This window comes from Phenylobacterium sp., assembly GCF_965284355.1.
In the GTDB taxonomy this organism is placed as follows: domain Bacteria; phylum Pseudomonadota; class Alphaproteobacteria; order Caulobacterales; family Caulobacteraceae; genus Phenylobacterium.
Genome location: NZ_OZ260078.1, coordinates 3267749 through 3377347 on the forward strand (window position 1 = coordinate 3267749; position 109599 = coordinate 3377347).

The 109599-nt window shown below is 69.2% G+C and carries 113 protein-coding genes, 2 tRNA genes and 1 pseudogene (2 of these 116 only partly in view); 64 read left to right on the top strand and 52 right to left on the bottom strand.

Annotation, left to right across the window (positions count from 1 at the left end):
• A protein-coding gene (locus ACQ66R_RS16005) for a hypothetical protein (protein WP_430423645.1) crosses the window boundary here: on the bottom strand, nt 1-545 show its 5' portion. The gene continues 31 nt to the left of window position 1, outside the view; the window shows 545 of its 576 coding nt (coding positions 1-545); its start codon is at nt 543-545; its stop codon lies beyond the left edge, outside the window.
• A 145-nt stretch (nt 546-690) separates the two neighbouring features.
• Between ACQ66R_RS16005 and ACQ66R_RS16010 the strand changes: the two genes are divergently transcribed.
• The 3 genes from ACQ66R_RS16010 to ACQ66R_RS16020 are packed head-to-tail and all read left to right on the top strand — an operon-like array spanning nt 691 to nt 4775.
• Entirely contained in the window at nt 691-3012 is a 2322-nt protein-coding gene (locus ACQ66R_RS16010; protein ID WP_430423647.1) for an ATP-binding protein, read from the top strand.
• Nucleotides 3009-3560: a DOMON-like domain-containing protein gene (locus ACQ66R_RS16015; protein ID WP_430423649.1), complete on the top strand. Its 552-nt coding sequence runs from the start codon at nt 3009-3011 to the stop codon at nt 3558-3560. Before ACQ66R_RS16010 ends, ACQ66R_RS16015 begins: the two co-directional genes overlap by 4 nt.
• A 6-nt stretch (nt 3561-3566) precedes the next feature.
• Complete coding sequence (locus tag ACQ66R_RS16020; protein WP_430423651.1) at nt 3567-4775, top strand: exo-beta-N-acetylmuramidase NamZ family protein; 1209 nt, start codon at nt 3567-3569, stop codon at nt 4773-4775.
• Between the two features lie 3 nt (nt 4776-4778).
• Here the strand turns inward: ACQ66R_RS16020 and ACQ66R_RS16025 are convergent, their stop codons facing one another.
• The 3 genes from ACQ66R_RS16025 to ACQ66R_RS16035 all read right to left on the bottom strand — a co-directional run bounded on the left by ACQ66R_RS16025 (nt 4779) and on the right by ACQ66R_RS16035 (nt 7203).
• Nucleotides 4779-5147 carry a YccF domain-containing protein gene (locus ACQ66R_RS16025; RefSeq protein WP_430426325.1) on the bottom strand — a complete coding sequence of 123 codons (369 nt, stop codon included), beginning with the start codon at nt 5145-5147 and terminating at the stop codon, nt 4779-4781.
• Nucleotides 5148-5198: 51 nt separating this feature from the next.
• On the bottom strand, nt 5199-5999 hold the full coding sequence (locus tag ACQ66R_RS16030) for a phytanoyl-CoA dioxygenase family protein (RefSeq protein WP_430423653.1): 801 nt from the start codon (nt 5997-5999) through the stop codon (nt 5199-5201).
• A gap of 196 nt (nt 6000-6195) precedes the next feature.
• Nucleotides 6196-7203, bottom strand: a complete 1008-nt coding sequence (locus ACQ66R_RS16035; protein WP_430423655.1) for a LacI family DNA-binding transcriptional regulator — start codon at nt 7201-7203, stop codon at nt 6196-6198.
• A 175-nt stretch (nt 7204-7378) separates the two neighbouring features.
• On the opposite strand from ACQ66R_RS16035, the gene ACQ66R_RS16040 reads away from it, so the two are divergent.
• The 6 genes from ACQ66R_RS16040 (at nt 7379) to ACQ66R_RS16065 (ending at nt 13482) form a co-directional block, all read left to right on the top strand.
• Nucleotides 7379-8590, top strand: coding sequence for an MFS transporter (locus ACQ66R_RS16040; RefSeq protein WP_430426327.1), 1212 nt, complete (start codon nt 7379-7381; stop codon nt 8588-8590).
• A 62-nt stretch (nt 8591-8652) separates the two neighbouring features.
• The gene (locus ACQ66R_RS16045; protein ID WP_430423657.1) at nt 8653-9555 is read left to right on the top strand and encodes a sugar phosphate isomerase/epimerase family protein; all 903 of its coding nucleotides are present in this window, start codon (nt 8653-8655) and stop codon (nt 9553-9555) included.
• A 17-nt stretch (nt 9556-9572) separates the two neighbouring features.
• The gene (locus ACQ66R_RS16050) at nt 9573-10688 is read left to right on the top strand and encodes a Gfo/Idh/MocA family protein (protein WP_430426329.1); all 1116 of its coding nucleotides are present in this window, start codon (nt 9573-9575) and stop codon (nt 10686-10688) included.
• Nucleotides 10685-11737, top strand: a complete 1053-nt coding sequence (locus ACQ66R_RS16055; RefSeq protein WP_430423659.1) for a sugar phosphate isomerase/epimerase family protein — start codon at nt 10685-10687, stop codon at nt 11735-11737. The genes ACQ66R_RS16050 and ACQ66R_RS16055 overlap by 4 nt, the downstream gene beginning before the upstream one ends.
• A gap of 78 nt (nt 11738-11815) precedes the next feature.
• Entirely contained in the window at nt 11816-12523 is a 708-nt protein-coding gene (locus ACQ66R_RS16060; protein ID WP_430423661.1) for a glutathione S-transferase family protein, read from the top strand.
• Nucleotides 12524-12525: 2 nt separating this feature from the next.
• A complete protein-coding gene (locus tag ACQ66R_RS16065) occupies nt 12526-13482 on the top strand; it encodes a hypothetical protein (protein WP_430423663.1) in 957 nt (318 codons plus the stop codon).
• On the opposite strand, the gene ACQ66R_RS16070 is transcribed toward ACQ66R_RS16065, so the two are convergent.
• From ACQ66R_RS16070 to ACQ66R_RS16080, 3 genes are all read right to left on the bottom strand, one after another.
• Nucleotides 13479-13733: a hypothetical protein gene (locus ACQ66R_RS16070; protein WP_430423665.1), complete on the bottom strand. Its 255-nt coding sequence runs from the start codon at nt 13731-13733 to the stop codon at nt 13479-13481. The two genes, ACQ66R_RS16065 and ACQ66R_RS16070, sit on opposite strands and share 4 nt — an antisense overlap.
• A gap of 14 nt (nt 13734-13747) precedes the next feature.
• Complete coding sequence (locus ACQ66R_RS16075; protein WP_430423667.1) at nt 13748-14263, bottom strand: hemerythrin domain-containing protein; 516 nt, start codon at nt 14261-14263, stop codon at nt 13748-13750.
• A 68-nt stretch (nt 14264-14331) separates the two neighbouring features.
• Complete coding sequence (locus tag ACQ66R_RS16080) at nt 14332-15120, bottom strand: 3-keto-disaccharide hydrolase (protein ID WP_430423669.1); 789 nt, start codon at nt 15118-15120, stop codon at nt 14332-14334.
• Between the two features lie 117 nt (nt 15121-15237).
• On the opposite strand from ACQ66R_RS16080, the gene ACQ66R_RS16085 reads away from it, so the two are divergent.
• Together ACQ66R_RS16085 and ACQ66R_RS16090 are read left to right on the top strand one after the other, a co-directional pair.
• Nucleotides 15238-16968, top strand: coding sequence for a GMC family oxidoreductase (locus ACQ66R_RS16085; RefSeq protein WP_430423671.1), 1731 nt, complete (start codon nt 15238-15240; stop codon nt 16966-16968).
• A 20-nt stretch (nt 16969-16988) separates the two neighbouring features.
• Nucleotides 16989-17525 carry a gluconate 2-dehydrogenase subunit 3 family protein gene (locus ACQ66R_RS16090; protein WP_430423673.1) on the top strand — a complete coding sequence of 179 codons (537 nt, stop codon included), beginning with the start codon at nt 16989-16991 and terminating at the stop codon, nt 17523-17525.
• A gap of 49 nt (nt 17526-17574) precedes the next feature.
• On the opposite strand, the gene ACQ66R_RS16095 is transcribed toward ACQ66R_RS16090, so the two are convergent.
• From ACQ66R_RS16095 to ACQ66R_RS16105, 3 genes are read right to left on the bottom strand one after another with little or no spacing between them, the layout of a single operon-like run.
• The gene (locus ACQ66R_RS16095; protein WP_430423675.1) at nt 17575-18243 is read right to left on the bottom strand and encodes a 3-keto-disaccharide hydrolase; all 669 of its coding nucleotides are present in this window, start codon (nt 18241-18243) and stop codon (nt 17575-17577) included.
• Between the two features lie 10 nt (nt 18244-18253).
• Nucleotides 18254-18841 carry a gluconate 2-dehydrogenase subunit 3 family protein gene (locus tag ACQ66R_RS16100; RefSeq protein ID WP_430423676.1) on the bottom strand — a complete coding sequence of 196 codons (588 nt, stop codon included), beginning with the start codon at nt 18839-18841 and terminating at the stop codon, nt 18254-18256.
• 26 nt (nt 18842-18867) lie between these two features.
• Nucleotides 18868-20565, bottom strand: a complete 1698-nt coding sequence (locus tag ACQ66R_RS16105) for a GMC family oxidoreductase (protein ID WP_430423678.1) — start codon at nt 20563-20565, stop codon at nt 18868-18870.
• Between the two features lie 237 nt (nt 20566-20802).
• Between ACQ66R_RS16105 and ACQ66R_RS16110 the strand changes: the two genes are divergently transcribed.
• From ACQ66R_RS16110 to ACQ66R_RS16135, 6 genes are all read left to right on the top strand, one after another.
• The gene (locus ACQ66R_RS16110) at nt 20803-21354 is read left to right on the top strand and encodes an RNA polymerase sigma factor (RefSeq protein ID WP_430423680.1); all 552 of its coding nucleotides are present in this window, start codon (nt 20803-20805) and stop codon (nt 21352-21354) included.
• A 94-nt stretch (nt 21355-21448) separates the two neighbouring features.
• Nucleotides 21449-22435, top strand: coding sequence for a FecR family protein (locus tag ACQ66R_RS16115; protein WP_430423682.1), 987 nt, complete (start codon nt 21449-21451; stop codon nt 22433-22435).
• A gap of 46 nt (nt 22436-22481) precedes the next feature.
• Nucleotides 22482-24845, top strand: a complete 2364-nt coding sequence (locus tag ACQ66R_RS16120; protein ID WP_430423683.1) for a TonB-dependent receptor — start codon at nt 22482-22484, stop codon at nt 24843-24845.
• Between the two features lie 780 nt (nt 24846-25625).
• Nucleotides 25626-26126: a Coq4 family protein gene (locus ACQ66R_RS16125; protein ID WP_430426331.1), complete on the top strand. Its 501-nt coding sequence runs from the start codon at nt 25626-25628 to the stop codon at nt 26124-26126.
• Between the two features lie 7 nt (nt 26127-26133).
• Nucleotides 26134-26754: a TetR/AcrR family transcriptional regulator gene (locus ACQ66R_RS16130; RefSeq protein ID WP_430423685.1), complete on the top strand. Its 621-nt coding sequence runs from the start codon at nt 26134-26136 to the stop codon at nt 26752-26754.
• Nucleotides 26755-26824: 70 nt separating this feature from the next.
• Complete coding sequence (locus tag ACQ66R_RS16135; protein ID WP_430423687.1) at nt 26825-28684, top strand: sulfatase-like hydrolase/transferase; 1860 nt, start codon at nt 26825-26827, stop codon at nt 28682-28684.
• Between the two features lie 58 nt (nt 28685-28742).
• On the opposite strand, the gene ACQ66R_RS16140 is transcribed toward ACQ66R_RS16135, so the two are convergent.
• From ACQ66R_RS16140 to ACQ66R_RS16150, 3 genes are all read right to left on the bottom strand, one after another.
• Nucleotides 28743-28832: transfer RNA gene (locus ACQ66R_RS16140), tRNA-Ser, on the bottom strand.
• 48 nt (nt 28833-28880) lie between these two features.
• Nucleotides 28881-29849 carry a hypothetical protein gene (locus ACQ66R_RS16145; protein ID WP_430423689.1) on the bottom strand — a complete coding sequence of 323 codons (969 nt, stop codon included), beginning with the start codon at nt 29847-29849 and terminating at the stop codon, nt 28881-28883.
• Entirely contained in the window at nt 29816-30742 is a 927-nt protein-coding gene (locus ACQ66R_RS16150; protein ID WP_430423690.1) for a tetratricopeptide repeat protein, read from the bottom strand. The genes ACQ66R_RS16145 and ACQ66R_RS16150 overlap by 34 nt, the downstream gene beginning before the upstream one ends.
• Nucleotides 30743-30876: 134 nt before the next feature.
• On the opposite strand from ACQ66R_RS16150, the gene msrA reads away from it, so the two are divergent.
• The 4 genes from msrA to ACQ66R_RS16170 all read left to right on the top strand — a co-directional run bounded on the left by msrA (nt 30877) and on the right by ACQ66R_RS16170 (nt 32577).
• Nucleotides 30877-31530 (top strand): peptide-methionine (S)-S-oxide reductase MsrA, encoded by a 654-nt coding sequence (gene msrA / locus ACQ66R_RS16155; RefSeq protein WP_430423692.1) that lies wholly within the window; start codon nt 30877-30879, stop codon nt 31528-31530.
• A gap of 18 nt (nt 31531-31548) precedes the next feature.
• Nucleotides 31549-31890 carry an MmcQ/YjbR family DNA-binding protein gene (locus tag ACQ66R_RS16160; protein ID WP_430423694.1) on the top strand — a complete coding sequence of 114 codons (342 nt, stop codon included), beginning with the start codon at nt 31549-31551 and terminating at the stop codon, nt 31888-31890.
• A gap of 61 nt (nt 31891-31951) precedes the next feature.
• Nucleotides 31952-32194, top strand: coding sequence for a type II toxin-antitoxin system Phd/YefM family antitoxin (locus ACQ66R_RS16165; protein ID WP_430423695.1), 243 nt, complete (start codon nt 31952-31954; stop codon nt 32192-32194).
• The gene (locus ACQ66R_RS16170) at nt 32191-32577 is read left to right on the top strand and encodes a type II toxin-antitoxin system VapC family toxin (protein WP_430423697.1); all 387 of its coding nucleotides are present in this window, start codon (nt 32191-32193) and stop codon (nt 32575-32577) included. The genes ACQ66R_RS16165 and ACQ66R_RS16170 overlap by 4 nt, the downstream gene beginning before the upstream one ends.
• On the opposite strand, the gene ACQ66R_RS16175 is transcribed toward ACQ66R_RS16170, so the two are convergent.
• The 5 genes from ACQ66R_RS16175 to ACQ66R_RS16195 form a co-directional block, all read right to left on the bottom strand.
• Nucleotides 32513-33271, bottom strand: coding sequence for a DUF599 domain-containing protein (locus tag ACQ66R_RS16175; protein WP_430423699.1), 759 nt, complete (start codon nt 33269-33271; stop codon nt 32513-32515). The two genes, ACQ66R_RS16170 and ACQ66R_RS16175, sit on opposite strands and share 65 nt — an antisense overlap.
• Complete coding sequence (locus tag ACQ66R_RS16180; RefSeq protein ID WP_430423700.1) at nt 33272-34606, bottom strand: MFS transporter; 1335 nt, start codon at nt 34604-34606, stop codon at nt 33272-33274. It abuts the gene before it with no gap.
• 112 nt (nt 34607-34718) lie between these two features.
• On the bottom strand, nt 34719-34877 hold the full coding sequence (locus ACQ66R_RS16185) for a DUF3309 family protein (protein WP_430423702.1): 159 nt from the start codon (nt 34875-34877) through the stop codon (nt 34719-34721).
• Between the two features lie 84 nt (nt 34878-34961).
• Entirely contained in the window at nt 34962-35357 is a 396-nt protein-coding gene (locus tag ACQ66R_RS16190) for a DUF983 domain-containing protein (protein ID WP_430423704.1), read from the bottom strand.
• Between the two features lie 68 nt (nt 35358-35425).
• Nucleotides 35426-35563, bottom strand: a complete 138-nt coding sequence (locus ACQ66R_RS16195) for an entericidin A/B family lipoprotein (protein ID WP_430423706.1) — start codon at nt 35561-35563, stop codon at nt 35426-35428.
• A gap of 284 nt (nt 35564-35847) precedes the next feature.
• Here ACQ66R_RS16195 and ACQ66R_RS16200 point away from each other — a divergent pair, with 284 nt between their 5' ends.
• The 4 genes from ACQ66R_RS16200 to ACQ66R_RS16215 all read left to right on the top strand — a co-directional run bounded on the left by ACQ66R_RS16200 (nt 35848) and on the right by ACQ66R_RS16215 (nt 39475).
• The gene (locus ACQ66R_RS16200) at nt 35848-36042 is read left to right on the top strand and encodes a hypothetical protein (RefSeq protein ID WP_430423708.1); all 195 of its coding nucleotides are present in this window, start codon (nt 35848-35850) and stop codon (nt 36040-36042) included.
• A gap of 141 nt (nt 36043-36183) precedes the next feature.
• Entirely contained in the window at nt 36184-36564 is a 381-nt protein-coding gene (locus tag ACQ66R_RS16205) for a DUF2784 family protein (RefSeq protein ID WP_430423710.1), read from the top strand.
• Between the two features lie 23 nt (nt 36565-36587).
• Nucleotides 36588-37616, top strand: coding sequence for a hypothetical protein (locus ACQ66R_RS16210; RefSeq protein WP_430423711.1), 1029 nt, complete (start codon nt 36588-36590; stop codon nt 37614-37616).
• A 65-nt stretch (nt 37617-37681) separates the two neighbouring features.
• Nucleotides 37682-39475 carry an ATP-dependent nuclease gene (locus ACQ66R_RS16215; RefSeq protein ID WP_430423713.1) on the top strand — a complete coding sequence of 598 codons (1794 nt, stop codon included), beginning with the start codon at nt 37682-37684 and terminating at the stop codon, nt 39473-39475.
• A 4-nt stretch (nt 39476-39479) separates the two neighbouring features.
• Here ACQ66R_RS16215 and ACQ66R_RS16220 read toward each other — a convergent pair whose 3' ends face one another.
• Nucleotides 39480-40031 (bottom strand): TetR/AcrR family transcriptional regulator, encoded by a 552-nt coding sequence (locus ACQ66R_RS16220; protein WP_430423715.1) that lies wholly within the window; start codon nt 40029-40031, stop codon nt 39480-39482.
• Between the two features lie 103 nt (nt 40032-40134).
• Between ACQ66R_RS16220 and ACQ66R_RS16225 the strand changes: the two genes are divergently transcribed.
• The 3 genes from ACQ66R_RS16225 to ACQ66R_RS16235 all read left to right on the top strand — a co-directional run bounded on the left by ACQ66R_RS16225 (nt 40135) and on the right by ACQ66R_RS16235 (nt 42561).
• A complete protein-coding gene (locus tag ACQ66R_RS16225; RefSeq protein WP_430423717.1) occupies nt 40135-40560 on the top strand; it encodes a tautomerase family protein in 426 nt (141 codons plus the stop codon).
• A gap of 512 nt (nt 40561-41072) precedes the next feature.
• Nucleotides 41073-41201 carry a hypothetical protein gene (locus ACQ66R_RS16230; protein ID WP_430423718.1) on the top strand — a complete coding sequence of 43 codons (129 nt, stop codon included), beginning with the start codon at nt 41073-41075 and terminating at the stop codon, nt 41199-41201.
• 70 nt (nt 41202-41271) lie between these two features.
• Entirely contained in the window at nt 41272-42561 is a 1290-nt protein-coding gene (locus ACQ66R_RS16235) for an amidohydrolase family protein (RefSeq protein WP_430423720.1), read from the top strand.
• Between the two features lie 10 nt (nt 42562-42571).
• Here ACQ66R_RS16235 and ACQ66R_RS16240 read toward each other — a convergent pair whose 3' ends face one another.
• The gene (locus ACQ66R_RS16240) at nt 42572-42778 is read right to left on the bottom strand and encodes an alkylphosphonate utilization protein (protein ID WP_430426332.1); all 207 of its coding nucleotides are present in this window, start codon (nt 42776-42778) and stop codon (nt 42572-42574) included.
• A gap of 100 nt (nt 42779-42878) precedes the next feature.
• Nucleotides 42879-44684: a translation elongation factor 4 gene (gene lepA, locus ACQ66R_RS16245; protein ID WP_430423722.1), complete on the bottom strand. Its 1806-nt coding sequence runs from the start codon at nt 44682-44684 to the stop codon at nt 42879-42881.
• Nucleotides 44685-44857: 173 nt separating this feature from the next.
• Here lepA and ACQ66R_RS16250 point away from each other — a divergent pair, with 173 nt between their 5' ends.
• Entirely contained in the window at nt 44858-45526 is a 669-nt protein-coding gene (locus ACQ66R_RS16250; protein ID WP_430423724.1) for a DUF1134 domain-containing protein, read from the top strand.
• 15 nt (nt 45527-45541) lie between these two features.
• Here ACQ66R_RS16250 and ACQ66R_RS16255 read toward each other — a convergent pair whose 3' ends face one another.
• The 10 genes from ACQ66R_RS16255 to ACQ66R_RS16300 all read right to left on the bottom strand — a co-directional run bounded on the left by ACQ66R_RS16255 (nt 45542) and on the right by ACQ66R_RS16300 (nt 53544).
• A complete protein-coding gene (locus tag ACQ66R_RS16255; RefSeq protein ID WP_430423726.1) occupies nt 45542-46099 on the bottom strand; it encodes a TIGR00645 family protein in 558 nt (185 codons plus the stop codon).
• A 64-nt stretch (nt 46100-46163) separates the two neighbouring features.
• Nucleotides 46164-46616, bottom strand: coding sequence for a VOC family protein (locus ACQ66R_RS16260; protein WP_430423728.1), 453 nt, complete (start codon nt 46614-46616; stop codon nt 46164-46166).
• A 52-nt stretch (nt 46617-46668) separates the two neighbouring features.
• The gene (locus ACQ66R_RS16265) at nt 46669-47370 is read right to left on the bottom strand and encodes a PEPxxWA-CTERM sorting domain-containing protein (protein ID WP_430423730.1); all 702 of its coding nucleotides are present in this window, start codon (nt 47368-47370) and stop codon (nt 46669-46671) included.
• Nucleotides 47371-47547: 177 nt separating this feature from the next.
• A complete protein-coding gene (gene pheT / locus ACQ66R_RS16270) occupies nt 47548-49917 on the bottom strand; it encodes a phenylalanine--tRNA ligase subunit beta (RefSeq protein WP_430423732.1) in 2370 nt (789 codons plus the stop codon).
• Complete coding sequence (locus ACQ66R_RS16275) at nt 49914-50321, bottom strand: ASCH domain-containing protein (protein WP_430423734.1); 408 nt, start codon at nt 50319-50321, stop codon at nt 49914-49916. Before ACQ66R_RS16275 ends, pheT begins: the two co-directional genes overlap by 4 nt.
• The gene (gene pheS / locus ACQ66R_RS16280) at nt 50318-51427 is read right to left on the bottom strand and encodes a phenylalanine--tRNA ligase subunit alpha (RefSeq protein WP_430423736.1); all 1110 of its coding nucleotides are present in this window, start codon (nt 51425-51427) and stop codon (nt 50318-50320) included. The genes ACQ66R_RS16275 and pheS overlap by 4 nt, the downstream gene beginning before the upstream one ends.
• Nucleotides 51428-51539: 112 nt before the next feature.
• On the bottom strand, nt 51540-51896 hold the full coding sequence (gene rplT, locus ACQ66R_RS16285; RefSeq protein WP_293363316.1) for a 50S ribosomal protein L20: 357 nt from the start codon (nt 51894-51896) through the stop codon (nt 51540-51542).
• Between the two features lie 13 nt (nt 51897-51909).
• The gene (rpmI, locus tag ACQ66R_RS16290; RefSeq protein ID WP_293363314.1) at nt 51910-52110 is read right to left on the bottom strand and encodes a 50S ribosomal protein L35; all 201 of its coding nucleotides are present in this window, start codon (nt 52108-52110) and stop codon (nt 51910-51912) included.
• 142 nt (nt 52111-52252) lie between these two features.
• Nucleotides 52253-53004, bottom strand: a protein-coding gene (locus ACQ66R_RS16295) for an IS5 family transposase (protein WP_430420901.1) whose coding sequence is annotated in 2 segments (ribosomal slippage) — nt 52253-52674 and nt 52674-53004 — 753 coding nt in all. Because the reading frame shifts where the segments join, the coding sequence is not laid out codon by codon here.
• A gap of 54 nt (nt 53005-53058) precedes the next feature.
• On the bottom strand, nt 53059-53544 hold the full coding sequence (locus ACQ66R_RS16300; RefSeq protein WP_430423738.1) for a hypothetical protein: 486 nt from the start codon (nt 53542-53544) through the stop codon (nt 53059-53061).
• 199 nt (nt 53545-53743) lie between these two features.
• Between ACQ66R_RS16300 and ACQ66R_RS16305 the strand changes: the two genes are divergently transcribed.
• Entirely contained in the window at nt 53744-53932 is a 189-nt protein-coding gene (locus ACQ66R_RS16305; RefSeq protein ID WP_430423740.1) for a hypothetical protein, read from the top strand.
• A 91-nt stretch (nt 53933-54023) separates the two neighbouring features.
• On the opposite strand, the gene ACQ66R_RS16310 is transcribed toward ACQ66R_RS16305, so the two are convergent.
• The 5 genes from ACQ66R_RS16310 to ACQ66R_RS16330 form a co-directional block, all read right to left on the bottom strand.
• Entirely contained in the window at nt 54024-55262 is a 1239-nt protein-coding gene (locus ACQ66R_RS16310) for an MFS transporter (RefSeq protein WP_430423741.1), read from the bottom strand.
• Nucleotides 55263-55373: 111 nt separating this feature from the next.
• Complete coding sequence (bla, locus tag ACQ66R_RS16315; RefSeq protein ID WP_430423742.1) at nt 55374-56234, bottom strand: subclass B3 metallo-beta-lactamase; 861 nt, start codon at nt 56232-56234, stop codon at nt 55374-55376.
• A gap of 11 nt (nt 56235-56245) precedes the next feature.
• Entirely contained in the window at nt 56246-56767 is a 522-nt protein-coding gene (gene infC / locus ACQ66R_RS16320) for a translation initiation factor IF-3 (protein WP_430423743.1), read from the bottom strand.
• Between the two features lie 132 nt (nt 56768-56899).
• On the bottom strand, nt 56900-57874 hold the full coding sequence (locus tag ACQ66R_RS16325; RefSeq protein WP_430423744.1) for a glycosyltransferase family 9 protein: 975 nt from the start codon (nt 57872-57874) through the stop codon (nt 56900-56902).
• On the bottom strand, nt 57871-59037 hold the full coding sequence (locus ACQ66R_RS16330) for a glycosyltransferase family 4 protein (protein WP_430423745.1): 1167 nt from the start codon (nt 59035-59037) through the stop codon (nt 57871-57873). The genes ACQ66R_RS16325 and ACQ66R_RS16330 overlap by 4 nt, the downstream gene beginning before the upstream one ends.
• A 109-nt stretch (nt 59038-59146) precedes the next feature.
• On the opposite strand from ACQ66R_RS16330, the gene ACQ66R_RS16335 reads away from it, so the two are divergent.
• Together ACQ66R_RS16335 and ACQ66R_RS16340 are read left to right on the top strand one after the other, a co-directional pair.
• On the top strand, nt 59147-59839 hold the full coding sequence (locus tag ACQ66R_RS16335; protein ID WP_430423746.1) for an alpha/beta fold hydrolase: 693 nt from the start codon (nt 59147-59149) through the stop codon (nt 59837-59839).
• A gap of 353 nt (nt 59840-60192) precedes the next feature.
• Entirely contained in the window at nt 60193-60888 is a 696-nt protein-coding gene (locus ACQ66R_RS16340; protein ID WP_430423747.1) for an FxDxF family PEP-CTERM protein, read from the top strand.
• Between the two features lie 72 nt (nt 60889-60960).
• Here ACQ66R_RS16340 and ACQ66R_RS16345 read toward each other — a convergent pair whose 3' ends face one another.
• The 3 genes from ACQ66R_RS16345 to ACQ66R_RS16355 all read right to left on the bottom strand — a co-directional run bounded on the left by ACQ66R_RS16345 (nt 60961) and on the right by ACQ66R_RS16355 (nt 63291).
• Nucleotides 60961-61119 (bottom strand): hypothetical protein, encoded by a 159-nt coding sequence (locus ACQ66R_RS16345; protein WP_430423748.1) that lies wholly within the window; start codon nt 61117-61119, stop codon nt 60961-60963.
• A 347-nt stretch (nt 61120-61466) separates the two neighbouring features.
• On the bottom strand, nt 61467-61907 hold the full coding sequence (locus ACQ66R_RS16350) for a GIY-YIG nuclease family protein (protein ID WP_430423749.1): 441 nt from the start codon (nt 61905-61907) through the stop codon (nt 61467-61469).
• A 514-nt stretch (nt 61908-62421) separates the two neighbouring features.
• Nucleotides 62422-63291 (bottom strand): SDR family oxidoreductase, encoded by an 870-nt coding sequence (locus tag ACQ66R_RS16355; protein WP_430423750.1) that lies wholly within the window; start codon nt 63289-63291, stop codon nt 62422-62424.
• Nucleotides 63292-63585: 294 nt separating this feature from the next.
• Here ACQ66R_RS16355 and ACQ66R_RS16360 point away from each other — a divergent pair, with 294 nt between their 5' ends.
• Together ACQ66R_RS16360 and ACQ66R_RS16365 are read left to right on the top strand one after the other, a co-directional pair.
• The gene (locus ACQ66R_RS16360) at nt 63586-65181 is read left to right on the top strand and encodes a serine hydrolase domain-containing protein (protein WP_430423751.1); all 1596 of its coding nucleotides are present in this window, start codon (nt 63586-63588) and stop codon (nt 65179-65181) included.
• 181 nt (nt 65182-65362) lie between these two features.
• Nucleotides 65363-66256, top strand: a complete 894-nt coding sequence (locus ACQ66R_RS16365; protein WP_430423752.1) for an Hsp33 family molecular chaperone — start codon at nt 65363-65365, stop codon at nt 66254-66256.
• 59 nt (nt 66257-66315) lie between these two features.
• On the opposite strand, the gene ACQ66R_RS16370 is transcribed toward ACQ66R_RS16365, so the two are convergent.
• On the bottom strand, nt 66316-66759 hold the full coding sequence (locus ACQ66R_RS16370) for a MarR family winged helix-turn-helix transcriptional regulator (protein WP_430423753.1): 444 nt from the start codon (nt 66757-66759) through the stop codon (nt 66316-66318).
• 81 nt (nt 66760-66840) lie between these two features.
• On the opposite strand from ACQ66R_RS16370, the gene ACQ66R_RS16375 reads away from it, so the two are divergent.
• The gene (locus ACQ66R_RS16375) at nt 66841-67659 is read left to right on the top strand and encodes an amidohydrolase family protein (RefSeq protein WP_430423754.1); all 819 of its coding nucleotides are present in this window, start codon (nt 66841-66843) and stop codon (nt 67657-67659) included.
• On the opposite strand, the gene metZ is transcribed toward ACQ66R_RS16375, so the two are convergent.
• Entirely contained in the window at nt 67656-68840 is a 1185-nt protein-coding gene (metZ, locus tag ACQ66R_RS16380; RefSeq protein ID WP_430423755.1) for an O-succinylhomoserine sulfhydrylase, read from the bottom strand. The genes ACQ66R_RS16375 and metZ overlap by 4 nt on opposite strands.
• A 371-nt stretch (nt 68841-69211) precedes the next feature.
• On the opposite strand from metZ, the gene ACQ66R_RS16385 reads away from it, so the two are divergent.
• Nucleotides 69212-70231, top strand: coding sequence for a 2'-deoxycytidine 5'-triphosphate deaminase (locus ACQ66R_RS16385; protein ID WP_430423756.1), 1020 nt, complete (start codon nt 69212-69214; stop codon nt 70229-70231).
• 59 nt (nt 70232-70290) lie between these two features.
• Here the strand turns inward: ACQ66R_RS16385 and ACQ66R_RS16390 are convergent, their stop codons facing one another.
• Nucleotides 70291-70449 carry a hypothetical protein gene (locus tag ACQ66R_RS16390; protein ID WP_430423757.1) on the bottom strand — a complete coding sequence of 53 codons (159 nt, stop codon included), beginning with the start codon at nt 70447-70449 and terminating at the stop codon, nt 70291-70293.
• A gap of 281 nt (nt 70450-70730) precedes the next feature.
• On the opposite strand from ACQ66R_RS16390, the gene ACQ66R_RS16395 reads away from it, so the two are divergent.
• The 3 genes from ACQ66R_RS16395 (at nt 70731) to ACQ66R_RS16405 (ending at nt 72555) form a co-directional block, all read left to right on the top strand.
• Entirely contained in the window at nt 70731-71147 is a 417-nt protein-coding gene (locus ACQ66R_RS16395) for a hypothetical protein (protein ID WP_430423758.1), read from the top strand.
• 91 nt (nt 71148-71238) lie between these two features.
• Nucleotides 71239-71436: a helix-turn-helix transcriptional regulator gene (locus ACQ66R_RS16400; RefSeq protein ID WP_430423759.1), complete on the top strand. Its 198-nt coding sequence runs from the start codon at nt 71239-71241 to the stop codon at nt 71434-71436.
• A 234-nt stretch (nt 71437-71670) separates the two neighbouring features.
• Nucleotides 71671-72555: a TraB/GumN family protein gene (locus ACQ66R_RS16405; protein ID WP_430423760.1), complete on the top strand. Its 885-nt coding sequence runs from the start codon at nt 71671-71673 to the stop codon at nt 72553-72555.
• A gap of 90 nt (nt 72556-72645) precedes the next feature.
• Here the strand turns inward: ACQ66R_RS16405 and ACQ66R_RS16410 are convergent, their stop codons facing one another.
• Nucleotides 72646-73239 (bottom strand): HD domain-containing protein, encoded by a 594-nt coding sequence (locus tag ACQ66R_RS16410; protein WP_430423761.1) that lies wholly within the window; start codon nt 73237-73239, stop codon nt 72646-72648.
• Between the two features lie 113 nt (nt 73240-73352).
• Here ACQ66R_RS16410 and ACQ66R_RS16415 point away from each other — a divergent pair.
• Nucleotides 73353-73427, top strand: a tRNA-Gly gene (locus tag ACQ66R_RS16415).
• Nucleotides 73428-73442: 15 nt separating this feature from the next.
• Here the strand turns inward: ACQ66R_RS16415 and ACQ66R_RS16420 are convergent.
• Entirely contained in the window at nt 73443-74522 is a 1080-nt protein-coding gene (locus tag ACQ66R_RS16420; RefSeq protein ID WP_430423762.1) for a GSCFA domain-containing protein, read from the bottom strand.
• Nucleotides 74523-74530: 8 nt separating this feature from the next.
• The gene (locus tag ACQ66R_RS16425; protein ID WP_430423763.1) at nt 74531-75292 is read right to left on the bottom strand and encodes a hypothetical protein; all 762 of its coding nucleotides are present in this window, start codon (nt 75290-75292) and stop codon (nt 74531-74533) included.
• Between the two features lie 148 nt (nt 75293-75440).
• On the opposite strand from ACQ66R_RS16425, the gene ACQ66R_RS16430 reads away from it, so the two are divergent.
• From ACQ66R_RS16430 to ACQ66R_RS16450, 5 genes and pseudogenes are all read left to right on the top strand, one after another.
• Nucleotides 75441-76199, top strand: coding sequence for a class I SAM-dependent methyltransferase (locus ACQ66R_RS16430; protein WP_430423764.1), 759 nt, complete (start codon nt 75441-75443; stop codon nt 76197-76199).
• Nucleotides 76200-76201: 2 nt separating this feature from the next.
• A complete protein-coding gene (locus ACQ66R_RS16435; protein WP_430423765.1) occupies nt 76202-77161 on the top strand; it encodes a GNAT family N-acetyltransferase in 960 nt (319 codons plus the stop codon).
• 82 nt (nt 77162-77243) lie between these two features.
• Nucleotides 77244-77666: a sugar 3,4-ketoisomerase gene (locus ACQ66R_RS16440; protein WP_430423766.1), complete on the top strand. Its 423-nt coding sequence runs from the start codon at nt 77244-77246 to the stop codon at nt 77664-77666.
• Nucleotides 77667-77749: 83 nt separating this feature from the next.
• Nucleotides 77750-78756, top strand: a pseudogene (locus ACQ66R_RS16445) (DegT/DnrJ/EryC1/StrS family aminotransferase).
• 1 nt (nt 78757) lies between these two features.
• Nucleotides 78758-79495, top strand: a complete 738-nt coding sequence (locus ACQ66R_RS16450; protein WP_430423767.1) for an alpha/beta fold hydrolase — start codon at nt 78758-78760, stop codon at nt 79493-79495.
• Nucleotides 79496-79501: 6 nt separating this feature from the next.
• Here the strand turns inward: ACQ66R_RS16450 and ACQ66R_RS16455 are convergent, their stop codons facing one another.
• Complete coding sequence (locus tag ACQ66R_RS16455; protein ID WP_430423768.1) at nt 79502-81013, bottom strand: hypothetical protein; 1512 nt, start codon at nt 81011-81013, stop codon at nt 79502-79504.
• A 96-nt stretch (nt 81014-81109) separates the two neighbouring features.
• On the opposite strand from ACQ66R_RS16455, the gene ACQ66R_RS16460 reads away from it, so the two are divergent.
• Both ACQ66R_RS16460 and ACQ66R_RS16465 read left to right on the top strand, forming a co-directional pair.
• Complete coding sequence (locus ACQ66R_RS16460; protein WP_430423769.1) at nt 81110-82123, top strand: glycosyltransferase family 4 protein; 1014 nt, start codon at nt 81110-81112, stop codon at nt 82121-82123.
• Nucleotides 82124-82141: 18 nt separating this feature from the next.
• Nucleotides 82142-82804, top strand: coding sequence for a glycosyltransferase (locus tag ACQ66R_RS16465; protein ID WP_430423770.1), 663 nt, complete (start codon nt 82142-82144; stop codon nt 82802-82804).
• On the opposite strand, the gene ACQ66R_RS16470 is transcribed toward ACQ66R_RS16465, so the two are convergent.
• Nucleotides 82801-83547 carry an ABC transporter ATP-binding protein gene (locus tag ACQ66R_RS16470; protein ID WP_430423771.1) on the bottom strand — a complete coding sequence of 249 codons (747 nt, stop codon included), beginning with the start codon at nt 83545-83547 and terminating at the stop codon, nt 82801-82803. The genes ACQ66R_RS16465 and ACQ66R_RS16470 overlap by 4 nt on opposite strands.
• On the bottom strand, nt 83544-84377 hold the full coding sequence (locus tag ACQ66R_RS16475) for an ABC transporter permease (protein ID WP_430423772.1): 834 nt from the start codon (nt 84375-84377) through the stop codon (nt 83544-83546). The genes ACQ66R_RS16470 and ACQ66R_RS16475 overlap by 4 nt, the downstream gene beginning before the upstream one ends.
• A 136-nt stretch (nt 84378-84513) precedes the next feature.
• Here ACQ66R_RS16475 and ACQ66R_RS16480 point away from each other — a divergent pair, with 136 nt between their 5' ends.
• From ACQ66R_RS16480 to ACQ66R_RS16495, 4 genes are read left to right on the top strand one after another with little or no spacing between them, the layout of a single operon-like run.
• A complete protein-coding gene (locus ACQ66R_RS16480; RefSeq protein ID WP_430423773.1) occupies nt 84514-85566 on the top strand; it encodes a glycosyltransferase family 2 protein in 1053 nt (350 codons plus the stop codon).
• A gap of 48 nt (nt 85567-85614) precedes the next feature.
• Nucleotides 85615-86268 (top strand): methyltransferase domain-containing protein, encoded by a 654-nt coding sequence (locus ACQ66R_RS16485; RefSeq protein ID WP_430423774.1) that lies wholly within the window; start codon nt 85615-85617, stop codon nt 86266-86268.
• Nucleotides 86265-86633 carry an EamA family transporter gene (locus tag ACQ66R_RS16490; protein ID WP_430423775.1) on the top strand — a complete coding sequence of 123 codons (369 nt, stop codon included), beginning with the start codon at nt 86265-86267 and terminating at the stop codon, nt 86631-86633. Before ACQ66R_RS16485 ends, ACQ66R_RS16490 begins: the two co-directional genes overlap by 4 nt.
• Nucleotides 86630-87982 carry a hypothetical protein gene (locus tag ACQ66R_RS16495; protein ID WP_430423776.1) on the top strand — a complete coding sequence of 451 codons (1353 nt, stop codon included), beginning with the start codon at nt 86630-86632 and terminating at the stop codon, nt 87980-87982. Before ACQ66R_RS16490 ends, ACQ66R_RS16495 begins: the two co-directional genes overlap by 4 nt.
• Nucleotides 87983-88001: 19 nt before the next feature.
• Here the strand turns inward: ACQ66R_RS16495 and ACQ66R_RS16500 are convergent, their stop codons facing one another.
• Nucleotides 88002-89132, bottom strand: a complete 1131-nt coding sequence (locus ACQ66R_RS16500; RefSeq protein ID WP_430423777.1) for a sulfotransferase family protein — start codon at nt 89130-89132, stop codon at nt 88002-88004.
• Between the two features lie 117 nt (nt 89133-89249).
• Between ACQ66R_RS16500 and ACQ66R_RS16505 the strand changes: the two genes are divergently transcribed.
• Genes ACQ66R_RS16505 through ACQ66R_RS16520 form a run of 4 tightly spaced genes read left to right on the top strand, consistent with a single transcriptional unit; the run spans nt 89250 to nt 95026 of the window.
• Entirely contained in the window at nt 89250-91205 is a 1956-nt protein-coding gene (locus ACQ66R_RS16505) for a hypothetical protein (RefSeq protein ID WP_430423778.1), read from the top strand.
• Complete coding sequence (locus ACQ66R_RS16510; RefSeq protein ID WP_430423779.1) at nt 91202-92791, top strand: hypothetical protein; 1590 nt, start codon at nt 91202-91204, stop codon at nt 92789-92791. Before ACQ66R_RS16505 ends, ACQ66R_RS16510 begins: the two co-directional genes overlap by 4 nt.
• Nucleotides 92788-93813, top strand: a complete 1026-nt coding sequence (locus ACQ66R_RS16515; protein ID WP_430423780.1) for a hypothetical protein — start codon at nt 92788-92790, stop codon at nt 93811-93813. Before ACQ66R_RS16510 ends, ACQ66R_RS16515 begins: the two co-directional genes overlap by 4 nt.
• A 49-nt stretch (nt 93814-93862) precedes the next feature.
• Nucleotides 93863-95026, top strand: a complete 1164-nt coding sequence (locus ACQ66R_RS16520) for a hypothetical protein (RefSeq protein ID WP_430423781.1) — start codon at nt 93863-93865, stop codon at nt 95024-95026.
• Here the strand turns inward: ACQ66R_RS16520 and ACQ66R_RS16525 are convergent.
• Nucleotides 94986-95801, bottom strand: coding sequence for a DUF6270 domain-containing protein (locus ACQ66R_RS16525; RefSeq protein WP_430423782.1), 816 nt, complete (start codon nt 95799-95801; stop codon nt 94986-94988). The two genes, ACQ66R_RS16520 and ACQ66R_RS16525, sit on opposite strands and share 41 nt — an antisense overlap.
• Before the next feature lie 184 nt (nt 95802-95985).
• On the opposite strand from ACQ66R_RS16525, the gene ACQ66R_RS16530 reads away from it, so the two are divergent.
• From ACQ66R_RS16530 to ACQ66R_RS16545, 4 genes are all read left to right on the top strand, one after another.
• Complete coding sequence (locus tag ACQ66R_RS16530) at nt 95986-97722, top strand: type I secretion system permease/ATPase (RefSeq protein ID WP_430423783.1); 1737 nt, start codon at nt 95986-95988, stop codon at nt 97720-97722.
• On the top strand, nt 97719-99107 hold the full coding sequence (locus tag ACQ66R_RS16535) for an HlyD family type I secretion periplasmic adaptor subunit (RefSeq protein WP_430423784.1): 1389 nt from the start codon (nt 97719-97721) through the stop codon (nt 99105-99107). Before ACQ66R_RS16530 ends, ACQ66R_RS16535 begins: the two co-directional genes overlap by 4 nt.
• A gap of 210 nt (nt 99108-99317) precedes the next feature.
• Entirely contained in the window at nt 99318-101147 is a 1830-nt protein-coding gene (locus tag ACQ66R_RS16540; protein ID WP_430423785.1) for a calcium-binding protein, read from the top strand.
• A gap of 226 nt (nt 101148-101373) precedes the next feature.
• Nucleotides 101374-103026, top strand: coding sequence for a glycosyltransferase family 4 protein (locus ACQ66R_RS16545; protein ID WP_430423786.1), 1653 nt, complete (start codon nt 101374-101376; stop codon nt 103024-103026).
• Between the two features lie 160 nt (nt 103027-103186).
• Here ACQ66R_RS16545 and ACQ66R_RS16550 read toward each other — a convergent pair whose 3' ends face one another.
• Both ACQ66R_RS16550 and ACQ66R_RS16555 read right to left on the bottom strand, forming a co-directional pair.
• On the bottom strand, nt 103187-104167 hold the full coding sequence (locus ACQ66R_RS16550) for a M23 family metallopeptidase (RefSeq protein WP_430423787.1): 981 nt from the start codon (nt 104165-104167) through the stop codon (nt 103187-103189).
• Nucleotides 104168-104207: 40 nt separating this feature from the next.
• Complete coding sequence (locus ACQ66R_RS16555) at nt 104208-104951, bottom strand: sulfotransferase domain-containing protein (RefSeq protein WP_430423788.1); 744 nt, start codon at nt 104949-104951, stop codon at nt 104208-104210.
• Nucleotides 104952-105093: 142 nt separating this feature from the next.
• On the opposite strand from ACQ66R_RS16555, the gene rfbF reads away from it, so the two are divergent.
• The 5 genes in view from rfbF to ACQ66R_RS16580 are tightly spaced (at most 56 nt apart) and all read left to right on the top strand, a layout consistent with a single transcriptional unit that may run on beyond the window.
• Nucleotides 105094-105861 (top strand): glucose-1-phosphate cytidylyltransferase, encoded by a 768-nt coding sequence (rfbF, locus tag ACQ66R_RS16560; protein ID WP_430423789.1) that lies wholly within the window; start codon nt 105094-105096, stop codon nt 105859-105861.
• A complete protein-coding gene (gene rfbG, locus ACQ66R_RS16565) occupies nt 105849-106904 on the top strand; it encodes a CDP-glucose 4,6-dehydratase (protein WP_430423790.1) in 1056 nt (351 codons plus the stop codon). The genes rfbF and rfbG overlap by 13 nt, the downstream gene beginning before the upstream one ends.
• A complete protein-coding gene (locus ACQ66R_RS16570; RefSeq protein WP_430423791.1) occupies nt 106901-108142 on the top strand; it encodes a methyltransferase domain-containing protein in 1242 nt (413 codons plus the stop codon). Before rfbG ends, ACQ66R_RS16570 begins: the two co-directional genes overlap by 4 nt.
• Complete coding sequence (gene rfbC, locus ACQ66R_RS16575; RefSeq protein ID WP_430423792.1) at nt 108142-108672, top strand: dTDP-4-dehydrorhamnose 3,5-epimerase; 531 nt, start codon at nt 108142-108144, stop codon at nt 108670-108672. Before ACQ66R_RS16570 ends, rfbC begins: the two co-directional genes overlap by 1 nt.
• A 56-nt stretch (nt 108673-108728) precedes the next feature.
• A protein-coding gene (locus ACQ66R_RS16580) for an FkbM family methyltransferase (RefSeq protein WP_430423793.1) crosses the window boundary here: on the top strand, nt 108729-109599 show its 5' portion. 206 nt of this gene lie beyond the right edge of the window; only the first 871 of its 1077 coding nucleotides appear in the window; its start codon is at nt 108729-108731; its stop codon lies off the right edge, out of view.

Here is a 109599-nt window from a genome sequence, read left to right on the forward strand (position 1 = left end):
TCGGGCGGGCGCACCTCGAACAATCCGATGTCCAGCGGCTGCTGCGGTTTTGTCGGCCGCATGGGCGTGCGGGTGATGGCCCGCAGGGTCTCGGCGTCGAGCGCTTCACCGGACTTACGCGCCACCCGGGCCTGAGGCGCCTCCAGCGGCCGATCGGCCGTGCCAATCCGCCAGTACGAGACCGCCAGCCGCCAGACGGTCCGTGGCGCCTTGGCCGGCGCGGGCCAGCGGTGGCCGTCGGCATAGGTGGGCTCGACCGGGCGCGGCGCTCTTGTCCCCTCGGCCACCTGTTCGATGAGGCGGCAGTAGCGGTCCTCGGCCTCGGGCGTGGCGCCGGTGCGCTCGTCCTCGACGCGGCTCTTGTAGGCGTCGAGCGCGGCCTCGCGAGTGGCGAAGGCGGGCCCGACGGGATCGGTGGCGAACACCACGGGCTCGCCCGCGCGCCGCCGCGCGTCGCTCTCGCGCGCGGCGCGGCCCAGGGGGCGGCTCAGCGCCTGCTCGGCGTTGGTTGCCACGGGGTAGAGGATCGCCGTCATCGTCAGCATTGTCGCCCAAAGCGCACGGCGACACCAAGGCGGCAAGATCGGCCAGCCTCAAACTCGCGCGTTCACCGTGGTGCGCGACCACGACGCCACGTGCGGCCCGGGCCGTCCCGCCCTAAGCTGACCGCCTACGATTCGCCGGGGATCGATGAACGCGCACGAACTGATGCTGGCGGCGGCGGCTGGGGCGGTCTGCCTCGCCATCTCGGCCGCCCTCTGGGCGTTCGCCCAGCGCCGCGCGGCCGACCGGCGGATCGCGGAACTGCGGGCGCGCATCCGCCAGCTCGAGCTGGGGGCCGAGACCGCCCAGGCCTCGGCCGAGGCGTTTGATTCCGCTCTGCTGGCGGTCGAGGACGGCCATGCGCTGCTGGCTTCGGGCGAGGAAAGCCTGGGCGTCTGCTGCGAGGCGCTGGGGCTGACCGAGGCCGACCCCCAGTTCCTGCTCAACGCCCTGATGCGCGCCGATCCTGACCACACGCGCCGCCTGCGCGGGCTGATCGAGCGCGGCGAGGCCTGCGCCTTCGAGGTCAAGGGCCCGGCCGGCGTGGTGACGGTCGAGGGCCGGGCGGCCGGGGCGCTGGCCTGGCTGCGGGTGTCGGCGGCGCTTGGCGAGGATCAGGGCCTGCCGACCGCGCCGCGCTTCGCCGCCTTCCTGAACGCGCGCCAATGCCCCGCCTGGATCGCCGCCGCCGACGGCTCGCCCGTCTGGGTGAACGCCGCGTGGCTCAAGACGGTGGGTGTCGCCAGCCTGGACGAGGCGGCGCAGCGGGGGCTGACCTTCGACAAGGGCGCCGACACCGTGGCCTCGGAAGCGGCCAACCTGGGCCAGCGACGCGAGGCGGTGCGCTGGCTCTCGGCCGATGGTCGGCGCCGCGCCTTCCTGATCGCGGCCCAGCCCCTGGAGGGCGGCGGCGTCGGCGTCTGGACCGACGACCTCACCGATCTGGAGGAGGCTCGCGAGGAGACCAAGCGCAACGTCGAGGCCCATGACGAGATCCTCAACCGCATCGACGACGCGGTGGTGATCTTCGACCGCGCCAAGCGGGTCAGCTTCCACAACACGCCGCTGGCCGATCTCTGGGGCCTGGAGCCGGCCTGGCTGACCGAACGGCCGACCCATGGCGAGGTGCTGGACCGCCTGCGGCAGCGGCGCCGGCTGCCCGAGACCGCCGATTACGCCAAGTGGAAGGCCGCCGAGCTGGGCCGCTACGAACAGCTGGAGAGCGCGCCGGACGACATGTGGAGCCTGCCCGACGGCCGCACGCTGCGCGTCGTTCGCCAGCCACACCCGCGGGGCGGCCTCCTGATCCTGTTCTCGGACATCACCGGCGAACTGAAGATGAAGGCGCAGTACAATGCGCTGATCCAGGTGCAGCAGGCGACGCTGGACAAGCTGTCGGACGCCGTCGCCGTGTTCGGCTCGGATGGCCGTATCCGGCTGCACAACGAGAGCTTCGAGCGCTTCTGGAACATCACGCCGCTGCAGCTCGAGGCCGCCGGCGACTTCGAGGGCGTGGTCGAGCTGTGCGTCCACAAGCTGCACGACATGGGCTTCTGGCGCGAGCTGAAGGGCCGTGTCGCCGACCCGGATCCTGCGGCGCGCATGCCGATCACCGGCGAGGTCCAGACCTCGGACGACCGCATGGTCGAGTACCGGACCCGTCCGTTGCCGGACGGCGCGACGCTGATCGCCTTCACCGACGTGACCGACGCGCGACGCCTGGAAAGCGCGCTGGCCGACCGCGAGCAGGCGCTGAGCGAGGCCGAGCGGCTCAAGCGCGATTTCGTGGGCAACGTCAGCTACGAGCTGCGCACGCCGCTCACCACCATCATCGGCTACTCCGAACTGCTCGAGCATTCGGGCGACGCCCTGCCTGAGCGCGCGCGCGGCTATGCGGCCTCGGTGAAGACGGCGGCGACGCAGCTCGCGCGGTCGATCGACGATGTGCTCGACATGGCCCAGATCGACGCCGACGAGATGGCGCTGGACCTGAGCGACGTGAACGTCGCCGACCTGCTGCTCGAGACCGCCAGCCGCTGGCATCACGAGGCCGAGCCCAACAAGATCTCGATCGTCCTGCAGCCGGCGACCAACGTCGGCACGATCCGCGGCGACCGTCGTCGCCTGGCCCAGGTCCTGGACCACCTGATGGAGAACGCCATCGGCCAGACGCCCGCCGGCGGCACGGTCACCCTGGCAGCGCGCAAGGCGCTGGGCGAGGTGCAGTTGCAGGTGTCGGACACCGGGCGCGGCATCCCCTTCCACGTCCAGGCGCACATCTTCGACCGCTTCATCGGCCGCGAGCGGGGCGGCCCGGGCCTGGGCCTGGCGCTGGTCAAGGCGCTGACCGAGCTGCACGGCGGCTGGGTGGCGCTGGAGAGCGAGCCCGGCGCCGGGGCGACCTTCACCTGCCACCTGCCCGAGGAGGCGCAGACGGTCAGCCAGCCCGAGCTCGGGTTCGCCCGATGAGGTCGGTCGAGCTCACGCCGCACCCGCAGTTCGCCAGCAACGCCGCCGAGCACGTAGAGGTGGCCATCGACCGCGGCCCCGGCGGGGTGCTGACCTTGAGCTATGTCGTGACCGGCCGGATGTCGGGGCTGAAAACGCCGCCCAGATCCGCGCCGACGCGCGTAGAAGGGCTGTGGGAGCACACCTGTTTCGAGGTGTTCCTGCGGGCGCCGGGCGACGCGGCCTACTACGAGTTCAACCTGGCGCCGTCGTCGCAGTGGGCGGCCTTTGCGTTCAGCGGCTATCGCGAGCGGACCGACGATCCCGACACGCCGGCCCCGTTCATCGACGCCGAGGGCGGGCGGACGCGGTTCGAGCTGCGGGCGGCGCTGGATGTCGGCGCGCTGCGGGGCCTGCCGACCGACGGGCCATGGCGCGTGGGCCTGTCGGCGGTGCTTGAGGCCGATGACCGGACCCGCGCCTACTGGGCGCTGGCCCATCCGCCGGGCAAACCCGACTTCCACCACGCTGACGCCTTCGCCCTTTCCCTGCCGCCTCCTGCCGCCTGATCCCTCATGAAATTCGGTATCGACCGCCTTCTGTCCGAGCCCGAGCTGCGCCGCCCGCTCGCCGGCAAGCGCGTGGCCCTGCTGGCGCACCCGGCCTCGGTGACCGCCGATCTGACTCACTCGCTGGATGCGCTGGCGGCCTGCCAAGGCATCGACCTGACCGCCGCCTTCGGGCCGCAGCATGGCCTGCGCGGCGACAAGCAGGACAACATGATGGAGTCCCCGGACTTCAACGACCCGGTCCACGGCGTGCCGGTGTTCAGCCTGTACGGCGAGGTGCGCCGCCCGACGGCCGCGTCGATGGAGACCTTCGACGTCCTGCTGGTCGACCTGCAGGACCTGGGCTGCCGGATCTATACCTTTGTCACGACGCTGCTCTACGTGCTGGAGGCCGCCGCCCAGCACGGCAAGGCGGTCTGGGTGCTGGACCGTCCCAATCCCGCCGGCCGCCCGGTCGAGGGCCTGACCCTGCTCCCGGGCTACGAGAGCTTCGTGGGCGCCGGCCCGATGCCGATGCGCCACGGCCTGACCATGGGCGAGATGGGCCGCTGGTTCGTCAGCCACTTCGGTCTCGACGTGGACTACCGCGTGATCGAGATGGACGGCTGGGCGCCGGATGCGGGCCCCGGCTACGGCTGGCCGCTGGGCGAGCGTGCGTGGGTCAACCCCAGCCCCAACGCGCCAAACCTTTCCATGGCGCGGGCCTACGCCGGGACCGTCATGGTCGAGGGCGTCACGCTGTCGGAGGGCCGGGGCACGACGCGGCCGCTCGAGCTGTTCGGTGCGCCCGACATCGACGCCCGCGCCGTGATCGCCGAGATGCGCGCGCTCGCTCCGCACTGGCTGGCGGGCTGCATCCTGCGCGACTGCTGGTTCGAGCCCACGTTCCACAAGCACGTCGGCAAGCTGTGCAGCGGGGTGCAGATCCACACCGAGCAGCCGTCGTACGACCACGCCGCGTTCCGCCCGTGGCGGGTTCAGGCCCTGGGGTTCAAGGCGATCCGCCGCCTATATCCGGACTACCCGCTCTGGCGCGGGCTGGAGTTCAAGTACGAGTACACCGAGGGCCATCTCGCCATCGACGTGATCAATGGCGGCCCGGGCCTGCGCGAATGGGTCGACGATCCTCAGGCGACGGCGGCCGACCTCGATGCGATCACCACGCCGGACGAAACCGCCTGGCTGGAGACCCGCAGGCCGCACCTGATCTACTGAGGGTCAGACCTCGGCCACGCCCTTGCCGACCGGGATGAGCGACAGCATAGCCAGCTTCACGTGCTGCCAGGCGAATGGGATGCCGATGATCGTCACTGCCAGGGCGGCCGCCAGCGCCAGGTGGTGCAGCGCCAGCCACCAGCCGGCCAGCAGCAGCCATAGGATGTTCAGCACCACGCTGACGGCCCCGGTGTCGCGCTCGACGATCACCCTGCCGAACGGCCAGTAGCTGAAGCCGGCCAGGCGGAACGCCGCCGGCGTCCAGGGCAGGCCCACGACCGTGATCGCCAGGATCACCCCGGCCAGCAGCCACAGCGTGCCCGAGATCCAGCCGCCGAAAATGAACCAGAGGATGTTGAAGAGAAGGCGCATGGCCATGACCCTGCACCAGCAACGCGCCGGCTCCAACGATCCCGTGCGGTCTTAGATCAGATACTGCCGCTCGGGGTCGTCCTGGAGGACGACCTGGCCATCCTCCGTGTGCACCACCGCCCCGTCGGGCGCGTACTGCAGAATGTAGGCCTTGCGCACGGCGTCGCTGGTGTTGGGACCGGTGCGGTGCGGGGCCAGCGAAGAGAACACCACCACGTCGCCCACCCTGGCCGGCGCCGCCACGGCGTCCGGGGCGCTGTCCAGGCAGACGAGGCCGATCTCGGTGGCGCGGTGCTCCAGCGTGCCCAGCCGGTGCAGGCCCGGCGCGATCCAGGGGCAGCCGTTGGCCTCGTCCACATCCATCAGCGGCACCCAGAGCGTGAGGTACTGCTGCGGCACGACGAACGAGTAGCCGTTGTCCTGGTGCCAGGGGAATTCCTGGACCTTCTCGGTCTTCTTGTAGACCGCCTGGTCCCAGTAGAGCCGCACGTCGGGCCCGATCAGGTCGTGGCAGACGCCCTGGATGGTGGGGTGGGCCGAGAACGCCTTCAGCACGGGCGACTTGCGGACCAGGTGCAGCGTGAAGGTGATCGCGTCGGCGTCCGTCAGTCGCACCTTTCCTCCGCGCTGGCGGGCATAGGCGACGTGGGCCTCTTCGAACGGATCGATGGCGGCGCGGACCTCGGCGATCTCGTCGGCCGTGAAGGCGTCCCGAAGCACGAAGAAGCCCTCGGCGTTGAACTGGTCCACATGCTCCGGCGTCAGCCGTTCCAGCCCGTCGCGCCGCGCCGCGATCCAGTCGAAGTCGCGGTTGAGGGGGTGGGGCCGGGGCAGGCGTCCAAGGTCGTTCATTCCGTTAGGAGAACGCCTGCGCGAGGCGAAGTCGAGGGGGCGAGTGCGACTCTCCTCACCCGTAGGGGGAGGGGGACCATGCGCAGCATGGTGGAGGGGGTGTGCCGGGAGCGCCGAGCGCCGGCCTCGTTCCCCCTCCACCACCCTTTGGGCGGTCCCCCTCCCCCTACGGGTGAGGAGGATTTCTCCACGCGTCCTAACGCACGACCGGGCCGGCCGTACTGCCACGCACCACCAGCCGGTGGGGCAGGGTGACGTGCTCCAGCGCCTGGGCCTTGCCGCTCAGGATGTCCAGCAGCAGGCGCACCACTTCGTGGCCGATCCGGTCCATGGGCTGGCTCACCGTGGTCAGCGGCGGGTTCAGGAACTCGGCGAAGCGAATGTCGTCGAAGCCGACGAGCGACACGTCTCCCGGGCAGGAGAGACCCGCGCGGCGGATCGCTTCGAGCGCGCCCATGGCCATCTCGTCGCTGAAGCAGAAGATCGCGCTGGGCCGATCTGCGGCCAGTAGCGCCGTCGCCTCGCGCAGGCCGGAGTCGATGCTGAAGTCCCCCGCCACCACCGCTAGTCCGGCCGCCTGGCCGCGCGCCTGGGCCGAGGCCCGCACGCCCTCCAGGCGGTCGCGGCTGAGCGGGCTGGCCAGGGGGCCGGTGATCACGCCGACGCGGCGATGGCCCAGGCCGTAGAGGTGCTCCATCGCCTCGGCGGCCGCGCGGGCATTGTCGATGTGCGCGCCTGAAACGCCCAGCTCGGAGCTGTACTCGCAGCCGTTGACGATCGGCGTGCGGACGCCACGCGTGGCGACCATGGGCGCCAGCGCCTCGGGCAGCCGGTGGCCCAGGAAGATCAGCCCGTCCGCCTCGCGCCGCAGCAGCATGGCGGCGTACTCCTCCTCGCGGTCGGGCTCGTGGCGCGTGTCGCCCAGCAGCACGGAATAGCCGGCGCTGCGCGCCGCCTCCTCCACGCCCCGGATCACCTGGCTGAAGAACGGGTTCGAGATGTCGGGCACGGTGACCAGGATCTTCTCGGTCTTCAGCGTTCGCAGGCTCTTGGCCGCGAAGTTCGGCTGATACCCCAGCCGCTCCACCGACGCCGCAACCCGCGCACGGGTGCCCTCGGCCACCAGTTCGGGCGCGCTCAGCACCCGCGAGACCGTGGCGGTGGATACGCCGGCGTCCCGGGCGACGTCTTGAATCGTGGCCATCGGCGCGACACTGGCGACAAGGCCCGGTCAATTCAAGGCGCGCCCCCGGCAAACCGCCGGCCCGGAATCGATTGCCTCGCCAGTGCGCCATTGCTACGGATGAATTCGATTACATCGAGAGGCCGGGAGCACACCGACCGCGATGTTCGAGGCGCCTTGGGAGGGGTTCGACGGCATGGGCGTGCGCACGCGGCTCTTCATCATGATGGTGCTCCAGCTCGCCGTCTGGGGCGCCTGGGCGCCGAAGCTGTTCCCCTATATGGGCCTGCTGGGCTTCCAGCCCTGGCAGCAGTCGCTGGTCGGCAGCTCGTGGGGCATCGCCGCGGTGGTCGGCATCTTCTTCTCCAACCAATTCGCCGACCGGAACTTCGCCGCCGAGAAGTTCCTGGCCGTCAGCCATCTGCTGGGCGGCGTGGCGCTGGTGGGCGCGGCCTTCGCGACCAGCTTCTGGCCGTTCTTCGCCGCCTATCTGGTCTACAGCCTGGTCTATGTGCCGACGCTGTCGGTCACCAACTCCATCGCGTTCGCCAACCTGAAGGACCCCGCGCGCGATTTCGGCGCGGTGCGCATGGGCGGCACTGTCGGCTGGATCCTAGTCAGCTGGCCCTTCATCTTCCTGCTGGGCGGCGAGGCCAGCGTCGAGCACATGCGCTGGATCTTCCTGGTCGGCGCGATCGTCTCGTTCGCCCTCGCGGGCTACTCGCTGACCCTGCCGCACACCCCGCCCAAGACCGAGGGCGCCGCGGTGGACAAGCTGGCCTGGCGCGAGGCGGTGAAGTTCCTGGGCGTGCCCTTCATCGGCGTGCTGTTCGCGGTCACCTTCATCGATAGCGTGGTCCACAACGGCTACTTCGTGATGGCCGACGCCTTCCTGACCAACCGCGTCGGCATCGCCGGCAACCTGTCGATGGTGGTGCTTAGCCTGGGCCAGATCGCCGAGATCGTGACGATGCTCGTGCTGGGGCCGGTGCTGATCCGGCTGGGCTGGAAGGTCACGATGATGATCGGGATCCTGGGCCACGCGGCCCGGTTCGCGACCTTCGCCTTCTTCGCCGACAGCGTGCCCACGATCATCGCGGTGCAACTGCTGCACGGCGTCTGCTACGCCTTCTTCTTCGCCACCGTGTACATCTTCGTGGACGCCGTCTTCCCGAAGGACGTCCGCTCCAGCGCCCAGGGCCTGTTCAACCTGTTGATCCTGGGCATCGGCAACGTCGTGGCCAGCTTCCTCTTCCCGACGCTGATCGCGCGCAACTCGGCGGGCGGCGTGGTCGACTACCAGAGCCTATTCATGGTCCCGACAGCCATGGCGCTGGCGGCGGTCGTGCTGCTGGCGGTCTTCTTCAAGCCGCCCGAACGCGGCCCCACGGCGGTGGCGGCGCTATGACAGGAGCCATACCCTTGCAGAGCATCCACCGGCGGAACGTCCTTCTCGGACTGGGAGCGGCCATGAGCGCAGCGGCGACCGGGGCGGGGGCTGCGGCCCGGCCCTTCTTCAAGACGGCGGGACTGCCCATCGGCATCCAGCTCTACACCCTGGCCCCGGACGCGGCGAAGGACCTGGGCGGCACGCTGAAGGCGGTCGCCGGCATCGGCTACAAGACCGTCGAGCTGCCCGGCTTCATGGGCAAGGCTCCGGCCGACCTGCGGAGCGCCATGGACGCGGCGGGGCTTGCGTGTCCCAGCGTCCACGTCCAGCCGCGCGGCGGCGACCTCACGTTCTCAGGCGATCTCGGCAAGCTGGCCGCGGCCCTGCATGCGGTCGGCGCCAAGGCCGCAGTGGCCCCGATCTGCTGGTTCCCCGACCGCATGGAGATGCGGCCGCAGGCCGGCGAGGACATGGGCGGAATGCTGCGCCGCCTGGTCGGCCAGATGACCGCCGACGACTGGAAGGCCAACGCCGACTTCCTGAACCAGAAGGCCACCGTCCTGAAGAAGGAGGGCCTCAAGGTCGGCTACCACAACCACAACTTCGAGTTCCTGCCGCTGGGCTCGACCTATGGGCTGGAGATCCTGCTGAGGGAGACCGATCCGTCGCTGGTCACCTTCGAGCTGGATGTGGGCTGGGTCGCGGCGGCCGGCCATGATCCCGCCGCCCTGCTGGCCAGGCACAAAGGCCGCTTCACGATGATGCATGTGAAGGACATCAAGCCGACGACCGTGCCCAACTTCGTCCTCAAGATGGATCCGACCGAGGTCGGCTCGGGCGCCATCGACTGGAAGAAACTTCTGCCCGCCGCCAAGGCGTCGGGCGTCACGGGCTTCTTCGTCGAGCAGGAGCCGCCGTTCGAACGGCCTCGTATCGAGGCCGCGAAAATCTGCCACGACTACCTGGCGGGCGTGACCGCGTGAGGCCACTGCGGCTGGCCATGGTGGGTGGCGGTCCGGGCTCGTTCATCGGGCCCGTTCACCGCATGGCGGCCGAGCTGGATGGGACCATTCGCCTGGTCGCCGGCGCCTTCAGCCGCGACCCCGCCAAGAGCGCCAAGGCGGCCGAGGCCTGGGGCGTCGCGCCTGATCGCGTCTATGCCGACCACGTGGCGATGATCGCCGGCGAGACCGCGCGCGATGACGGGGCCGAGCTGGTGGCGGTGGTCACGCCGAACCACCTGCACTTCGCCGTCTCGGCCGCCGCGCTGCAGGCCGGCCTGCACGTGATCAGCGACAAACCCGCGACCCGGAACCTGGCTGAGGCTCTCGAGCTTGAGCGGATCGTGGCGGCGTCGGGCCGCCGCTATGCGCTGACCTACACCTACACCGGCTATCCGATGGTCCGTGAGGCGCGCCAGATCGTTCGCCGCGGCGACTTGGGGCCGATCCGCAAGGTGGTGGTCGAGTATGCGCAGGGTTGGCTTTCGCGGCCGATCGAGCAGGGCGGCGACGCCCAGGCCATGTGGCGGGCCGACCCCGCGCGGTCTGGCGTCGGCGGATGCAGCGGCGACATCGGCGTCCACGCCTTCAACCTCGCGGAGTTCATCACCGGCCTTGAGGTCGAGCGGCTCTGCCCCGACCTCGCTTCCGTTGTGCCGGGCCGTGCGCTGGACGACGACTGCAACGTCCTGCTCCGCTTCGGCGGCGGCGCGCGCGGCGTGCTGATCGCCTCGCAGATTTCGGCCGGCGCCCGCAACGGGCTGAACATCAAGGTCTATGGCGAAAAGGGCGGGCTGTCCTGGAGCCATGAGCGCCACACAGAGCTGACCATCGACTGGCTGGACGGACCCACCCAGACGCTGCACGCCGCCTCGGGCTATCTGGGCGCGGCGGCCCAGGCGGGCTCGCGGATCCCGACCGGGCATCCCGAGGGCTTTATCGAAGCGTTCGCCAACATCTACCGCGACTTTGCCGGCGCCATCTCCAGCGGCCGCGCCAACGACCTGACGCCGGGCATCGCGGCCGGGGTGCGCGGCATGGCCTTCGTCGAGCGCGCCGTGGCGGCCAGCCGTACAGGGCAGGGCTGGGTCGATCTGAACGCAGGTGACGCATGAAGACGCTCAAGGGGCCCGGCATCTTCCTGGCCCAGTTCGTGGGGCCGAAGCCGCCCTTCGACCGGCTGGACACCATTGCCAAGTGGGCGGCCGACCTGGGCTACATCGGCCTTCAGCTGCCGACCGGCCCGGGCTCGTTCGTCGACCTGGAAAGAGCCGCCGAAAGCCAGACCTACTGTGACGAGATCACCGGGACGCTGGAGCAGTATGGCCTCGAGGTGACCGAACTCTCGACCCACCTGCAGGGCCAGCTGGTCGCCGTGCACCCGGCCTATGACGCGATGTTCGACGGTTTCGCGCCCCCCGAGGTTCGCGGGCGTCCGGCCGAGCGGCAGGCCTGGGCGGTGAACCAGGTGAAGCTGGCGGCCAGGGCCAGCCGGCGTATGGGCCTGACGGCGCACGCCACGTTCTCGGGGGCGCTGGCATGGCCGTATCTCTATCCGTGGCCGCAACGGCCGGCGGGGCTGGTCGAGGAGGCCTTCGCCGAACTGGGCCGCCGCTGGAAGCCGATCCTGGACGTGTTCGACGAGAACGGCGTCGATGCCTGCTACGAGATCCACCCCGGCGAGGACCTGCACGACGGCGCGACCTACGAGCGGTTCCTGGACGAGGTGGGCGGCCACCCTCGCGCGTGCCTCCTCTACGATCCCAGCCACTTCGTGCTGCAGCAGCTGGACTACCTCGACTACATCGACCGCTATCACGAGCGCATCCGCGCCTTCCACGTGAAGGACGCCGAGTTCCGGCCGAACGGTCGCTCAGGCGTTTACGGCGGCTATCAGGGTTGGGTCGACCGGCCGGGCCGCTTCCGGTCGCTGGGCGACGGCCAGGTGGATTTCAAGGCGATCTTCTCGAAGCTCGCGGCCTACGACTATCCGGGCTGGGCGGTGCTGGAGTGGGAGTGCGCGCTGAAGCACGCCGAGGACGGCGCCCGCGAGGGCGCGCCCTTCATCAGGGACCACATCATCCGCGTCACCGAGCACGCCTTCGACGACTTCGCCAGATCGGGCGTCGACGCCGCGGCGAACCGGAAACTCCTGGGTCTCTAGCTTGCGGCGAGCCTCTGCCCGCGGGCCGCGTTTCGTGCTTCCCTTGGCCAAAGACCAAAGAGGAAGCGTCCCATAATGATGAAGCTCTATTCCGGCGATCTCAGCCCCTACTCGGCGCGCGTGCGTATGCAGATCTACGCCAAGGGCATCACCGACATCGTACTGGAACGCCCGGCCGACTTCGGCATGCCGGCCTTCCGGCAGCGCAACCCCATCGGCCGCATCCCTGTGCTGGATATCGACGGCGACCTGATGCCGGAATCCGAAGTGATCGCCGAGTATCTGGAGGAGATCTATCCGACGCCCTCGATGCTGGGCGTCACGCCGCGTGAGACGGCCCACATCCGCACGCTGGCCCGCATCGGCGACGTCTACCTCATGAACAACATGTTCATGCTCTCGCCTCAGGCGCGCGCCGCAGACCGCGACCAGGGGATCGTCGACCTGCTGGGCGGCCAGGTGGTCCGCAACGTCAAGGCGCTGGACCGGATGATCGGGACGGACGGGTATGCCGCCTGCGGCCGGATCACCATGGCCGACTGCGCGCTGACGCCGGCGCTGTTCATGATCGAGAACGTGCTGCCGGGCACGGGCGTCGAGAACCCGATCCCCAAGAACGCCAACGTCGCCGCCTACTGGGCCGCGCTCCAGACCCACGAGCCGGCGGCCAGGGTGCTTGTTGAGCTGCACCGTGGGCTGGAGGAGCGGCGCGAACTGATCCGCACGGGCGCCTTCCAGAAGATGATGGCCGCGGCCAAGGCGGCGATGGAAAAGGCCGAGGCCTGAGCATGCTCACCCGCCGCCGGACACTTGCGCTGGCGGCCGGGTTGGCCGCTGGCGGCGGATCGGCCGCTCTGGCGGCCGGCCCGCGCGCCGTGCGCCTGGGCCAGGGTCCCATCATCACGCCCGAAACCCATCCGTCGATCGGGACCAACATCGCCGAGCCCTCGCTGATCCGCGTGCCCCCGTGGGCCAAAGAGGCGCTGGGCCGCTATTATCTCTACTTCGCCGATCACGTGGGCCAGTACATCCGCATGGCCTATGCCGACCGGCTCGAGGGGCCCTGGCGGGTGCATCCGCCGGGCGTGCTGCGGATCGAGCAGACGCCGTTTCCGACCAACCTGGAGGGCGGCCACATCGCCTCGCCCGACGTGCATGTCGATCAGGAGCGGCGGCGGTTCGTCATGTACTTCCATGGCCTGGAACGCCTGCCCAATGAGCAGGTGACCCGCGTCGCCACGTCGCCGGATGGCCTGGCGTTCGCTTCGGCGGGGCCCGAGATCCTGGGCCTGACCTACTGGCGCGCCTTCCCGTTCCGGGGGATGACCTACGCCATGGCCATGCCGGGCCAGTTCTATCGCTCGGAGGACCCTCTGTCCGGCTTCGAGACTGGCCCGCGTCTGTTCAACACGAACATGCGTCATGGGACGGTGGTGGTGCGCGGCGACCAGTTGAAGGTGGCCTGGACACAAGTGGGCGATGCGCCAGAGCGCATCTATCTCACCACCATCGACGCAAGCGGCCCATGGGAGCGTTGGACCCAGTCCGCGCCGGTCGAGATTCTGCGGCCGGAGCTCGACTGGGAAGGCGCGCAACTCCCGGCCGAGCCCTCGGTCCGCGGCGCTGTTGAGCGACCGGTGAACCAGCTCCGCGATCCCTTCTTCTTCGAGGAACGCGGACGCCTCTACATGGTCTACGGCATCGCCGGCGAACGCGGCCTGGCGTTGGCCGAAGTGTTCCTCTAGCCGCCCAGTCGGCGGTGGTTGGCGCGGACTTTCCGGCGGTAGTGGGCGACGGTCCGGGCGGCCGCGCGCTGCGGCGTGGCCCCCAGTCCGCCGGTGAACGCCATCTTTTGTAGCGCCAGGACGGCATCCATCTCCATTCGGCGGGTCTCGGCCTCGGCCTCGGCCCCGCCCGCGGCGATCTTCAGCCTGCGAAGCCCGATGACCGCCGAGGACTCGAGGCCCAGCGCCCAGGCGTTCATGCCCAGGCGCATCCACGGGGTTCCCATCAGGCGAGCGTCGTGCCCGTCAGGGTGGCCGCCTCCGGCCGCGGCAGGCCCGACGACTTGTAGCTGGCGATCAGCTCTTGCTTCTCGGCCGCCATGCGTTCGCCCAGGGCGTCCATGTCGAGGCCGGCCTTGCGCGCCTGGGCGAACATGCCCTCGGCCCGCTGTTCCTCTTCCTTGACGTGGTGCTCGATCATCTCGGACAGCACCTTGACCTTGGCGTCGTAGAACTCGTCGTCGGGGCCGCCGGCTTCGATCTCGGCGATCAGCACCTTGGCCGAGTCGTGCTCGACATAGGCTTCCTTGAGTAGGTCCTCCTCCACCGCGCCCTCGCAGGCCGGGTAGAATACGTCTTCCTCGATCTTGGCGTGGACGGTCAGCTCCATGCAGATCTGCTCGGCCAGCGCGCGCTTCTTGCCGTCGGCCTTGGCCGCCTCGAACTTGGCGAACAGGTCTTCGACCTTGCGGTGATCGGCCTTGAGCAGGGCCACGGCGTCCAGAGGCTTCTCGTTCGGCATGTTCCCAGTCTCCTTGAATGACAGGGCATCCGAACGTGGCCGACGACATGATGTTCCGGCGGCAGAGCCTATTTCAGCACGAGAATCTCGATGTCCTTGAACGCGATGGGGTGGCCTTCGCTCTGGAGCGCGATGTAGCCCTCGGTGACGGGCAGCTTGCCGCCTCGGGCCTCGATCAGGCGCTTTGCGTCGGCTGCGGCCATCGGGTCGGCGGGGTCGAGGGCGATGTCGCTGTAGGTGTGCACGACCGCGCCGTCGATCCGCTCGGTGACAACGCCCTTTGGCGAGACCTCCAGTTCCAGGTCGACCCAGGTCCCGTTCGGGATGGTGGGGCCAGAGGAGTCCGAGCAATGCACGGGCTGCTTCGCGCCGTTCAGGGTGACGGAGACGCCGGGCGTGCAGAGGTTGCCTGTAGGGCGTGGCTTGGGTCCGTCGGCGCCCAGGATCTGGAACTCGACCGACACCGGGAACGGCTGGTTCAGGCCCATGCTTTCGGGGCTCTGGCTGTGGAACATCACGCCCGAGTTCGAGCGGGCCCAGCCGGGCGTGTCGGGCAGTGGCGGCTCCAGCACCTTGTACTTCAGGCGCAGGCGGTAGGCCTTGAACGGGGTCTTGTAGAACAGGTGGCCGAAGCGGTTCTGGAACCGCTCATAGCCCGCGTATGAGACGGTGATCGCGCCGTCCTTCACGATGAAGGTGTCGCGGGCGTTCTCGCCCGCGGGCGAGCCCACAATCTTGGGAATCCAACCCCTCAGCGTCTTGCCGTCGAACAGGGACTTCCAGCGTTCGGCGGCGGTTGTCGGCGTCGTACAGACGAGGGCCAGCAGCACGCCCCATACAGCCCGATTTCGGGTCATCCAGCCTTCCTCCCGGCCTTGCGATGTAATCCATTTCATGAAACGCTGCCGAACGGAAGCGGGAGAACCGCTCGCGAGGTCTGTCTGGACGCCAGCGGACCCGATGGGGAAGGAAGCATGGCGAATCTCAACACGCGCTGGCGCAAGGAAAACACCTACGACGCCATCGTCGTGGGCAGCGGCATCGCCGGCGGCTGGGCGGCCAAGGAGCTGACCGAGAAGGGCCTGAAGGTGCTGGTGCTCGAGCGCGGCGGGCCCATGCCGCACATCACCGGCTACAAGACCGCCACGATGGACCCCTGGGAGACGCAGTATCCCCTGGGCCGCCTGCCCGACGCCGAGATGAAGGCCAAGTACCCGGCCCAGCAGCGCACCGGCTATGCACTGACCGAGTACACCCAGCACCTCTTCGTCCGCGACGACGAGAACCCCTACGAGGAAAAGCAGCGCTTCGACTGGATCCGCGGCTACCACGTGGGCGGCCGCTCGCTGATGTGGGCGCGCCAGAGCTATCGCCACTCGCCGCAGGACTTCGAGGCAAACGCGAAGGAGGGTATCGGCGTCGACTGGCCGATCCGCTACGCCGACCTGGCCCCCTGGTACGACTACGTCGAGCGCTTCGCCGGCGTCAGCGGGCGCAAGGAAGGTCTGCCGCAGCTGCCGGACGGCGTGTTCCAGCCGCCGATGGAGTTCAACTGCGTCGAGGAGGTCCTGAAGAAAGGCGTCGAGGCGCGCTTTCCCGAGCGCCGGGTCACCATCGGCCGCACCGCCAACCTGACCGCGCCGACCGAGGAACAGCTGGCCCTGGGCCGCGGCAAGTGCCAGCACCGCAACCGCTGCATCCAGGGCTGCCCGTTCGGCGCCTATTTCAGCTCGAACTCGGCGACGCTGGTGGCGGCCGAGCGCACGGGCAACCTGAAAATCCGGCCGAACTCCATCGTCACCACCATCCTGCACGACCCGAAGAAGAACCGCGCCGACGGCGTCCGCATCCTCGACGCCGAGACCGGCCAGGAGGAGGAGTTCTACGCTGACGTGCTGTTCCTGTGCGCCAGCGCCCTGGGCTCCACCTGGATCATGATGAACTCGACCTCGAGCCGTTTCGAGAACGGGTTCGGCAACGGGTCGGACCAACTGGGCCGCAACATCATGGACCATCACCTGGGCGTGGGCGCCCAAGCCGACGCGCCGGGCTTCGAGGAGCACTACTATTCGGGCCGGCGGCCAAACGGGGTCTACATCCCGCGCTTCCGGAACCTGGGCGATGCGGCGACGAAGAAGGACTACCTGCGCGGCTTCGGCTTCCAGGGCGGCGCCGGGCGGCCAAGCTGGACCCGGGCCATCGGCGCGCCGGGCCTGGGCGCCGGCCGCAAGGACGAGCTGACGCAGCCGGGCCCGTGGATCGCGCGCCTGGGCGGCTTCGGCGAGATCCTGCCCTATGCCGACAACCGCGTGACGCTGAACAAGGACAAGAAAGACAAGTACGGCCTGCCCACGCTGACCTTCAACGCCTCGATCAAAGAGAACGAGCAGAAGATGCGGAAGGACATGATCGCCACGGCGATGGAGATGATGGAGGCCGCCGGGTTCAAGAACGTCCAGCCGGTGGACGGCGACTACGCCATCGGCCTGGGCATTCATGAGATGGGCACGGCGCGCATGGGCCGCGACCCGAAGACCTCGGTGCTGAACGCCCACAACCAGGTCCACGAGTGCAAGAACGTCTACGTCACGGACGGCGCGGCCATGACCTCGGCGTCGTGCGTGAACCCGTCGCTGACCTACATGGCGCTGACGGCGCGCGCGGCCGACCACGCCGTGGCGGCCCGCAAGCGCGGCGAGCTCTAGGGGAGGACCGGACGATGCTGATGAACCGACGCGACGCGCTGTTCGGCCTCTCGCTCACCCTCGCCGCGGGGTCGGGCGGCTACGCCTGGGCTCAGCCGGCGCTGGGCTGGACGCCCACGGCGCTGACCGCGGCGCAGGCCCAAATCCTGGATGTGGTGGCCGAGCTGGTCTACCCGAAGACCGACACGCCCGGCGCCCGCGAGGCTGGCGTCCCGCAGATGGTCGACAAGGCCCTCAAGGGCTGGTGCGATCCCCTGCAGGCCGGCTTCATCAAGAGCGGCCTCGACAAGCTGGACGCCGACGCCAAGGCCGCCCACGGCGCGGGCTTCGTGGCGCTGACCGCGGCCCAGCAGGGCGCGCTGCTCACCCGCTACGACCAGGAGGCGACGGCCGCGCGGCCCAGGCCGCACCCGTTCGGCGCGCTTAAGGACCTGATGACCATCGGCTACTTCACGTCGAAGCCGGGGGCGACGGTGACGCTGCGCTACGATCCGGTGCCGGGCGACTTCAAGGGCTGTGTGCCCATGAAGGAGATCGGACGCGCCTGGGCGACGTAAAACCCTCCTATCCCCCAAGCGCGTAGCGCGATGAGAGGGGGAGCGGAGGTCACTTCAGGACCCGCACCTTCAGGTTCTTGTACCAGACCGGGTCGCCGTGGTTCTGGAGCGCGATGTGGCCCGTCGGGCTGGTTCCGAACGGCCAGGCCCGGAACTTGGACCCGGCCACCTTGGCCTTGAACTCGGGCGAGCCCAACTCGTACTCCGCCACCTTCTGACCGTTCAGCCAGTGCTCGACGTGGGCGCCCTTCACGATGAGGCGCGAGGAGTTGAATTCGCCTACAGGCTTCGTGGCGTCGACCGAGGGCGCGTAAAGGTCGTAGAGCGCGCCGGCCCGCTGCAGCGGCGGTTCGCCCCGGCTGTTGTCCAGCACCTGGTACTCCGGACCTGACCAATAGCTCTGCTGTCCGGCTTCGGTGACGCGGTACATGACGCCTGAGTTGCCCTTAGGCGCGATCTTCCAGTCAAAGGCCAGCTCGAAGCTCTCGAACGTATCCTTCGTCATGAGGTCGCCGGAGGCCTTGGAGTCGGGCCCGAGCGCCCCGTCGACGATCTTCCAGTCGGACGCGGGCTTCTTGAACGTGCGCCAGCCGTCCATCGACTTGCCGTCGAACAGCAGCTTCCAGCCGGCCTTCTGCTCGGCCGCCGAGAGGGTGTTGTCCGCCGCCATTGCCGGCCCCGCCACGGCGAGCGCTGCCAGGGTCAGAACCGTCTTCATTGCGCGCATGCTACAGCCCCAGCTTTGCGAGTTCGCGTTCCAGCGCGGCCTTCACCTCGGCCGACGGTCCGGGGTCGGCGGGGCGCGAGACGTTGCCGATGTAGCCCAGGTCCTTGAACCCGGCTTCGGTCGTGTAATAGGCGCCGATCACGAGATAGCGGAACCGCTTGAAGAACTCGGGGCTGGCCTTGGGAAGGGCCGCCAGCTTCGCCCCGTCCGGCTTTGATCCCAGCGCCTTCAGGCCGTCCCGGATCAGGGGTCTGTCCTTCTCCTGGTCGGGGTAGGGGGCGCTGATCCACTCGTCGATGAAGTCGGGAATGCCCAGCGCCGTGGCCGCCGGCGCGGTCGCCGAGGCCGGCAGAATGAAATCGCTGAGCACGGCCGCCGCCTGCAGTTCACCGTCGCTGAGCAGGCGCGGCCAAGGGGCGGGCTCAGGCTCGACCAGCTTGGGATCCGTGCCGTAGCCCTTCGTCCCCGGAGTCTTGCCGCCGATCTTCGGGCCGTACACCACGACGCCCGCGCCGACGGCGGTGGCCGCGCCGACGACGCCGATCCAGGTCAGCGCCGTGCGGCGGTCGATCTTCCGGACGTACGGCACGGCTTCAGGTGGTTGCTGTTCGCCGCTCACAGCTCACCCCGCTTGGCCATCTGCGCCAGATGATCGCTCGACCGCCAAGCCAGGGCGATGATCGAGAGCGTCGGGTTCTTGTCGGGACTGGAGACCATCACCGCCCCGTCGGTCACAAACAGGTTCGGCACCGCCCAGGCCTGGCCGTACTGGTTCACCACCGAGTCTTTATCGGACGCACCCATCCGCGCGGTGCCCACCTCGTGGATCATCTCGCCGCCCTTGGAGATGGCCTTCTTGCCGTCGCGCTCGACCTTGCCGATGGGCTTGCCGCCCAGCTTGTCGATCACCTCCAGGAAGGTGGTGACCATGTGGGCCGCCTGTTTCGTTTCGTGCTCGCCCCACTTCCAGTGGAAGCGCAGGACGGGAATGCCCCACTTGTCCTTCACGGTCGGATCCAGCTCGCAATAGCAGTCGTCGTTGGGGATCATCTCGCCGCGGCCGTTGAAGCTGATGATCGAGCCGTAGCGCTGGCGAAGCTTGGCCCGCAGGGCCTCGCCGACGCTCGCTTCGTCGTCGGCGATCAGGCGGCCCAGGCCCATCGACGGCATCTGGCGCCCGCCGCCGATCTCCACGTGGTAGCCGCGCGGGAAGCCCAGGTCCTTGTGTTTGTCGTAGCCCCACCACGGCACGTAGAGGTGCTCGACGCTCATGCCGTCGTCGTTGGTGGGCGGCAGGTTCTCCAACGCGGGGAACTGGCCGGTGACGTTCAGGCCGACGGTGTCCATCAGGTAGCGGCCGACCATGCCCTCGCCGTTGCACAGGCCGTCGGGGAACGTCGCGCTCTTGGAGTTCAGGAGGATGCGGGCGGTCTCGCCCGAGCCGGCCGCCAGCACGACCACCCGCGCCGTCGCCGAGCGGTGCTCGCCTGAGACCCGGTCGACGTAGCTGACGCCCTTGGCCTTGCCCGCCGCATCCAGGTCGACCTGGTAGACCAGGGCGTTGGTGATGATGGTCAGGTTCTTCGTCGCCATCGCCGGCGGGATCAGCACCGTGGTCGACTGGAAGTTGGCCCCGATCTGGCAGCCCCGGCCACAGGGGGTGGCGAAGATGCAGGTGTTGCGGCCCTCCATCGCCTGGGTGACCACGGCGCCGTGCATGGGCACGACCGGAATGCCCATGGCCTCGAAGGCGCGGGCATAGAACAGCTCGAACGCGCGCGGGGGCGGGTTTTCCATCAGGCAGCCGGGAGGCGAGTCCGGCGTGTTGGTCAGGCCGCGCGGCGGGGCGGCGCCGCTGACGCCGATCAGCTTTTCGGTCCGGTCGTACCAGGGCGCGAGGTCGTTGTAGGTGATCGGCCAGTCGTGGCCCAGGCCGTCGCGCGAGCGGGGCTTGAAGTCGAGCGGGCCAAAGCGCAGCGAGATGCGGCCCCAGTGGTTGGTCCGGCCGCCCAGCATGCGCGGGCGCCACCAGGTGAAGTCCTCGGAGCCCTCGGCCACCGTGTAGGGCTCGTTGGGCACCTCCCAGCCGCCGTCGACGGTGGCGTCGTAGAAGCCGAACGGCTTGTCGGGCGTCGACGCGCCGCGCAGGGGCGCCTGGGCGTTGGTGTTGAACATCGGGGTCTCGGTGGTCGGGTCGTAGTCCCGCCCGGCCTCGAGCATCAGCACCTTCAGGCCGGACTTGGCCAGGTGGTAGGCGCTCATGCCGCCGCCCGCCCCGGAGCCGACGATGATCACGTCATAGGGTTCGGCCACGTTCCCTCCCATCGGCGTCTTGTAATCGGTTGCAAGCTGGCGCCGGACGGAGCGGGTGGGAAGGGGCTTTGCGCGCAACGGCGAACCCGTCCTCCAGGGCGTCGCCGGCCCCGAGTTGCGAACGCGGGCGCTGAGGGGCCAACAGCGCAGGTGAATTCGCTTGGCTAACGCCACAAGTTTGGCCATGCCCCAGGGATTGAATCACCAGCCACGCCTTAGGCGGTAAGGGGAGACGCGTTGGCGCCTTCGAGGCCCTCAGAGCGACCGGCGGACCACACGCCGCTGGCCCAGGCCTTCTTCGAGAAGCGGGAGAACCTTCTCCTGTTCCTGGCCGCGCGCACCCGTTGCATGGCCACGGCCGAGGATTTGCTGCAGGACCTGTATCTGAAGGTGGCCGCGGTGGCGGCCGACGACGGCGACGTGCGCGCACCCTCGGCGCTGCTGTATCGAATGGCGACCAACCTCCTGGTGGATCACGTGCGCAGCGCGCAGCGGTCGTCGAAGCGCAGCGCCGACTGGCGGCGCGAGACGCGTTCGTCGATCGGCGACGAGGAGGTTTCAAGCGAGCTGGCGGCGGACGAGGCGGTGATCTCGCGCGAGCGGGTGCGGCTGCTGGCCGAGGCGGTCGCGGCCCTGCCGCCGCAGATGGGCAAGGCGTTCCGGCTGCATAAGCTGGAGGGGCTCAGCCAGAAGGAGACGGCCCAGGCCATGGGGGTGTCGGTCAAGATGATCGAGCAGCACATCCAGGCGGCCGTCCGACAGCTTTCGCAGAGGCTGCGCGGCCGGTGAGTGCGAAATTTTCAACGCGGCCTAGGGGTGGCGAGGGGTGGCGACGTCTCCCCGTCAGCCTCACGTATTCCGCGCGGGGATGGCAGGCTTGTCGATGAGCAGCATCGCGTTCGAGGACGACAGGGACCTGGCGGAAGCCAGCGCCTGGCTCGTGCGCCTGCAGCGCGACGAGGTGTCGGAGGCCGACGGCCTGGAATTCGAGGCCTGGCTCGACGCCGCGCCCGGCAACCGCGCCGCCTATGAACACGTCGTGTCGCTGTGGCACGAGTTCGAGGCCGCGGCGCCCCAGGTGCAGGACGAACTCGCCACGCTCGATCGACGCGAGACCCAACGTATCGTCCGTGGCGGCACTCGCCGTTGGTGGCTGGGAGCGGGCGGCATGGCGATCGCCGCGGGCCTGGCTGTCGCCGTGCTGCCGGGCGTCGTAGCCCAGCAGGCCACCACCGAGACCTATGCGACGGGCAAGGGCGAACGTAAGCGCGTCACCCTGACCGACGGCTCGATCGTCGACCTGAACGCCGAAACCCGGCTCAGCGTCAGCTATGGGCGCGATGAGCGGAAGCTCGAACTGGCCGAGGGCGAGGCGATCTTCGATGTCGTCCATGACGCCAAGCGGCCCTTCACCGTCGCCGCCTCGAATCGGGTGGTGCGCGTCCTGGGCACCCAGTTCGACGTGCGCCACCGGCAGGGCGACCTGATGGTCGCTGTCGCGCGCGGCAAGGTCGAGGTGCGGCCGATGACCGCTGCCGTGACCGGCCGCGCCTTCACCCTGACCCCCGGCCAGAAGCTGAACATCGCCTCGTCGGGGCGCGAGGAGCTGGGCGCCGTCGACCCCCAGGAAGCCTTCAGCTGGCGCGCGGGCCGCTTGATCTACCGAGGCGAGCCGCTGGCCAACGTGGTCGCAGACCTCAATCGCCAGTACGTCGAGCAGATCGAGATCTCGGATCCCGAGCTGGGCAAGATGCCGATCACCGGCGTCATCGTCCTCGACGACCAACCTGCCGTCGTGGCGCGTCTTAGCTTGATGCTCCCGATTAGATCAGTACCTTCCGACAGGGGGCTGCTGCTTCTTCGGAAGTAACCGGGCCGAAGATTAGGCGGAGCTGACCATCCTCGCGCGTCGGGCCATGGCGGCCGTTGTCACGTCTGGCGTGGTGGCGGCCTTTTTCGGCAGTTCCGCCGAAGCCGCAGCCGCACGAATCCAGTTCAGGGTCGAGCCGCAGGCCTATTCCGAGGCACTGCTCGACATCGCCCAGCAGGCCAATGTCACCCTGATCGGCGCCGCCGCCTGCCCGGGCCAGTTCCGCGGCCGGCTGGACGGGTCGATGACCCTGGAACAGGCGCTGGGGCAGGTGCTGTCCGGCGCGCCCTGCACCTGGCGTCTGATCGCCCCCGCGGCCGTAGAGGTTTCGCCCGGCGGCGCCAGCGCGGCGACCGAGGTCGTACGTCCCGCGCCGCCCGTCACGGTCGGCGAGCTGCTGGTCACCGCCACCAAGCGGATCCGCAATCCGCGCGAGCTGGCGGTCGCGGTCACAGCGCTCCCGCGCACAGAATTGTACGCGTCGGGGGCGACCGACGCGGGTGAGGCGGCCGGGCAACTGGCGGGGGTGCTGGCGACCAACCTGGGTCCAGGCCGCAACAAGCTGTTGCTGCGCGGGCTGTCGGACGGCGCCTATACCGGGCGCGCGCGGTCGGTGGTGGCGACCTACCTCGACGATCTGCCGGTCAACTACAACGCCCCCGACCCGGACTTCCGCCTGGTCGACATCGAGCGGGTCGAGGTGGCCCGCGGGCCGCAGGGGGCGCTGTACGGCGCGGGCTCGATCGGCGGCATCTATCGGCTGGTCTCGCGCAAGCCCGACCTGAACAACATCTCGGCCGAGCTGCGCACGACCGGCGCCCTCACCGAGAGCGGCGCGTCCAGCTACGCGGTCGAAGGCCATGCCAACTATCCGATCTGGGGCGATGTGCTGGGCGCGCGCGTGGCGGCCTATCAGGAAATCCAGGGCGGCTACCTGGACGACATCGGCCAGGACCGCAGCAACGTCGACCGCACCGAGCGGCGGGGCGCCCGGCTGATCCTGCTGTTCCAGCCCAATGCGGACTGGATGCTGAGCGGGACGGTCGCGGGCCAGCATCTGCGGTCCGAGGACACGCACTACACGACCCCGGGGCTGGGGCTGAAGCGCAGCGTCCGGATCCCCGAGCCGCATGTGAACGACATCGCACTGGCGACGGTGACGGTCAGGCGGTCGTGGGGCGGGGCCGAACTGAACCTGTCATCCGGCTTTGTCCGCCACGCCTACGGCAGCCTCTATGACGCCACCGCGACCCAGTCGCTCTACACCGACTTCGCCCGCACCTCGGCCTATTCGGAACGGACGCGGACCAAGATGCTGGTGCAGGACATCTTCCTGACCTCGCGCGGGGCCGGGCGGCTGGAGTGGCTGGCGGGGCTTTATGGCTCGGACACCCGCACCCAGTCGCCCAGCGAGTTCCTGGCCCAGGTGCCGCGGGCGCCCAACATCCTCGTCTACGGCGACGACCGGCGCGACCACATCCGCGAGATGGCGGCGTACGGCGAGGCGTCGTGGCGCCTGGCGCCGGGCTGGACGGCGGCGATCGGCGGGCGGGTCTTCCGCATCGAGACCCGCACACGGTCCGATGTGGTGTCGGAACGCTTTGCGCCGCGGGGCTTCGACCGGCAGATCAACTTCACCGGCTTCTCGCCGAAGGTCTCGCTGCAGTATGAGTTCCGCGGCGGAGCGCTGGCCTATGGCGTGATCTCGGAAGGCTACCGCTCGGGCGGGGTGAACTCGGGCGGGGCGCTGCCGCTGCCGGCCCAGCGCGAGGCCTACACGCCCGATCGCCTGCTGAACTACGAGCTGGGGCTGAAGTCGGACTGGCTGGACCACCGGCTGGCGCTGAATGGGGCCCTGTTCTACGCGCACTGGAAGGACATCCAGACCGACCAGTTCCGGCCTTCCGGGATTCCCTACACGACCAACGCCGGCGACGCGCACATCCTGGGGATCGAGACCGAGATGGCCTGGCGTACCGACTGGGGCCTGACCGCGCAGCTGAACGGCCGTTTCTCACGGGTGCGCACCACCAAGGGCAACCTCGACCTGACCCCTAATCTGGTGAACGGCCTGCCCGGCGCGCCGCCCATCTCGGCCGGCGGGCTGCTCAGCTATGAACGGCCGGCCTTCGGCGACTGGAACCTGCGGCTGGTGGGTCAGGCCACCTATATCGGCCGCTCGCGGGTCAGCTTCGACGCGGCGCAGTCCAGTATGGGCAACTACACGCGCACCAAGCTGTCAGCCGAACTGACGGGCAAGCATTTCGGGGTGCAGCTGTTCATGATCAACCCGCTGGACGCCCGCGGCGACACCTTCGCCTTCGGTAACCCGTTCAACCCGGACCAGACGCGCCAGATCACCCCTCAGCGCCCCCGCACCGTGGGCATGACGATTTCCGCGGCCCTCTGAAAAAAAGTTCCACGTCTACCTAGGGGGGCGGGAACTTTGTGACGTCTCCACCGCGACCTGCGACTTCTGGAGAGCCATGGGTCGACAATCTGGGCGCCTGGTGACCGGCGCACACAGTCAAAAGCATCGCGCGTTCCGAGCCCAAGGTCGCGTTGCAGATGGCTGAAGCGCGGCCCTGGTGAGGAGAGCTCCGGGGCCGCGCCTCCCTGCGTCTTGTCGCAGGCGCGACATTCACATTGGCCGAAATGACGAGCGGTGCTACTGTCGTGCTGTTGTGTGCGGCCGGCTCGGGCTGCGCGCGATACGCGTCGGCTCTCCAGTCACCGGCACGAGACCTACCGCCCCGGCCCGAGGACGTCACACCTCGGTCGGGGCTTCTCGTATCTGGAACTCTATAAAATCAAGGCTTTGTGGTCGCCATCATGCGGTTTGGCCGGCTGATGGCGTTGCGTCCGATCGTCTCTGATCGGCCAGCGTCGGACGTCCTGAGCTACGCTGCGTCTTGTCCGCCACCACCGGCAATCCGTCCTGCCGACCTGCGGTCCCAATTAAATGAACCTGTTCATTTAATTGGGTGGGTGCTAGCCGGAGATCATCAATCGGGAGTTTGCAGCGAAGTTCCTGCGCGCGGCGGACGCGCCGCTCGACTACGGGGTCTACCTGCTCTTCCATGACTGGTGGGCCGAGGCCCCGCAGCAGGCCATCGAGGCCTACAGCCGGGAGCTCGCGTCGATCCCGGAGGCCGGGCCGCTGCTCGCCAGCCGGTACATCTCGGAGCCGCTGTCGCTCGACCGCCTGGCCGAGTGCGCGCCGGGCACCCTGGGGCATGCCTATCGGCGCTTCGTCCTGGACAACAAGCTCGAGCAGAACCTCGGCCGCAACTATCGGAAGTTCAACGAAGAACTGACCGGCTCAGGCAAGCTGGACCGTCTGCCGCCAGACCTCAGCTACATGATGGTCCGCGGCTTTCAGATCCACGACTTCCTGCACGTCCTGACCGGGTACGAGGCCACGAACTGGGGTGAGCTGGCATTGGCCGCCTTCTATCTGGCGCAGCTCAGGTTCCCCTATCACGCGATGCGGGTCGCAGTGACGACGGCGCACATGGCCTTCGTGAGGCCCGGCCTGATCGTCGACGCCATGGACGCCTTCGTCGACGGCTGGAGCTACGGCCGCACCGCGCGCAACCTCAACTTCGAACGCTGGGAAGACGAGCTCGACACCCCGCTCGAGGTGCTCCGCGCGCGGATGAACTTGAACAGGGTGGGTCTCGCCGCATAAGGACGGCATGGCTCGGAAACCGGCGACCGCTGAACAGAAGCTGGCCGCGCGTCGCCATATCCAGAAGGCGGCGGCCGGCGTCTACTCTGAGCAAGGCGCGTCGGCGGTTTCCGTTCGCGCCATCGCGCAGCGCGCCGACGTAAGCATCGGCACGATCTACGCCCACTTCGGAAATCTGCAGGGTCTCATGCAGTCCCTGTGGATGGAGCCCCTGGAGACCATCAACGCCCAGCTGGCGGACCTTGCGGCCGGCATCGCCGACCCGGTCGAGCGCCTCGCGGCCCTGCTGAACGCCTATGTGCAGGTCGCCCAGGCGCGACCCGAGCTGTTCCGCGGCGCCTTCCTCTTTGTCCGTCCGGACACCCTGCCAAAGCCGGATCGCGGGCCGCTCGAGGACGCCCCTTTCGCCGCCCTGCTCATCGCCGCCATCCAGGAGGGCCAGGCCCTTGGCGCGGTGCGTGGCGGCGATCCGCGGGTGCTGGCCCAGGTCGCCTGGGCCGGCGTCCACGGCTGCCTCGCCCTGCCGGTCAACTTCGACCGACTGGATTTCGCCGCGCCCTCCGCGCTGGCCGCCCGGATGATCGACGCCCTGATCGCCGACCTCACCGTCCTGACTCGCGTGGGCTAGCTCGCCAGTCCCTTGCAACCCCCTCGCGTTCGGTCGAGCGTGGGCCGCATCGAGTTAAGGGAGTCCGAGAGTGGCGCGGGGGGAGGCGATTGGCCCGGTATCGCGGCGGACCTTGCTGGGCGCGGCGGCGGCGGCGGCGGCGGCGGGGCCGTCGAGCGCCGCTGGCCAGGCGCGGCCGAACATCCTCTGGCTGGTCAGCGAGGACAACAATCCGTGGCTGGGCTGCTACGGCGAGCCGCTGGCCCGGACGCCCGCCATCGACCGTCTGGCCGCCGAGGGCCTGCTCTATCGCCACGCCTATTCCACCGCCCCGGTGTGCGCGCCCTCGCGGTTCGCGCTGATCACCGGCATGCGCGCCGAGAGTTGCGCGCCGGCTCACCAGATGCGGGCGCGGGCCAGGTTGCCCGCCTTCGCGACGGCCCTGCCGCGGCTCTTGGCCCAGGCCGGCTACTACTGCAGCAACAACGCCAAGACCGACTACAACTGTGACCTCGACCCGGCCGCGACCTGGAGCTCTCAGGGGCTCTCCGCGCACTGGAACGACAGGCCGGCCGGCGCGCCGTTCTTCGCGGTCTTCAACCACGAGACCACCCACGAGTCCCAGCTCTTCAAGCCGACGCCTGGGCCTGTGAAGCCGCAGGACGTCGACGTGCCGGCCTACCTCCCGGACACGCCGGGTGTGCGAACCGATATCGCCAGCTACCACAACCGGATCGCGGTCATGGACGCCCAGATCGGCGCCAGGCTGGCCGAGTTGGAGGCCGCCGGCCTGGCCGAGGACACCATCGTCTTCCACTACGCCGACAACGGCGGCGCACTGCCGCGCACGAAGCGCTTTTGCTACGACGAGGGCCTGCATTGCGGCCTGACCGTGCGGGTTCCGCCGAAATGGGCGCACCTGCTGACCGCGCGGCCGGGTGAGACCATCGACGACCCCGTCACCCTGGTCGATCTGCCGGCCACCGTCCTCATGGCGGCGGGCCAACCGATCCCGGCGCACTTCCAGGGTCGCCCTCTGCCGGGTCTGCGGGGCGGCGCCGGCCGGACCTGGGCGTTCGGCGGCCGTGACCGGATGGACGAGCGCTACGACCTGGTGCGCACCGTCACGGATGGCGCCTTCCGGTACATCCGCAACTACGCGCCGCACCGCCCGTGGGGGCAGCACTACGCCTATCCATGGCAAATGACCGCCTGGCAGGACTGGGAGACTGCGCACGCCGCCGGACGTCTGAACCCGACCCAGGCGCGGTTCTGGAGCGCCAAGCCGGCCGAGGAGCTCTACGACCTGCGGGCTGACCCGGATCAGGTCTCGAACCTGGCCATGCGGGCCGCGCACCGCGCCCGGCTGGCCGCGATGCGACGGCAGCTGGATGCGCACATGCTGTCGATCCGCGACGGCGCCTTCATCCCCGAGGGCTCGTCGCTTGAGGACTATGCCGCCCAGCAGGACGAGGGGCGCTATCCTCTGAGGCGGGCGATGACCCTGGCGGCTCGCTGCATCGCCCGTGACCCCGCGAACGCCGCCGGCTTCATGACAGGGCTCAGCGACGACAGCGAGGTGATCCGTTTTTGGTCGGCGCAGGGGCTCTTGATGCTGGCCAGACGGGCTGCGCCCGCTGCGGCGGCGATGACGGCCCGGCTGAGCGCCGAGAGCTCGCCACAGGTTCGGGTCGCGCTGGCCGAGGCGCTGACCCATGTGGGGCCGCCCGACGCGCCGCTGGCGATGCTGGCCGAACTCAGTGCGCACGAGCATCCCCGGGTGCGCCTGCAGGCGATCAACGCGCTCACCTATGCGCCCGACGCCTCATCGGCTCTGGCCGCCGTGGAGGCCGCGGTGAAGGACAAAGACGGCTACGTGCGCACGGCGGCGCGATATCTGGCCATGGTGCTGCGCGGCGAGTACCGGCCAGATGTGAAGGTCTTCGACTAGCTGGCTGGCCGCGCTCTCGAGTCGGCGCTCGCCAGTACAAGGGAGTTGTCCGGATGTGTGGCGGTGAGAGAGGGATTCGAACCCTCGATAGAGTTTCCCCTATACACGCGTTCCAGGCGTGCGCCTTCAACCACTCGGCCACCTCACCACGCCGCGGCGGGGGGCGGGCCCCCGAGCGGAAGGCGGGCATATACCGTCAGGTGGGCTTTGGGGGCAAGCGGCGGTTCGCCGCTGCCTTGAGTCGAGCCGGGTTGAAGAGGGACTCGGACTCGCGGGCGGCCAGCGCGGCATCCAGGCGGCGGGAGTCGCGGAGCCACGCGGCGAGGCTGGCGCGGGCGTCGGCGCGACCCTCGCGCATGGCCTGCTGTAGGGCGGTCAGGCGGGCGTCGGCGGCGCGCAGGCGGGCGACCTCGGCGGGCAGGGCCTTGTAGCGTTCGTCGATCAGGCCCAGGCGGGCGCGGGCAGCGGCGATCATGAGGATGGCGGTGGGACGGTCGCCCGCGGCGTAGGCCCGGTCGGCGGCGGTCAGCGCGCGGCGGGCATCGGCGAGCAGGCCCGCGGGGCGCAACGGCTCACGGGCGTCGGCCGGGCAGGCCGCGGGCGAGAGGGCGCGGACATAGGCGGCGAGGCCCGCCAGCACGGCGGGCGGCGGCTCGCGGCCGTCGAACTCCTCCACGATCAGGCCGCGGATGAAGGCCGGCAACTGGTCCGGGGCGACCTTGAGCCGGTCGCGGGGGCCCGACAGGTCGGGGATCGGCCGGGGGTCGTGGACGCCGTTGCCCCGATGGCTGGAGAAGAGCGACAGGGTGACGTCGGCGGTGCCGGGCGCGCCGGATGCGCCGGGGAACAGGAACTCGGGGTTGCCGCGGCCCGCGCGGTGGCAGCTCTCGCAGGTGAGGCTCACGCGGGCCGCTTGGCCGCCCAAGAGGAGCGGGGTCCGGAAGGCAGCGCGGCCCACTTCCACCGCCTGCGCGGCGGCGGGGTCTGCGGGAGGCGCCAGGCACTCGGTGGGCTGGGAGGCGAAGCTCGCCACGGGGTCGGCGTCCGGCGTCACCCAGTGCAGGGCCTGAAGCGGCTGGGCGATCTCAGCCGCGGCGATGGACGCCGCCGCGGCGGCCAGCGCCAGACCGGCTAGAGCCCCGGTTCGCCGCCGGCGTCGATCCAACGGCGCAGCTCCTCGGCTTCGGCGCACCCGTAGGCGCAGGACGCGTCCAGTTTCGCCAGCATCTGCCGGGCGCCGGGCATGTCGCCGCGCTCGACCTTGAGCTCGCCGTAGTACTCGGTGGCGCCGCGGTGGTCCGGCGCGATGGCCAGCGCCTGCTTGTAATAGCCCTCGGCCCGGTCGAACTGGCCCTTCTTGCGCCAAGTGTAGCCTTGGTAGGTCAGGATGTCGGGGTGGGGGCCGAAGGCGGCGCGGGCGGCGTCCAGCGAGGCCAGGGCCTCGTCGTAGCGCTTCTCGTTGATCAGGCCGACGGCCTGGACGTAGGCCCGGTCGCCGACGTCGGCCGAGAAGATCAGGCCGCTGTGCTCGAGCGTGGCGCTGTCCCCGGTGGCGCCGGCGGGCGTCATGGCCTTCTCGACGTCGGCCGTCAGGGCCTTCAGCGTGGCGCAGTTCGACGTGCAGCTGGCCGAGCGCGCCTTCAGCCAGTCGAGCTGTTCCTGGGCCTTGGCGTCCTGCAGCTTGGCCAGCGCGAGGCCCAGGCCGCCGCGGACGGTTTCGTCCTCGGGCGCCAGCTTGAAGGCTCTCTCGTAGGCCCGCTTGGCGCCCTTCCAGTTCTCGGCGCCGGCCTGGGCCACGCCCAACAGCTTCCAGCCGTCGAGGCTCTTGGGCGCGGCGTCGGCTACGCGCTGGGCCGAGCGGGCGGCGGCCTTGAAGTCCTTGTCCTGGATGGCCCGGATGGCCTTGGCGTACTCTTCGGCCGGGTCGTAGCGGGGGCCGGTGTCGGAGGGCATGCTGCTCATGCCGCCACCCCCGCCCCCACTGCCGGCGGCTGTCGCCCCGGTGATCGAAGCCCCGGCGATCACGCCGGCCAGAAGCACGATTTTCAGAACGCGCATCGGACATCCTCCTCCCGAGCCTTCGGGCGTATATTCCCACAAACGGCCCGGCGGTTCAGTTAGGCTGATCTCAACATGCAAAACAACGTTCGCACACCTACATACGGGCCGACCCATCCTCCCGGAGGCGCATGATGTTCTTCGCCAAGAAACCCCTCGACCTGCCCACCGCCGACACGGCCCTGCCCGGACGCGCGCACGCGCTGCCGACCGCGGAGACCCATTTCGTCAACGGCCGCCCGCTGAAGGGGCCGTACCCCGAGGGGCTGGAGATCGCCTATTTCGCCATGGGCTGCTTCTGGGGCGTCGAGCGCATCTTCTGGCAGATCCCGGGCGTCTACGTGACCGCCGTCGGCTACCAGCAGGGAATCACGCCGAACGCGACCTACGAGGAAGTCTGCTCGGGGCAGACCGGTCATACCGAGTCGGTGCTGGTGGTCTTCGATCCCAAGGTGGTCAGCTATGGCGACCTCCTGAAGACCTTCTGGGAGAACCACGACCCTACGCAGGGCATGCGTCAGGGCAACGACATCGGCACTCAGTACCGGTCGGGGATCTACGTCACGAACGACGCCCAGGCGGCTGAAGCTGCGGCGTCGCGCGACGCCTATCAGGCTGAGCTGTCGAAGCAGGGCTATGGCCGGATCACGAGCGAGCTGCAGCCGGCCCAGACGTTCTACTTCGCCGAGGACTATCACCAGCAGTACCTGGCCAAGAACCCGAACGGCTACTGCGGGATCGGCGGCACCGGCGTGGTCTGCCCGATCGGCGTGGGCGTCCAGGCGTAAGGCCGAGCTGCGGATCGCGTGATCAGCCGCGAAGAGATCCAGGCGTTCGCGCTGCGGCTTCCGGCGGCGACCATGGTCGTCCAGTGGGGCGGGTCCGACGTCTACAAGGTGGGCGGCAAGGTGTTCGCCGTCGTGGGCTTCGAGAACGGCCTGGCCTTCAAGGTCAGCGAGATCGGCTTCGAGGTGCTGACTTCGGACGGCGGACCCGGCCGCCAGGCGCCCTATTTCGCGAAGGGCGGCTGGGTGGTGGTCGACCTGGACGCCGTGGAGATGGGCGAGGCCTCCGGCTGGCTGGAGGCCGCCCATCAGATCGTGGCGGGCAAGCTCACGAAAAAGGCCCGGGCGGAGCTGGGTCTTTAGCCCCCCTTGATCGCGGCGGGCTACTAAACTAAGTTTAGTGGACTAAGTCCGGAGCGGAATGATGCTGACCGTCAACATTCATGACGCCAAGACGAACCTGTCGAAGCTCATCGACAATGCGGTCAAGGGCGAGAGCTTCATCATCGCGAAGGCCGGCAAGCCGCTGGTGAAAGTGGTCGCGCTCGCGATGGCCGACGCTCCAAAGGCACGGGTTGGCTTTATGAAGGGTCAGATGTCGGTCCCGGCGGACTTCGATGAGTTCGGCCGTGACGAGATCGAAGGCCTCTTCTCGGGACGGTCATGAAGCTCCTGCTGGACACCCACCTCCTCCTTTGGGCGGCGGTGGGATCGGGCCTGTCTCAAGGCGCGGTGGCCCTGATCAGCGACCCCGAGAACGAGCCGTTGTTCAGCGCGGCGAGCATCTGGGAAATCGCCATCAAGGCCAGTCTGGGCCGACCGGATTTCGACCTGGATGCCGGGGTTTTCCGCAGGGCCTTACTTGAGAGCGGCTACGAGGAGCTGGCGATCACGGGGGCGCACGCCGCGGCCGTCGCGGCGCTTCCAGACCTGCACAAGGACCCCTTCGATCGTATCCTGGTGGCTCAGGCCGTCGTGGAAGGCGTCACGCTCCTGACGGCGGATCAGGCGGTGCTGGCGTATCCTGGGCCGATCCAGGCGGCCCCTTAGCGGAGCCCTGCTCCAGCAACAGCCGGAAATCGTGGATCGCCACTGCGGCCGGCGAGCTGCGTTGCCGCCAGATCAGCAGGGTCAGAGCGCCCAGCGTGGCGGCGATGAACGCCCAGGGGCCGAACAGCCAGGCCGCCGCCGCCAGAGCGAAGTAATAGCCGCGGACGCCCGAGTTGAACGATCCCAGCGCCGGATTCAGCATCCGGGCCAGCACGTCGCCATAGGCTTGGCGCTCGGCTTCAGGCAGCGGCTCGGGCGTCGCGCCCATGGCGGCCAGGCAGTAGTTCAGTTGGCGGATCGACCAGATGAAATCGAGCAGGCCGCGGGCCAGCGCCACCAGCACCAGCCCCAGCTGCATCTCGAACAGCAGGCGCGACGACGTGCGCACGATGTCCAGCGCCGAGACCGAGCGGAACGTCGAGTCGCCGCCGAACAGCGCGCCGGCCGCCGCTGCGATCAGCAGCAGGTTGGACGAGGCGAAGAACGAGGCCGAGTTCAGGGCATGGCCCAGCAGCTGGCTGTCCATCAGCCGCACCTCGCGCCCGGTCATGGTGCGCATCCAGGCCGTTCGGATCACGGTCATGTCGGTGTTGAGCAGGCCGCCGCGCCGCTGGCCGAACGCCGCCAGCAGTGGCTGGTAGAACACCCACGCCAGGACGAAGACGGTGAGCGCCAGAGCGTCGTAGGGGTGCACTCAGTCCTCGAGGATCAGGCTGTGCTTGCGGTTGTCGGGCAGGAAGAACACGACGACGAACGACAGCGCCATCAGCGCCGAGACATAGACGAAGAACCCCATCTCGGCCCCGGCCTGCTTGAAGGCAAGGGCGATCGGCTCGGCGGTGCCGCCGAAGGCGGCGGCGGCCAGGCCGTAGGGCAGGGCGACGCCCAGCGCGCGCACATTGGCGGGGAACAGCTCGGCCTTCACCACCGCGCTGACGGCGTTGTAGCCCGACATGAGGAACACCATCACCGACACGAGGGCGAAGGCGATCCACGGGCTGTCCTGGCCCGCGAGCGTGATCATCAGGGGATAGGAGAGCACGGCCCCGCCTCCGAACGCGATCCAGAGCGTCGCCTTGCGCCCCATGTGGTCGCTGATCCAGCCGAAGAACGGCAGCGCCAGGAGGTAGACCACCAGGGCTCCGGCGGTGATCGCCGTGGCCGTCGGCGCAGCGAAGCCGGCCGTCCCGGTGAGGAACTTCGGCATGTAGGTGGTGAACGCATAGAAGGCGAGCGAGCCGCCGGCGGTGAACAGGAAGATGATCAGCGTCTGCCGCGGATAGCGGGTGAACAGCATCATGGTCCGCGCGCGCTCCTCGCCGGCCGCCTGGGCGTTCTCGTAGCTGTGGCTCTCGTCCATCCGGCCGCGGATCCAGAACACCACCACCGCCATCGCCGCCCCGATGAAGAACGGGATGCGCCAGCCCCAGCTCTCGAGGTCGGCCTTGTCCATGGTGGTCTGCATCAGCGCCAGCAGGCCCAAGGCGATCAGCTGGCCCATGACCATCGTCACGAACTGGAAGCTGGACCAGAAGCCGCGACGGCGCTTGCCGGCCATCTCGGAGAGGTAAGTGGCGCTGGCGCCGTACTCGCCGCCCACGGACAGGCCCTGAAGGATGCGTGCGAGCACCAGCAGGATGGGGGCGGCGACCCCGATGGTCTCATAGCCGGGCAGGATGGCGATGATCAGAGAGCCGCCGCACATCAGGCTGACGGCGGCCGTCAGCGCGGTCTTGCGCCCGGCGCGGTCGGCGTAGAGGCCCATGAGCCAGGCGCCCAGGGGCCGGGCGAAGAAGCCCACCGCGAAGACCGCCATGGTCTTGAGGAGCCCGGCCAGTTCGTCCCCGCCCGGGAAGAAGTGGTTCGAGAAATAGACCGCGAAGGCCGAGTAGACGAACCAGTCGTACCACTCGACGAGGTTGCCGGCCGACCCGCCCAGGATCGCCTTGAAACGCTGGCCCGCCGTAACGCCAGGCGCCAAGACGGCCGCCGGAACTTGGGCGTCGGCCCCGGTTTCCGTTGCGGTCATGCATCCTCCCCATCCATCGTGGGCGGGATGCTAGGGGCGTTGTGCGCCTGCGCCTAGAGCGATCGACGGATCAGCGGACCCATCGACCGCGCCGAGCCTGCGGCAGGCAGAGTCAGATCCGACCGAGAAGAACCAGGATGATCACGATGACAAGCACCAGGCCGAGGCCCCCGCTCGGGAAGTAGCCCCAGTTGCGCGAGTGCCCCCACGTGGGCAGCGCGCCCAGCAGCAGCAGGATCAGGATGATGATCAGGATGGTCCCAAGGGACATGCAGGCGCTCCTCCACAGTCCCCCGACCGCGCAAGGCAACGCTCGCGCAGAGGTCGGGTTCCAGACGCATGGAGCCGGCGACCGCTAGTCGGCAACGTCGGCGGTGTGGAGTTTGGCGTCGCGGTCGGTGACCTGCAGGGAATACATCAGACCGATCCAGCCGCCCTTGATGCGGGGCAGGGCGCTGAGGGTCACCACGGTGAGGCCCGCCAGCAGAATCGGGAGGGAGACGTACGCCGGGCTCTCCCAGACGATCGGGAAGATCAACAGCGGCGCGATGATCAGGTGCCCGATCAGCAGGATCGTCAGGTAGGCCGGGCCGTCATCGGCGGGGTAGCGCTGGAGCGGGTGCTCGCAGGCGGCGCAATGCGGCTGGACTTTCAGGTAGCGGCCGTAGAGGCGGCCCTGGCCACAGGCCGGGCAATGGTGCGCCAAGCCGCGTCCGATGGATCGGAACAGGGGGTATGCGATTTCGGCCATGGCGGCCATATGCGCCCGATAGCGGCCGGAAGGAAGGCCGCGTGGCGCTTTGGCCGCAGGCTCAAGCGCTATTTCTTGGCGTTTTCAGCGGCGCCGGTGACGGCGCGGCCGGCGGCCTGGGCGTCGCGGCCGATGCCCGAGACGGTGTTGCACGCGGAAACCAGGAGTGCGGCGGCCGCCGCGGTCAGAACGATCAGCTCGCGCATGGCGAACCTCTTTGGGCGAAACCCATTCTGCGGTGACGCTTAGGTCTTATGCGCCGGCCTATGCCGTCAAGCTTGCGGCGGGATTGCGGCGTCGTGCCGGGACTGCCCGTGGGCGAACGGCGTTCCCATCCGCGGGCGCTTCCCGTGGCGCCGGCGCCTGTTCCAGAGGCGTTGGCTGCTCTTTCGCGGAGAACGCTGTCATCGCGGTGCAACATGGCTTGCGGTATGATTGCTGCAGTGCGAAGAGCCGGCGCGTGGCCCCTGGCCCATCCTGGAGCAGTCTGATGATCGAGTTGCGTACTTTCCCCGGTCTCTTCGTTGGCCGCCGCACTGTGCTCCAGGCCGATGAGGCGCCCCGCGACGGCGAAGGCTCGGCGTTCGCCTGCGGCGCCTGCGGCGAAGAGCTGCTTCGCGCCGACCGCAGCTTCCTGGCCGATGTGGTCGTGAAGTGCCGCTGCGGCGAGTTCAACCAGCTGTAGGCAGGCGTACTGCGCGATCAGCGAGCTGCGTCGCAGACCGCGGCGCCCCAAGGGCGCCGACTTTGCTTTCGCTCGCCCGATTTGACCCACCGGCCGGGCATAGGGTGACGCGCGACGCGGGGTGCGCGAGGTTTGCGCCCCATGAACGTCGCCCTCGGCCAGCTGGTGCTGGCCGTCCACATTATCGTCATCGCCTTCAACGTCGCGGGCCTTGTGGTCATTCCGCTGGGCGCGGCGCGGGGGTGGCGGTTCGTGCGCCTGCGCTGGCTGCGGCTGCTGCACCTGGGGTCGCTGGCGGTCGTCGCGGCGCAGGCGGCGCTGGGCCGGGCCTGCTTCCTCACCGACTGGCAGGCGGCGTTGACCAGCGAAGGCGCGCATGACCCGATGATCATGCGCTGGATCAACGGCGTCATCTACTGGCCGCTGCCGATGTGGGTGTTTTCTGGTCTGTACCTGGCCGTGTTCGCCTACGTGGTGGCGCTGTGGTGGTGGGCGCCACCGGAAGCGCGCATACTCCGCTGAACAATCGCCCTGGGGAGGACGAGATGGCGGCTACGACCCTGCGCCTGACGGCGGCGCTGTTGATGGCCACGGCCCTGGCCGGGGCGGCGGCGGCCGGTGACTACAAGGCTCCGCGCAACGGCTTCGGCCAGCCCGACTTCTCGGGCACCTGGACCAACGCTTCGGTGACCCAGCTGGAGCGTCCGGCCCAGTTCAAGGACCTGGTGATCTCGGAGGCCCAGGCCAGGGCCCTGGAGCAGGGCTATGCGCGGATGCGCTCGTCCGACGCGCGCGACACGGATCCCAACGCCCCCGCGCCCAAGGCGGGCCAGGACGTGGGCGGCTATAACGCCTTCTGGATCGACCCCGGCACACGGGTCGGCGAGATCGCTGGCGAGCGGCGCTCGTCCTGGATCGTCGAGCCGGCCGACGGCAAGCTGCCCTACAGCGCCGAAGGCCGGAAGAAATTCATGGCCGAGGTGACGAAAATCCAGACCAACTTCGACGGCCCCGAGGCGCGGCAGGTGGCCGAGCGCTGCCTGATGGGCTTCGGCTCGACGGCCGGGCCGCCGATGATGAACGTGCTCTACAACAACACCTACCAGATCCAGCAGGCCAAGGATCACGTGGTCATCGTGGTCGAAATGAACCACGACGCCCGGATCATCCGGCTGACCGACAAGACCCGGCCGCCGTCGCATGTCCGGCTCTGGATGGGCGACAGCGTGGGCCATTGGGAGGGCGACACCCTGGTGGTCGAGACCACCCACTTCAACCCGGGCGAACAACTGCGGCCGGGCATCCCGACCACCTTCTTCGTCTCGAAGGACGCCAAGGTGACCGAGCGCTTCACGCGGATCTCGGACACCCAGATCCGGTATGAGTTCACCGTCGACGATCCGTCGGTCTACACGCAGCCCTGGCGGGGCGAGATGCCGCTGAACACGGCCAAGGGTCCGGTCTATGAGTACGCCTGTCACGAGGGGAACTACGCCCTGCCCGGCATCCTGGGCGGCGCGCGCCAGGCCGAGCGGGAAGGCAAGACGCCCGAGAAGGTCGACGTCGGCGAGTAGGGCACAAACGGCTACTCGACTTCAGCGAGTAGTCCTTGCGATAACAATGTCGGGGGGGCGACGAAATGGCCATCCGGCGGCGCATATCGAGCGACACTGCGCTAATTCGATCTGTGGAAATCGCCTACTTCAGATCATTCTATAAGGTTGTATTCCAACCGACGAGGCGCATTAATGTTCTCTTCGGTGAGAATGACACCGGTAAATCAAATGTAATGCGGGCGTTGAATATTTTCTTTAACGGCCTTGTTGGAGATGGATACGAATTTGACTTCGACATAGATCTTTCTACGAAGCGTAGATCCGAGGCGGGCGGCGGCGGCGATGTGCGGAAGTTCGTCTACGTAAAAGTCGTGTTCAGAACGCCAGCAGCGCATCGTGACGCTTTAGGTGAAGAATTCTACGTTAAGAGAACCTGGAGTCAGACAACGGGGGTCGACTTCCGTCAAGAAATGTCTGGGCACATCGACACGCCTGGAAAACAACAGTCTCTGACTAAATTTCCGAGCAAAATTAAATTTAAATACATTCCAGCCGTAAAAGACAGGGACGTATACGAGAAGTTTCTCATAGATACTTACAACGCAATTTCTCAGGCAGACGCGTTCTCGAGTGCATTGGCTGCATTTACCGAAGAGATACGAAACCAGACAGGAGATTTGTCCGAGAGACTTGGTAAGTCTCTTGGCATGACGAGCGCGCTCGCTCCTCCAACTGACCTTGCTGATCTCTTTGGTTCTCTGGACTTTGAGACGCTAATCGCTGGTGGTTCGACAATGTCGCTGCTGCGCCAGCGTGGCGACGGCGTGCAGGCGCGCCACATTCCCGAACTCATGGCGTTCGCAGCCGAGAAGGACACGCGGTCGTTTCACATATGGGGGATCGAAGAGCCTGAGAATTCGCTGAGTATGAATTCAGCCATGAGTGCGGCAAAGCGCCTGCGCGCATTAGCATCTGATCCTAAGGTGCAGGTGTTCATTACAACGCATAGCCCAGCTTTCTATTCTCTCGATGGCGCCGATGTTGCCAAGTTCTTCTTGAGGCGGCAGGGCGAGGAGGTTGCAGTCCTAGACGGCACGTCGTCTGACACGCTCGCACTCATGAACTTCATGGGGGATGATTTTTACTTGCCGCTCGTCGCTGAGGGGCTACGGGAGGCCGAGCAGCGAGCCGCCACGTTAGGCGCATCTGTGGCCGCGCTGGAGAGGCGCATTGTCGAGGCACAACGACCAATTCTTTTCGTAGAGGGACCGAGTGAGGTGGTCATCCTAGAGGAGTTGGCTCGGCTAGCGGGGATGGGTGACCTGTTCGATCTCGTTAGCCTGGATGGAACGAGCCACGCCGAACGGCTTTCCTCGATCACCCAACCTTTGCTAGCCAAGCTATTGGCGGGTCGGCGCGGATTTGTTTTGCTGGACTCCGACAAGGCCGGTCGAGACGCGCTACCCAAAAACGTCGATCGCTCCGCCGTTTCGCAACGATGGATCAAGTCGAGCAACGACATTTACTGGAGGACGCTGCCTCCAACTGCCGAGGCGCGAGCGGCGTTCGCTGCGGCTGGCGTTCAGGACGTGTCCGGGGTCGGGGCAAGCCTGGAGGACTGCTTTCCTGCGGCGACAAAGGTGCGCGCTATGCATGCTCGTGCTCTTGCTCTCGGACAACCAAGAGATTTCATGCGCACGCGGGCTGACTTGTTCGCAGTCGGTGATGCTCTCCAGCACCACGACCACCAATTCTACACTAGACAGATCGAGCAGGGCACAAAGGTCCGCTTCGCCCGCTGGTTGGTTCAGAATGGTCACGCAAACTGCGATACGCTCGCTCGCATCTTAGCCGAAATGAGGGCTTTGTTGTCTTAGTAGGCTAGCCGATGTCGGCGAGGCCGCGGGCCAGGGTCGCCTTGAGGATTTCGTCGGCCAGGGGGTGGTCGTCGGGGACGCCGCGAGACAGCATCAGGCCGCCGACCATCTGGCACAGCAGGACCGTGGCGCGGGCGCGGGCGTCGGGTCCGCCGATCTGATCGGCGAAGCTTTCGATCATGCCTTCGAGACCGTCGGCGAAGACCGCGCGCACGGGCGCGGGCTGGCGCCCCACGTCGCCGGCCAGCGCTGCGGCGGGGCAGCTTTTCCCCGGCGCCTGCCGAGCGGCCCGGGAGAGATAGCCCCTGAGCATCTCGGCCATATCGGCCGCCCTGGCGCGGACGGCGGCCATGTCGTCGAAGGCGCGGCCCAGCGCTTCGGCCGACAGCGCCTCCTTGGTCGGGAAGTGGTTGTAGAAGCCGCCGTGGGTGAAGCCCGCCGCGCGCATCAGGTCGGCCACGGCCACGCCGTCGAAACCCCGCTCGCGGAACAGGCTTGAGGCCGCCTCAACCACCCGCTCGCGGTTCTCCGCCGCCTGTTCCTTGCTGATCCGCATCGGCTCCGTCCGGCTGTTATGCGTACGGCCATCATTATTGCCGTTGACAGGCATCCTGTCCATTATGATGATGATCATCATCAAATTCAGGAAGGGAACGGCGATGCCGCTCTGGAAAATCTATCACCCGGTCGACGCCTTCACGGCCGACGAGAAGCAGCAACTCTCGGAGCGGATCACGGCCCTCTACTCGCGCCTGCCCAAGTTCTATGTTGGCGTGGTGTTCCAGGAGGTCGCCGCCGACTCGTTCTTCGTGGGCGGCCAGCCGGCGACCAACTTCGTACGCATCTGGGTGGACCACATCGCCCGCACGCTGCCGACCGCCGAGGCGCGTACCTGGTGGATCGGCCAGTGCGACGAGGCGTTGGCGCCCTTCGTCCGCGACAAGGGTTTCGACTGGGAGTTCCACATCGACGAGACGTCGTTCGAGCTGTGGTCGATCCAGGGCATACGGCCGCCGATGGCGGGCACCGAGGATGAGAAGCGCTGGATCGCCGAGAACCGGCCAACGCCGCTGACGGGGCGCTGATGTCCACGGATCGGAGGGCGCCGGCCCTCCGGTGACGGTTTGCCGTCGAGGGCTCGCCGCGTTGAGCGTTGTGCCGCCAGACTTCCGCGCGCCCCGCCGCGCCGTCTTCGCCCGGCCTCGGTCATGATCGCCCACGGCTCAGGATTTCCCTGGGCGATGGCAAGTTTTCCATGCGATCTCGGCCGGTCCCGGCGCTGACCCTTCGACTTTGACCGAATCCGTGCCAAATATCGGCAGATCGCGTGAAGTACCTGGAATGCCGATGAAAGCACCTAGTCTATAAAACGATATCCGGATTTCATATTCCGCGATCTGAAGCACGCTTCGCAGGCCGGGCAGTAACTTCGTGATTACACACCGTAGTCCTGGCGAAGTCGGTCGCTCGTACCTATGTGATGGGATAGCGTCGCGCTCGACTTGCGGCGCATTGCGAAGGAGCCTGCGTGACCCAGCATCCCATTCGGTCCGAAGAATACCGCGCCCGCGCCTCCGCGGAGGTTGCGGCCGGGTCCGTGACCCCGTTGGCGCAGGTTCGCGCCAAGCACGAGGAGGCCGCTCGCGTCTGGACCGCCCTCGCCGAGCAGGAAGAGGCCCGCGCGGCGGACCGCGCCGCGCGCTTCGCGAAAGCCACGGCCGCCTGATCTGAGGACGACTTGCTCCCAGCCCAGGAGTCGGAAACCCTGAGGGCCGGGTGGCCAGGGAGGGTTCCGCATGGGTTGGAGAGCCGCGCTGGTGGCCGGCGTCGCCCTGGCCATGGCCGGGATCGCCGCTGCCCACGCCGGGCCGCAGTACGTCCATGCCGGCCGCCTGGTGGACGTGGTCCGCGGAGACGTTCAGTCCGACCGGCTGCTGACGATTGTCGACGGACGTATCGCCGCGATCGGCCCCTGGACAGGCCCGCCCGCCGGCGGTCCCACCCTCGACTGGTCTCGCTACACCGTCCTGCCCGGCCTGATCGACCTGCACACCCATGTGGCGGACGGCTTCGGCCAATCCAACGACCCGGCCGAACCCTTGAAGCACGGACCTGCCGAGACCGCGCTCAAGGGCGCTGAGACGGCGCGCGTCATGCTGCGCTCAGGCTTCACCACCGTGCGGGACGTGGGCGCCTACCGGGGCCTGTCGGACGTCGCCCTGCGCGACGCCATCGCCCGGGGATGGGTCGACGGACCGCGGATCATCGTGGCGGGCGGCTACATCACCACGCCGGGCGGCGGCGGGGCGGTGACGGGCCTCAAGCCGGGCGAGGTCGCGCCGCCGGAGTTCCGCATGGGCGAGGTGCGCGGCCCGGCCCAGGCGCGCGCCGCCGTGCGCCGGCTGATCGGCGGCGGGGCCGATTTCATCAAGATCATCGCCACCGGCGCGGTGCTGGCTGTGGGCAGCGAGCCCGGCGCGCTGGAACTGACCGAGGCCGAGATCAAGGCCGCCTGCGATGAGGCGGGGGCGCTGGGGAGATACTGCATCGCCCACGCCCACGGCGCCGAGGGCGTGAAGGCCGCGATCCGCGCCGGCGCGCGCACCATCGAGCACGCCAGCCTGATCGACGACGAGGGGATCGCGCTGGCCAAGGCGCGCGGCGTCTGGCTCGACATGGACATCTACAACGGCGACTGGATCGAGGAATTCGGCACGAAGGAAGGCTGGCCGGCCGAATACCTGCGCAAGAACCGCGAGACCACCGACGTCCAGCGCGAGGGCTTCCGGAAGGCCGTGGCGGCCGGCGTGAAGCTCAGCTTCGGCACGGATGCCGGGGTCTATCCCTATGGCCTGGGGGCGCGGCAGTTCGCCTACATGGTGCGCTACGGCATGACCCCGGCCCAGGCGATCCGGGCGGCCACTGTGGAGTCGGCCGCGGCGCTGGGGATGGAACGCGACCTGGGCCAGGCCGCGCCGGGCTTCGCCGCCGACCTCGTCGCGGTGGACGGCGATCCGCTGGCCGACGTGCGCGTGCTGGAGCGCGTGGCCGGGGTGTTGAAGGGCGGCCGCCTGGTGGCGCCCTAAGGACCGGCCGTCAGACCTTGCGGACGAACTCGGCCCGCAGGACGAGGCCTTTGATGCTTTCGTGCCGGCAGTCGATCTCCTGCGGATCGCCGGTCAGCCGGATGGACCGGATCACCGTGCCGCGCTTCAGCGTCATGCCCGCGCCCTTGACCGGCAGATCCTTGACCAGGGTGACCTTGTCGCCATCCGCCAGCAGATTGCCGACGGCGTCCCGCACCTCGACCTGCGAGGCGGCCGCGGCCTGGGTAGCGGCCTGGGCCGCGCTGATCCACTCGCCGGTGGCCTCGTCGTAGACGAATTCGTCTTCGGGCATGATCTCAGTCCGCGTCCATCTTCAGGGCGGCGATGAACGCCTCCTGCGGGATCTCGACGTTGCCGTACTGGCGCATGCGCTTCTTGCCGGCCTTCTGCTTGTCGAGCAGCTTGCGCTTGCGGCTGGCGTCGCCGCCGTAGCACTTGGCCGTCACGTCCTTGCGGAGCGCTCGGACGGTCTCCCGGGCGATGATCCGGCCGCCGATGGCCGCCTGGATCGGGATCTGGAACATGTGCGGATTGATGAGCTCCTTCATCTTCTCCACCATGCCGCGGCCTCTCGCCTCGGCGCGGTCGCGGTGGACCAGCATCGAGAGCGCGTCCACGGGCTCGGAGTTGACGAGGATCGACATCTTCACGAGGTCGCCGACCCGGTACTCCTCAATGGAGTAGTCGAAGCTGGCGTAGCCCTTCGAGATCGACTTCAGGCGGTCGTAGAAATCGAAGACCACCTCGTTCAGCGGCAGGTCGTAGACCACCATGGCGCGGCTACCGACGTAGCTGAGCTCGCGCTGCTGGCCGCGACGGTCCTGGCACAGCTTGATGATCGGGCCGAGGTAGTCGTCTGGCGTGAAAATGGTGGCCTTGATCCAGGGCTCGGCGATGTCGGCGATCTTCACCGGGTCGGGCAGATCGGCCGGATTGTGCAGCTCGATCTCGTCGCCGTTGGTCAGCTTGACCTTGTAGACCACCGAAGGCGCCGTCGCGATCAGATCGAGGTCGAACTCGCGGCTAAGGCGCTCCTGGATGATCTCGAGGTGCAGCAGCCCCAGGAACCCGCAGCGGAAGCCGAAGCCCAGGGCGGCGCTGGTCTCCATCTCGTAGGTGAAGGAGGCGTCGTTCAGGCGCAGGCGACCGATCGCGGCCCGCAGGTCTTCGAACTTGGAGGCATCCACCGGGAAGAGGCCGCAGAACACCACCGACTGGACTTCGCGGAAGCCGGGCAGGGGCGTGTCGGCGGGCTTGCGCTCGTCTGTGATGGTGTCGCCGACGGCGGCGTGGGCCACTTCCTTGATCTGGGCGGTGATGAACCCGATCTCGCCCGGGCCCAGTTCCTCGACCTCGGTGCGCTTGGGGCGGAAGTAGCCGATGCGATCGATCAGGTGGGACGAGCCCTGCTGCATCATGCGGATGCGCTGGCCGGCCTTCAGCACGCCGTCGATCACGCGCACCAGCACCACGACGCCGAGGTAGGGGTCGTACCAGGCGTCGACCAGCAGCGCCTTCAGCGGCGCGTCGCGGTCGCCCTTGGGCGGCGGCAGGCGATGGACCACGGCCTCCAGCACATCGTGGATGCCCAGGCCCGACTTGGCTGAGCACTCGACGGCGTCCGAGGCGTCCAGGCCGATGACGTCCTCGATCTGCTGGCGCACCCGGTCGGGCTCGGCGGCCGGCAGGTCGATCTTGTTCAGGACCGGGACGATCTCGTGGTTGTTGTCGATGGCCTGGTAGACGTTGGCCAGCGTCTGGGCTTCGACGCCCTGGCTGGCGTCGACCACGAGGATCGAGCCCTCGCAGGCCGCCAGGCTGCGGCTGACCTCATAGGCGAAGTCCACGTGCCCGGGTGTGTCCATCAGGTTGAGGATGTAGGTCTCGCCGTCGTCGGCCTTGTATTCGAGCCGAACGGTCTGGGCCTTGATGGTGATCCCGCGTTCGCGTTCGATCTCCATGTTGTCGAGCACCTGCTCGGACATCTCGCGGGCCGTCAGCGCGCCGGTCTCCTGGATCAGGCGGTCGGACAGCGTGGACTTGCCGTGGTCGATGTGCGCGACGATCGAGAAGTTGCGGATATGGGACAGAGGCGTGGTCATCTTGCGCGCCCCTCTACCACATTCGCAGGCGCAACAAAGGCGGCCCCTTGTCTCGTGGGTCTGACACGCCCTCGGGTCCGAACGTGGTTAATCCACCGTTAAGGCGGACTCGGCCATCCAGAACGCCTGGGCGGGACATGATTCTGACTTAGCTGGAGGCGAAAGACGCGCCCATGGATCGTCGCAAACTGATTGTTTCGGGCCTGGTGACACTGAGCGCGCCGTCGCTCGCCCCCCGTCTGGCCAAGGCGCAGACCGTGTCGTCGCAGCCGCTGCCGCCGGCCCAGGCGCCGCCGCCTCCGAATTCCACGCCTAGCTATCCGTCGGCCGGTCCGTCAGGCGCGCCCGCGGGCGAGGCCGGCACCTACAGCCAGGACGAGATCGTCCGGAACGTCTCGGACTTCCTGGGCGTGACCGCCGAGGCGGCGGGCGCCGCGGTCGAGCGGCTGTTCGCCAAGAACGGCCGGCCCACGGCCTACATCGCCGGCGAGGAGGGCTCGGGCTCGTTCGTGCTCGGGCTGCGGTACGGCCGTGGCCTGATGTACATGAAGGACAGGACCCCGATGGAGGTCTTCTGGCAGGGCCCGTCGGTCGGCTGGGACTGGGGCGGCAACGCCAGCCGCGTCTTCACCCTCTGCTACAACCTGCATGTGCCCGAAGCGATCTTCCAGCGCTTCCCGGGCGTCGAGGGCACCGCCTACCTCGTGGGCGGCCTGGGCGTGAACTACCAGCGCGCCGAGGATGTCACCCTGGCCCCCATCCGCGCCGGCGTCGGCCTGCGCCTGGGCGCCAACGTGGGCTACCTGGCCTATACCCGGAAGCGGAGCGTCATTCCGTTCTAGCGCTCGCCGGGGACGTCACGACTTCTCGGTCTTGCTGGCCAGCCAATCCATGAGGGCGAGCAGAACTCCGGACACCACGAACACCAGATGGATCCCGACCAGCCACGCCAGGTGGCGGTCGGAGATGTCCTGGCCTTCCGCCAGTTCCATGAACGCCTTCAGCAGCGCGATGGCGCTGATCGCGACGATCGACGCCACCAGCTTCAGCTTGAGGCCGGAAAAATCCACGGTGCCCATCCACCCCGGACGATCCTCATCGTCCCCGGTGTCGATCTTGGACACGAAGTTCTCGTAGCCCGAGAAGATCACGATCAGCAGCAGGTTGCCGGCGAGCGACAGGTCGATGAGGGTCAAGGCCATCAGGATGGCCGCTTCCGGCGACATATCTCCCAGGTGCGAGAGGTCCTTGATCGCCGCCTGGACGAAAACGAAGAACAGCGCGGCCAGCGCGAACACGAGGCCCACGTAGAACGGCGCCATCAGCCAGCGGGCCCGGAAGAGCCAGAGCTCCAGGAAGAGCTCCGCCGACGGTTTGCGTTTCGCCGCGCGGGGGGACGGTTCGAGCTTGTCCATGGGCCTACCTGATCGCGCTTGAGCCGCGTGCGCAAGGCGGACGGCGGCCTGCCCTTGGGAGAGCTTACCGGTCGTCCAGAGACGCCCCGACCCGCTGCGTCTCCGTGTCGAACAGCCCGCGCCCCGGGACGTGGTTGAGCTCCAGGCGGACGCCGTCGGGGTCTTCGAACAGCACGGCGTAGTAGCCGGGCGCCCACGGCTCGTCCTGCGGCGGGTGGACGATCTTCGCCCCGATCGACTGCAGGAACGCGTAGAGCGCGTCTACGTCGGCCTTCTCGCGGGCGCGCCAGCAGTGGTGGTGCAGGCCCACCCGGAACTGCACGAACCGGGCGCCGGCATGCTCGGGATCGGGCCGGCGGATGCCGAAGCCGGTGCGGCCGCCGACGCAGTAGTAGGTGTCGACGCTGTCGGCCACCTCGCGCATGCCCAGGAACGGCAACAGCTGCCGGTAGAAGGCGACCGACCGCTCGAAATCGCCCGCGGTGATGAAGGTATGCGCGACGCCGTTGACTTCCATGGTCGCGATTGGGCCAGCCTGACGCCCGCGGAAGTCAACGGCGCGAAGCGCGTCAGGCCGCGTAGAGGGTGCGTCGGCGGCGGCAGGCGGCGCCCGCCAGGCCGAAGCCCAGGATCATCATCGCCCAGGTCGACGGTTCCGGGACGGCGGCGGTCGACGGAACGGTGCGCAGCTGGAAAGCCGACAGCAGCTGGTAGCGGGTCACGCCCTCTGTCCGGATCGCGTACTCGGTGACGCCGTCGGCGTCGAACTCCACCTTCACCCACTGCGGCATCGTGCGGCCCGGGTAGCTGGGGCCGCCCGCCAGAGCCCCGCCGGCCTGGACCGGCGCCGAGAACACGCCGTTGAGCGAGAAGGCGGTCGCCCAGTTTGCGTCCCACTGCGGCAGGAACAGCTGCATCATGTACTTCCCGGCCGCGAGCGTTCCGAGCTGCAGCTCGACCTGTGTGGGCAGGACGAAGTAGGCCGTCGACGCCACCAGGGTGCGGTACTCCGGATCCCAGTCCGACGAGAACTGTCCGTAGTTGGACAACACGCCGTAGTTCCCCGTGTTCGGGACGCCGAGCCCGGTGTTCTGGAACGTCACGCCGTTGACGGTCGTCGTGGCGCCGAAGGTCCCCGCGTCGAGCAGATCGCCCGTGTTGATCACGTCGCTGCTCTTGCCGGTGCTGTCCACCGGGGCGAACCAGGTGATGGCCGCCGCGGCGGGTCCTGCGCTCAGCAAGGCGCTCGCGGCCAGGCCCGCGAAACCCATGCGAAGCTTCGCCGAAGCCAGTGAAGTTTCCAAAGCACACCCTCCTCGAAACGAGGGGCTCAGGTAGTGCGCTCAGGCCGCGGCCATCAATTGGACTCCGGTCGTATGCGGGTCATACGACCTCGCCGCCTGGCGGGGTTCGACCAGGCGTCGGGCGGCAGGTCGCGAGGCGGACGATCAGCCCCGGAGCTTGGCGCCCACGGCCTTCTCGGCGGCGGCCACGATGCGGCTGGACAAACCCTCGATCTCGCCGTCGGTGAGTGTCCTCTCGCGGGGCTGGACCACGACCTCGATGGCGACGGACTTCTGGCCCTCCGGCACACCGTGCCCCGCGTAGACGTCGAAGACCCGCGCGTCCGCGATCAGCGCCTTGTCGGCGCCCAGGATCGGGCGGACCAGATCGCCGGCCGGCGTGTCGGCGCTCACCAGGAACGCGAAGTCGCGGGTCAGCGGCATCAGCGGCGACAACTCCAGCGCCGCCTTGGTCTTCACGCCCTTCTTCTTGGGCTCGGGGATCGCGTCCAGGCTGAGTTCGAACGCCAGCATCGGGCCCTCGGCGTCGAGCGCCTTCAGGATCCGGGGGTGCAACTCGCCGAACTCGGCGATCACTACCTTCGGGCCCAGCTGCAGGCGCGCCGAGCGGCCGGGGTGCCACCACGCCGCGTTCTGGCCCTGGACTACCTGCAGCTGGGGCGCGCCCAGTTCTTCCAGCAAGGCCAGCAGGTCGGCCTTCAGTGCGAACAGCGGATCGCCGCCCACCTTCGCCCAGTGCTTGGGCGAATGCGGCGCCAGCAGCGCCGTGACCGCCGTCCACTGGTCGGCCGGCTGGTCGCCGCGGAAGTTGGGACCCACCTCGAACAGGGCCGCATCGGCGAAGCCCTTGCGGGCGTTGCGGGCGGCGGCGTCGATCAGATTGCCCAGCGCCGTCGGCCGCATGGTCGACAGGTCGGACGCGATCGGGTTGGTCAGCACCAGCTTGGGGTCGCCGCCGCCGAACATCTCGGCCCACTCCTGGCGCATGAAGCTCCAGGTGATGGCTTCGGCATAGCCGCGAGCGGCCATGGCGCGGCGCGCGTCGCGCATGCGCCGCTGGCGGATCGTCAGCACGCCGCCGGCAGGGCGTGCGATCTCGGGCAGGGGCTCGGCCGGCAGGGCGTCGAAGCCCTCGATGCGGGCCACTTCCTCGACCAGGTCGGCCTTGCCTTCCACGTCGCGGCGCCAGCTGGGCGGGGTCACCGCGTCGCCGTCCACCGCGAAGCCCAGCTTGGTCAGGATGTCGTCGATCCGGGCCGGCGAGACGTTCAGGCCGGACAGCTTCTTCACATAGCCGCGGTCGAACGCGATGGCCTTGGGCGGGGCGGGCGCATGGCCGGCCACGCGCACCTCGGACGGTTCGCCGCCGCAGAGCTGCAGGATCAGCTGGGTCGCGAGCTCCAGACCCGGGACCGGGGACTCGGGATCGACGCCACGGGCGAAGCGGTACTGGGCGTCGGAGTTGATACCCAGGGTGCGGCCCGTCTGGGCGGTGCGGATCGGGTCGAACCAGGCGCATTCCAGGAACACGTCGGTGGTCTCGTCCGAGCAGCCCGACTCCTCGCCGCCGATCACGCCGCCCAGGCAGACCGGGCCCGAGGCGTCGGCGATGACGCAGATCTCGGGGCCGACCGCATAGGTCTTGCCGTCCAGCGCCAGGATGCTTTCGCCCTCGCGGCCCAGGCGGGCCTCGATGACCGGGCCCTGGAGCTTGGCCGCGTCATAGACGTGCGCCGGCCGGCAGCGGTCCTGCGAGACCAGGTTGGTCACGTCGACCAGGGCGTTGATGGGACGCAGGCCCACGCTGACCAGCTTCTGCTGCAGCCAAGCCGGCGAGGGGCCGTTCTTGACGCCCCGGATCAGGCGGCCGGCGAACACCGGGCAGGCGTCGCCGTCGACCCGGATCTCGATGGGGCAGGGGAAGCTTCCCTTCACCGCCGCGGTCGCGTCGGGCTTCAGCGTCCCCAGGCCCGCGGCGGCCAGGTCGCGGGCGATACCGCGCACGCCCAGCCAGTCGGGCCGGTTGGGCGTCACCTCGAAGTCGATGGCGGCCTCCAGGCCGAACGCCTCGACGGCGCTGGCGCCCACGGGCAGATCATCCGAGAGCTCGACGATGCCGTCGGACTCCTCCGAGATCTCCAGCTCCCGCGCCGAGCACAGCATGCCGTTGGAGACCACGCCGCGGACCGGGCGTGCTTCCAGCGTCACGCCCGAGCCCGGCACATAGGCGCCGATCGGGGCGTAGATGGTGGTCAGGCCCGCCCGCGCGTTCGGGGCGCCGCAGACGATCTCCAGACGGCCATCCTTGGTGTCGACCTGGCAGACCCGCAGCTTGTCGGCGTTGGGGTGCTGCACGGCCTCGACGATCTTGGCGACTGTGAACGCGGCCAGCGTCTTGCCGGGGTCTTCCACATGCTCGACCTCGAGGCCGGCCATGGTCATGGCCTCGACCACCGCGCCGACGTCGGCCGTGGTGTCGAGGTGCTCCTTGAGCCAGGAAAGCGTGAACTTCATTGGTCGGCCCCTTCGCCGATGATCTCAACCAGCCGGAAGCGCTCGCAGTAGAGCAGCATGTCCGGCGCGAACCCGCCGTTACGGGTGAAATAGGCGCGGTGGCCGTCGCGCCAGTCCTCGAGGCAGGTGTCGCCTTCGCCCTCGGCCTGGGCGAAGGTCCAGCCGACCTCGTTGAAGCGCAGCTTTTCCAGCGACACGGTCTCGATGACCGCGCGTGGATTGCCCGCGCCGTCCTTGGCGACCATCCGCTTGCCCACATGGGTCAGCTCGCCGTCGCGGGCCGCCCAGCAGGTGGCGGTCTTCGCGCCGGAGAGCACGAAGCCCAGCAGACGATCGGCCATCTCCGGGCTGTCGCCGAACGTGAAGGCCTCAAGCGAGCGCCAGTCCTGCTCGACGAGCGTCATGACAGCCCCGTCGCCGGGTTCGGCGCCTGGAAGGCCGAGAAGCCGTAATGGTCCAGCCAGCGAGTGTCGCCGGCGAACATGTCGCGCAGGTCGGGCATGCCGTACTTCAGCATCCCCAGCCGGTCGACGCCGAAGCCGAAGGCGAAGCCCTGCCACTGGTCGGGATCGAGGCCGCAGTTGCGGAGCACGTTGGGGTGCACCATCCCGCAGCCGACGATCTCCATCCAGTCGCTGCCCTGGCCGATCTTCACGTCGCCGCCCGAGCGGTCGCACTTCACGTCCATCTCGGCGCTGGGCTCGGTGAACGGGAAGTGGTGCGGGCGGAAGCGCGACTCGACCATCGGCGTCTCGAAGTAGCGCGCGATGAACTGGTCCAGCGTCCACTTGAGGTGGCCCATGTGGATGTCGCGGTCGATGACCAGGCCTTCCAGCTGGTGGAACATCGGCGTGTGGGTGGCGTCGGAGTCCGAGCGGTAGGTGCGGCCGGGCACGATGACGCGGATCGGCGGCTCCTGCCCGTTGGCGATCCACGAGGGCAGCTTCTCGTTCAGCCGCTGCATGGTGCGGATCTGCACCGGGCTGGTGTGCGTGCGCAGCACCTTGCGTTCGCCGCGCTCGTCCTCGGGCAGCCAGAAGGTGTCGTGCATCTCCCGCGCCGGGTGCTTGGGCGGGAAGTTGAGCGCCGTGAAGTTGTGGAAGTCGTCCTCGATGTCGGGACCTTCGGCGAGGCTGAAGCCCATGTCGGCGAAGACGGCGATCATCTCGTCCAGCACCTGCATGGTGGGGTGGACGCGGCCGCGGCGTTCGGGCGGCGGGGGCAGCGAAAGGTCGACGCGCTCGGCGGCCAGCTTGGCGTCGAGGGCGGCCGTCTCGAGCGCGGCCTTGCGGGCGGCGATGGCGGCCTGCACCGCGTCGCGCAGGCCGTTGATCTTCGGCCCCTGCTCGCGGCGCTCGTCGGGCGTGAGCTTGCCCAGGGTCTTCAACAGCTCGGAGATCGAGCCGGTCTTGCCCAGCGCTTCCACGCGGATGGCTTCCAGGGCGGCGAGGTCTGCGGCGGCGGCGACGCGCGCCGACAGCTCGGCTTCCATTTGGGTCAGGTCGGTCATGAGGCGGTCTGCTCTAGAGGAGGAGGGTCTTGAGCGGAAGGCAGCAAAAAGCCCTCCGGCGGTTCGGCCGGAGGGCTTCTTGAAAGCGTCAGGATCGAGACGATCCCAGGCCTTAAGCCAGCGCGGCGCGAACCTTGTCGGCGATGGCCTTGAAAGCAACCGGATCGGCGCCGGCGACGTCGGCGAGAACCTTGCGGTCCATTTCGATCCCGGCCTTCTCAAGGCCGTGAATAAACTGCGAGTAGGTGAAGCCCTCGGTCCGGGCCGCGGCGTTGATCCGTTGGATCCACAGCGAGCGGAACATCCGCTTACGGACCTTGCGGTCGCGGTAGGCGTACTGGCCGGCCTTGTCCACGGCCGCCTTGGCGGTGCGGATGGTGTTCTTGCGGCGCCCGTAGAAGCCCTTGGCCTGCTCGAGAACCTTCTTGTGCTTGGCGTGGGCGGTAACGCCCCTTTTCACGCGTGCCATCTGTCAGATTCTCCTAGAGGCCGTACGGGAGCCAAAGCTTGATGATCTTGGTATCAGCTTCGCTCATCACCTTGGTGCCGCGGTTCTGACGGATGTACTTGGCGTTGTGGCTGATCAGGCGGTGGCGCTTGCCGGCGACGCCGGCCTTCAGCTTTCCAGACGCCGTCATCCGAAAGCGCTTCTTCACGCCGGACTTGGTCTTCAGTTTGGGCATTTCACGTCGGGGTCCGAAGATCCCGTCCTCTGGTCGTGTTGATGAACCGCCCTGGCATGCCTTGGGGCCAGGCGGTTCCGAAGGGGCGGGCTAGTAGCGGAACGGGGGCGGGATGGCAAGGGCGACTAGGGCCTGTTGAGATTCAGCGCGAGTGAATGACGGCGGCGGTGAGGTGGATCATGGCTGAGAAGCTGCGGTCGGTCTTGTCGCTGCGCATGGCGATGCGTTTGAACTCCTTGAGCTTGCAGAAGAAGTTTTCGATCAGGTGACGCCATTTGTAGACCTCGGTGTCGATGTCGAGGGGGATGGCGCGGCGAGGATGCTGAGAGATCACGGCCTTGGCGCCGCGCTCATCCAACTCGGCGATGATGGCGTTGCTGTCGAATGCCTTGTCGCCGAGCAAAGCGTCGAACTCGAGGCCCTGGATCAACGGCGCGACGCCCACGGTGTCGAAGCGGTGACCGGGCAGCAGGACGAAACGGACCAGGTTTCCGAGCGCGTCGGTGAGCGCCAGTATTTTGGTGGTCATGCCGCCCTTGGAGCGCCCGATGGCCTGGCTCGAAGTCCCCCTTTTGCGCCCTGCCCGTGGCGATGGACCTTCACGATGGTGGCGTCGACCATGGCGTACTCCATGTCCGGCTCGTCCGAGCAGGCGTCGAAAAGCCGTGTGAAAACATCGGCGTCACGCCAGTCGCGGAAACGCGTGTAGACCGTGTTCCACTTGCCGAACGAGGGCGGAAGATCCCTCCATGGGCTTCCGGTCCGGGCGATCCACAGGACGGCTTCGATGAAGAGCCGGTTGTCCGCGCCGCTACGCCCGGGATCGCTCGGCTTCCCCAGGCAGTGCGGCTCCATCTTCGCCCACTGGGCGTCGGTCAAAACGAATCGTTCCATCCGCAGCTTGAATCACACCACGCCGCCTTCGAGAATCTTGAATCTCAACAGGCCCTAGTACGCAGGAACGCGTTCCAGCCACCGATCCTGGGTCCTCTTAATCCAATCACCGAGTAAATGGATTGCTGCGATGAGGGTGATGAGCGCGGTTAACCAAGGTCCGGCGCCGACCGGTCCCCAGAACACGTAGGCCATGAAGGCTGCGTAGATGGCGACCCAAAGAGCGTTCTGGATGATTTCGCGGATCTGATAGGCCGCCCGCGCTGTCGCGTCGCTAGGCTTGCGCCAAAGCTCTTCTTTCACGCCCCACTTACCGGTCAAGAGGCCAAGCGCGACTGCAGGCATCATTAGCCACATGCCGATCTGGCCGGTGTCCTGGACTTTCAAGAACCACAGCGCCGCGACGCCGAGTAGAGCCTGGAAAAAGCCCAGCGCGCGGCATGCGGGCGTCCGGCTCTGGCGGCGCACGATTTCGGACTGCCCGGAGCCTGTCGGGACATCCAGCACTACATCGCCGTACTGCTCTGGCCGTGTCTTCATTCTCTCCCTGGGGGAGATGCAAACAGCGGCTCGCGGATCAAGTCAAGGTTGCGCGACGCGCTACCACAGCCCTTGCCAAATTTGGGCGGCGCTCCACACGGCACTTTATCTGCGCGTTAACGGCAACGCTTAAGCGCCGGTTTGCCGCGGCGGGCTATTGCGTGCTCACCTGCCGCGGACTGCGGCGTTGGAGACCAGAATGTCGAGCACCTCTTCCGTGGCGTCCGTCACGTCGCAGCCCCCGGTCAGCTTCCGCCCGCCGGTCGACGCCGACAAGGCTCAGGCGATCAAGGCCGCCGACGACAAGGCCAAGGCCGGCGAGGCCTCGGTGAAGGCCAAGGCTGGCCGGGAGCCGGGCAAGGGCCAGGTCCTGGATATCCAGGCCTAGGTCAGGGTCTGTCGTGAGATGCTGGCGCGGTCTTCGCGTCAGCTGTCATCCATCATGATCAGGGCCCGCCGTTCCTTGCGCGGGCCTCGGGTCACTCGGCGACGTCTGCGGGGTGATCTCGCCGCCACGCCTGGGCCCGCCGGCCGGCCGCCAGCGCGATGAGGATCGTCGGTGCGACGACGACGGCGCCCAGAATGTAGGGCGTGTTCACGTGGACGTACTCAAATCCGAGGTTGGCGAACATCGGTCCGATCACGCGGGCCAGCGCCCCCATGGCGTTGTTCAGGCCCAGGATCTGGCCCTGTCGGTGGGGGTCGGCGGTCTCGGAAATGAGGGCGCTGACGTTCGGCCACGCTACGGATTGGCCGACTGCGCTCAAGGTCAGGAGCGCAATGGTCATGGGCCCGTTCACCGACAGCGGCTGCAATGCCATGCAGACCATGGTGACACCCATGCCGATGGCCAGCATGCGGCCCTGGCCGTAGCGCTCTGACAGCGGGCCGGTGACGAAGATCTGGGTGATGGCCGAGGCCACGCCGACCACGGCGAAGGCCCAGCCGATCTCCTGGGGGCCCCAGTTGAAGCGCGCCAGGGTCCAGAGGCCGAACACCGATTCGATGCCGGTGAACGCGAAGCCCACCATGAAGGTCAGCAGCATCAGGGGGCCGATCACCGGGTGGCGCGCGGCCTCGCCGGTGGCGGCCCAGCGGTTGGGCCGGTGGCTGTTGGAGAGGTCGCGCTCGCGGCTCTCGCGTATGATCAGCAGGATAAAGACCGCCGACGCCAGGAAGAAGCTGGCAGATATGAACAGCGGCAGCTGGAAGCCGATCGGCCCCGCGTTGGGACGGGCGAAGACCCCGCCCATGAACGGTCCCACGATCAGGCCCACGTTCCAGCTCGCGCTCATGTAGCTCATGGTCCGGGTGCGCTTCTCGGGCGGCGTCACGTCGGCGATGTAGCCCTGGATGATCGAGCCGTTGCCGCTGAACAGCCCGCCCAGCAGGCGGATCGCGAACGCCGCCATCGCATTCGGCGCGAACGCCAGCGCCAGGTAGCAAAGGCCATTCGCCGCGATGGTCATGATCAGGAGCGGCTTGCGGCCATACTTGTCCGAGAGCCGGCCCCAGAAGGGTTCGCCGAAGAAGGTGCCGATCGAGAAGCCCGAGAAGATCAGGGCGATCTCCATCGGCGAGGCGTCGAACGACTTGGCGTAGAACGGCAGCAACGGGACGATGATCCCGAAGCCCAGCATGTTCAGGAAGATGATGCCGATGAGCGACAACGCGGCCCAAGGCGGCGGCGTCGCCCCTCGCGGCGGGGTGTCGGACATGTGGGCGGTGGTAGGACGCGCCGCCCCCGCGGGCAAGCTCGGACGCCACGTTACGCCAGTTGAGCGGCGGCCGTTGGCGTCAGGCCACAGTCACAAGGGCAGCGTCGGCGGCTACGGGTTCTGCTTCTTCAGCTCGGCGCGGAAGGCGGCTTCCTGGCCGGCGTAGAAGGCTTTGCATCCGGCGGGGTCGACGAAGGCGTCGGCCTTGCCGGCCGCGACGGCCTTCGCCTTGGCGGCCATGCCAAAGAAGCGGCCGTGGGAGCCCAGGAAGACCTCGCAGGGGAGCGCTTTCCAGGTGGCGAAGCTCTTCTCGTAGGCCGCGGTGATGCCCGGGTAGGTCTCAGTCTTGCCCAGCTTGTAGCCCGGCAGGACGCTGGACGAGCAGTGGACTAGGCCCTGGCGCACCTTGCCGGCCACGGTCACCGGGAAGGTCCAGGTGGTGCAGCCCGCGGTGTGGCCGCCGGTGATGTGCGCGGTCAGCGTCCAGCCGCCCAGCGTGACCTTCTCGCCGTCCTGAATCGTCTTGGCGACCGGAACGGGCTCGTACTCGTAGGCCTTGCCCTTCAGGAAGGGGTCGCCCTTGCCGCCCGCCGCGATGATAGGCCCGTCGGCGGCGCTGGCGTAGAGTTTGGCGTTCGGCGCGGCCTTGCGGATCTCGGCGAAGCCCGCGGCGTGATCGAAGTGCTGGTGGGTGTTCAGCAGGATCTTCACCTGCGCCGGGTCGAAGCCCAGGGTGCGGATGTTGGCCACCACCTGTCGGCCCGTGGCCGCCTCGCCGCCGTCCAGGACGATCAGGCCCGCCTTCGTGACGAACAGGAAGGCCGTGAGGTCGGACGAGCCGACGTAGTAGAGGTTGTCGCCGATCTTGAACGGCTTGATGGGCGTGGCCCAGTCGGCCGGCGTCTGCGCGGCGGCGGCGGCGCAGACGAAAACGGCCGCTGCGAAAGCGGCCGTTCCTGAAATTCGGGTCAAAGCCTTCGGCACTAGCGGGGGGCCAGGATCATGATCATCTGGCGGCCTTCCATGCGCGGCTCGTACTCGACCTTGGCGACAGGCTCGAAGTCGGCTTTCACCTTCTGGAGCAGCTTCATGCCAAGTTCCGGGTGGGCCAGTTCGCGACCACGGAAGCGCAGGGTGATCTTCACCTTGTCGCCTTCTTCGAAGAAGCGATGCATCGAACGCGACTTCACTTCGTAGTCGTGGATGTCGATATTCGGCCGGAGCTTGATTTCCTTGAGCTCCACCACCTTCTGCTTCTTCCGCGCCTCGTTCTTCTTCTTCTGTTCCTGGAACTTGAACTTGCCGTAGTCCAGGATCTTGCAGACGGGCGGGTCCGCGTTCGGCACGATCTCGACCAGGTCGAGGCCGGCCTCTTCGGCGGCTTCGATGGCAGCCGAGGTCGGCATCACCCCTTGTTTCTCACCGTGCTGGTCGATGAGCAGAACGCGGGGGACGCGGATATCTTCGTTCATGCGCGGCCCTTCTTTGACGGGCGGCGCTTGCATGGGGCGGCGAATAGGCAGTGCTCCGGACTGTTGAAACGCAAAAAACGCCGGCGCGCGCGAAGCGATCCGGTCGTTGGGCCAGTATATGACGCGCAGGGGCCCTAGTATCAAGGCGCGCGATCAAGGCGTGCGCTAGGTGAGCGGGGCCAAAGAGCCGGCCGCCTGCGCCACCTGGGCCACCGGCAGGTCGGCCAGATTGTCGGCGCGCAGGATCGCGACGCGGCCGCGGGGGGCCGACAGCGCCGGATCCGAAGCCTTGGAGAACAGCACGATCGTGGGCGCGCCCCCGGCGGCGGCCAGATGCAGCGGCCCGGTGTCGTTGCCGACGGCCAGGGCGGCCTTCTGGCCCAGGAGCGCGACGCTGGCGAAGTCGGTGCGGCCGGTGAGGTCGCGCGCGCGGGGCACGCTGCGCTGGATGGCGTGCGCCAGCTCGGTTTCGGCGGGGCCGCCGACCACCACGATGTCCAGGCCCCGGCCGTAAAGGATGCGCGCCAGCTCGGAGTACTTCTCGACCGGCCAGCGCTTGTCCATGCGATGGGCCGAGCCGCCGGGCACGAAGATCGCGTAGGGCCGCGGCTTGTTGGCGCCCGGCACCGGCCGCTCGGGCGGACGCGCCTTGGCGATCCAGGACAGGTCGGGCGGCGGCGCGCTGCCAGGCTCGCTCGGCGCGTCGGGCCAGATGCCGGCGTACTTCAGCTGGTCGGCCTGCCGCTCCAGGGTGTGCATGCCGTTGCGCTGCGGGTTCCTGTGCGGCAGCGAACAGCCGAACGCGATGCCCGACCAGGGCGGCGGGCCGGGCCGCAGCAGCTGGAAGATCCGGTTGGACTGGGCCGAGGTCTGCAGGTCGTAGACCCGCGCGTAGCCGGCCGCCTTGATCCGGCCGCGCAGCGCCATCCACTGCGGGAAGGTCTCGGGGCGCCCGCCGGTGTCGACGGCGTTGAAGTAGGGGCAGATCTTCCCCAGCGCCTCGAAGGGCGGGGTGGTGAGCAGGGTGATGTGGGCCTTGGGATGGGCCTTGCGGATCTGCTTCATCGCCGCCAGCGCCAGGACGAAGTCGCCCAGGGCCGACAGCTTGATCACCAGGATGCGCTCGACGTTGCGTGTCATCCGCGGCGCGCCTCCAGCACCCGCTCGTACGCGGCGAGGGTCTGGGCGCACATGGCGTCGGCAGAGTAGAGCTGGCGGGCGCGGTTGCGGCCGATCTCGCCCATTTCCTTGCGCCGGGTAGGCCCGAGGTCGATGGCGCGCCCGAGGGCGGCGGCCCAGGCCTCGGCGTCCTCGACCGGCGCCAGCCAGCCGGTCGTGCCGTCGACGATCGTCTCGGTGACGCCCCCGTGGTTCGAGGCGATCACGGTGCGGCCCATGGCCTGCGGCTCGACGGCGGCGCGCCCGAAGGATTCCGGCACGTTGGTCGGCAGGATGGCCAGGTCGGCCAGCAGGTAGGCGGCCGGCATGTCGTCGCAGTGCCCGACGATCTTGATGGCGCCCGACAGGCCGGCTGCCTCGATGGCGGCCTGCACCTCGGCGGCGTAGCCCGTGCGGCCCTGGTCGTCGCCGGCGAAGAGGATCAGGAAGTCGTCGCGCCCGGCGGCGGCCATGCGGCGGGCGGCCTCGACGATCATCAGGTGGCCCTTGATGCGGGTCAGCCGCCCGGCGAGCAGGATGCGCGTGCGGCGGTCGTCGGCCGCGATCCCCCAGGCGGCGCGCAGGGCGTCGACGCGCGCGGGCGTCACGAACGCGGGGTCGAAGCGGCCCAGGTCGACGCCACGCGGGATGGTGACCAGCTTGCCGGGGTCGATCCCGTGCTCAGTCAGGACGTGGTCGCGGGTGTAGTCCGAGTTGGCGATGACCAGGTCGCCGCGGGTCATGATCGCGTTGTACCAGCGCTTGAGCCCGGACTGGGCCTTGTAGACGCCGTGATAGGTGGCGACGAAGGGCGTGCCGGTCGCGTGCGCCGCCCACAGCGCCGAGAACGCCGGGGCCCGGCTGCGGGCGTGGACGATCGACACCTTCTCCTGGCGGATCAGGCTGACCAGGCGCGCCGCGTTGCCCAGCATCGTCAGGGGGTTCTTGGTCTGCACCGGCATCTGGGCCAGTCGGCCGCCGTCGGCCTCCAGCCTGGCTGTCATGCGCCCGCCACGCGTGGCCACCAGCGCGGTCCCCCCGGCGCGGACGACGGCTTGCGCGACGTCGATCGTGCTCTGCTCAGCCCCGCCCGTCTCCAGCTCGGGGATCACCTGCAGCAGCGTGAAATCGGGGGGTAAGGGCACGGCGCTTTGCTTAGACTGTTTCGCAGGCGCACAGAACACCGGCGAGTTGGGGTGACGGATGGAATCGAGCGGAGTCCTCGAACGTTCAGATGGCGAGCGTGTGGCGTGGATGAAGGTTGCCGGCGACGGGCCGACCGTCGTCTGGCTGGGCGGGTTCATGTCGGACATGACCGGGACCAAGGCCCAGGCGCTGGCCGACTGGGCGATCGCCAACCGGCGCGCCTACGTGCGCTTCGACTACTTCGGCCACGGCGCCTCCACCGGCGACTTCGTGGCGGGCACGATCAGCCGCTGGCGGCGCGACGCCCTGGCGGTGATCGCCGAGCTGACGCAGGGCGAGCTGGTGCTGGTGGGCTCGTCGATGGGCGGCTGGATCGCCTGCCTGGCGGCGATGGTCGTTCCCGAACGGATCGCCGGCATGGTGCTGGTGGCGCCTGCGCCCGACTTCACCGAGAAGCTGATGACGCCCGAGATCCCGCCCGAGGGCCACGCGGCGCTGGCGGCCGACGGCGTCTGGCTGCGGCCCAGCGAGTACGGCGACCCCTATCCGATCAGCCGCGGCCTGCTGGAGGACGGCGCCCGGTGGTCGATCCTGGGCGGCGAGCCGATCCCGCTGACCATGCCGATCCGCATCCTGCAGGGCGGCGAAGACCCTGACGTCCCGTGGCGCCACGCGCTGGAGCTGGCCCAGGGTCTGAAGGGGACGGATGTGGTGTTCTCGCTGATCAAGGACGGCGACCACCGGCTGTCACGGCCGCAGGACATCGCCCGGCTGATCGCGGCGGTGGAGGAGGTCGGGTAGACCTGCGCTCGCGCCTCATCCGGACCTGCCGAAAGCGGCGCTCGAATCCGCCTTCTTCAACACAATCGACCCTGTGCGGACCTTACTGGCCGCCCTCGATAGGTCGGCTCAGCTAACGGGATAACGGTCCAACGTAAGCGTTTTTCTCACACCACTGCGGTCCGGGTGATCCTTGCTTACGTCGGCACTTCGCAGGCGCAGCCCGCGCCGCAATGTGCCGCTGTGGCTCAACCGTGTTGTGTACACCTATAGACGCATGCTTCCCGTCTGAGGAGAATCCGCCCCCCCCCCCCCTCGTTGTGTGCCATTTTGCAGAACGGACCTAATACGGGAACTGGATTGTGGGGAAAGCCATGAAGAAGACTCTGATTGCTGCTGCGGTGGCTGCCGCGTTCGCGACGTCGGCCCAAGCCGCGGCTGTCATCTCTGGAGATGCCGCGCCGGCGTCCTACGAGATGCGCGGTGAGGCTCGCAACGGCCGGACCGGCTTCGAGGGCATCCTGCGGACGCAAACCACGAGCCCCAACATGAATCCGGGCGGCGCGCCGGTCTGGTCGTACGGTTCCGACTACAACTTCGCACTGACCTACGACAGCACCACGGGTACGACGACCTGGGGCATCGACTTCAACCGGGACAACGATTTCGCCGACAGCCAGGAACTGGTTTCGGTGGTCGACGCGGCGCTCGTGGGCTTCGGGTTCAACTACGTGAACCTCTTCATCCAGGGTAACGCGCTGAGCTCGGTGAACGTCAGCAATTTCACCCTGAACGGGACCAGCTTCGGCCCGTTCAGCGTCGGCAACGCGGCCTTGAACACGCTGTTCGAAGACACCGGCGGCACGTTCGCCAACATCAATGCGACCGGGACCTTCAGCTTCAGCGCCAACGGCAACACCGACGAGCGCCCCAGGCTCTGGGTCCAAGTGGGCGGCAAGAGTGAAGTGGGCGCTGTCCCGGAGCCCGCGACCTGGGCCATGATGATCATGGGCTTCGGTCTGACCGGGTCCTTGATCCGCCGTCGGCAGTTCGCCCCGACGGCTGCTTAACTGACGCAGTCAAGATCAAGGCGGGCCCTTTGCGGCCCGCCTTTTTCGTGGGGCTCTGTAATGGGAAACGCCTCAGCGCTCGTGAGCGTCGATTGTGACCCGACCTACACGCTCATTGAGCGGCTCCTGAACGGTGAAGTGCTCAGGGAACAGTTCCCCGCGCATGATGATGACGACGCGATTGATCGCGTCGTGGGCGTGATCGACGGAGGCCGCGCGGAGCTTTGGCATGGGCCCGTTCTGATTTGGGCCTGGGAGCCCGTGTTGGAAGCTGCGGACGCCTGACGTCCTACGACACGCGATACAAGCTGTCGGGTGGATGATCGCCAGAACGGACCACGGCTAGCGCAGCAGGCCCTAGGTCCGCTCTCCACCGAGGCTGTGTGGAAACGGCGAAGCACCGTAGGCTCCTGAGGACTGGCTTCGGGGGGCGCGATGAAGCGCTTCGTGGAGGGTGCGGACCGGCGTCAGGGCACGCTGCTCCCGGAGTTTCTTGAGGACTACGTTCGCCGGGTCTGCTCACGGCTCTCCTCACTGAGGGTCCGATTTCCGCGGCATGGAATGGCCCCGTTCAACCCTTAGCGGACGTCGACCCCTTGCACCCCCAGATCGTCATCCCCGGCGGAGCGCTCGTGAGAGCGCGGAGACCCGGGACCCAGCCGCACCACCGGCGACGCGGCTAGGGTCGTTGCAGCCACGACAGCGGTCCCTCGGGAACCTCGAACCCTTCGTCGGAAAGATCCCGCCAGTCGGGGTTCTGGGCCTCGATCAGCTCCCAGCTTCCAGTCGCGTCGCCAGCGCTTGATCTGCTTCTCCCGTCGGATGGCCTCGAGCATGACGGCATGGGTCTGGTACCAGACGAGGGTCTTGCCGCCGTAGGTCTTGGAGAAGCCTTCGAACGTCCCGTGCTTGTGCCGGCGGACGCGGGCGACAAGGGTGCTGGTCACGCCGGTGTAGAGCGTCCCGTTCCGGCCGCTCGCCAGGATGTAGACGGCGATGAAGGCGTCTTCTCCGACCATGGCGCCACGCTAGGCTACGATGGCGATTGGGTCATCGGTCGTGGCGCAGCGCGGCGCTTGCGTCTGCTGGGTCCCGGGTCTCCGCGCTCTCACGAGCGCTCCGCCCGGGATGACGGAGGTGGGGGAGGTAAGGTACCCAACCCACTCGGGCAGGTCCGCTTCTAGGCAGATCGGCGAACGTCCGATTTGTGACGCTGGGCCGAAGGCCGCACTCGGCCCTCAGCGGACCTTGCGCGTCACAAACCAAATCGCGAACCACGCGAGCACGAACAGGCCTGCCCCGGCTGACGCCATTTGGAGCAACACCGGCGCGTCTTGCTGACGCTGCCCTAGGAGGTTCGAGTGAGCCAGAGCGGCAAAGCCGCCGCAGAACAGCGCGAAGACTGCCGCGAACCACTTCGCCCTCACTACGGCGCGGAGATGTGGGTCCTGCCTATCCATGATGCGAGCCTAGCTTGCGCAACTTGCCTTTCCCACCCTAGCAGGGCGGCTAGCTGAACCGTGATGACGGGGTCTAGACCGCGCGCTCTGCGGCCAGGATCGCTGCCAGCCCCTCACGGTAGGTGCGATAGGCCGGCCGCCAGCCCAGTTCGGCCTTGGCGCGGGCGTTCGAGACGCGCTTGCTCTCGCCGTAGAAGCGCATGGCGGCGGCCGAGAGGTTGGCGTCGGCGAGGGGGACCTCCGGCGGGACGTCCATCCCCAGCAGCCGCGCAGCGTAGGCGATGACGTCGCTGTTGGGCGCGGGCTCGTCGTCGCAGAGATTGTAGATGCCGCCCGCCCGGGGACGGGCGATCGAGGCTTCGAGGCCGGCCGCGAGGTCATCGACGTGGATGCGCGAGAACACCTGGCCGGGCGCGGCGATGCGGCGGGCGCGGCCCTCGCGCAGGCGGTCGAAGGCCGAGCGGCCGGGGCCGTAGATGCCGGGCAGGCGGAAGATCGTGACGGTGAGGCCCATGCCGCGGCCCACGTCCAGCCAGTCACGCTCGGCGCCAACCCGGCGCGCGCCCTCCACCGACTGGGCGGCCAGCCGGCTGTCCTCGGTCACCCAGCCGCCGTGGCGGTCGCCATAGACCCCGGTGGTCGAGAGGTAGCCGGCCCAGTCCGGGAAGGCGTTCGCCTCGGCCATCGGGCCCACGAGGTTGTTGAGCGCGGGGCACCCTTGCGAGCCGGGCGGCGCCGTGGCGAGCAGCGCCCGGGCCTCGCCCAGCGCATCGGTGATGGCGTCGCGGTCGCCGAGGTCGACGGGCGTGTGGCCGTCGGCGGCGATCTGGGCGGCGGTCGCGTCGTTGCGGTAGGTGGCGCTGACCGTCCAGCCCTTGGCCGCCAGCCTGCGCGCCAGCGCCTGGCCGGAGAAGCCGTAGCCGAAGAGGAAGAGGTTGCTCACGCCTGTTGTTTAGCGCGCCGCGCGCCCGCCATCACCCTGAAGAAGCGCCTCGGCAATCCTCAGTCGGCGGTATCCGCGCGAAGCGCCGTCTTCTGAACCACGAACCACACGAACCACACGAACGCCAACGGGCTACCTCGGAGTGCGCCGCTGCGTGTTCGCGTGGTTCGTGTGGTTCGTGGTTGAATAGGACAGCGCCTGCGGCGCGCAGGGGCTCACCGGTAGGCCCCCTCTCGTGTCCTTCCGCGTTTGCCGTGGTTCAATGTGGGTAAGGGTCTGTTCGGGGGTGTCGGCATGCGTCTTGTGGTTCTGGCGGGCGCGTTCGCGCTGGCTGCGTCGGCCGTTCAGGCCCAGCCGGCCGGGCTTGACGCGCTGTTCGCACGATACACGAACGAGACTCCCGGGTGCGCGCTGGGCGTCCAGGAGAACGGCAAGGCGCCGACGCTGCGCGGCTACGGCTCGGCCGACCTGGAGCATGGCGTCGCCATCACGCCCGATACGGTGTTCGAGGCCGGCTCGGTCTCGAAGCAGTTCACCGCCGCGGCCATCCTGCTGCTGGTCGAGGACGGCAAGATCGCGCTGAGCGACGACATCCGGAAATACCTTCCGGAGATGCCCGACTACGGCAAGCCGATCACCATCGACATGCTCTTGTCCCACACCAGCGGCCTGCGCGACTGGGGCTCGGTGATGGAGCTGGCGGGCTGGCCGCGAACCAGCCGCATCTACACGCCGGTCGAGGTGCTGCAGATCACGGCGCGGCAGAAGGCGCTGAACTACGCGCCGGGCGAGGCCTATTCCTACACCAACACCGGCTACAACCTGGCCGCCTGGATCGTCCTGCGGGTCTCGGGCTACAGCCTGGCCGACTTCACCAAGCTCAGGATCTTCGAGCCGCTGGGCATGGGCCACACCTCGTGGCGCGACAACTTCCGGCGCGTCGTGCCGGGCCGCGCCATCGCCTATGGCGGCGGACCGGGCGGCGGCTTTTTCCAGGACATGCCGTTCGAGAACACCTACGGCCACGGCGGCCTGCTGACGACGGTGGGCGACCTGCTGATCTGGAACGACGCCCTGACCCAGGGGCGGCTAGGCAAGACGGTCAGCGCGAAAATGCAGGAGCAGGCCGTGCTGACCGGTGGGCGCAGGATCGCCTATGGCCGGGGCCTGGTGACCCAGTCGTTCAAGGGCCAGACCGAGATCGCCCACTCGGGCGCCACGGCCGGCTACCGCGCCTGGCTGGCGCGCTTCCCGGCCCAGGGGCTGTCGGTGGCGCTGCTGTGCAATGCGGCGGCGGTGAACCCGACGCAGGCCGGCCGCAAGGTGGCCGAGCTCTACCTGCCCGCGGGTCCCGCGGCCCCGGCGTCCGCGGCCCAGCCCGCCGACGAGCTCGCGAGCCTGCCCGGCGTCTATGTTGACGAGCGCGCGGGCGGCGTCCTGCGGGTGGCGGGCGAGAACGGCGCGCTCAGCGTGCGGGGCGGCGGGACGCTGACGCCGATGGGCAAGGGCCGCTATCGCGCCGCCGAGATGGACTGGACGTTCGGACCCGGCCGCCTGGAGCGTCGGCAGAACGACGGCGAAGCTGTGATCTATCGCCGCGTGGAGCCGGTGACGCCCACCGAGGCCGAGCTGGCGGAACTCGCGGGCGCCTATTCCAGCCTCGAGGCCGGATCGGTGCTGCTGGCCGGGGTCCGCGGCGGCGCGCTGGTGATCACGCCCGCCGACCGCCCCAGCGCGCCTGTGACCGCGCGGCCGCTCTACAAGGACGCTTTCCAGGGCGAAGGGACCCTGATCCGGGTGGTCCGGGACGAGGCCGGCAAGCCCGTGGGCCTCAAGTTCACCGAGGGCCGAGTCTACGCGCTGGAGTTCCGCCGCGTGCCGGGGTCCTGAGCTTTCCCTCCCTTAATGGGGAGGGTGGCGAGCGAAGCGAGACGGGTGGGGAAGGGTGGGCCGGAGTGCTGCGGTCGGTGAGGATCGTGACTTCCCCACCCTGCTCGCCTGCGGCGAGCTGTCCCTCCCCATTAGGGGAGGGATGCTCGCAACCTTGGCGGCTCGTCCTATATTGGGCCCCATGCCTGACACCCCTATTCCCGACGACGTCGTCGGCGCGTTCCAGATCGAGGGCGAGCCCGTGCGCGGCCGCATCGCGCGGCTGGGCCCTTCCATCGACGCGATCCTTCGCGGTCACGACTATCCCGAGCCGGTCGCCAACCTGCTGGGCGAGGCCTGCGCGCTGGCCGCGCTGGTCGGCTCCAACCTGAAGTTCGACGGCCGCCTGATCGTCGAGGCCCGGGGCTCGGGCCCTGTGCGCTATGTGGTGGCCGACTACGACACCTCGGGCGGCCTGCGCGGCTATTGCCGGTTCGACGCCGACGAGGTGGCGGCGATCTCGGGCGGATTCCAGCGGCCGGGGGCCAAGACCCTGCTGGGCGACGGCGTCTTCATGATGACCGTCGACCAGGGCCCGGACATGGACCGCTACCAGGGCATGACCGACATCCAGGGCGAGACCCTGGCCCTGTGCGCCGAGCAGTACTTCGCCCAGTCGGAACAGACGCCCACCCGCGTGCGCCTGGCGGTGGGCCAGTCGGGCGGCGGCGCGCGGGCGGGGGGCTTCCTCATCCAGTACATCGCCGCCGACGACGCCCGCGGCGAGACGATCGAGGCCTGGAACCGCACGCAGGCGTTCTTCGAGACCCTGGGCGAGGACGAACTGGTCGATGCCGAGCTGTCGTCCAACGGCCTCTTGTTCCGCCTCTTCCACGAGGACGGCGTGCGCGTGTTCGAATCGCAGCCGCTGCGGGCCTTCTGCCGCTGCAGCGAGGAGCGGATCGTCACCGTGCTGAAGTCGTTCGACCAGGCCGAGCGCGAGGACATGATCGAGGCCGACGGCAAGATCCACGTCACCTGCGAGTTCTGCAGCCGCGTGTACGCCCTGGCGCCCGAGGCGCTGGAGACCGCCTGACCAAACTCCAGAACGTCATGGCCGGGCCTGTCCCGGCCATGACGAGCTTGGGGAAGGGATCACGGTTCCCGGGTCGGGGAAATCTCCAGCAGCGCCCGCAGGCCTTCGGCGAAGCGAACGACCGCCTCCTCGCCCCCCAGGGCGGCGGTGATCTCGGCGTTCATGGCGTCGAGGCTCACGCGGAAGACCTCCAGCGCCGTCGTGCCGGCTGCGGTCAGCGACACGGTCCAGGCCCGGCCGTCCGTGGCGCTGGGGGCGCGGTCGACCAGGCCGGCCTCCATCAGCCGCCCGACCATCGCCGTCACCGCGCTCTCGTTCAGCTTCAACTGCTCGGCCACCCGGCGCTGGGTGGCGCCGCCCTCGCGCTGGATCACGAACATCACGGCCGCTTGCGCGGCGCTGACCCCGGCCACGCCCTGGCTGTCGCGGTCGGCGCGGGTCTTCAGCCGGTGCGCGGCGGTCTGCAGCAGGTGATAGAGCCGCTCGCGGCCGGCAGGATCCATGGGCGCAACGCTAGCCCGCGTTGACACGGCGGCTCAACGGCCGCATTTACTTCACATGTGAAGTTAATGGGAGTGACCGCCATGGGCGCCATCGACGTCTGGGCCCAGCAGCCCAACGCCCTGTTCCAGTCCCAGCCGTGGCTGGCGACGCTCAACCGCTGGACCGGCAAGACCGGCGACGAGCCGCTGGTCACCACGGCGCGCACGCTGGCGGCCATGGACGACGGCGGGGTGGACATCACGATCCTCTCGGCCTGGTGCGGCCCGCGCGGCTGGCTGATCACCAACGAGGAGGTGGCCGCCGCCTGCGCCGAGGCCCCCGACCGGCTGCGGGGCCTGATCTCGGTGGACCTGAACGACCCTATGAGCTGCGTGCGCACCATCCGCGAGCAGGCGCGAAATCCGGCCTTCGTGGGCGTGCGCGTCGTGCCATGGCTCTGGGACCTGCCGCCGAACGACCGGCGCTACTATCCGGTCTATGTGGCGTGCGTGGAAGCGGGGCTGCCGTTCTGCACCCAGATCGGCCACACCGGCCCGCTGTGCCGCTCGGAGCCCGGCCGGCCGATCCCCTATCTCGACGACGTGCTGCTGGACTTTCCGGAGCTGAAGGTCGTGGGCGGCCACGTGGGCTATCCGTGGATGGACGAGGTGTTCTCGCTGGCCCGGAAGTACCCCAACTTCTACGTCGACACCTCGGCCTACACCGTCAAGCGCCTGCCGCCGGTGCTGGTGGAGTTCATGAGGGGGCAGGGCGCCGGCCGCGTCCTCTTCGGCACCAACTGGCCGATGATCTCGCCCAAGCACGCGCTGGCCGGGCTGGACGACCTGGGCCTCGACGACCGCGCCCGCCAGCTGTTCCTGGAGGGCGCGGCGCGGCAGGTGTTCGGGCTGGCGGCCTAAGCCGCGTCCAGCGCCCGGCTGACGTCGCGGATCAGGTCGTTCACGCCTTCCAGGCCCACGCTCATCCGCACCCAGCCCTCGGTGAGGCCGATCTCCAGCCGTTCGGCCTCGGGCATCGAGCGGTGGGTGGTGGTGCAGGGATGGGTGGCCATCGACTTGGCGTCGCCCAGGTTGTTCGAGATGTCGACGATCTGCAGGGCGTCCAGGAACCGCCAGGCGGCTTCGCGGCTGCCCAGGTCGAAGGCCACGACGTTGCCGCCGCCGGTCATCTGATTGGCGATGATCGCGGCCTGCGGGTGGTCGGGGCGGCCGGGGTAGATGGTCCTCAGCGCCTTGGAATGGGCCGCGATGGCGTCGGCGACCTTGGCGCAGGTCTCGGTCTGCCGGCGCACGCGCAGCTCCAGCGTCTCCAGGCCCTTGAGCAGCACCCACGAATTGAACGGCGAGAGCGCCGGGCCCGTGTGGCGGTGCATGTCCTTGTAGGCCTCGGTGAGCAGGTCGGCGGCGCCCAGGATCGCCCCGCCCAGCACCCGGCCCTGGCCGTCGATGTGCTTGGTGGCCGAATAGACGACGACGTCCGCGCCCAGCGCCAGCGGCTTCTGGAAGATCGGGGTGGCGAAGACGTTGTCGACCACCAGCTTCGCGCCGGCCGCATGCGCGATGTCGGCCACCGCGCCGATGGCGGTGACCTCGAGCAGCGGGTTGGCGGGGCTCTCCACCAGGAAGGCCTTGGTGTTGGGCCGCACGGCGTTTTTCCAGGCGTCGAGGTCGGTGGCGTCGACGTATGTGGTCTCGACGCCGAAGCGGGGCAGCAGCTCCGACACGATCCAGCGACACGAGCCGAACAGGGCGCGGCCCGCCACCAGGTGGTCGCCGGCGCGCAGCAGGCCCATCAGGGACAGCTGGATCGCCGACATGCCCGAGGCGGTGGCCTTGCAGGCCTCAGCGCCCTCGATCAGGGCCAGCCGGTCCTCGAACATCTGGGTCGTGGGGTTGCCGAAGCGCTGGTAGATGAAGCCTGGCGCATTGCCGGCGAACCGGGCGTCGGCCGCCGCGGCGCTCTCGTAGGCGAAGCTCTGGTTCAGGAAGAGGGCTTCCGAGATCTCGCCGTGCTCGGTCCGCATGAGGCCGCCGCGCACCGCTCGGGTCTCGATATCCCAATCGCGCGGGTCTTCCGCCATGACGGCCTCCAATAGAAAAACTGCGGGCCTTGAACGCCCTGGCGCCCCGCCGCGTCAAGGTCCGCTTTTGGCGCAGCGGCCGCAGAAAAGGGCGAACCACGAAATACACGAAATACACGAAAGGACGTGCCGCCCCCTCAGGTCGCGTCGCGGCGCCGTCCGTTGGAGAACCACGGAAAGCACGGAAGGGCGCGGAAGCGCGGCGTCGCTATCCGTGTTTTCGGTTTCCTTCCGTGGTCCTCTCAAGCTGCGAAGTGATCGCCGGCTTCGCGGGCAGGGGATCTCCGGTCCTTTCGTGTATTTCGTGTATTTCGTGGTTCCCCTCTCTTGGCCTTGCGCGCCCGCCGTTCTGCGCTAAGGCTTCGCCGCCCATGAGCGACTTTCACGTCCCGGGCATCCTGCCCTGCCAGTCCATTGAAGCCCTGATTGCCACCGGCGCGATCACGTCGGCGACGCCGTTCGACGCCGACCAGGTGCAGCCGGCCAGCCTCGACCTGCGCCTGGCCGGGCGGGCGTGGCGGGTGCGGGCCTCATTCCTGCCGCGCCACGGCAAGGTGCGCGACCGCATCCGCGAAGTGGCGATGCACGAGCTGGACCTCACCAAGGGCGCGGTGCTGGAGCGGGGCTGCGTCTACATCGCCGAGCTGCAGGAGGCGGTGAAGCTGCCCAAGGGCGTCTCGGCGCGCGCCAACCCCAAGAGCTCCACCGGACGCGTCGACGTGTTCGTGCGCGTGATCACCGACTATGGCCATGCCTTCGACGACGTGGACGAGGGCTACGACGGGCCGCTCTACATGGAGATCGCGCCGCAGACCTTCTCGGTGCTGGTGCGGTCGGGCACGCGGCTGAACCAGCTGCGGCTGAAGGCGGGCGTGCCCGAGCGGCTGCGCATCGAGAGCGTCGGCGTGGACCTGACGGGCGAGGTCGCCGGGTTCCGCGGCCGCCGCCACGCCGGCGTCGTCGACCTGGATCACGAGGACGGCCACGACCCGCGCGACTTCTGGGAGCCGCTGATCCCGCGGAACGGCCAACTGCTGCTGGACCCGGGCGAGTTCTACATCCTGGCGTCGAAGGGCGCGGTGGAGATCCCGGTGATGGAGGCGGCGGAAATGACGCCGATCGATCCGTCCGTGGGCGAGTTCCGCGTCCACTACGCCGGCTTCTTCGATCCCGGCTTCGGCACCGACGAGGCGCACGGCAAGGGCTCAAAGGGCGTTCTCGAAGTCCGCAGCCACGAGACCCCGTTCATTCTGGAAGACGGCCAGACCGTCGCGCGCCTGGTCTACGAGCCCCTGACCGAGCGGCCCACCCGGCTCTACGGCGAGAGCGGGTCGCACTACCAGCGCCAGGGCCTGAAGCTGTCCAAGCACTTCCGCATCTGGGGGGAATAGCCTTCCCAAGAAGGCGGGAGGGCAGGGCTGCCGCCCCACCCTCCCGCAGCTGGGAGAGACTAGCGGGCGCCCGACAGCTGCGCCTTTATCTGCAGCCTGCGGCGCTCCAGCGCCTGGAGGGTGAAGCGGTTGGGCCGCGGCTTGCGCCGTTCGTCGCCCAGCCGCTGTTCGAGCAGCCAGTACAGATTGCGAAGCTTGGGAATGGGGTGATCACGCATGCGCTCCTCCTGAGGGAGGCGCGCCCGGAGCCCGGGGGGGCGAGGGGGGAGAGGCGCTGACCGCCGGGCCCCAGGCGCACCTGTGCGGTCCGACATCACGATCAACGATGATCGCCAGAGGGGCCCGGTCCCGCCCACTAGACATTGGGATTGATGGCCGACGCCGCCAGGGGGCGCCCGCTAATTTTTTCTGAGACAAGCTAAGGCGACTTTTTGTCTAGCGTGCTTGACACCCTCGATGTGTCATGTTTCCTTGTCACTCAGACAAGGAGACCTTACTCGTGACTCTGGAACAACGTCGCCGCGCCGTATGGGGCGGACTGATCTTGCTGGGGATGATCACCGGCTTCATCGCCTCGGCGCACCACATCGCCGGCTTTCGCCTGCCGGCCTGGGGCGCGCTGGCCCTGGTGGTCCTCGTCATCCCCGCGGCGGGCTATCTCACGCTGCGCTGGTGGCGGCTGTTGGATGAGGTGGCCCAGGAAGCCCACAAGTTCGCCTGGTACTGGGGCGGCTCGGCCGGGATCATGGTCGCCTGCCTGGTGATGATGCTGGTCGAGCGCGGGGTCATCCCGGCGCCGATGATCATGGGGCCGTCCGTCTCGGACGCCTTCAGCGCCGGCGCCGTGACCGTGCTGATGTCGCAGCTTGCGGGCTACCTCGTGGCCTGGGCCGGCTGGTGGTGGAGCCATCGATGAGCTCGCCGATGAACTCCGCCCTCTTGCTGCTGCTCTCCACCGCGCTGGTCGTCAGCTTCTGCCTCGGCGGCCTCGTCCAGTGGGTGATCGGATGAAGAACCGCCTGAAAGTGCTGCGCGCCGAGCGCGACTGGAGCCAGGGCGACCTCGCCGAGCGCCTGGGCGTCTCGCGCCAGAGCGTGAACGCCCTGGAGACCGGCAAGTACGATCCCAGCCTGCCCCTGGCCTTCAAGATCGCCCGGCTGTTCGGCCTCTCGATCGAAGAGATTTTTCAAGACGAGGCGGCCTGACGACGGATCGACAGTCAGACGGGCCCCGAGTTGCGCGCGTTCTCCTCACCCGTAGGGGGAGGGGGACCCTGCGCAGCAGGGTGGAGGGGATTTGCCGCGAGCGCCGAACTCCGGCCTCGTTCCCCCTCCACCCCCCTTCGGGCGGTCCCCCTCCCCCTACGGGTGAGGAGAACGCTGTACTGAATGTCGATTGGTCCTGGAGCCCCCTTTCCGCGCCTTTCCTGGAGTTCTTCCATGCTGACCAAGCTTACCCATCGCGCCCGCCGCGCCCTGGCCGCGTGCGCCCTCGCCCTGACCGCGCTGGCGGCGCCGGCCGCCGCCGAGCCCGCCCTCTGGGCGATCAAGGACCACGACTCGACGATCTACATCCTGGGCTCGATCCACATTCTGCGGCCCGGCACCGAGTGGCGCTCGCCCAAGATCGACAAGGCGTTCTCCGCCAGCCAGGACCTGGTCCTGGAGGTGGTCGGCGCCGACGACGTGGCCGCCATGCAGGCGATCCTGCCCAAGTACGGCATCGACCTGACGACCAAACTGTCCACCCGCCTCGAACCCGCCGACCGCGAGCGTCTGGCCGCCGCGGTCGCGGCCACCGGCACGCCGCCCCAGGCGGTGGAGGTGATGCGCCCCTGGCTGGCCTCGATGAGCCTGGCCACCCTGCCGCTGGTGAAGGCCGGCTTCGACCCCAAGTCGGGCGTCGAACTCAGCCTGACCGCTCAGGCCAAGGCCGCGGGCAAGCCGATCAGCGGCCTGGAAACCCTGGAGCAGCAGATCCGCTTCATGGCCGACCTGCCTCCGGCCGCCGAGCTGGCGATGCTGAAGGCGACGCTGGAGGACTTCGACAAGTCCGTGCCGATGACCGAGCAGATGCTGGCCGCCTGGCTGGCCGCCGATCAGGACCGGCTGGCGGCGGTGTTCCTCGCCGAGGGCGGGCTCGACGACCCCGCGGTCTATGAGGCCATGCTGGCGCGCCGCAATCGCGACTGGGCCGGACAGCTCAAGGCCAAGTTGGCCGGATCGGGGACCTCGTTCGTCACGGTGGGCGCCGGCCACCTCGTGGGCCCCGACAGCCTGCAGGCGGAGCTCGCCAAGCTGGGCGTCATCGCCGAGCGTCAGTAGCCGCTCTAGCGGCGTCCCGCGCAGGCGCCGCGCTCCCGCAAGACCGCATACGCCCCGCCGCCAGCGCCGCGCCGGCCAAGATCATCGGCCTCAGGCCGTGGCGGGCTTGCGGTAGATCGAGTGCTTCGGAACGTCCATCACCCGCCGCATCATCGGCACGAAGGCGTCCAGCGGCATGGAGTCATAGGCCGGATCGAACGAGTTCTGATCATACAGGTGGCAGAACTGGGCCGTGTACTCGAAGTCGGGGTGGCCCCGGAACTGTTCGCGCATGTCGCGGTCCAGGCCCAGGTATTGGAAGAAGTAGTAGCCCTGGAAGATGCCGTGGTGCTCCAGCATCCAGTGGTTCCGCTCGGAGATGTAGGGCTTCAGGATCGCCGCCCCCAGCTCGGCATGGCTGGCCGGCAGCAGGATGTCGCCGATGTCGTGCAGCAGGGCGCAGACGACGTATTCCTCGTCCTGGCCCGCCCGGTGCGCCCGCGTCGCGGTCTGCAGCGAATGCTCCAGCCGGTCGACCGAGAAGCCGCCGTAGTCGTTGTCCAGCAGCTTCAGGTGGCTGACGATCCGGTCCACGTGCTCGCCCCGGTGCGCCAGGCTGGCGCGGCCGATGGCGGCCCAGTCCTCGGCCGTGCCCTCGGTCATCGCCGTGAACTTCGCCCGGTCCATCGCAGCGTCGTCCGCCATCGCAGCCTCCCATTATCGTTGTTCAGGAACGATCGTGCGGCCGGGGGGCGCGGAGGTCAATGTCGGCCCTTGGCGCAGGCAGGCCCCGCCGCTATGAAGGCGGCCTCTGCGATGCGGCCGTAGTTCAGAGGTAGAACGTCAGCTTCCCAAGCTGAATGTCGGGGGTTCGATTCCCCCCGGCCGCTCCAGACTTCCCCCAAAACTCAGCGGTCGCCGAAGATCGCGTTGGCGATCTCGTCGCATTCGGCTTCGGCAGCGCTCTTGGTCGGCGAGGGGGCGGGCGCGGTTGTGGGGGGTTTCGCCGCGACGGGCGCCGGCCCCGCTCCCGCCTGCATGAACGCGTCCTCGAAGGCGCGCATGGCGACGGCGACGCCGCGCGGGTTCACGTCGCGGAGGTCCTCGGCGAGGAACTGGCCGAAGGACTGGGCGAGCGAGAAGATCTCGTAGCTGGGGAAGTAGTCGACCTCGGCCCGCGTGGCGGCGACCTTGCCGGCGACGGCGCGCAGGACGGCCTTCGAATAGGTGGTGGCGGTGACCACGTGGCTGTCCTGGTGGGTGGCGGCGAGCGCCACCGGGCTGACGGTCAGCACCACCTTGGGCCCGCCCACCTGGCTGTGGCGGGCGATCAGGTCAAGCACGTACTCCAGGTCTTCCAGCACCTGGGCGTAGTCGAAGTTCACCGCCGTGACGTGGTCGGCCTGCAGGGTGCTCTGGATCACCGCCGGGTGTGAACCATAGACGACGCCCGCGGCGGTCTCCTCCCAGGCCTCGGTGAGGCCCAGGGTGAACACGAACACGCCCATCTGCTCGATCATCTCGCGCACGCGGGCCAGGTGGTACAGCCGGTCGGCCTGGGCCTCTTCGGGCGAGGCGAAGGCGGCGGCCGGGCCCAGGTTGGGCCGCATCAGGTCGACATAGGCGTCGGGGCCGGTGCGGGCGAAGCGATAGATGGGCGCGCGCACGCCCAGCGCCTCGTCGAACAGCTGACGCAGCTGGCGGGTGGTGTAGACGTTGCCGTAGCGGCACGAAAAGACGCCGTAACCCAGGTCGGCGGCGCGGCTCTCGACCAGCGGGTGCGCCGGCTCGAACAGCTCGTAGCGATAGCCCGAGCCGATCAGGTGCTCGGCGATGCGGCGGGCGAAGCAGCTGCCGGCCGAGGCCACGCGGTCGGTCGGGTCGATGCGGAATTTGGGCGTCTGGCCCAGGAAGACGTCGGCCCACGGCGTGCCCGAGACGGCGCGGTTCCAGAACTGGCGATCGGGGAACTGGCGATAGGGATGCACGGCGTGTCTCAGAGCCCCAGTTCGGCGACGATACCGGCATAGTAGTCGGATGTCGCGTGGGTGGAGCCCTGCCAGTAGGGCTCGCGCAGGAAGCCCTGCTCGTCCTGGCCGCCGGGCGTCGGGGGGATCAGGCGCAGGCCGTTGGCGCGGCAGAACCCGGTCACGACCTCCAGGTACATGGCGTGGAGTTTCAGCCGCACGCTCGCCGCCTCGACGCCGCCCTCGAACCTGAAGAAGCCCTCGGTGTTGGCGCGGATGTGCGCCTCGGACGGGATGGGCGGCGGCGGCGGCAGGTACCAGCGCTCGGCGAGTGGGAGTTCTGCGGCGATCAGGCGGGTCACCGTCAGCGTCCGCTCCAGCAGCCCTTGCGTCACCGCCGTCATCTCGCGCCGCGGGATGATCTGGCGGCCCGGCTCAACCCCGGGCCAGATCGGGTGGAAGACGTCGAACGGCTGCGGGTGGGCCGCCAGGAAGCGGATGTTGTGCTCGTTGCCGCCCACGCCCAGCACCACCTTGGCGCCCGGCCGGTTGAACGCGCGGACCTTGTCCATGAGGGGGCCGAAGACGCCTGCGATCTCGTCGCCGGGGCCGCGCTTCAGCTCCAGGAACGTCGGATTGTTGGTCGAGAACAGCAGCCAGGTCTCGGCGCCGCTGTGGGTGGCGATGGGGATCAGGTCTCGGACGGCCACCTTCCAGTCGCCCTCGAAGCGGCCGACCTGGCGGGCGAGCACCATGGCGTGAGACGCGCCCAGGATCAGATTGGCGCTCATGCGTCTGTCGAATCCCCCCGCCCCGGCAGCGGCATGATCCTAGAGCCTGTCCGGCTCAGATGGAATCATCGGCCCGCCGGGGACGCCCTGCGCAGGCCCCGACGCCGCGGCCGGCTGGCGGGCGCGGCGCCAGATGCTAAGAGGGCGCATGACCTCCGAGCGACCGGCCGCGGCGCGGGACATCGCCGACTATGAGCGCGCCTACCGCGACAGCGGGTTCGAGGTCGTGCAGGCCGCCTTCCGCAAACGCCTGCTGCTGGAACTGCTCGAGCGGCTGCGGCCCCGACGCGTCCTGGAAGTCGGCTGCGGGTTCGACACCCTGGCCGCGCACTGGACGGGCGCCGAGCATTTCACGGTGGTCGAGCCCGGGGCGCAGTTCTCGGCGCGGGCGCGCGCCCAGACCGTAGGCCGTGCCGATGTCCGGGTGATCGAAGCGACCCTGGAGGGGGCTCTGCCGGAGCTCACCGGCGGCTTCGACCTGATCCTGCTGAGCGGCCTGCTGCACGAGGTGGCCGATTGCGGCGCGATCCTCGACGCCGCGCGCGCGCTGGCCGACCCCGAGACGGTGGTGCACGCCAACGTCCCCAACGCCCGCTCGGTCCACCGGCTGCTGGCGATGGAGATGGGCCTGATCGGCGACGTCGCCGAGACGTCCGACCTGCAGCGCGCGCTGCAACAGCACCGCATCTTCACCCTGGACAGTCTGGCCGACCTCGCGGCCGCCCACGGCTTCGCCGCGTTCGAGCAGGGCAGCTATTTCATCAAGCCCTTCACACACGCCCAGATGCTGCAGCTGCAGGCGGAGGGGCTGATGACCGACGCGATGCTGGACGGCCTCTGGGGCCTGGAGAAGCACATGCCGGGACTGGGCTCGGAGATCTTCGTCAACCTGCGCCGGGCCGCCTGAGGATGCAGGCCGAACGCCTCAGGCTTGCGCCGTACCGCCCGGAGCTGGCGAGCCGCTGGAATGGCTTTGTCGCGGCCAGCAAGAACGGCACCTTCCTCTTCGACCGCGGCTACATGGACTATCATGCCGACCGGTTCGTGGACGCCTCGTTGGTGGCCTTCGAGGGCGACGACGAGAGCACGATCGTCGCCCTGTTGCCGGCCTCGCGGCACGGCGATCGCCTGGTCAGCCACGGCGGCCTCACCTACGGCGGCTGGATCACCGACGGGCGGATGACGAGCCCGGCCATGCTGCGCCTGTTCGAGCTGTTGCGCGCCTGGGCGCCGGGCGCCGGCGTTTCGTCGCTGCGCTACAAGGCTGTGCCGCGCTGCTATCACCGGCTGCCGGCCGAGGAGGACCTGTACGGCCTGTTTGTCCAGAACGCGGTGCTGGCGCGGCAGGACCTGACCTCGGTGATCGACCTGGCGGCGGCGCCGGGGTGGGCGAAAGGGCGCAAGCACGCGCTGGCCAAGTCCCGCGCCGAGGGCGTGGAGGTGGCGCTGAGCACCGACTGGGCCGACTTTTTGGCCTGCCTGTCCGAGGCGCTCGCCCGGCATGGCGCCACGCCCGTCCACAGCCAGGCCGAGCTCGAGCTCCTGGCCGGCCGCTTCCCGGACCGCATCCGGCTGCATGCCGCCACCCTGAAGGGTCAGGCCGTGGCCTACGTCCTGGTCTACGATTGCGGCCAGACGGTGCACACACAGTACATGGCCGCGCGCGAGGCCGGCCGGGCGAGCGGAGCGCTGGAGGCGATCCTCCACCGGCTGACCACCGAGGACTATGCCGGGCGTCGCTACCTGAGCTTCGGGATCTCCACCGAGGACGAGGGCCGGACGCTCAACCACGGCCTGGTGGCGCAGAAGGAGATGTTCGGCGCGCGCGCCATGGTCTGCCCCTTCTACGACCTCAGCTTCGCCGATTGATCCGGGCGCGCTGTCCGCGCGCTCTCCGGTGGTGACAACCGCCCTCGACGGCGGCGTCGGCGGCGGATAATCCGATGGCGGCATGGACTCGCTCGCCCGCTTCATCGACCTGCCCGTCGTCGCCGATCCGCGCGGCAATCTGTGTGTCGCGGAATCGAACCAGCACGTGCCGTTCGAGATCAAGCGGGTCTACTACCTCTACGATGTGCCCAGCCAGTCGGCCCGCGCCGGCCACGCGCACTACGCGCTGCACCAGCTGGTCATCGCGCTCTCCGGCAGCTTCGACGTGCGCCTGCACGACGGTCAGCGCGAGGAACGGGTCACCCTGAACCGCCCCAGCCGCGGCCTGCACATCGGTCCGATGACCTGGCGCGACATCGACAACTTCTCGTCGGGGGCGGTGTGCCTGGTGCTGGCCTCCGAGCACTACGACGAAGCCGACTACATGCGCGAGTACGCCGACTTCGAGCGGCAGGCCCGCCTCCGCCTGGCGACCAGCACGTGAAATTCTTCGACCTGGGCCTGGCGGACCCGGCGACCCGGGCGGCCATGGACGCCGCCTACGGGCGGGTGATGGACTCGGGCTGGATGATCCTGGGCCCCGAGCTCGCCGCCTTCGAGGCCGAGTTCGCCGCCTATTGCGGGGCCGGGCAGGCGGTGGGCGTGGGCAACGGGCTGGACGCCCTGGTGCTGGCGCTGCGCGCGGCGGGCGTCGGCGCGGGCGACGACGTGATCGTTCCGGCCCACACCTTCACGGCCACTTGGCTGGCGGTCGAGGCCGTGGGCGCGCGGCCGGTTCCGGTCGAGGTGGATCCGGACCTCTACGTGCTGACGGCCCCGGCCGTCGCCGCGGCGATCACCCCGCGGACCAGGGCGGTGATCCCGGTCTCGCTGTACGGTCATCCGGTCGATCTGGACCCGATTCTGGACCTTGCCGGTGGGCACGGCCTCTTCGTGCTCGAGGACGCCGCCCAGAGCCATGGCGCGCGCCTGCGCGGCCGACGTACCGGCGCGGCGGCCCACGCCACGGCGTTCAGCTTCTATCCGACCAAGAACCTGGGCGCGCTCGGCGACGGCGGCGCGGTCACGACCTCGGACGCGGGCCTGGCCGAGCGGCTGCGGATGCTGCGCAACTACGGCTCGGCGCAGAAGTACGTGCATGAGATCGCCGGCGTGAACTCGCGGCTGGACGAGCTGCAGGCGGCCTTCCTGCGGGTGCGGCTGGCGGGCCTGGACGCCGCCAACGCCGCGCGCCGCGAACGGGCGGCGCGCTATCGGAGCCAACTGGCGGGCGTGCAAGGCTGACCCTGCCGACCGAGGCCGCTGCCGCCGAGCCGGTCTACCACCTGTTCGTGGTGCGCTCGGCCGAGCGCGACGCGCTGCAGGCCCGGCTGAAGGGCGCGGGGATCGAGACCCTGATCCACTACCCCGTCGCCTGCCATCGGCAGCCGGCCTTCGCGCACCTGGGCCTGGGGGCGGGCGCGCTCCCGGGCGCCGAGCGGCTGGCGCGCGAGGTGCTGTCGCTGCCGATGTGGCCGCAGATGCCGCTGGAGGATGTCGACCGGGTGGCCGCGGTGATCCGGAGCGCGGCCTGAGGTGGAGGAACGCCCGTTCGAGACGCCGTTCGGGCCCATCGTCCTCGTGGGCGAGCCTGCCGCGTTCGAGGGGACGCGGCCCCTGCTGGTCACCATCGCCGGCGCGTTTGCGATCGCCCGGGGGCCCCTGTTCCACCTGGCGCCCCACATCGGCGACTGCGACGTGGTCTCGGGCCACCTGCCGGGCAACCACTGCCCGACGCTGATCTCGGCCTCGGTGGGCGTGTACGCCTCGGCCTATTCGCACGTGATCTCGAATGCGTTCGCGGGCCGCACGGTGATCGGGTGCGGGGCGTCGATCGGCGGGCTGGTGGCGCTGGGCCTACGCGCGCCGCAGGTGCGGAACCTGCTGGTCATCGAGCCGCCGCTGGTGATGAGCAAGGTCTGGCCGATGTGGCCGACGCTGCGCCACAAGCTGGCCGCCGACCCCGACGACAAGGCCCAGCGCGACTTCATCGTCAACGTCTTCGGGGTGACCGAAGCCGCCGTGGCCGAGCGCCGCTACGACGGCCTTCTGGAGGCCCTGCGCAAGCCCGCCCACGTCCTGGTCGGCGACCGCCCGCTGTTTCCGCAGAGCGCCTTCGAGAAGCTGCCTAGCCTGGTCGACGAACCCGAACGCGCCCAGATGGCCGCCCATGCGATGATCCGGCTGAGCGTCGCCCCCGGCGCCGGCCACAACGTCCTCCAGGAATCCCAGGCGGCGTTCCTGGCCGCTCTACGCCAGGCCATCGCGGGATGACGCGGACTAGGGGATAGCCTCAAACCGCTTGAACAGCGCCGCATTCAGTTCGTCGCGGCGGGCCCAGAGGTCGCGGTACCAGTCGTGGCGGTCGCGGATCTGGTCCGCGAACATCCGCGCGCCGGCGACGTAGTCCCACGCGTTGCGGGCCATGACGCGACTGGCCTCCTCGTCGCGGAGGGCCCGGGCCAGCAGCGGCGCCCAGTCGGCCACGGTCTGGGCGATCAGGCCGTTGCGCCCGTGACGCATCACGCCCGAATAGATCGTGGGGGAGGCGATGGTCAGCACCCCGCGGGCGGCGCCGTCGAGGTACTTGGCGTCGCTCTTGGTCTCCTGGTGCTCGCTGCCCTCGATGGGAGACAGCGACACCGCGCAGGTCGCCATCAGCTGCAGGTATTCGTCGAACGGCATGTAGCCGCGCAGCTGCTTGCGCTGGGTAGGCAGGGCGTCGAACACCGCCTGGTCGCCGACGACCACGAACTCGACGTCCGGGAATTCCTCGATCACCGGCCCCAGCGTGGCGGCCACGCCGGCGGCGAACGGGCCGCGGGACACCGCGCCGTAGAACACCCGCCGCGGCAGGCGCTCGGGGAACGGCTCCAGCCGGAAGACCGCGTTGGGCAGCATCCGGACCTGGGGATTGTGCTGACCGAACAGCTTCACCAGCGGCGGCGTCGAGGTCTGCACGGCGTGGACGTGCGAGAAGCGCAGCCAGTCGTCTGGGCCCAGGGTGCGGTTGCGGACGCGGGCCACCAGCTCGGGATGGTCGTCGTACTCCAGCACGACGATCCAGCCAGCCTTCGCCCGGGCGGCGATGGCGTCGCGCCAGGCCTTGGGCTCCATGGCCGCCGGCCGCTGCAGCACCGAGATCTTGGGCTCGTCCACCGGCAGGGCGGGAAGCGGCGACGGCACCTTCTCATGGGTGACGATCAGGTCGGCCTCGGTTCGCATCGCCTCGGCCGGCAGCCGGGTGCGGATGTCCATCAGGGTCGGCGCGAAGGTGATCAGGCGCAGGTGCAGCGGCGCGCGACCCCCGGCCCGAACCGCCACCACGATCAGGGTCTCGATGCTGGCGTCGGCGGGCAGGGCGCCGGCGCGCCAGGCGGGCGCCAGGTTGGTCGCGCGATCGTCGAAGTACCCGCGTTGGGCGTCGGAGGGCTGCAACTCCACGATCTCGAAGCCGTGTTCGGCCAGGGCCTTCAGCCGTCGATCGAGCGCCTCGGCGCCGGCCGGCGGCACGGCGGCCACAACGGTCGCGCAGGCGGCGAACAGGACGTCGGCGTCGGGGTGCCTCAACAGGCGGTCGATGTCGTCGGCGGCCAGCACCTCGACCGCCGAGCGGTCGGCCGGATCGTCGGCCAGCTCGGTCTTGGGATTGCGCGCCAGATGAGCGGCGCCGAAGGGCGCGGGGTCGTCGGCCAGGTAGCGCAACCGCGTGGCCGCGATCGGCGTGCGGGTCAGCACCGCCGTCTCCCGTCCGTCCAGCGCCCTCAGCGGGGCCGCGTCTGCGCCGTGCATCGACACCTCAGATCCGGGGCCTGCCTAGCCGGTTCGCGGGGGCAGGGGAACCGCCCGGGTCGACGGGGCGGCGCCTGGGGCACTAAGAGTGCGGAGATGAGTGAAGCTACGTACGGGATCGCGCCGCGGGGCCGCCTGGCCATCCTGCACCCGCCCGGGCGCATGGGCCTGGGGGCCAATCCCTTCGGGAAGGACGTCGCCAACCTCCAGCTCTGGCAGGCGCTGGCGCGGCACGGCGGCTACGAGCGCCTCGACGTCCTGAGCGCCCAGCCCGCCGACCTCGCCGAACTGAAGGCGGCGCTGTTCGAGGACCGCGCCCCCACGACCGAGATCGCGACGGCGCTGCTGAGCCAGAGCCGGGCGCCCGAGGAGGCGGGCGTGCTGCTGCGCGGGCAGCCCGAGCTCTACGACCTGGCCTGGATGCGCCGTCGCCGGGCGTCCGATCGCGCCTACAGCCTGGTGGGACTGATCCACACCCTCGGGCCGCCGGCGATGCGCCAGATCATCGCCATGACGTCGGCCGGGCCCATGCACCCCTGGGACGCGCTGATCTGCACCTCGCCCAGCGTTCGCGACAATCTGGCCGTCATGTTCGCCGGCTGGGGCGAGCACCTGGCCGAGCGGACCGGCGGACGGCCACCACCGCAGCCGGCGCTGCCGGTCATTCCGCTGGGCGTGGACGGGCCCGCCTTCGCCGCGCTGGCCGACCGGCCCGACGCCCGGGCCCGCGTACGCGCGACGTTCGGGCTCGCGAAGGACGACGTCCTGGTCCTGTGGGTGGGCCGGCTGTCCTACTACGAGAAGGCCTTCCCCCAGCCCATGTTCCAGGCCGTGCAGCAGGCCCGCGCCCGCACCGGGGCCAAGGTGGTGTTCGCCATGGCCGGCTGGTTCCCGTCCGAGCCGGACCGTGGCCACTACGAGGCGGCCGCTCGCGCCCATGCGCCCGACGTCGACGTGCGATTCGTCGACGGCAACGACCGCGCCCTGCTGGGCGACCTGTGGGCCGCCGGCGACATCTTCCTGTCGCTGGTCGACAACATCCAGGAGACCTTCGGCATCACCCCGCTGGAAGCCATGGCGGCCGGGCTGCCGGTGGTGGCCAGCGACTGAGACGGCTATCGCTCCACCGTGCGCCACGGCATCGAGGGCTTCCTGGTCCCGACGCTGCTGGGCCCGGCCGGTGGCGGCCTGGGCGCGCGGATGGTCGAGCGGCACACCATCGAGGCCCAGACCTACCAGGCCTACGTCGGCGGCGTTGCCCAGCATACGGCGGTCCACATCGGCAAGGCGGCCGAGGCTCTCGCTCAGCTGATCGCCTCGCCCGACCTGCGCCGGACGATGGGCGCCGCCGGCCGTCGGCGGGTGGCCGAGGCGTTCGACTGGCCCGTCGTCGCGCGCCAGATCCACGACCTGACGGACGACCTGGCCCAGGTGCGGGCCGCCTCCGCCGATCCGGTTCCGCGCCCGCCGTCCGATCCGGTGAAGGGAGATCCGTTCCGCGACTTCGCGGGCTTCGCCACCACGACGCTGACTCTCGACACCCGACTGTGGCCCGCGCCTGGCGTGACCCGCGAGGCGGTGCTGGCCAAGGGGTCCGTGCCACTGGACATGGCTTTCCCCGCGCTCCGGGCCCAGCCCGACCTCTGCGCGCGGGCGTTCGACGTCATCGCGGCCCAGCCCGGGACCGCCGTCCGCGAGGTGCTCGTCGCCTTCGAAGCGCCCCAGCGCCGCGCCGTCGAGCTGGGCCTCGCGTGGATGGCCAAGTACGGGCTGGTCGACTGGCTGGGCTAGACGGCCAGCAGTTCGTCCAGGCGGCGGATGTCCATGACCTCGGAGGCGACGCCGCCTTCCAGCTTCATGACCTTGTTGCAGTAGAGCTTGAGCAGTGGGGCCTCGTGCGTGGCCAGCACCAGGATCCCCGCCCGCTCGACCAGCTTCAGGAGCCGCTTGTGGGCCAGCTTCTGGAACTCGGCGTCGCCCACGGCGATCCACTCGTCCATCAGCAGGACGTCGGCCTCGAGCGCCGTCGCCGCCGCGAAGGCGAGGCGTCCCTGCATGCCCGCCGAGTAGGTCTTGACCGGCATCGACAGGAACGGGCCCAGGCCGGTGAACTCGGCGATCTCGTCCATCCGCTCGTCGATCTCACGCGTCGACAGCCCGGCGATGCGGCCGCGCAGGCGGATGTTCTCGTAGCCCGTGGCGGTCGAATCGATCCCCAGCGACAGGTCCAGCAGGGCCGCGATCCGTCCGTGGACGTCGATGGTGCCCTCGTCCGGCTCGTAGGCGCCCGACAGCGCCCGCAGCAGCGTGGTCTTGCCCGAGCCGTTGTGGCCGATCAGGCCCAGCCGGTCGCCGGCCTTCAGCTGCAGGTTCACGCCCTCCAGCGCGGTGACGTCGGTGACGCCGGCGTGGCGGCCCAGCGCGCCGCCCACGCTGACCGCCCGGGCCAGCGCCTTCTTCAGCGACTTGGCGTCCGCCCCATAGACCGGGAAGCGGATCGTCAGGTCGGAAACGGTGATCGAGGCTTTCGTCATAGGTAGTGGACGATCCGGCGGCGCGTGCGCGCGAAGACGAGGAAGGTGACCAGCCAGCCGACCACGGCCATGGACACCAGCACCACGTACGAGTGACCTGACACGGTCTGGCCCAGCAAGGGCGCCCGGACCGACTGCAGCAGGTGGTAGAACGGGTTGAAGTCGAGGAACGCCTGGTGTTTGCCGAACCGGTCGGGCATCCAGAACACCGGCGTCATGAAGATCGCGAACTGCATCACCGAGATCACGATCTGCGGGATGTCGCGGAAGCGCGCCGAGGCGATTCCCGCCAGCAGCGACGCCCAGCTGGCGTTCAGCAGCATCAGGAAGACGCCCAGCAGCGCCAGGGGCGCGTTCGCCACCTTCCACTGGCCGTAGAAGGCCAGCATGCCCACCACGATGACCAGGTGATGCGCCAGGTTGATCAGGTTTCGGAACACCACCCGCCAGACGAAGGTGAACATCGGCAGCGACGTCTGCGACAGCATGCTGGCGGCGTGGACAAAGGTGTCGCAGCCCTCGTTGATGATCCCGGTCATCACGCCGAAGAACACGATGCCCAGCGCCACGTAGGGCAGGAACTGGTCCAGGGCCAGGTTGAACAGGCTGGCGTAGAGGAAGCCGATCCCCAGGACCATCAGGCCCATCGACAGCGTGATCCAGAACGGGCCCAGCACCGAGCCCCGATAGCGCGAGCCCACGTCGTGGGTGGCCAGCGACCACGCCAGCCCGATTCTCGCGAACGAGTTCTGGAGGTCCCGCAGCGCCATCTGCAACTGGAACAGCGCGCCGCGCCGACCGGTCCGCAGCATGTGGTTGGCGGAGTCCATGGCCTCTCCCGACAGAAGGCGTGCGAGGTAACAGCCGGGGTACCCCGGCGCAAGGACGGCGCCCGATGGCATTCCATGGAGAAGGCGTGCAGGGCGGCGCTTTGCCACGGCGCAGGCATCCGTGTTAGCCGGACGCGTGTCCCGCAACGCGCCCCCGCCCGCCATCGATCGCGCCGCCCCGGCGCTCCCGATGCCGTCGCTGGAGGGCGCCGGCGTCTGGCTGGTGGTGCCCTGCTACAAGGTCAAGGCGCACATCCTGCGGGTGATCGCCAAGACCCCGGCCTGGTTCGAGGGCATCGTCTGCGTCGACGACGCCTGTCCCGAAGGCTCGGGCGACTTCATCGAGGCCGAGAACACGGACCCCCGCGTGGTGGTCGTCCGGCTGGCCAAGAACCAGGGCGTCGGCGGCGCCACGATGGCCGGCTATGCCGAGGCCGTGAAGCGCGGCGCCCGCGTGATGGTCAAGGTCGATGGCGACGACCAGATGGATCTGGGCCACGCCGCCCACCTGGTGGCGCCGATTCTGTTGGGCGAGGCCGACTATGCCAAGGGCAACCGCTTCACGTCGATCAGCCACCTGACCACCATGCCGACCGTGCGAGTGCTGGGGAACGCGATGCTCAGCTTCGCGGCCAAGCTGTCGACCGGCTACTGGAACATCTTCGACCCCACCAACGGCTACACCGCCATGGAGGCCACGGTCGGGCGGCTGGTGATGGAAAAACGGGTCTCGCGCCGGTTCTTCTTCGAGACCGATCTGCTCTACCACCTGGGCACGCTGCGGGCCGTGGTGCGCGACGTGCCGATGCCGGCCCGCTATGCCGACGAGGTCTCGAACATCCGCATCGGCCAGATCGTCGGGCCCTTCGCCCTCAAGCATCTGCGCAACTTCGCCCAGCGGGTGATCGGCCAGTATTTCGTCCGCGATTTCAACGCCGCCAGCCTGGAGCTGGTGTTCGGCCTGTTCTCGCTGCTGTTCGGCGTGGGCTATGCGCTGAGCTATCTCGCCAACCGGGTGCCGGGCCAGGCGGCCTCGGCGGGCGTGGTCATGCTGGCCGCCCTGCCCGTGATCCTGGGCGCGCAGTTCCTGCTGCAGGCCATGAACTTCGACGTCCTCAACGTGCCCAACCGGCCGATCCACCCCTACCTGCGCGCGATCCAGGAGATGGCGGCCCGGGCCGACGCCTGACCCCCCGCGCTTGACCACTTGGGCGGGCGCGGGTGTATCCACAACGCAATGCTCTTCTCGAACACCGTGAAATCCCGCCGCGCGGCGCTGCGCACCCAGTTCGACGTCGCTCGGGAGTTCGAGACGCTGGAGGAGAGCTGCGTGCCCTCCTACGTGCACCGCAACCCGCTGGCCGCCTGGACCGCCTGGAGCCGCCTGACCGCCGCGGCCCGCCTGTACGCCCGCTTCGCCCCGGCCGGCCCGGTGCTGGACTTCGGCTCGGCCACGGGGGAGCTGCGCCAGGTGCTGGAGCCGATCCGCGGCGACTATCACTTCGTCGAGCAGAACGAAGTGCTGGTGGGCGCCTTGAAGAAGACCATCCCCGAGGCCCGCCGCGAGGACGGCGCCGACCTGGGCGAAGGCCGCTTCGCCGCCGTGTTCGCCCTCGACAGCCTGGAGCACAACGAGGAGATCGGGCCGATCCTCGGGACCATCGCCCGGTCGCTGCGGCCCGACGGCGTATTCATCCTCTCGGGCCCGACCGAGAACGCGCTGTACCGTCTCGGCCGCCGGCTGGCGGGCTTCGACGGGCACTACCACGTGCAGACCATCTACGACATCGAGCGCCAGGCGCAGGCCTGCTTCCGGCGCGAGGCGCGCAGCCTGCAGCCGGCGGGCATCCCGCTGTTCGCGCTCAGCGCCTGGCGGGCGAAACAGCCGTGAACGCCCAGCCCGGACTCTGGTGGGGCCTGCTGGCGCCGCTCACCTGCGTGGCGGTGATCTCGACCGGCCAACTGCTCTTCAAGATCGCCTCGGCCAGCGTCGATTTCCGCCGTCCGTTCGACGCGCCCAAGGGCCTGCTGGTGCTGGGCGTGGCGCTCGCCCTCTACGCGGCGGCGACGCTGCTGTGGGTGGCGGCGCTGAAGCATGCGCCGCTGGGCCGGGTCTATCCGTTGATGGCGCTCAGCTTCGTGCTGGTGCCGCTGGGCAGCTTCGTGCTGCTGCGTGAGACGGTGTCGCCCAGCTACTGGGCGGGCGTCGCCCTGATCGTGGCGGGCCTGGCGGTGATCGGGCGGTCCTGGTCGTGAGGCTGAGCGCGGCGCGCCTCGTCTATGTGCTGATCCTGGCGGCCGGCCTCGGCCTGATGCTGCGGCTGAACCTGCCGGGTCACCTCTCGGTCGACTCGGTGCTGGGCCTGCACGAGGGGCGGTTCGGCGTCCGCGAGACCTGGAACCCGGCGATCTATGGCTGGCTGTTGGGCCTAGGCGACAGGATCACGCCCGGGGCGGCGGCCATCGTGGTGCTGAACGGCGTGCTGCTGTTCGGGGCCTGGATGGGTCTGGCGCGGCTGCGGCCCCAGATCTCCTGGCTCGGCCCCATCGCGGCCCTCGGCGCCATCGCGCTGCCCCAGGCCATGGTCTATCCGGCCATCGTCTGGAAGGATGTGCTGTTCGCCACCGCGACCATCGCCGGCTTCGTGATCCTGGCGCTGGCCGCCCGCAACCGCCTGGAGCGGCCCTGGCTCGCGCTGGCGCTCTCGGCTCTGCTGTTCGCCGCCGCCGGACTTTTCCGTCAGAACGGGCTGATCCTGGCGGCGTTCGCCGGCCTCTCCATCGCCGTGGTCGCCTGGCCCGCCGGGCGCGCCCGGGCGCTGGGCCTTGGCGCCGGCTGGCTAGGCGGCGTCGCGGCGCTGACCTTCGTGCTCTCGATCGTGGCCCAGCCCACGGGCATAGGCCCGCCCGACAGCGCCGGCGGTCGCGGCCTGCGGATCCTGCAGACCTACGACCTGGTGGGCGCCGCCGCCCTCGAGCCCGGCCGCCAGATGCCGGAACTGGACCGCGTCCGACCCGACCTCGACGATGTGATCCGCCAGCAGGCGCCGTCGATCTACACCCCCGTCCGCGCCGACCCCATCGTGGGCGATTCCGTGCTGGGGCCGGTGATCAAGCAGGCCGAGCGTGGCGACATCCGCGCCGAGTGGCTGCGCCTCGTCACCGAGGACCCCGGCCTCTACCTCCGCCTTCGCGCCGATGTCTTCCGCTGGGTGTTCGCCACGCCGGACATCGACCGCTGCCTGCCCGTCCACCTGGGCGTCGAGGGGCCGGCCGCCGCGCTGGCCGACCTCAAGATGCCGCCCCGCCGCGACCGCGACGACGGCCGGCTCTACAACTACGTGACCTGGTTCCTGGATACCCCGGCCATGAGCCACGTGGCGTTCGCAGGGCTGGCCCTGGTGGTCGGCGTCGTCCTCCTGATCCGCCGCGACCCGGCCGACATCATGATCGCAGGGCTCCTGGCCGGCGCTCTGGCCTTCACGGCGAGCTTCTTCGTCATCTCGCTGGCCTGCGACTACCGCTACCTCTACGTCCTCGACGTCGCCGCCATCACCGGCGCCCTCTACCTCGCCCTGGACCCGAGGCTGCGCCGGTCGACCTGACGCGCCATGGCGTTCGGGACTATCCCCCCGTCAGCGCCTCGTTCACGGCGATCTCGACCTGTTCCAGCACCGCCTGGTTCCAGGTGAGCTCCTCCTGGGCCTTGGCCAGGCGGGCGAGGTCGGCGCGCCAGCCGTCTTCGAGATAGCGGCGCTGCTTGGCCATCTCGGCCTGCAGCTCGGCGCGGAAGGTCTCGGACGCGGTCAGCTCGTCGCGGGTCCGGGCCAGCTCGGCGCGGGCGGCGGCCAGGTCGCGGGCGGCCGGCGACACCAGCATCCCGATCTCGGCCTGCCGCGCCGCCAGCTTGTCGGCGGCGGACTGGAGAGCCTTGTTGCTGGGCGATTTGCCGGCCGCCTTGGCCGCGAACCAGTCGTAGACCGACCCTGCGATCTCACCCGCCCAGCCGAGCTTCGAGAGCCCATCCTCACCGGCGTTGTGGCGCAGGTCGGCCGTGAGGAAGCCATCGATCTCCTTGGCCTTCGCGGCGGTCAGCTTCGGCAGCGGCGCGCCATGCGCCGCCTCGATGCGGGCGACCTCGCCCCGCCAGTCGCTCAGCAGCGCGTCATAGCCCACGAACGCCCGCGGCAGGTCGCGGGTGTAGGCCTCGGCGGCCAGCATGTAGGCGCTCCAGACCAGCACCGACTTCTCGGGCGGAAATCCGTCGCGCCGGGCCAGCGACCCGGCCACCGCCAGCGGATGGCGCACCGGGATCACGCAACGCATCGTCACGCCGCGCTCGGCCAGCACCGCCCGCCAGAAGGGCAGCAGGACCGTTGCGCGCGGGTCCTTCATCAGCGGCCAGGTCGCCTCGCCGAACTCCTCGTCGAACATGGCGAGCGCCTGGAGGGTCCACTCGCGCTCCTCGTCGGGGGGCAGGGGGCGGAACGGGAAGGCGAACGGGTCGTCCCAGGCCGAGCCGGCGGCGCGCAGCCGCTCGTCGTCGAAGATCGCGATCTTCCACGGCTCGAAGTAGCCCTTGGCGTTGTGTTCGTCGCCCGGCATCACGTTGGCGGGCAGGCTGGCGCCGGCCAGCGCCAGCAGCTGGGTCACCGCCGAGGTGCCGGACCTGTGCATCCCCAGCACGAGGTAGGCCGTGCGCGGCGCCCTTGGCGCGCGGGCAGCCTTGGGCTTTGAGGGTGGTGCTTTGCTCATTCCTGTGGGCGGTGGTACGGGCCGACGCGCCCGGCCGCAAGGCTATCGGCGAGGTTGAACGCCTGGGGCAACTGTTGCACACCACCCGGCGCCCACCCCTGCAGGACCCGGAGCTCCATGGCCGTCCCGGCCCACGTCGACGATCGAACCCTGGCCGAGGCTGACCTCCGGGCGATCTCGACCGCGTTCGATCCCGACTTCTACCGGGCCATCTACACCGACCTTCCGGCCGAGATGGACGCCCTCTGGCACTACCGCTTCGCCGGGTGGCGTGAGGCGCGCGATCCGGCGACCTGGTTCTCCACGGCCCGCTATCTGGAAGAAAATCCCGACGTCGCCGCCGCTGGCGTTGAACCCTTCGCCCACTATCTGCAACGCGGCCGCCGCGAGGGCCGCGACGTGCGCCCGTCGCGCTGGATGAGCGCCTACTACGCCCATGTCGGATGGGGCGCGCATGAGTGGGGCTATCCCGCCTTCGACAGCGCGCCGGGCCTGGCGCCCGTCCGCCGGAGCCGGGTCTCCAACAGCGCGCCGGCGCTCACCGACGAGCACCGCGCCGCCATCGCGGCCGAGTTCGACGCCCACTACTACCTGGCGGTCAATCCTGATGTGGCCCAGGCCGGCATGGATCCGCTGGAACACTTCCTGGCCGCCGGCTGGATCGAGGGACGCGACCCCAACCCCCGGTTCTCGGTGCGCGACTACCTGGCCGACAATCCCGACGTGGCCGCCACCGGCGTCCATCCGTTCGCCCACTACCTGCTGGCGGGCCGGGCCGAGGGCCGGGCGGCGAAGAGCCGGCTGGGCTTCCGCTACGACGTGATCGCGCGCCTGAAGCCGGTCGAGGACCGCCTGGCCGACGCCCTGGCCGCGGCGCAGCGCGTGCGACTGGATCCGCCCGAGCGGCTCGCGCAGCTGGCTGACCTCGCGGACCTGCACATCACCTTCAGCCACGATGACTACACCGCCCATTCCGGTGGTCTGCAGATGTGCGTGCGGCGCGAGAGCGAGCGTTTCATGGCCCGCGGCGTCGACCACCTGCACCTGTTTCCGGCGGCGTTCTCGCCCATGGTCCGGCTGGCCGACGAGCCGGGACCCCTGGGCGTGCTGCTGAACGGCCATCGCCTGGGCGCCCATGACGCCTCGGCGGTGCAGGCGGCGCTGACAGCCGGCCCCGAGGGTGCGCGACGCAGCTTCGCCATCCACAGCCTGCTGGGGCACGATCCTGACGCCACCGCCGACATCCTGGCCGTCGCCGGGCTGTCGGCCGGGTTCTTCTGGCTGCACGACTTCGCCAGCGTCTGCGCGGGCTTCCATCTGCTGCGCAACGACGTCGAGGACTGCGCCGCGCCGCCGCGCGACAGCGCGGCCTGCGGCGTCTGCGCCTACGGCCCGTTCCGGGCACGACAGGAGGCCGGCCACCGCCGCCTGTTCGAGCGCCTGGCGATGACGGTGGTCGCCCCCTCGCAGGTCACGCTGGACTTCTGGCGCGCCCATACGGATCTGCCGGCCCACGCCACCGTGGCCTTGCCGCACGCGACGTTGACGCCGCGGGGCCCGGCGCCCGAGGGCGACGCCGAGCGGCCCCTGCGGGTGGCCTATCTCGGCATGCCGATACCGTTGAAAGGCTGGTCGGTGTTCCGCGAGTTGGCGATCAGCCTCGCGGAGGACCCGCGCTATGAGTTTCTGCACCTGGGCGGCCAGGCCGACCCCTCGGCCCCGGCGGCCTTCCACGCGGTGGTTGCGACCGGCGACCGGCCCGGCGCCATGCAGGAGGCCATCGAGGCGCTCGAGGTCGACGCCGCCCTGATCTGGCCCCTCTGCCGCGAGACGTTCTCGTTCACCGCCTACGAAGCGGCGGCCGGCGGCGCGGCGGTGATCACAGGCCCCGACAGCGGCAATGTGGCGGCCTTCGCCTCTGACCCGGCCGTGGGCCGCGTGCTGGCCGACGAGGCCGCGCTGCTGCAGGCGTTCCGGAACGGCGACATCGCGGCGCTTGGCCGCCGCCGGCGCGAGGCCCGGGTGTTCGATCAGGCCTACAGCGGGCTCAGCGCCGACCTGGTGGCGCCATGAGGCGCCCGATTCTTCAGGGTCTGCCGTCGCGCCTCCGCGACGCGCTGTCGGGCCGGCACAAGCCGCTGCATCCCGAGCGGGTGATCGCCGCCCGCGCCTTCGATCGCGCGTTCTACCTCAAGTCCAACCCCGACGTGGCGGCGAGCGACCAGGATCCGCTGGACCATTTCCTGAACTTCGGCTGGCGGGAGGGGCGCGATCCGTCGAAGGCGTTTTCGGTCCGCGCCTACCTCGAAGCCTACCCGGAGGTGGCCGACTCCGGCGTCAACCCGTTCGTCCACTACCTGACCAACGGCCGGCCCAAGATTCGCGCGCCGCAGTCGCCGTATGGCTTCCGCTACGAGGTGATCGAGCGGCTGGCGCCCGTGGAGGACCGCCTCCCGCAAGGACCGCCGCCGGCTCCGGCGGCGGACGAGGTGCTCGCCTCGGCGCTGGCGGTGTCGCGTGGCGGCCTCTCGGGCCTGCACATCACGTTCAGCCACGACGACTATACCGCGCACCTGGGCGGCCTGCAGATCTCGGTTCGCCGCGAGGCCGAACGCCTGGCCCAGCAGAGTCGTGATCACCTGCACCTCCATCCCGCCCGCCCATGGCAGGTCGTGCGCACGGCCGCAGACGCCGAGCCGCTGGGCGTGGTCTGGAACGGCCGCGCCGTGGGCCTGTTCGACGCCGCCACGGTCGCGCGCATATTGGCCCGGGTTTGCGCCTCAGACGCTTCGGGTCGCAGCTTCGCGATCCACAGCCTGCTGGGCCACGAGCCCGACCAGACGGCCGATATTGTAGCCGCCGCGGGGCTCTCGGCGGGCGTGTTCTGGCTGCACGACTTCGCCAGCCTCTGCGCGGGTTTCCACCTGCTGCGCAACGACGTCGAGGACTGCGCCGCCCCGCCGGCCGACAGCGCAGGCTGCGGCATCTGCATCTACGGGCCCTGGCGCGCCCGACACGTCGACGCCCATGCCCGGCTGTTCGAGCGCCTCAGCCTGACGGTCGCGGCGCCGTCGCAGACGACCTTGGACCTCTGGACCGCCAGGGCGACCTTCCCGCTCGCCGGAACCGCCGTCCTGCCCCACGCCGTGCTCACACCCAAGGCGCCGGCGCCGGCGGCGGCCCGCCGCCCCTTCCGTCTGGCCTATGCGGGCCTGCCGACCCCCCACAAGGGCTGGCCGATCTTCCGCGCGCTCGCGCTGACGTTCGAGAACGACCCGCGCTACGAGTTCCTGCACCTGGGCGCGCGCGGCGACCCCACGCTGCCCGCGACGTTCCAGACCGTCACCTCGGGGATGGCCCAGGCGCTCACGGCCGCCCAGCCAGACGCCGTCCTGGTCTGGCCGCTCTGCCGCGAGACGTTCTCGTTCGTGGCTTACGAGGCCGTGGCCGCCGGCGCCGCGGTGCTGACCGGCCCTGACAGCGGCAACGTCCAGGCGTTCGTCGCCGAGACCGGCCATGGACGGGTTCTGCCCACGGAGGCTGCGCTCATGACGGCTTTCACCTCCGGCGAAATCCTGGAGCTGGGCCGCGCGCAGCGCCGTCCGATGCTCTATGACCTGCGCTACAGCGCCCTCTCGCTCGACCTGCCCGACGCATGAAGACCCTCTGCTACACCAGCTTCACGTTCTCATACCTGAACCGGGCCCGGGTCCTGTTCCAGACGCTGCGCCAGCACCGTCCGGACTGGGAGCTGGCCGCCCTGATCACCGACAAGCCGCCCGAGGGCTTCGTCTTCGACCCGGCGAACGAGCCGTTCGATCGCCTGGTCTGGGCCAGCGACCTGGGCATCTCCAACTTCCAGAGCTGGCTCTTCAAGCACGACGTGGTCGAGGTCTGCACGGCGGTTAAGGGGCCCTTCCTGCACCAGGCCTGCAGCTGGGGGTTCGATGCGGTGATCTACATGGATCCCGACACCGCTGCGCTGTCGACGCTGGAGCCGCTGGAGCGGTGGCTGGAAGAGCACGACATCCTACTCACGCCGCATCTGATCGATCCCAACGACGACCACGCCGCGATTCTCGACAATGACCTGTCGGCCTCGCGCACCGGCATCTTCAACCTGGGCTTCGTGGCCATCCGCACGACGGGCGAGGGCGCCCGGTTCGCCCGGTGGTGGAATGATCGCCTGCTCAGCTACTGCTACGACGACATGCCCAACGGCCTCTTCGTCGACCAGCGCTGGTGCGACCATGTCCCGGCCCTGTTCGACAACGTGAAGGTCATCCGCGACCCGGGCTACAACGTCGCCAGCTGGAACCTCTCGACCCGCAAGGTCAGCGTGGAGAAGGACGGCCGGATCCTCGTCAACGGCGCGCCGCTGCGGTTCTGGCACTTCACCAAGCTGGGCGCGGTGGGCGATTCGATGACCAAGCGCTACGCCGGCCAGAACTATCCGGTCTACGAGATCTGGAGCTGGTATCGTCGGCTGGTGACCGCCGCCACCGATCCGGCCATCCCCGAGCGCTGGTGGGCCTATGGCGCCTATGACGACGGGCGCCCCATCGCCAAGACCGAGCGCGTGCTCTATCGCGAACGCATCGACCTGCAGCAGGCCTTCCCCAACCCCTTCGCCTCCGGACGCGGCAGTTTCCAAGAATGGCTCGAACACGAAGGGGCGTAGGCGCGCCCGCCGCGCCGCCGGCGCCCAACCCTCTTCCCGGATCAGCCCCGTGACCGCGCCCGTCCTGGACAAGGTGCGCGCGCTGGCCGCCCAGGTGGGCGGGCTCAAGGCGCTGGCCCATGAGGCGCAGGTCCGCGAGGCGCTGACCCGAACCGAGCTGACGCTGGCGCTGCACGAGTCGCTGGCCGCCCGCGCCGGGCTGCTGGCCACCCTGCGCGAGCAGGCGCTGGCCGCCTATCGCGCGCGGCGCCCCTCGACGTCGCGCCGATCCGGGCGCCCGGCTCAGATGCTGGACCGCCTGCTGATCCGCCTCGGCTCGCTGGGCCAGGCCTGTGTGATCGCCCGCAGCGGCGTCTGGCGCGGGACGGGCCGACCGCTGCATGACTTCCGCCACATGGCGGCGTACGCCCGGCGCGGCGCCAACCCGGCCGTGGCCCCGCTCGCGCCGCTGGACCAGGCCTGGTACGTCGCCGCCAATCCCGACGTGGCCGCCCGGGGGACCGCGCCGCTGGTCCACTACCTGGTCGCGGGCGGCCGCGAGGGTCGCGCGTCCTCCGGCCTCTTCGACCCCGCCTGGTACGCTCGCGAGCACGCCGCCGAGCTGGCCGCCACCAGCGTCACCCCGCTGGAACATTTCGTCCGCACCGGCGCGGGCGGGCAGGGGGGGCCGCATCCGCTGTTCGATGTGGCGCACTACCTGGCTCAGTCGGGGCCCCTGGCGGCCGACGACGACGCCCTTTCGCACTACCTCCGCGAAGGCTGGACGCGCGGCTTCACCCCGCATCCGCTGTTCGACCCGGCATGGTACCGCCGCCAGGTCCAGACGACGGAACCGCCGCTGTCGCACTATCTCACCACCGGCTGGCGCGAAGGTCTGTCGCCGCATCCGCTGTTCGACGTCCGCTGGTACCTCGAGCAGAATCCGGAGGTCGCGGCCGCGGGCGTAGAGCCGCTCACGCATTTCATGGTCGAGGGCGGCCCCCGTGGTCTCTCGCCCGGCCCCTGGTTCGACGCCGCTCACTACATCGCGACCCGCGGCGACGCGCTGGCGCCCGGCGTCAATCCGCTGGTCGATTATCTGCAGGGCGGCGCCTGGGCGATCGCCGAGGCGCGGCCGGGCTTCCCGACCGCGGCCTATCTGGCCAAACAGCCTGATCTTGCCCGGGACGGCGTCACGCCGCTGGAGCACTGGGCGCGTCAAGGCGCTCCATAGGAAACGCTGTGGCCAGGCCCAGCTCGCACAGCTGTCGGCGCACCTCGTCATAGTATTCGGGCACGTAGTGGAACGGGCTGAGGCCCCACCGGTGCGCCGGGTCGGCAACGCGCTGTCCGCTCGCGTCGATACGCGCCATCGGCGGCATCACGGCCCGGAACGCCGACTCCTGCCGTTCCAGCAGGGCGTTGTACGGCCCGATCTCGGCCGGCTGCCCGCCGACGATCTCGACCCCGGTGATCGGCGACAGCCGCCCGTCCGGCGCGCGCTGATGCGTCGCCCAGCGGGCCTCGTGGTGGATGAACATGGCGTCGCGCAGGGGCGTGGCCCGCACCACCGCTGCGAACTCGGCCACGCCGTCCATCCACAGCCGCTCGCACGCCGCCGACAGCCGCGACATCCGCCGTCCCGCCGCCAGCGCCGGTTGCGCCATATAGCCGCTGCGAACCAGCTCGCCGCTGATGTTGGCCAGCGCGCCGTCGGCGGCCAACAGGTCGAATCGCTCGTCGATGAAATCGAAGATCAGGTGGGTTGGCCGGTAGGCCACCAGCTTCGCCAGCGCCGTCTTGCGCAGGTCGGCTACCAGGGCGGCGTGCTCGTGCTGGTGCAGGTCGCCCGGCAGCCCTTCGTCGGGGGTGAAGGCGGCCAGCGCCGGCGAGAACAGGCTAGGGAAGCTGGTCCGCGAGACGTAGAGCAAGAGCTCCGCGCCGCCGCCACGGATCGGCCACAGGTCGCGGGTAATGCAGCTGCCGAGAATGGCGATGCGCGGCTTCATCCGGCGGTCAATAGCATGGGTGGGGCGACAGTCCGGAACATTGACAAGCGATGGCGGCCTGCGCATCAACGCGCCCTTTCGGCGCGGGACGGTCAGAATGGCGTATCGTGAGGCGCGTTCACCCTTTTCGTCGAAGTATGGTGTATCAGCCCTTGCTAAGGTCTGACGGGACAGTTTGCGCGCAATGAAATTCCTGACCTTCCTGACGGACCTCCCGGACAATGTCCTGGGACGCGCCCTGCGCGAGGGCTACAAGCCCGCGGCCGTCGCGTTCGGGTTCAGCCTCGTCTCGAACATCCTCTACATGGCGCTGCCGCTCTACACCTACCAGGTGTACGGCCGAGTGATGACGAGCCAGAACCAGGCCACGCTGTGGACGCTCACGGTCGTCACCCTGTTCGTCTTCGCGATCTCCAGCGTCATCGACGACATCCGCGCCCGCGTGCTGATCAACTTCGGCGTCGCGCTGGACCAGCGCACCTCGGGGCGCGTGTTCACCAGCCTGTTCGACGCGGCCGTCCGCGGCGATCCGGGCGCGCGCGCCCAGGCGCTGCGTGACCTCGACCAGTTCCGCCAGTCGCTCACCGGCATCGCCGCCGCCGCCTTCTTCGACGTGCCGTGGATTCCCGTCTACCTGGGCGTTCTCTTCATCATCGACCCCCTGGTGGGCGTGGTCACCTTCGTGGGCGCCGTCATCCTGGTGCTGCTGGCCATCGCCCAGGCCCGGGCGGTGCAGAACTCCCTGAAGGACGCCAACGAAGCGGCGCTCCGCAGCTATGGCTTTACCGACGCGGCGCTCCGCAACGGCGAGGTGGTGCGCGCGATGGGCATGCTGCCCACGCTGGGCAAGGCCTGGGCCCGTCACCGGGCGATCACCATCGAGCGCGGCGCGGCCGCCGCCGAGGCGTCGAACTTCTACAACGACGTCATCAAGTTCGTGCGGATGGGGATGCAGGTGCTGATCGTGGCCCTGGGCGCCTATCTGATCCTCGAGGGCAAGATCCACCCCGGGATGCTGTTCGCCAACATGATCCTGGCCAGCCGAGCCCTGCAGCCGATCGAGAAGATCGTGGGCTCGTGGGACCCCCTCAACAACATGTACCGGGCGTTCGAGCGCCTGAACGTCCTGCTGAAGAACGCCGAGCCGCCGTCGTCGTCGACGGCGCTGCCGCGTCCGCTGGGCAAGCTCTCGGTCGAGGGCGTGAACTTCGCGCCGCCCGGCGTGCAGCGGCTGGTGCTGGGCAACGTCAACTTCGCCATCGACCCGAATGAGGTTCTGGGCGTGATCGGCCCGTCGGGCGCCGGCAAGTCCACCCTGGCCCGCCTGCTGGTCGGCATCTGGAAGCCGCTGAACGGCGTGGTTCGCCTGGACGGCGCCGACGTCTTCACCTGGGATCGCGCCGACTTCGGCCGCTACGTGGGCTACCTGCCGCAGGACACCGAGCTGTTCGCCGGCACCGTGCGCAACAACATCGCGCGCTTTCGTGAGGGCGTGACCGACGAGGAAGTGGTGGCCGCCGCCCAGCTCGCCGGCGTCCACGACCTGATCCTGCGGATGCCCAAGGGCTACGACACCGACGTGGGCGAGGGCGGCGTCGTGCTCTCCGCCGGCCAGCGCCAGCGGGTGGGCCTGGCCCGCTGTCTGCTCGGGAACCCCGCGTTCGTCGTGCTGGATGAACCCAACGCCAACCTCGACGCCGAGGGCGAGGAGGCGCTGATGGGCGCCATCGACGCCATGAAGGCCAACGGGGCCACGGTCGTGATCATTTCGCACAAGCCGGGCGTGTTCCGTTCGGCCGACAAGATGCTGGTGCTGCGCGACGGGCGGGTCGAGCTGTTCGGCCCCCGCGACCAGGTCATGGCCCGGCTGGTCAAGCCGGCGCAGCCGCCTGAAGTGCGCGCCGTGGAGGCGGGCCGTTGAAGCTGGATCTGAAGTCGCTCACCCGGCCGCCCGCCAAGCAGGACTACGTTCTCCCGGCCTTTGGGGGCGACGAGTCCGAGACCATGGCGCCTCAGCTGCGGGAGCGCCTGCGCCGGCCGATGATCGCGGGCGCCGTCGTCATCGTGGTGTTCGTGTTCGGAGTGGGCCTGTGGGCCTCCCTGGACCAGCTGGCGTCGGGCATCACCGCGCCGGCCGAGGTGCGCGTCGATTCGCAGCGCAAGACGCTGCGGGCCAAGGACGCCGGGGTCGTGAAGCAGATCATGGCCCGCGAAGGCGAGCTGGTGAAACCCGGTCAGCCGCTCCTGCTGTTCAACGACGTCGAACAGCGCGCCATGGTCGATGTGCTGCAGAACCAGTACGACACCCTGGTCGCCCAGGGCGCGCGCTTCACCGCCGAGGCGACCAATCGCAGCACGCTGGTGCTGCCGGCCGAGCTCACGTCGCGAATGGGCGAGCCGGGCGTGGCCCAGCTCATCCGCGACCAGGAATTCCTGTTCTCCACGCGCCGCCAGCTGTTCCAGAGCCAGTCGTCGGTCCTGGCCCAGCGCGTCGACCAGCTGCAGACTCAGGTCCAGGGCCAACAGGCGCAGCTCGAGTCGATTCTCGAGCAGCAGCGGCTGACCGAGGAGGAGTTGTCTGGCTACCGCAAGCTCAACGAGCAGGGGTTCGCGCCCAAGACGCTGATCCTGCGCTACGAGCGCTCGCTGGCCGAACTGGGCGGGCGTCGGGGCCAGCTGATGTCCGAGATCGCCCGCCTGCGACAGCAGATGGGCGAGACGCGCATGCAGTTGTCTTCGCTGCAGAATGAGCGTTCCAGCCAAGCGGCCGAAGGCCTGCGCGACAGCCAGACCAAACTCTCCGACGTCATCCCGCGGCTTACCGCCGCACGCCAGAACCTGGCCGCCACGATCGTGCGCTCGCCGGTCGAGGGCTACGTCTTCAATCTCACCCAGTTCACCGTCGGCGGCGTGGTCGGCGGCGGCGAGGTGATGATGGACGTCGTGCCGGTGGCTACGCCGCTCACGGTCACCGCGATGATCAAGCCCGAGGATGTGGACGAAGTCCGCGTGGGCATGCCCGCCAAGGTGAAGCTGACCGGCCTGAATCAACGCTTCAACGACTCGCTGGACGCGACCGTCGCAGTCGTCTCGGCCGATCGGATCACCAACGAGAAGAGCGGGGTGTCCTTCTATCGGGTCGACCTGCGAATCGCGCCCAGCCAACTCTCGAAGCTGAAGAAGGGCGTGCAGATGACGCCCGGGATGCCCGCTCAGGCCCTCATCAAGACCGGCGACCGGTCGATCATGAGCTTCCTGATTTCGCCCATTACCGACACCCTGGAGGACGCGTTCCGCGAGGAGTAGCGGCGTCTGTGCAACACCCTTGGGCGCTGAGATTCCGGGGGCTTTTTCAGGTTGCGCAATTGGCGGGGTTCCGATACGTCTCCCCTTGGGCTCGTCTAACCTACGCCGCAGCCATGCTATGGCGCTTGGGGTAATGGACCGCTGGGACTGCTTCACTTCGGTGGGGGTCAAGCGTGCCAGGGGTCCGTGTGACACTGACTGGAGAGAATAATGGCGACTTATTTCTTTGAGACGATCACGGACGCGCAAGCCGCGGCCTACACGACGGCGGATAACCTCGTGTTCGGCCAGACGGGCGAGAACGCTGCCCGCACCACCGTGATCTTCAACGCGGCGACGGCGACCTCGGGTCCGACCGTGACCGTGATCTCGGGTCTGACCGGCAAGGCGGTGACGTTCAACGCGAACTTCATCAGCGAAACCCCGATCTTCCCCGACGGTTCGGTCCTGTTCGTCGGCACCGCCGGCGCTGACACGACCACCGCTGGCGGCGCGGCGACGGCCGACGGTCTGTACGGCAACGCGGGCGGTGACACGCTCGAAGGCGGCGGTTCGACCGACGTGCTTCAGGGCAACGCCGGCGACGACTCGCTGGTGGGCGGCACCGGCGCCGACACCATCTACGGCGGCCGTGACAACGACACGATCACGACGGGCGGTAACGGTGACTTCGCTCAGGGCAACCTGGGCAACGACAGCATCAACGGCGCCGGCAGCACCGCCAGCACCCTGCTCGGCGGTCAAGGCGACGACCAGATCACCGGCGGCACGGGCGCTGACTTCCTGAACGGCAACCTGGGCAACGACACCCTCACGGGCGGCGGCGGCAACGACGTCATGCTCGGTGAAGGCGGCAACGACTCGATCGTCTCGGCCTCGGCCGAAGGCGGCGCTGTCAGCCTCGACGGCGGCGCGGGCAACGACTCGATCACGGCGACGAGCGCGAACGCCTCGATCCTCGGCGGCGACGGCAACGACTCCATCGTCTTGACCTCGGCCGGCGTCACCGGCGCTCAGGTCAACGTGCTGCAAGGCAACGGCGGCGACGACACGATTTCGTCGGACGCCATCGGTCGTGACTCGCTCCTCGGCGGCCAAGGCAACGACGTGCTGACCAGCAACGGCGGCACGGTCGGCGACTTCATCAACGGCAACCTCGGCAACGACACCGTCGTTGGCGGCGGCGCCGGCGATACGCTCCTGGGTGAAGACGGCAACGACAGCATCGACGCCGCGGCCGGTTCCGACACCGTTACGGCGGGCATCGGCAACGACACCGTCACCGGCGCGGCCGGCAACGACAACATCAATGCCGGCGACGGCAACGATAGCGTCGATGCGGGCGCCGACAACGACGTGGTCGACATGGGCGTCGGCGACGACACCGTGACCGGCAACACCGGCAACGACAGCCTGACCCTCGGCGACGGCGCGGACAGCGCCCTCGGCGACGCTGGCAACGACGTGATCTCGGGCGGCGCTGGCGCCGACACCGTGGACGCGGGCGGCGACAACGACGTGGTCACCGGCGGTGAAGGCAACGACACCCTGGAAGGCGGCGCCGGTAACGACAACGTCGACGGCGGTGGCGGCAACGACACCATCGGCGGCAGCGCCGGCTCCGACACCCTGCAAGGTGGCGACGGAAACGACGTCATCACCGGTGGCGCCACCACCGACTTCCTGCGCGGCGGCAACGGCGACGACCTGTTCGTCTTCGCGTCCGGCGACTCGGGCGTCACGGCTGGTACGCTGGACCAGATCCTCGATTGGCAGTCGACCGACTCGCTCGACTACACGGGCATCGGCGCGGCGACCGACGGCGTGAACTATATCGAACTGACGGCCGCGACCTTCGACGCCGCGCTGACCCTGGCGAACACCCAGATCGGCAACGGCAACGACTACGTGGTCATCCAGGTCGGTTCGGATGTCGTGATCTTCACCGATACCGGCGCCAACAACGGCACGGCGGAAGACGCAGTGGTGCTGGTGGGCCGTACGCTCGCCGACATCAGCGCCGCGAACATCCCGGCCTAAGTCGAACCAGAGCAACAAGGATTGGGCCGCCCCTCGGGGCGGCCCTTTTCTTATGTGCCTCGCGTCGAATCCATGCGCGGACCACGCGACCGCCCGAAGATGCCGCGCATCCGCAAGGCGCTCGTCGCGACCCGGAGGTTCTCCCCACGGCGCTGACCGCCGCGGCCAGCTGCTCGCCCCTTTCCCTTTGCCCGCGCCGGGTGCGGTGGGGTAAGTCGGGGCCTCCATGTCGAACGCGGCGCTCTTCCTACATCCGAACGGCTACGACACCACCGGGCAGAGCCTGCTGGGCCGCCATGCCGCCGGCGAGAGCTTCCTGCGAGGCTTCCTGCGGCACGCCGACGTCGATCGCTATCACTTCTGGAACGTCACCGGCCGCCCGCAGGCCGAGCTCGAGGACCTCGTCAACCGCATCGAGCCTCCACGCAAGCCGGTCCGCTGGATCGGCCAGGCTCGTCGTGACGAGCTGTCCGACCCTGGCGTGCTCAATGTCCCGTCCCCCGAGATCGACGCCGAGGCCTGGCAACGCGCGCCGCAGGGGGCCCGCCACTACGCGCTATGCGGCCTCACCCACACCACGGCGACGGCCACGGTCATGCGCCTGGTGCCCGACCTGCTGATCGCCCCCACCGAGGACTACGACGCGCTGATCTGCACCTCGACCGCCGTGCGTGACGCGGTCGAGACCCAGCTTTCGGCCATGCGCGACTACATGGCCGACGCCTATGGCCCGCGCCGCCGACGTGAGCCGATGCGCGCGACGATCCCGCTGGGCGTCAACGTCGACGACTTCGCCACCACGCCCGAGCACCGAAGCGCCTGGCGCGCGCGGCTCGACATCCCCGACGACGCCGTGGTCGTCCTCTTCGTCGGCCGCTTCAGCGTCCGGACCAAGATGAACCCGGCGCTGATGGCGATGGCCCTGGAGCGCGCCGCGCGCCGCACGGGAAAGCCCGTCTACTGGGTCAACTCGGGCTGGATCGAGCCGGCGTCCGCCGGCCCCGGGTTCCATGAAGAGACCCGCAAGCTCTGTCCCTCGGTGCACTATCGCGAGGTGGACGGCCGCCCCGCCGACATCCGCTTCTCGATCTGGTCGGTGGCCGACATCTTCATCAGCTTCTCGGACAACATCCAGGAGACCTTCGGCCTGACGCCCGTCGAGGCGATGGCGGCGGGGCTGCCGTGTGTCGTCACCGACTGGAACGGCTACAAGGACACGGTCCGCGACGGGGTCGACGGCTTCCGTGTGCCGACGGTCACGCCGCGGCCCGGCTTCGGCACGGACCTCGCCTACTGGTTCGCCAACAAGTGGATCAGCTACGAGAACTATGTGGGGGCGACCGCCCAATACACCGCGGTCGATCTGGGCCGGGCCGAGGTGGCCCTGGCGACGCTGATCGATCATCCGCAGATCCGGCGGTCGATGGGCGAGGCGGCCCGCCAGCAGGCGCGCGAGGTCTTCGACTGGGCGGCCATCATCCCGCAGTATCAGGCGCTCTGGGCCGAGCAGCGCGCGCGGCTCGCCGCAGCGCCGCCTGAGCCGACGCGCCGTCAGAACCCGTACCGGCCCGACCCCTATGTCCTGTTCGCCGGCTACCCGACGCGGCATCTCTCGCGGCACGACGTGGTGATGCTGAACCCCGGCCTGGACTGGCCGACGGCGCACGCGCGCCTCAGCGGAGCGCTGGCCGTCTACAGCCGCTTCAACCGTCCCAGCGACGCCGAGCTCGAGGTGGTGATCCAGGCGCTGGCCGCACAGGGCCCGATGCCGGTGGCCAAGGTGATCGAGCTGATCCCGCCCGGCCGGCGCAACTTCCTCGAACGCGGGCTGATCTGGCTGGCGCGGCACGACGTCGTGGCGCTGCATCCGGCGGGTTAGGGGCCCAGAACGCAGACGGCCGGACGACGGATCTCGCGATCCACCGCCCGGCCAATGCGACACAGCCACTGGAGAGCTAGGCTGACAAGCCGAACCTAGCGCAAAGCCCTGCCATGGAGAAGCTTGCGCCAGTTCACGACTAGGTCATCACGGAACCGTCTCAAAGCGCGACCTGGATCCGCCGCGAGATCGCGACCTTGCCCTCGCGCCAGACCCGGTAGTCGGCAATGTAGGTTCCCCGGGCCCACCCCGTGGCCGGCCGCCGCTTGCCCACGTAGACGAGGCTCTGGGCGCGCCAGTTCTTCAGCGGCTCGGCGCGGCTCTTGGCCAACACCGCCCCGTCCGGCGCCTTCAGTTCCAGCTCCACCACGTCGCCCGGCTGCAGGGCGATCGCGCGGACATAGGACACCAGATAGGGCGCGGCGGCGCTGAAGGGCCGGAGGCCGCCCGCCTCCACCTGCTCCTGGGTCATCTCGCCGTCGGTGAAGCCGGCGTTCAGCACCACGCCGTTTCGGTAGACCATCTTCGCCGCCGCATCGGCGCGCCACAGTCCCGGTTGCACGCCGCAGGCCGCCTGCGCCTCGGGGGCGAAAGGATCGACGATCTGGCCGCCGTTGCGCACCGTGAAGTGCAGGTGCGGGAACTCGGTATTGCCCGACAGGCCCACGCGCGCCAGCGGCGCCCCGGCCTTCACCACGTCGCCCACCTTCACGCCGATGCTGCCCTTGGCCAGATGGCAGTACTGGGTCTCCCAGCCGCCCCCGTGATCCAGCACCACGCCGTTGCCGCACTCGGCGTTGGTCACCGGCGGCGCGCCCGGCGCCCGCACCGAGATGTCGGTCACCCCGTCCCGCAGCCGCGCCACCCGCCCCGGCGCCGCGGCCAGCACCGCCACCCCCCGACGCTGGGCGGCCATGTCGGGGATGCGGATGTCGATGCCGTTGTGCTTGTCGTAGGTGTTCAGTCCGCAGCGATAGTCGCGCGTGGCCGGCGTGGGATCGCGGTCGACGTAGTGCTGGATCTCGCAGGTCCGCCCCAGCTCGCAGGCCAGCGGGAAGTCCAGCACGGGCCTGGCCGTCTGCGTGGATGCGGCGGGCGCCAGGGCGGCGAGGGCGAGGAGGGAAAACGCGACGGCCTTCATGCGTGGGACCCTGGCGGTGCGGCGGGACGAAACTGTGGCTCTATCCGAAACGAATGCCGGTCAGCGCCTCCAGCCGCTCGGCGTCGGCGGCGTACACCTGGCGCAGATGCGCGACCACGCCCGGGGTCAGCTGCGAGGGGTAATCCATCTGCCGCCCCACATGCACCTCGCGCGCCGCCGGCGTCGGCGCCTTGGGGAGCCCCAGGAACGTCCGCACCCGCCCCAGCGCCGAGCCCGGATCGCTTCGCAGCTCGTCCGACGTCAGGAACAGCAGCTGCTCGCGCGGGAACAGGCCCAGGAGCCGCTCGACCTGCTCGGCATAGAAGCCGCGCTCGACATAGCTGAACTCGCGATGGTGACCCCACGGTTCGGCGGCGAACAGGCGCTGGCGTCCCTCGCGGACGCACCATTCGAACGGATGCGTCTCGACCCCCCGCGCATACTCCATCCGCCAGTGCGACCAGGCCCGCTGCACCGGATCGCGCAGCACCAGGATCAGCTTCATCGCCGGATTGTAGGCGCAGATCCGTTCCAGGCTGTTCGGCCAGTAGCTGTAGATCGGCGTCGCCTCGCCGCAGGGCCGGCCTGCGGGGTCCGGAAAGCGGGCGTGATAGGCGCGGTAGTCGGGCGCGGACCAGTCCTGCGTCTCGTCGTCGAAGACGTGCAGTTCCTTTTCGGCCGGCAGCGCGATGTCGGGATAGTCGGTCAGATAGTCGAACAGCGCCGTCGTCCCGCCCTTCTGGGCGCCGGCGATCAGGAAGCTGACCAGGGGTGGCTCGGCCATGCGCCTGTGCATCCCTCGGTGCGGCGTTTCGGGCAAGGGGCTTCTGACGCGGCGCAGTAGCCGCTAAGACGGCGTTCAAACCTGCGCGCGAGATGAGTCCCACCGGGGTCCATCGGGGGGCGCGCGCCTGCAAGGCGGACGCATGAAGACGGTGATCCTGGCCGGCGGCCTGGGAACGCGCATCTCCGAGGAGAGCCAGTTCAAACCCAAGCCCATGATCGAGATCGGCGGCCGGCCGATCCTCTGGCACATCATGCGGCTCTACGCGCACCACGGCTTCAACGACTTCGTCGTGTGCCTGGGCTACCGCGGCTATGTGGTGAAGGAGTATTTCGCCAACTACGTGCTGCACAACGCCGACCTGACGGTCGACCTGGCGACGGGCACGATCGAATACCACGCCACCAATCACGAGCCCTGGAAGGTCACCCTGGTCGAGACCGGGTCCGACACCATGACCGGCGGCCGGCTGAAGCGCGTGGCGCAGTACCTGGAGCCGGGCCAGCCGTTCCACATGACCTATGGCGACGGCGTCGCCGACGTGGACCTCACCGCGCTGACGGCCTTCCACAAGGGCCACGGCAAGGACGCCACCATCACGGCCGTCGCGCCGCCCGGACGCTTCGGCGCGCTGGACATCAACGACGACCGCGTCGACCGCTTCATCGAGAAGCCGCCGGGCGACCAGGGGCTGATCAACGGTGGGTTCTTCGTCCTGAACCCCTCTGTCATCGATCGCATCGACGGCGATCCAACCATATGGGAGCGCGAGCCGCTGGAAGGCCTGGCCGCCGACGGCCAGCTGATGGCGTATCGCCACGACGGCTTCTGGGCCGCCATGGACACGCTGCGCGACAAGAACATCCTCGAAGGCCTGTGGGCCTCCGGCGAGGCGCCGTGGCGACGGTGACCTCCCGCTTCTGGGCCGGAAAGCGGGTCCTGCTGACCGGCCACACGGGCTTCAAGGGCTCGTGGGCGTCGATCTGGCTGACCCGGATGGGGGCGCAGGTGACCGGTCTGTCGCTTGCGCCCGACCAGAGCCCCAGCCTGTTCGAGATGGCCCGCGTCGACGAGCGCATCGACTCGCACCTGGGCGACATCCGCGATCCCGCGGCGATCGAGGCGGCGCTGGCCGGCAAGACCTTTGACCTCGTCCTGCACATGGCCGCCCAGGCGATCGTGCGGACCTCTGTCGAGGACCCCCTGGGCACGTTCGACACCAACGTCATGGGCACGGCTCGCCTGCTGCAGGCGCTCCGTAGGCAGCCCGATCTGAAGGCCGTGCTGACCATCACGTCGGACAAGGTCTACGCCAACAACGACTCCGGTCGCGCCTTCCAGGAGGGCGACAACCTCGGCGGCAAGGACCCGTACTCGGCCTCGAAGGCTGCGGCCGAGATCGTCGTGCAGAGCTTCGCCAAGAGCTACTTCAAGGATGTGGCGGTCGGCACGGCCCGCGGCGGCAACGTCATCGGCGGCGGCGACTTCTCGCGCGACCGGCTGGTGGCCGACATCGTGCGCGCGACCCGAGCGGGCGAGGCCGTGGTGCTGCGCCATCCCGAGGCCACGCGCCCCTGGCAGCATGTGCTCGACTGCCTGGCCGGCTACTTCACCCTGCTGGAGGCCCTGGCCACCCGCCCCGACGCGCCCCGCGCCCTGAACTTCGGCCCCCGGCCCGGCGGCGCCGAGGTCACCGTCGGCGAGTTGGCGACGCTGGGCGTCCAGGCGCTGGGCGGCAAGGCGTGGGTGCACGAGCCCGACCCGACCTCGCTGGAGGCCAAGGCCCTGGCGATCGACGCCACCCTGGCCCGCACAGCCCTGGGCTTCGAAAGCCGCCTTGAGGCGCCCGAGGCCGTCGCGCTCACCATGGACTGGTACGGACGCCAGGCGGCGGGCGAGGACGCGCTGTCCCTTTGCCTGGAGCAGATCGAAGGCTACGAAGCGCGCAAATGAGTTCCGCTCCCCTCTGCCGCTTCTGCCGCGCCCCGCTCACCCGCACCTTCCTGGACCTTGGCGACCAGCCGCTGGCCAACAGCTACCTGACGCCCGAACAGCTGGCGGCGGGGAACGAGCCGGTGTTCCCGCTGCACACCCGCGTCTGCGACAGCTGCTTCCTGGTCCAGGCCGACCACGAGGTGCCGGCCGAGGCGATCTTCGACGCCGGCTACGCCTATTTCTCGTCGTTCTCGCCGGGCTGGGTGGCGCACGCCAAACGCTACGCCGAGGCCATGATCGAGCGCTTCGGCCTGGGGCCGGAGTCGCTGGTGATCGAGGTCGCCAGCAACGACGGCTACCTCCTCAAGCACTTCCTCGCCAATGACGTGCCGGTGCTGGGCATCGAGCCCACCGCCAACACAGCAGAGGCCGCCCGCGCCATCGGCGTGCGCACCGACGTGGTGTTCTTCAACGCCGAAACCGGCCAGGCCCTGGCCGCCCGTGGCGACCGCGCCGACCTGATGGCCGCCAACAACGTGCTGGCCCACGTTCCTGACCTCAACGCCTTCGTGGCCGGCTTCCGCCACGTGCTGAAGCCGCAGGGCGTGCTCACCTTCGAGTTCCCGCACCTGCTGAACCTGATCCAGCTGGTGCAGTTCGACACGATCTACCACGAACACTACTCGTACCTGTCGCTGGTGGCGGTGGAGCAGGTTCTGGCCGCCCATGGCCTGCGCCCGTTCGACGTCGAGCTGCTGCCCACCCACGGCGGCTCGCTGCGGCTCTTCTGCTGCCACGCCGCGGCCGATCACCAGGAGACCGAGGCGCTGCGCACCCTGCGCGCCACCGAGGCCGCCGCGGGCCTCAATCGCATCGAGACCTACGAGGGCTTCGCCGCCCGCGTCGACGCCATGTGCGAGAGCTTCCGGGCGTTCCTGGCGGCGGCGAAGGACGACGGCAAGGCTGTGGCGGCCTACGGCGCGGCCGCCAAGGGCAACACCTTCCTCAACCACTGCGGCGTCACCCGTGACGACATCGTCGAGGTCTATGACGCCAATCCCGCGAAGCAGGACCGCTACCTGCCGGGGAGCCACGTGCCGATCCGCAGCCCTGAGGCGGTCAAGACCACGCGCCCCGACTACGTCGTCATCCTGCCCTGGAACCTGAAGGACGAGATCACCCAGCAGCTGGCCTTCATCGCCGATTGGGGCGGCAGGTTCGTGGTGGCCTCGCCGCTGACCCGGGTGCTGGACTAGTGCGCTTCACGCCCACCACGATCGCGGGCGTGGTCCGCGTCGAGGCCGAGCCGCACGCGGACGAGCGGGGCCTGTTCGCGCGCCTGCACTGCCCCGAGGCGTTCGCCGCGGCGGGCATTCCCTTCGAGCCGGTCCAGACCAGCCTTTCGCGCAATCCCACGTCCGGCACCCTGCGCGGCATGCACTTCCAGGCCGCCCCCCATGCGGAGGCCAAGCTGGTGCGCGTCACCCGCGGCCGGGTGTTCGACGTGGCCGTCGACCTGCGCCCGGACAGCCCCACCTATCGCCAGTGGACCGGCGCCGAACTGTCGGCCGAGAACCTGGTCGGCCTCTATATCGGCGAGGGGATGGCCCACGGCTTCCTGACCCTGGAGCCGGACACCGACGTCGTCTACCAGATCGCACCCGCCTATCGCCCGGGCCATGACGCCGGCGTCCGATGGAACGACCCGGCCTTCGGGATCGACTGGCCGGCCGCCCCGCGACTGATCTCGGAGCGCGACGCTTCGTACCCCGACCATCGGGGCTGAGAACCTCGGCGCCGTCTGCTAGAGATTGCGCCCTATCGAAATGGACCTGGACTTCTATGGCTAAGGAAAAGGCGCTCGAGGCGCTCTCGCGGATCGGAGAGACGGAGGACTGGCGGAAGGCCTTCATCCGCCAACTGATCGCCTTCGAGGGGCAGATCCAGGCGCCCGGCGTCGATGTGCGCGAGGAGCTGACCGGCCCGCTGGTGGATGCGCTGTATGACGACGACGCGGTGGTGCGGCGGACGCTCTCGACCGGCGTGACGTTCGAGTTCCTCTACCGCTCCAAGATCGCCCGCGACTTCGTGATGTCGCAGCCCGAGGCGCCCGACCATGCCTGGGAGCCGATGACCAGCCGTATCCTGGTGGACCTTGCCCGTGGCAAGACGCGGGGGGGCGCGAAGAACGTCGTGATCGGCGGCGCCTACTTCGGCGACCACGCGGTGCTGATCGCGCGCGAGATCGCGGCGAAGGGGGGCGTCGTGCACGCCTTCGAGCCCAACAACGACCAGCGCGGCATGCTGATGAAGAACGCCGAGCTGAACGGCCTGACCAATATCAAGCCGCGGTCCGAGGGACTGTGGCACGACAGCTCGACGAACCTGAAGCTGGTGGGCTTCGACAGCTTCGCCAGCGCCGAGGTGGCCGAGGCGGGCGACGACACCTTCAAGACCGTGACCATCGCCGACTACCTGAAGGCGTCGGGCGTCGATGTGCTGGACCTGATCGTCCTCGACATCGAAGGCGCCGAGCTGGGCGCGCTGAAGGGCGCCGAGCCGTTCCTGGCGCAGCCCAAGGGGCAGGCGCCCGACATCCTGTTCGAGGTGCACCGCCACTACGTCGACTGGTCGAATGGCCTCGCCAATACCGACATCGTCAAGCTGCTGACCGGCCACGGCTACACGGTCTTCGCGCTGCGCGACTTCAACT

What these genes read in the sequence shown, in the direction of transcription:
- ACQ66R_RS16375 (WP_430423754.1), top strand. Translation starts at nt 66,841, where the DNA reads ATGGGCGCCATCGACGTCTGGGCCCAGCAGCCCAACGCCCTGTTCCAG.
- infC (WP_430423743.1), bottom strand. Translation starts at nt 56,767, where the DNA reads ATGCAAGCGCCGCCCGTCAAAGAAGGGCCGCGCATGAACGAAGATATC.
- ACQ66R_RS16360 (WP_430423751.1), top strand. Translation starts at nt 63,586, where the DNA reads ATGCGTCTTGTGGTTCTGGCGGGCGCGTTCGCGCTGGCTGCGTCGGCC.
- ACQ66R_RS16195 (WP_430423706.1), bottom strand. Translation starts at nt 35,563, where the DNA reads ATGCGCGAGCTGATCGTTCTGACCGCGGCGGCCGCCGCACTCCTGGTT.
- ACQ66R_RS16455 (WP_430423768.1), bottom strand. Translation starts at nt 81,013, where the DNA reads ATGCACGGCGCAGACGCGGCCCCGCTGAGGGCGCTGGACGGACGGGAG.
- ACQ66R_RS16525 (WP_430423782.1), bottom strand. Translation starts at nt 95,801, where the DNA reads ATGAAGCCGCGCATCGCCATTCTCGGCAGCTGCATTACCCGCGACCTG.
- ACQ66R_RS16385 (WP_430423756.1), top strand. Translation starts at nt 69,212, where the DNA reads ATGAGCGACTTTCACGTCCCGGGCATCCTGCCCTGCCAGTCCATTGAA.
- ACQ66R_RS16345 (WP_430423748.1), bottom strand. Translation starts at nt 61,119, where the DNA reads ATGCCAAAGCTCCGCGCGGCCTCCGTCGATCACGCCCACGACGCGATC.
- ACQ66R_RS16170 (WP_430423697.1), top strand. Translation starts at nt 32,191, where the DNA reads ATGAAGCTCCTGCTGGACACCCACCTCCTCCTTTGGGCGGCGGTGGGA.
- ACQ66R_RS16065 (WP_430423663.1), top strand. Translation starts at nt 12,526, where the DNA reads ATGCTCACCCGCCGCCGGACACTTGCGCTGGCGGCCGGGTTGGCCGCT.
- ACQ66R_RS16370 (WP_430423753.1), bottom strand. Translation starts at nt 66,759, where the DNA reads ATGGATCCTGCCGGCCGCGAGCGGCTCTATCACCTGCTGCAGACCGCC.
- ACQ66R_RS16300 (WP_430423738.1), bottom strand. Translation starts at nt 53,544, where the DNA reads ATGAAGACACGGCCAGAGCAGTACGGCGATGTAGTGCTGGATGTCCCG.
- ACQ66R_RS16185 (WP_430423702.1), bottom strand. Translation starts at nt 34,877, where the DNA reads ATGTCCCTTGGGACCATCCTGATCATCATCCTGATCCTGCTGCTGCTG.
- ACQ66R_RS16055 (WP_430423659.1), top strand. Translation starts at nt 10,685, where the DNA reads ATGAAGACGCTCAAGGGGCCCGGCATCTTCCTGGCCCAGTTCGTGGGG.
- ACQ66R_RS16460 (WP_430423769.1), top strand. Translation starts at nt 81,110, where the DNA reads ATGAGTGAAGCTACGTACGGGATCGCGCCGCGGGGCCGCCTGGCCATC.
- ACQ66R_RS16540 (WP_430423785.1), top strand. Translation starts at nt 99,318, where the DNA reads ATGGCGACTTATTTCTTTGAGACGATCACGGACGCGCAAGCCGCGGCC.
- ACQ66R_RS16335 (WP_430423746.1), top strand. Translation starts at nt 59,147, where the DNA reads ATGAAGGTTGCCGGCGACGGGCCGACCGTCGTCTGGCTGGGCGGGTTC.
- ACQ66R_RS16190 (WP_430423704.1), bottom strand. Translation starts at nt 35,357, where the DNA reads ATGGCCGAAATCGCATACCCCCTGTTCCGATCCATCGGACGCGGCTTG.
- ACQ66R_RS16085 (WP_430423671.1), top strand. Translation starts at nt 15,238, where the DNA reads ATGGCGAATCTCAACACGCGCTGGCGCAAGGAAAACACCTACGACGCC.
- ACQ66R_RS16510 (WP_430423779.1), top strand. Translation starts at nt 91,202, where the DNA reads ATGAGGCGCCCGATTCTTCAGGGTCTGCCGTCGCGCCTCCGCGACGCG.
- msrA (WP_430423692.1), top strand. Translation starts at nt 30,877, where the DNA reads ATGTTCTTCGCCAAGAAACCCCTCGACCTGCCCACCGCCGACACGGCC.
- rpmI (WP_293363314.1), bottom strand. Translation starts at nt 52,110, where the DNA reads ATGCCCAAACTGAAGACCAAGTCCGGCGTGAAGAAGCGCTTTCGGATG.
- ACQ66R_RS16275 (WP_430423734.1), bottom strand. Translation starts at nt 50,321, where the DNA reads ATGACGCTCGTCGAGCAGGACTGGCGCTCGCTTGAGGCCTTCACGTTC.
- ACQ66R_RS16075 (WP_430423667.1), bottom strand. Translation starts at nt 14,263, where the DNA reads ATGCCGAACGAGAAGCCTCTGGACGCCGTGGCCCTGCTCAAGGCCGAT.
- ACQ66R_RS16440 (WP_430423766.1), top strand. Translation starts at nt 77,244, where the DNA reads ATGGACTCGCTCGCCCGCTTCATCGACCTGCCCGTCGTCGCCGATCCG.
- ACQ66R_RS16400 (WP_430423759.1), top strand. Translation starts at nt 71,239, where the DNA reads ATGAAGAACCGCCTGAAAGTGCTGCGCGCCGAGCGCGACTGGAGCCAG.
- ACQ66R_RS16025 (WP_430426325.1), bottom strand. Translation starts at nt 5,147, where the DNA reads ATGCGCCTTCTCTTCAACATCCTCTGGTTCATTTTCGGCGGCTGGATC.
- ACQ66R_RS16080 (WP_430423669.1), bottom strand. Translation starts at nt 15,120, where the DNA reads ATGACCCGAAATCGGGCTGTATGGGGCGTGCTGCTGGCCCTCGTCTGT.
- ACQ66R_RS16530 (WP_430423783.1), top strand. Translation starts at nt 95,986, where the DNA reads ATGAAATTCCTGACCTTCCTGACGGACCTCCCGGACAATGTCCTGGGA.
- ACQ66R_RS16265 (WP_430423730.1), bottom strand. Translation starts at nt 47,370, where the DNA reads ATGGGTTTCGCGGGCCTGGCCGCGAGCGCCTTGCTGAGCGCAGGACCC.
- ACQ66R_RS16150 (WP_430423690.1), bottom strand. Translation starts at nt 30,742, where the DNA reads ATGCGCGTTCTGAAAATCGTGCTTCTGGCCGGCGTGATCGCCGGGGCT.
- ACQ66R_RS16040 (WP_430426327.1), top strand. Translation starts at nt 7,379, where the DNA reads ATGGGCGTGCGCACGCGGCTCTTCATCATGATGGTGCTCCAGCTCGCC.
- ACQ66R_RS16030 (WP_430423653.1), bottom strand. Translation starts at nt 5,999, where the DNA reads ATGAACGACCTTGGACGCCTGCCCCGGCCCCACCCCCTCAACCGCGAC.
- ACQ66R_RS16095 (WP_430423675.1), bottom strand. Translation starts at nt 18,243, where the DNA reads ATGAAGACGGTTCTGACCCTGGCAGCGCTCGCCGTGGCGGGGCCGGCA.
- ACQ66R_RS16060 (WP_430423661.1), top strand. Translation starts at nt 11,816, where the DNA reads ATGAAGCTCTATTCCGGCGATCTCAGCCCCTACTCGGCGCGCGTGCGT.
- ACQ66R_RS16200 (WP_430423708.1), top strand. Translation starts at nt 35,848, where the DNA reads ATGATCGAGTTGCGTACTTTCCCCGGTCTCTTCGTTGGCCGCCGCACT.
- ACQ66R_RS16500 (WP_430423777.1), bottom strand. Translation starts at nt 89,132, where the DNA reads ATGAGCAAAGCACCACCCTCAAAGCCCAAGGCTGCCCGCGCGCCAAGG.
- ACQ66R_RS16020 (WP_430423651.1), top strand. Translation starts at nt 3,567, where the DNA reads ATGAAATTCGGTATCGACCGCCTTCTGTCCGAGCCCGAGCTGCGCCGC.
- ACQ66R_RS16165 (WP_430423695.1), top strand. Translation starts at nt 31,952, where the DNA reads ATGCTGACCGTCAACATTCATGACGCCAAGACGAACCTGTCGAAGCTC.
- ACQ66R_RS16220 (WP_430423715.1), bottom strand. Translation starts at nt 40,031, where the DNA reads ATGCGGATCAGCAAGGAACAGGCGGCGGAGAACCGCGAGCGGGTGGTT.
- rplT (WP_293363316.1), bottom strand. Translation starts at nt 51,896, where the DNA reads ATGGCACGCGTGAAAAGGGGCGTTACCGCCCACGCCAAGCACAAGAAG.
- ACQ66R_RS16405 (WP_430423760.1), top strand. Translation starts at nt 71,671, where the DNA reads ATGCTGACCAAGCTTACCCATCGCGCCCGCCGCGCCCTGGCCGCGTGC.
- ACQ66R_RS16570 (WP_430423791.1), top strand. Translation starts at nt 106,901, where the DNA reads ATGAGTTCCGCTCCCCTCTGCCGCTTCTGCCGCGCCCCGCTCACCCGC.
- pheS (WP_430423736.1), bottom strand. Translation starts at nt 51,427, where the DNA reads ATGACCGACCTGACCCAAATGGAAGCCGAGCTGTCGGCGCGCGTCGCC.
- ACQ66R_RS16070 (WP_430423665.1), bottom strand. Translation starts at nt 13,733, where the DNA reads ATGCGCCTGGGCATGAACGCCTGGGCGCTGGGCCTCGAGTCCTCGGCG.
- lepA (WP_430423722.1), bottom strand. Translation starts at nt 44,684, where the DNA reads ATGACCACGCCTCTGTCCCATATCCGCAACTTCTCGATCGTCGCGCAC.
- ACQ66R_RS16255 (WP_430423726.1), bottom strand. Translation starts at nt 46,099, where the DNA reads ATGGACAAGCTCGAACCGTCCCCCCGCGCGGCGAAACGCAAACCGTCG.
- ACQ66R_RS16485 (WP_430423774.1), top strand. Translation starts at nt 85,615, where the DNA reads ATGCTCTTCTCGAACACCGTGAAATCCCGCCGCGCGGCGCTGCGCACC.
- ACQ66R_RS16205 (WP_430423710.1), top strand. Translation starts at nt 36,184, where the DNA reads ATGAACGTCGCCCTCGGCCAGCTGGTGCTGGCCGTCCACATTATCGTC.
- ACQ66R_RS16120 (WP_430423683.1), top strand. Translation starts at nt 22,482, where the DNA reads ATGGCGGCCGTTGTCACGTCTGGCGTGGTGGCGGCCTTTTTCGGCAGT.
- ACQ66R_RS16210 (WP_430423711.1), top strand. Translation starts at nt 36,588, where the DNA reads ATGGCGGCTACGACCCTGCGCCTGACGGCGGCGCTGTTGATGGCCACG.
- ACQ66R_RS16235 (WP_430423720.1), top strand. Translation starts at nt 41,272, where the DNA reads ATGGGTTGGAGAGCCGCGCTGGTGGCCGGCGTCGCCCTGGCCATGGCC.
- ACQ66R_RS16215 (WP_430423713.1), top strand. Translation starts at nt 37,682, where the DNA reads ATGGCCATCCGGCGGCGCATATCGAGCGACACTGCGCTAATTCGATCT.
- ACQ66R_RS16180 (WP_430423700.1), bottom strand. Translation starts at nt 34,606, where the DNA reads ATGACCGCAACGGAAACCGGGGCCGACGCCCAAGTTCCGGCGGCCGTC.
- ACQ66R_RS16250 (WP_430423724.1), top strand. Translation starts at nt 44,858, where the DNA reads ATGGATCGTCGCAAACTGATTGTTTCGGGCCTGGTGACACTGAGCGCG.
- rfbF (WP_430423789.1), top strand. Translation starts at nt 105,094, where the DNA reads ATGAAGACGGTGATCCTGGCCGGCGGCCTGGGAACGCGCATCTCCGAG.
- ACQ66R_RS16010 (WP_430423647.1), top strand. Translation starts at nt 691, where the DNA reads ATGAACGCGCACGAACTGATGCTGGCGGCGGCGGCTGGGGCGGTCTGC.
- ACQ66R_RS16050 (WP_430426329.1), top strand. Translation starts at nt 9,573, where the DNA reads ATGGTGGGTGGCGGTCCGGGCTCGTTCATCGGGCCCGTTCACCGCATG.
- ACQ66R_RS16515 (WP_430423780.1), top strand. Translation starts at nt 92,788, where the DNA reads ATGAAGACCCTCTGCTACACCAGCTTCACGTTCTCATACCTGAACCGG.
- ACQ66R_RS16425 (WP_430423763.1), bottom strand. Translation starts at nt 75,292, where the DNA reads ATGAGCGCCAATCTGATCCTGGGCGCGTCTCACGCCATGGTGCTCGCC.
- ACQ66R_RS16310 (WP_430423741.1), bottom strand. Translation starts at nt 55,262, where the DNA reads ATGTCCGACACCCCGCCGCGAGGGGCGACGCCGCCGCCTTGGGCCGCG.
- ACQ66R_RS16325 (WP_430423744.1), bottom strand. Translation starts at nt 57,874, where the DNA reads ATGACACGCAACGTCGAGCGCATCCTGGTGATCAAGCTGTCGGCCCTG.
- ACQ66R_RS16365 (WP_430423752.1), top strand. Translation starts at nt 65,363, where the DNA reads ATGCCTGACACCCCTATTCCCGACGACGTCGTCGGCGCGTTCCAGATC.
- metZ (WP_430423755.1), bottom strand. Translation starts at nt 68,840, where the DNA reads ATGGCGGAAGACCCGCGCGATTGGGATATCGAGACCCGAGCGGTGCGC.
- ACQ66R_RS16555 (WP_430423788.1), bottom strand. Translation starts at nt 104,951, where the DNA reads ATGGCCGAGCCACCCCTGGTCAGCTTCCTGATCGCCGGCGCCCAGAAG.
- ACQ66R_RS16505 (WP_430423778.1), top strand. Translation starts at nt 89,250, where the DNA reads ATGGCCGTCCCGGCCCACGTCGACGATCGAACCCTGGCCGAGGCTGAC.
- ACQ66R_RS16305 (WP_430423740.1), top strand. Translation starts at nt 53,744, where the DNA reads ATGTCGAGCACCTCTTCCGTGGCGTCCGTCACGTCGCAGCCCCCGGTC.
- ACQ66R_RS16390 (WP_430423757.1), bottom strand. Translation starts at nt 70,449, where the DNA reads ATGCGTGATCACCCCATTCCCAAGCTTCGCAATCTGTACTGGCTGCTC.
- ACQ66R_RS16435 (WP_430423765.1), top strand. Translation starts at nt 76,202, where the DNA reads ATGCAGGCCGAACGCCTCAGGCTTGCGCCGTACCGCCCGGAGCTGGCG.
- pheT (WP_430423732.1), bottom strand. Translation starts at nt 49,917, where the DNA reads ATGAAGTTCACGCTTTCCTGGCTCAAGGAGCACCTCGACACCACGGCC.
- ACQ66R_RS16430 (WP_430423764.1), top strand. Translation starts at nt 75,441, where the DNA reads ATGACCTCCGAGCGACCGGCCGCGGCGCGGGACATCGCCGACTATGAG.
- ACQ66R_RS16260 (WP_430423728.1), bottom strand. Translation starts at nt 46,616, where the DNA reads ATGGAAGTCAACGGCGTCGCGCATACCTTCATCACCGCGGGCGATTTC.
- ACQ66R_RS16130 (WP_430423685.1), top strand. Translation starts at nt 26,134, where the DNA reads ATGGCTCGGAAACCGGCGACCGCTGAACAGAAGCTGGCCGCGCGTCGC.
- ACQ66R_RS16115 (WP_430423682.1), top strand. Translation starts at nt 21,449, where the DNA reads ATGAGCAGCATCGCGTTCGAGGACGACAGGGACCTGGCGGAAGCCAGC.
- ACQ66R_RS16225 (WP_430423717.1), top strand. Translation starts at nt 40,135, where the DNA reads ATGCCGCTCTGGAAAATCTATCACCCGGTCGACGCCTTCACGGCCGAC.
- ACQ66R_RS16045 (WP_430423657.1), top strand. Translation starts at nt 8,653, where the DNA reads ATGAGCGCAGCGGCGACCGGGGCGGGGGCTGCGGCCCGGCCCTTCTTC.
- ACQ66R_RS16470 (WP_430423771.1), bottom strand. Translation starts at nt 83,547, where the DNA reads ATGACGAAAGCCTCGATCACCGTTTCCGACCTGACGATCCGCTTCCCG.
- ACQ66R_RS16410 (WP_430423761.1), bottom strand. Translation starts at nt 73,239, where the DNA reads ATGGCGGACGACGCTGCGATGGACCGGGCGAAGTTCACGGCGATGACC.
- ACQ66R_RS16090 (WP_430423673.1), top strand. Translation starts at nt 16,989, where the DNA reads ATGAACCGACGCGACGCGCTGTTCGGCCTCTCGCTCACCCTCGCCGCG.
- ACQ66R_RS16475 (WP_430423772.1), bottom strand. Translation starts at nt 84,377, where the DNA reads ATGGACTCCGCCAACCACATGCTGCGGACCGGTCGGCGCGGCGCGCTG.
- ACQ66R_RS16035 (WP_430423655.1), bottom strand. Translation starts at nt 7,203, where the DNA reads ATGGCCACGATTCAAGACGTCGCCCGGGACGCCGGCGTATCCACCGCC.
- ACQ66R_RS16340 (WP_430423747.1), top strand. Translation starts at nt 60,193, where the DNA reads ATGAAGAAGACTCTGATTGCTGCTGCGGTGGCTGCCGCGTTCGCGACG.
- ACQ66R_RS16350 (WP_430423749.1), bottom strand. Translation starts at nt 61,907, where the DNA reads ATGGTCGGAGAAGACGCCTTCATCGCCGTCTACATCCTGGCGAGCGGC.
- ACQ66R_RS16015 (WP_430423649.1), top strand. Translation starts at nt 3,009, where the DNA reads ATGAGGTCGGTCGAGCTCACGCCGCACCCGCAGTTCGCCAGCAACGCC.
- ACQ66R_RS16545 (WP_430423786.1), top strand. Translation starts at nt 101,374, where the DNA reads ATGTCGAACGCGGCGCTCTTCCTACATCCGAACGGCTACGACACCACC.
- ACQ66R_RS16550 (WP_430423787.1), bottom strand. Translation starts at nt 104,167, where the DNA reads ATGAAGGCCGTCGCGTTTTCCCTCCTCGCCCTCGCCGCCCTGGCGCCC.